General features: G+C 70.2%; 103 protein-coding genes, 1 pseudogene and 1 riboswitch (1 of these 105 only partly in view). Of the genes and pseudogenes, 45 read left to right on the top strand and 59 right to left on the bottom strand.

The genetic code is table 11. The features are described 5' to 3' along the window. Both ACLQ3B_RS11935 and manD read right to left on the bottom strand, forming a co-directional pair. Nucleotides 1-516, bottom strand: partial view of a sigma-70 family RNA polymerase sigma factor gene (locus tag ACLQ3B_RS11935; RefSeq protein ID WP_425780086.1) — the 5' portion only. 63 nt of this gene lie to the left of the window's left edge; the window shows 516 of its 579 coding nt (coding positions 1-516); it begins with the start codon at nucleotides 514-516; its stop codon lies beyond the left edge, outside the window. 222 nt (nucleotides 517-738) lie between these two features. Further along, a complete protein-coding gene (gene manD, locus ACLQ3B_RS11930) occupies nucleotides 739-1,968 on the bottom strand; it encodes a D-mannonate dehydratase ManD (RefSeq protein ID WP_425780084.1) in 1,230 nt (409 codons plus the stop codon). Between the two features lie 202 nt (nucleotides 1,969-2,170). Between manD and ACLQ3B_RS11925 the strand changes: the two genes are divergently transcribed. The 7 genes from ACLQ3B_RS11925 (at nucleotide 2,171) to ACLQ3B_RS11895 (ending at nucleotide 9,322) form a co-directional block, all read left to right on the top strand. Further along, nucleotides 2,171-2,959, top strand: coding sequence for a FadR/GntR family transcriptional regulator (locus tag ACLQ3B_RS11925; RefSeq protein WP_425780082.1), 789 nt, complete (start codon nucleotides 2,171-2,173; stop codon nucleotides 2,957-2,959). Nucleotides 2,960-3,024: 65 nt separating this feature from the next. Then, nucleotides 3,025-3,609 carry a hypothetical protein gene (locus ACLQ3B_RS11920; RefSeq protein WP_425780081.1) on the top strand — a complete coding sequence of 195 codons (585 nt, stop codon included), beginning with the start codon at nucleotides 3,025-3,027 and terminating at the stop codon, nucleotides 3,607-3,609. Between the two features lie 6 nt (nucleotides 3,610-3,615). Then, nucleotides 3,616-4,815: an efflux RND transporter periplasmic adaptor subunit gene (locus ACLQ3B_RS11915; RefSeq protein ID WP_425780079.1), complete on the top strand. Its 1,200-nt coding sequence runs from the start codon at nucleotides 3,616-3,618 to the stop codon at nucleotides 4,813-4,815. Further along, nucleotides 4,812-5,501, top strand: a complete 690-nt coding sequence (locus ACLQ3B_RS11910; RefSeq protein ID WP_425780077.1) for an ABC transporter ATP-binding protein — start codon at nucleotides 4,812-4,814, stop codon at nucleotides 5,499-5,501. Before ACLQ3B_RS11915 ends, ACLQ3B_RS11910 begins: the two co-directional genes overlap by 4 nt. Next, nucleotides 5,498-6,727 (top strand): ABC transporter permease, encoded by a 1,230-nt coding sequence (locus ACLQ3B_RS11905; protein ID WP_425780075.1) that lies wholly within the window; start codon nucleotides 5,498-5,500, stop codon nucleotides 6,725-6,727. The genes ACLQ3B_RS11910 and ACLQ3B_RS11905 overlap by 4 nt, the downstream gene beginning before the upstream one ends. Before the next feature lie 73 nt (nucleotides 6,728-6,800). Continuing rightward, a complete protein-coding gene (locus ACLQ3B_RS11900) occupies nucleotides 6,801-7,502 on the top strand; it encodes a response regulator (protein WP_425780073.1) in 702 nt (233 codons plus the stop codon). Further along, a complete protein-coding gene (locus ACLQ3B_RS11895; protein ID WP_425780072.1) occupies nucleotides 7,499-9,322 on the top strand; it encodes a HAMP domain-containing sensor histidine kinase in 1,824 nt (607 codons plus the stop codon). The genes ACLQ3B_RS11900 and ACLQ3B_RS11895 overlap by 4 nt, the downstream gene beginning before the upstream one ends. On the opposite strand, the gene ACLQ3B_RS11890 is transcribed toward ACLQ3B_RS11895, so the two are convergent. The 4 genes from ACLQ3B_RS11890 to ACLQ3B_RS11875 all read right to left on the bottom strand — a co-directional run bounded on the left by ACLQ3B_RS11890 (nucleotide 9,302) and on the right by ACLQ3B_RS11875 (nucleotide 12,369). Then, nucleotides 9,302-9,472, bottom strand: a complete 171-nt coding sequence (locus ACLQ3B_RS11890; RefSeq protein WP_425780070.1) for a hypothetical protein — start codon at nucleotides 9,470-9,472, stop codon at nucleotides 9,302-9,304. The genes ACLQ3B_RS11895 and ACLQ3B_RS11890 overlap by 21 nt on opposite strands. Before the next feature lie 348 nt (nucleotides 9,473-9,820). Further along, a complete protein-coding gene (locus tag ACLQ3B_RS11885) occupies nucleotides 9,821-10,729 on the bottom strand; it encodes a hypothetical protein (protein WP_425780068.1) in 909 nt (302 codons plus the stop codon). 12 nt (nucleotides 10,730-10,741) lie between these two features. Further along, entirely contained in the window at nucleotides 10,742-11,503 is a 762-nt protein-coding gene (locus ACLQ3B_RS11880) for an SDR family NAD(P)-dependent oxidoreductase (protein WP_425780066.1), read from the bottom strand. A gap of 26 nt (nucleotides 11,504-11,529) precedes the next feature. Next, the gene (locus ACLQ3B_RS11875) at nucleotides 11,530-12,369 is read right to left on the bottom strand and encodes a fumarylacetoacetate hydrolase family protein (RefSeq protein WP_425780064.1); all 840 of its coding nucleotides are present in this window, start codon (nucleotides 12,367-12,369) and stop codon (nucleotides 11,530-11,532) included. Between the two features lie 112 nt (nucleotides 12,370-12,481). Here ACLQ3B_RS11875 and ACLQ3B_RS11870 point away from each other — a divergent pair, with 112 nt between their 5' ends. From ACLQ3B_RS11870 to ACLQ3B_RS11855, 4 genes are read left to right on the top strand one after another with little or no spacing between them, the layout of a single operon-like run. Next, complete coding sequence (locus tag ACLQ3B_RS11870; protein WP_425780062.1) at nucleotides 12,482-13,201, top strand: GntR family transcriptional regulator; 720 nt, start codon at nucleotides 12,482-12,484, stop codon at nucleotides 13,199-13,201. A gap of 28 nt (nucleotides 13,202-13,229) precedes the next feature. Then, nucleotides 13,230-13,940 (top strand): (Fe-S)-binding protein, encoded by a 711-nt coding sequence (locus tag ACLQ3B_RS11865; RefSeq protein WP_425780060.1) that lies wholly within the window; start codon nucleotides 13,230-13,232, stop codon nucleotides 13,938-13,940. After that, nucleotides 13,937-15,382 carry a LutB/LldF family L-lactate oxidation iron-sulfur protein gene (locus tag ACLQ3B_RS11860; protein WP_425780058.1) on the top strand — a complete coding sequence of 482 codons (1,446 nt, stop codon included), beginning with the start codon at nucleotides 13,937-13,939 and terminating at the stop codon, nucleotides 15,380-15,382. Before ACLQ3B_RS11865 ends, ACLQ3B_RS11860 begins: the two co-directional genes overlap by 4 nt. Next, a complete protein-coding gene (locus ACLQ3B_RS11855) occupies nucleotides 15,379-15,993 on the top strand; it encodes a LutC/YkgG family protein (protein ID WP_425780056.1) in 615 nt (204 codons plus the stop codon). Before ACLQ3B_RS11860 ends, ACLQ3B_RS11855 begins: the two co-directional genes overlap by 4 nt. On the opposite strand, the gene ACLQ3B_RS11850 is transcribed toward ACLQ3B_RS11855, so the two are convergent. From ACLQ3B_RS11850 to ACLQ3B_RS11835, 4 genes are all read right to left on the bottom strand, one after another. Beyond that, nucleotides 15,982-16,497, bottom strand: a complete 516-nt coding sequence (locus ACLQ3B_RS11850; protein WP_425780054.1) for a signal peptidase II — start codon at nucleotides 16,495-16,497, stop codon at nucleotides 15,982-15,984. The genes ACLQ3B_RS11855 and ACLQ3B_RS11850 overlap by 12 nt on opposite strands. A gap of 140 nt (nucleotides 16,498-16,637) precedes the next feature. Continuing rightward, a complete protein-coding gene (locus tag ACLQ3B_RS11845) occupies nucleotides 16,638-17,537 on the bottom strand; it encodes an ABC transporter substrate-binding protein (RefSeq protein WP_425780052.1) in 900 nt (299 codons plus the stop codon). Nucleotides 17,538-17,629: 92 nt separating this feature from the next. After that, a complete protein-coding gene (locus ACLQ3B_RS11840; RefSeq protein WP_425780050.1) occupies nucleotides 17,630-18,589 on the bottom strand; it encodes a GNAT family N-acetyltransferase in 960 nt (319 codons plus the stop codon). Between the two features lie 296 nt (nucleotides 18,590-18,885). Further along, entirely contained in the window at nucleotides 18,886-19,065 is a 180-nt protein-coding gene (locus ACLQ3B_RS11835; protein WP_425780048.1) for a hypothetical protein, read from the bottom strand. Between the two features lie 528 nt (nucleotides 19,066-19,593). Here ACLQ3B_RS11835 and ACLQ3B_RS11830 point away from each other — a divergent pair. The 3 genes and pseudogenes from ACLQ3B_RS11830 to ACLQ3B_RS11820 all read left to right on the top strand — a co-directional run. Then, nucleotides 19,594-20,334: pseudogene (locus ACLQ3B_RS11830) on the top strand (transcriptional regulator); the annotation flags it as partial. After that, nucleotides 20,331-20,909, top strand: coding sequence for an HD domain-containing protein (locus ACLQ3B_RS11825; protein ID WP_425780046.1), 579 nt, complete (start codon nucleotides 20,331-20,333; stop codon nucleotides 20,907-20,909). The pseudogene ACLQ3B_RS11830 and the gene ACLQ3B_RS11825, both read left to right, overlap by 4 nt. Nucleotides 20,910-20,931: 22 nt before the next feature. Then, nucleotides 20,932-21,363: a pentapeptide repeat-containing protein gene (locus ACLQ3B_RS11820; protein WP_425780044.1), complete on the top strand. Its 432-nt coding sequence runs from the start codon at nucleotides 20,932-20,934 to the stop codon at nucleotides 21,361-21,363. 67 nt (nucleotides 21,364-21,430) lie between these two features. On the opposite strand, the gene ACLQ3B_RS11815 is transcribed toward ACLQ3B_RS11820, so the two are convergent. Next, nucleotides 21,431-22,417 (bottom strand): aldo/keto reductase, encoded by a 987-nt coding sequence (locus ACLQ3B_RS11815; RefSeq protein ID WP_425780042.1) that lies wholly within the window; start codon nucleotides 22,415-22,417, stop codon nucleotides 21,431-21,433. Between the two features lie 129 nt (nucleotides 22,418-22,546). Here ACLQ3B_RS11815 and ACLQ3B_RS11810 point away from each other — a divergent pair, with 129 nt between their 5' ends. Continuing rightward, nucleotides 22,547-23,395, top strand: coding sequence for a helix-turn-helix transcriptional regulator (locus ACLQ3B_RS11810; RefSeq protein ID WP_425780040.1), 849 nt, complete (start codon nucleotides 22,547-22,549; stop codon nucleotides 23,393-23,395). A gap of 400 nt (nucleotides 23,396-23,795) precedes the next feature. Here ACLQ3B_RS11810 and ACLQ3B_RS11805 read toward each other — a convergent pair whose 3' ends face one another. Continuing rightward, entirely contained in the window at nucleotides 23,796-24,710 is a 915-nt protein-coding gene (locus tag ACLQ3B_RS11805; RefSeq protein ID WP_425780038.1) for a helix-turn-helix transcriptional regulator, read from the bottom strand. A gap of 171 nt (nucleotides 24,711-24,881) precedes the next feature. On the opposite strand from ACLQ3B_RS11805, the gene ACLQ3B_RS11800 reads away from it, so the two are divergent. Then, on the top strand, nucleotides 24,882-25,742 hold the full coding sequence (locus ACLQ3B_RS11800) for an SDR family NAD(P)-dependent oxidoreductase (RefSeq protein WP_425780036.1): 861 nt from the start codon (nucleotides 24,882-24,884) through the stop codon (nucleotides 25,740-25,742). 912 nt (nucleotides 25,743-26,654) lie between these two features. Here ACLQ3B_RS11800 and ACLQ3B_RS11795 read toward each other — a convergent pair. From ACLQ3B_RS11795 to ACLQ3B_RS11775, 5 genes are all read right to left on the bottom strand, one after another. Beyond that, complete coding sequence (locus ACLQ3B_RS11795; protein ID WP_425780034.1) at nucleotides 26,655-28,781, bottom strand: B12-binding domain-containing radical SAM protein; 2,127 nt, start codon at nucleotides 28,779-28,781, stop codon at nucleotides 26,655-26,657. A gap of 10 nt (nucleotides 28,782-28,791) precedes the next feature. After that, nucleotides 28,792-30,186 (bottom strand): TfuA-like protein, encoded by a 1,395-nt coding sequence (locus ACLQ3B_RS11790; protein WP_425780032.1) that lies wholly within the window; start codon nucleotides 30,184-30,186, stop codon nucleotides 28,792-28,794. After that, complete coding sequence (locus ACLQ3B_RS11785) at nucleotides 30,179-31,345, bottom strand: YcaO-like family protein (protein ID WP_425780031.1); 1,167 nt, start codon at nucleotides 31,343-31,345, stop codon at nucleotides 30,179-30,181. Before ACLQ3B_RS11785 ends, ACLQ3B_RS11790 begins: the two co-directional genes overlap by 8 nt. A 27-nt stretch (nucleotides 31,346-31,372) precedes the next feature. Further along, complete coding sequence (locus ACLQ3B_RS11780; protein WP_425780029.1) at nucleotides 31,373-31,747, bottom strand: class IIb bacteriocin, lactobin A/cerein 7B family; 375 nt, start codon at nucleotides 31,745-31,747, stop codon at nucleotides 31,373-31,375. A gap of 148 nt (nucleotides 31,748-31,895) precedes the next feature. Next, entirely contained in the window at nucleotides 31,896-32,258 is a 363-nt protein-coding gene (locus ACLQ3B_RS11775) for a hypothetical protein (protein ID WP_425780028.1), read from the bottom strand. A 323-nt stretch (nucleotides 32,259-32,581) separates the two neighbouring features. Here ACLQ3B_RS11775 and ACLQ3B_RS11770 point away from each other — a divergent pair, with 323 nt between their 5' ends. Then, complete coding sequence (locus ACLQ3B_RS11770) at nucleotides 32,582-33,361, top strand: MerR family transcriptional regulator (protein ID WP_425780026.1); 780 nt, start codon at nucleotides 32,582-32,584, stop codon at nucleotides 33,359-33,361. Nucleotides 33,362-33,369: 8 nt separating this feature from the next. Here the strand turns inward: ACLQ3B_RS11770 and ACLQ3B_RS11765 are convergent, their stop codons facing one another. The 7 genes from ACLQ3B_RS11765 to ACLQ3B_RS11735 form a co-directional block, all read right to left on the bottom strand. Next, nucleotides 33,370-36,402, bottom strand: coding sequence for an ATP-binding cassette domain-containing protein (locus ACLQ3B_RS11765; protein WP_425780024.1), 3,033 nt, complete (start codon nucleotides 36,400-36,402; stop codon nucleotides 33,370-33,372). Between the two features lie 24 nt (nucleotides 36,403-36,426). Then, on the bottom strand, nucleotides 36,427-38,610 hold the full coding sequence (locus tag ACLQ3B_RS11760) for an NHLP family bacteriocin export ABC transporter peptidase/permease/ATPase subunit (protein WP_425780022.1): 2,184 nt from the start codon (nucleotides 38,608-38,610) through the stop codon (nucleotides 36,427-36,429). Then, on the bottom strand, nucleotides 38,607-39,416 hold the full coding sequence (locus ACLQ3B_RS11755; protein ID WP_425780020.1) for a hypothetical protein: 810 nt from the start codon (nucleotides 39,414-39,416) through the stop codon (nucleotides 38,607-38,609). The genes ACLQ3B_RS11760 and ACLQ3B_RS11755 overlap by 4 nt, the downstream gene beginning before the upstream one ends. Beyond that, nucleotides 39,413-40,876: a SagB/ThcOx family dehydrogenase gene (locus ACLQ3B_RS11750; RefSeq protein WP_425780018.1), complete on the bottom strand. Its 1,464-nt coding sequence runs from the start codon at nucleotides 40,874-40,876 to the stop codon at nucleotides 39,413-39,415. The genes ACLQ3B_RS11755 and ACLQ3B_RS11750 overlap by 4 nt, the downstream gene beginning before the upstream one ends. An 80-nt stretch (nucleotides 40,877-40,956) precedes the next feature. After that, entirely contained in the window at nucleotides 40,957-43,233 is a 2,277-nt protein-coding gene (locus tag ACLQ3B_RS11745) for a TOMM precursor leader peptide-binding protein (RefSeq protein ID WP_425780016.1), read from the bottom strand. 151 nt (nucleotides 43,234-43,384) lie between these two features. Beyond that, nucleotides 43,385-44,407 (bottom strand): hypothetical protein, encoded by a 1,023-nt coding sequence (locus ACLQ3B_RS11740; protein ID WP_425780014.1) that lies wholly within the window; start codon nucleotides 44,405-44,407, stop codon nucleotides 43,385-43,387. A gap of 151 nt (nucleotides 44,408-44,558) precedes the next feature. Continuing rightward, nucleotides 44,559-47,438 (bottom strand): AAA family ATPase, encoded by a 2,880-nt coding sequence (locus ACLQ3B_RS11735; protein ID WP_425780012.1) that lies wholly within the window; start codon nucleotides 47,436-47,438, stop codon nucleotides 44,559-44,561. 313 nt (nucleotides 47,439-47,751) lie between these two features. On the opposite strand from ACLQ3B_RS11735, the gene ACLQ3B_RS11730 reads away from it, so the two are divergent. Then, nucleotides 47,752-48,336, top strand: a complete 585-nt coding sequence (locus tag ACLQ3B_RS11730) for a HEAT repeat domain-containing protein (RefSeq protein ID WP_425780877.1) — start codon at nucleotides 47,752-47,754, stop codon at nucleotides 48,334-48,336. A gap of 346 nt (nucleotides 48,337-48,682) precedes the next feature. Next, entirely contained in the window at nucleotides 48,683-50,176 is a 1,494-nt protein-coding gene (zwf, locus tag ACLQ3B_RS11725; RefSeq protein WP_425780010.1) for a glucose-6-phosphate dehydrogenase, read from the top strand. An 88-nt stretch (nucleotides 50,177-50,264) separates the two neighbouring features. Here the strand turns inward: zwf and ACLQ3B_RS11720 are convergent, their stop codons facing one another. Beyond that, nucleotides 50,265-50,957, bottom strand: a complete 693-nt coding sequence (locus ACLQ3B_RS11720; protein ID WP_425780009.1) for a GNAT family N-acetyltransferase — start codon at nucleotides 50,955-50,957, stop codon at nucleotides 50,265-50,267. Between ACLQ3B_RS11720 and ACLQ3B_RS11715 the strand changes: the two genes are divergently transcribed. Continuing rightward, complete coding sequence (locus ACLQ3B_RS11715) at nucleotides 50,956-51,561, top strand: GNAT family N-acetyltransferase (RefSeq protein WP_425780007.1); 606 nt, start codon at nucleotides 50,956-50,958, stop codon at nucleotides 51,559-51,561. The two genes, ACLQ3B_RS11720 and ACLQ3B_RS11715, sit on opposite strands and share 2 nt — an antisense overlap. Here the strand turns inward: ACLQ3B_RS11715 and ACLQ3B_RS11710 are convergent. The 3 genes from ACLQ3B_RS11710 to ACLQ3B_RS11700 form a co-directional block, all read right to left on the bottom strand. Then, a complete protein-coding gene (locus ACLQ3B_RS11710; protein WP_425780005.1) occupies nucleotides 51,537-51,920 on the bottom strand; it encodes a hypothetical protein in 384 nt (127 codons plus the stop codon). The two genes, ACLQ3B_RS11715 and ACLQ3B_RS11710, sit on opposite strands and share 25 nt — an antisense overlap. Nucleotides 51,921-52,025: 105 nt before the next feature. Continuing rightward, entirely contained in the window at nucleotides 52,026-53,018 is a 993-nt protein-coding gene (locus ACLQ3B_RS11705; RefSeq protein WP_425780003.1) for a zinc-dependent alcohol dehydrogenase family protein, read from the bottom strand. Nucleotides 53,019-53,147: 129 nt separating this feature from the next. After that, complete coding sequence (locus ACLQ3B_RS11700) at nucleotides 53,148-53,594, bottom strand: acyl-CoA thioesterase (protein ID WP_238684380.1); 447 nt, start codon at nucleotides 53,592-53,594, stop codon at nucleotides 53,148-53,150. A gap of 196 nt (nucleotides 53,595-53,790) precedes the next feature. After that, nucleotides 53,791-54,004, bottom strand: a riboswitch (cobalamin riboswitch). 131 nt (nucleotides 54,005-54,135) lie between these two features. Between ACLQ3B_RS11700 and ACLQ3B_RS11695 the strand changes: the two genes are divergently transcribed. The 6 genes from ACLQ3B_RS11695 to ACLQ3B_RS11670 all read left to right on the top strand — a co-directional run bounded on the left by ACLQ3B_RS11695 (nucleotide 54,136) and on the right by ACLQ3B_RS11670 (nucleotide 62,538). Continuing rightward, nucleotides 54,136-56,232: a copper resistance CopC family protein gene (locus tag ACLQ3B_RS11695; protein WP_425780001.1), complete on the top strand. Its 2,097-nt coding sequence runs from the start codon at nucleotides 54,136-54,138 to the stop codon at nucleotides 56,230-56,232. 65 nt (nucleotides 56,233-56,297) lie between these two features. Continuing rightward, nucleotides 56,298-56,900 carry a copper chaperone PCu(A)C gene (locus tag ACLQ3B_RS11690; protein ID WP_425779999.1) on the top strand — a complete coding sequence of 201 codons (603 nt, stop codon included), beginning with the start codon at nucleotides 56,298-56,300 and terminating at the stop codon, nucleotides 56,898-56,900. A 23-nt stretch (nucleotides 56,901-56,923) separates the two neighbouring features. Then, nucleotides 56,924-58,138 carry a Dyp-type peroxidase gene (locus ACLQ3B_RS11685; protein WP_425780875.1) on the top strand — a complete coding sequence of 405 codons (1,215 nt, stop codon included), beginning with the start codon at nucleotides 56,924-56,926 and terminating at the stop codon, nucleotides 58,136-58,138. 22 nt (nucleotides 58,139-58,160) lie between these two features. Beyond that, a complete protein-coding gene (locus ACLQ3B_RS11680) occupies nucleotides 58,161-58,727 on the top strand; it encodes a copper resistance CopC family protein (protein ID WP_425779997.1) in 567 nt (188 codons plus the stop codon). 57 nt (nucleotides 58,728-58,784) lie between these two features. Then, nucleotides 58,785-60,923, top strand: a complete 2,139-nt coding sequence (locus ACLQ3B_RS11675) for a cytochrome c oxidase assembly protein (protein WP_425779995.1) — start codon at nucleotides 58,785-58,787, stop codon at nucleotides 60,921-60,923. Between the two features lie 139 nt (nucleotides 60,924-61,062). Beyond that, nucleotides 61,063-62,538 carry a PepSY-associated TM helix domain-containing protein gene (locus tag ACLQ3B_RS11670; protein ID WP_425779993.1) on the top strand — a complete coding sequence of 492 codons (1,476 nt, stop codon included), beginning with the start codon at nucleotides 61,063-61,065 and terminating at the stop codon, nucleotides 62,536-62,538. A gap of 48 nt (nucleotides 62,539-62,586) precedes the next feature. Here ACLQ3B_RS11670 and ACLQ3B_RS11665 read toward each other — a convergent pair whose 3' ends face one another. Together ACLQ3B_RS11665 and ACLQ3B_RS11660 are read right to left on the bottom strand one after the other, a co-directional pair. Further along, nucleotides 62,587-63,720 (bottom strand): cupin domain-containing protein, encoded by a 1,134-nt coding sequence (locus ACLQ3B_RS11665; RefSeq protein ID WP_196926071.1) that lies wholly within the window; start codon nucleotides 63,718-63,720, stop codon nucleotides 62,587-62,589. 13 nt (nucleotides 63,721-63,733) lie between these two features. Continuing rightward, a complete protein-coding gene (locus ACLQ3B_RS11660; RefSeq protein ID WP_425779991.1) occupies nucleotides 63,734-63,994 on the bottom strand; it encodes a hypothetical protein in 261 nt (86 codons plus the stop codon). Between the two features lie 197 nt (nucleotides 63,995-64,191). Here ACLQ3B_RS11660 and ACLQ3B_RS11655 point away from each other — a divergent pair, with 197 nt between their 5' ends. After that, entirely contained in the window at nucleotides 64,192-65,772 is a 1,581-nt protein-coding gene (locus tag ACLQ3B_RS11655) for a LuxR C-terminal-related transcriptional regulator (RefSeq protein ID WP_425779989.1), read from the top strand. A 7-nt stretch (nucleotides 65,773-65,779) separates the two neighbouring features. Further along, on the top strand, nucleotides 65,780-66,607 hold the full coding sequence (locus ACLQ3B_RS11650) for a GNAT family N-acetyltransferase (RefSeq protein ID WP_425779987.1): 828 nt from the start codon (nucleotides 65,780-65,782) through the stop codon (nucleotides 66,605-66,607). Between the two features lie 16 nt (nucleotides 66,608-66,623). On the opposite strand, the gene ACLQ3B_RS11645 is transcribed toward ACLQ3B_RS11650, so the two are convergent. After that, nucleotides 66,624-67,634: an aldo/keto reductase gene (locus ACLQ3B_RS11645; RefSeq protein WP_425779985.1), complete on the bottom strand. Its 1,011-nt coding sequence runs from the start codon at nucleotides 67,632-67,634 to the stop codon at nucleotides 66,624-66,626. A 116-nt stretch (nucleotides 67,635-67,750) separates the two neighbouring features. Between ACLQ3B_RS11645 and ACLQ3B_RS11640 the strand changes: the two genes are divergently transcribed. Further along, entirely contained in the window at nucleotides 67,751-68,359 is a 609-nt protein-coding gene (locus ACLQ3B_RS11640; RefSeq protein WP_425779983.1) for a TetR/AcrR family transcriptional regulator, read from the top strand. Between the two features lie 5 nt (nucleotides 68,360-68,364). On the opposite strand, the gene ACLQ3B_RS11635 is transcribed toward ACLQ3B_RS11640, so the two are convergent. The 3 genes from ACLQ3B_RS11635 to ACLQ3B_RS11625 all read right to left on the bottom strand — a co-directional run bounded on the left by ACLQ3B_RS11635 (nucleotide 68,365) and on the right by ACLQ3B_RS11625 (nucleotide 70,831). Further along, nucleotides 68,365-69,018, bottom strand: coding sequence for a VOC family protein (locus ACLQ3B_RS11635; protein WP_425779981.1), 654 nt, complete (start codon nucleotides 69,016-69,018; stop codon nucleotides 68,365-68,367). A gap of 43 nt (nucleotides 69,019-69,061) precedes the next feature. After that, entirely contained in the window at nucleotides 69,062-70,252 is a 1,191-nt protein-coding gene (locus ACLQ3B_RS11630) for an MFS transporter (protein ID WP_425779979.1), read from the bottom strand. A 99-nt stretch (nucleotides 70,253-70,351) separates the two neighbouring features. Beyond that, nucleotides 70,352-70,831: a MarR family winged helix-turn-helix transcriptional regulator gene (locus ACLQ3B_RS11625; protein ID WP_425779977.1), complete on the bottom strand. Its 480-nt coding sequence runs from the start codon at nucleotides 70,829-70,831 to the stop codon at nucleotides 70,352-70,354. Nucleotides 70,832-70,916: 85 nt separating this feature from the next. Here ACLQ3B_RS11625 and ACLQ3B_RS11620 point away from each other — a divergent pair, with 85 nt between their 5' ends. Continuing rightward, complete coding sequence (locus ACLQ3B_RS11620; RefSeq protein ID WP_425779975.1) at nucleotides 70,917-71,762, top strand: NAD(P)H-binding protein; 846 nt, start codon at nucleotides 70,917-70,919, stop codon at nucleotides 71,760-71,762. Nucleotides 71,763-71,825: 63 nt separating this feature from the next. Here the strand turns inward: ACLQ3B_RS11620 and ACLQ3B_RS11615 are convergent, their stop codons facing one another. The 3 genes from ACLQ3B_RS11615 to ACLQ3B_RS11605 form a co-directional block, all read right to left on the bottom strand. Then, the gene (locus ACLQ3B_RS11615; protein WP_425779973.1) at nucleotides 71,826-72,710 is read right to left on the bottom strand and encodes a pyridoxal-phosphate dependent enzyme; all 885 of its coding nucleotides are present in this window, start codon (nucleotides 72,708-72,710) and stop codon (nucleotides 71,826-71,828) included. A 75-nt stretch (nucleotides 72,711-72,785) separates the two neighbouring features. Further along, the gene (gene cutA / locus ACLQ3B_RS11610; protein ID WP_425779971.1) at nucleotides 72,786-73,109 is read right to left on the bottom strand and encodes a divalent-cation tolerance protein CutA; all 324 of its coding nucleotides are present in this window, start codon (nucleotides 73,107-73,109) and stop codon (nucleotides 72,786-72,788) included. Between the two features lie 123 nt (nucleotides 73,110-73,232). Further along, on the bottom strand, nucleotides 73,233-74,009 hold the full coding sequence (locus ACLQ3B_RS11605) for a GntR family transcriptional regulator (RefSeq protein WP_425779969.1): 777 nt from the start codon (nucleotides 74,007-74,009) through the stop codon (nucleotides 73,233-73,235). Nucleotides 74,010-74,337: 328 nt separating this feature from the next. Here ACLQ3B_RS11605 and ACLQ3B_RS11600 point away from each other — a divergent pair, with 328 nt between their 5' ends. Together ACLQ3B_RS11600 and ACLQ3B_RS11595 are read left to right on the top strand one after the other, a co-directional pair. After that, complete coding sequence (locus ACLQ3B_RS11600; protein ID WP_425780873.1) at nucleotides 74,338-74,577, top strand: hypothetical protein; 240 nt, start codon at nucleotides 74,338-74,340, stop codon at nucleotides 74,575-74,577. Nucleotides 74,578-74,588: 11 nt separating this feature from the next. Next, nucleotides 74,589-75,299, top strand: coding sequence for a DNA alkylation repair protein (locus tag ACLQ3B_RS11595; RefSeq protein WP_425779968.1), 711 nt, complete (start codon nucleotides 74,589-74,591; stop codon nucleotides 75,297-75,299). On the opposite strand, the gene ACLQ3B_RS11590 is transcribed toward ACLQ3B_RS11595, so the two are convergent. Then, nucleotides 75,296-77,575, bottom strand: a complete 2,280-nt coding sequence (locus ACLQ3B_RS11590) for an LLM class flavin-dependent oxidoreductase (RefSeq protein ID WP_425779967.1) — start codon at nucleotides 77,573-77,575, stop codon at nucleotides 75,296-75,298. The genes ACLQ3B_RS11595 and ACLQ3B_RS11590 overlap by 4 nt on opposite strands. Before the next feature lie 144 nt (nucleotides 77,576-77,719). Between ACLQ3B_RS11590 and ACLQ3B_RS11585 the strand changes: the two genes are divergently transcribed. Next, complete coding sequence (locus tag ACLQ3B_RS11585; protein WP_425779966.1) at nucleotides 77,720-78,235, top strand: MarR family winged helix-turn-helix transcriptional regulator; 516 nt, start codon at nucleotides 77,720-77,722, stop codon at nucleotides 78,233-78,235. Nucleotides 78,236-78,240: 5 nt separating this feature from the next. Here the strand turns inward: ACLQ3B_RS11585 and ACLQ3B_RS11580 are convergent, their stop codons facing one another. After that, nucleotides 78,241-79,059 carry an SAM-dependent methyltransferase gene (locus tag ACLQ3B_RS11580; protein WP_425780871.1) on the bottom strand — a complete coding sequence of 273 codons (819 nt, stop codon included), beginning with the start codon at nucleotides 79,057-79,059 and terminating at the stop codon, nucleotides 78,241-78,243. Between the two features lie 209 nt (nucleotides 79,060-79,268). Here ACLQ3B_RS11580 and ACLQ3B_RS11575 point away from each other — a divergent pair, with 209 nt between their 5' ends. The 3 genes from ACLQ3B_RS11575 (at nucleotide 79,269) to ACLQ3B_RS11565 (ending at nucleotide 82,582) form a co-directional block, all read left to right on the top strand. Then, entirely contained in the window at nucleotides 79,269-79,718 is a 450-nt protein-coding gene (locus ACLQ3B_RS11575; RefSeq protein ID WP_425779964.1) for a hypothetical protein, read from the top strand. A 52-nt stretch (nucleotides 79,719-79,770) separates the two neighbouring features. Beyond that, complete coding sequence (locus ACLQ3B_RS11570; protein WP_425779962.1) at nucleotides 79,771-80,706, top strand: hypothetical protein; 936 nt, start codon at nucleotides 79,771-79,773, stop codon at nucleotides 80,704-80,706. A gap of 178 nt (nucleotides 80,707-80,884) precedes the next feature. Continuing rightward, nucleotides 80,885-82,582, top strand: a complete 1,698-nt coding sequence (locus tag ACLQ3B_RS11565) for a cellulose binding domain-containing protein (protein WP_425779960.1) — start codon at nucleotides 80,885-80,887, stop codon at nucleotides 82,580-82,582. A gap of 100 nt (nucleotides 82,583-82,682) precedes the next feature. Here ACLQ3B_RS11565 and ACLQ3B_RS11560 read toward each other — a convergent pair whose 3' ends face one another. The 8 genes from ACLQ3B_RS11560 to ACLQ3B_RS11525 all read right to left on the bottom strand — a co-directional run bounded on the left by ACLQ3B_RS11560 (nucleotide 82,683) and on the right by ACLQ3B_RS11525 (nucleotide 94,855). Continuing rightward, nucleotides 82,683-83,675 carry a LacI family DNA-binding transcriptional regulator gene (locus tag ACLQ3B_RS11560; RefSeq protein ID WP_425779958.1) on the bottom strand — a complete coding sequence of 331 codons (993 nt, stop codon included), beginning with the start codon at nucleotides 83,673-83,675 and terminating at the stop codon, nucleotides 82,683-82,685. Between the two features lie 112 nt (nucleotides 83,676-83,787). Next, on the bottom strand, nucleotides 83,788-85,515 hold the full coding sequence (locus ACLQ3B_RS11555; RefSeq protein ID WP_425779956.1) for an IlvD/Edd family dehydratase: 1,728 nt from the start codon (nucleotides 85,513-85,515) through the stop codon (nucleotides 83,788-83,790). 88 nt (nucleotides 85,516-85,603) lie between these two features. After that, on the bottom strand, nucleotides 85,604-86,488 hold the full coding sequence (locus ACLQ3B_RS11550; protein WP_425779954.1) for a carbohydrate ABC transporter permease: 885 nt from the start codon (nucleotides 86,486-86,488) through the stop codon (nucleotides 85,604-85,606). Next, nucleotides 86,488-87,429, bottom strand: a complete 942-nt coding sequence (locus ACLQ3B_RS11545) for a carbohydrate ABC transporter permease (protein ID WP_425779952.1) — start codon at nucleotides 87,427-87,429, stop codon at nucleotides 86,488-86,490. The genes ACLQ3B_RS11550 and ACLQ3B_RS11545 overlap by 1 nt, the downstream gene beginning before the upstream one ends. 77 nt (nucleotides 87,430-87,506) lie before the next feature. Continuing rightward, the gene (locus ACLQ3B_RS11540; protein ID WP_425779951.1) at nucleotides 87,507-88,847 is read right to left on the bottom strand and encodes an ABC transporter substrate-binding protein; all 1,341 of its coding nucleotides are present in this window, start codon (nucleotides 88,845-88,847) and stop codon (nucleotides 87,507-87,509) included. A 103-nt stretch (nucleotides 88,848-88,950) separates the two neighbouring features. Beyond that, nucleotides 88,951-91,134 (bottom strand): alpha/beta hydrolase, encoded by a 2,184-nt coding sequence (locus ACLQ3B_RS11535; RefSeq protein ID WP_425779949.1) that lies wholly within the window; start codon nucleotides 91,132-91,134, stop codon nucleotides 88,951-88,953. Nucleotides 91,135-91,229: 95 nt separating this feature from the next. Continuing rightward, nucleotides 91,230-92,225 (bottom strand): LacI family DNA-binding transcriptional regulator, encoded by a 996-nt coding sequence (locus tag ACLQ3B_RS11530; protein ID WP_425780870.1) that lies wholly within the window; start codon nucleotides 92,223-92,225, stop codon nucleotides 91,230-91,232. Between the two features lie 257 nt (nucleotides 92,226-92,482). Continuing rightward, complete coding sequence (locus tag ACLQ3B_RS11525; RefSeq protein ID WP_425779948.1) at nucleotides 92,483-94,855, bottom strand: glycoside hydrolase family 3 N-terminal domain-containing protein; 2,373 nt, start codon at nucleotides 94,853-94,855, stop codon at nucleotides 92,483-92,485. Nucleotides 94,856-95,105: 250 nt separating this feature from the next. Between ACLQ3B_RS11525 and ACLQ3B_RS11520 the strand changes: the two genes are divergently transcribed. Beyond that, the gene (locus tag ACLQ3B_RS11520) at nucleotides 95,106-96,629 is read left to right on the top strand and encodes an alpha-N-arabinofuranosidase (protein WP_425779946.1); all 1,524 of its coding nucleotides are present in this window, start codon (nucleotides 95,106-95,108) and stop codon (nucleotides 96,627-96,629) included. A gap of 111 nt (nucleotides 96,630-96,740) precedes the next feature. Here the strand turns inward: ACLQ3B_RS11520 and ACLQ3B_RS11515 are convergent, their stop codons facing one another. The 9 genes from ACLQ3B_RS11515 to ACLQ3B_RS11475 all read right to left on the bottom strand — a co-directional run bounded on the left by ACLQ3B_RS11515 (nucleotide 96,741) and on the right by ACLQ3B_RS11475 (nucleotide 105,684). Continuing rightward, nucleotides 96,741-96,866, bottom strand: coding sequence for a hypothetical protein (locus ACLQ3B_RS11515; protein ID WP_425779944.1), 126 nt, complete (start codon nucleotides 96,864-96,866; stop codon nucleotides 96,741-96,743). A gap of 99 nt (nucleotides 96,867-96,965) precedes the next feature. Continuing rightward, nucleotides 96,966-98,168: an RNA-guided endonuclease InsQ/TnpB family protein gene (locus ACLQ3B_RS11510; protein WP_425779942.1), complete on the bottom strand. Its 1,203-nt coding sequence runs from the start codon at nucleotides 98,166-98,168 to the stop codon at nucleotides 96,966-96,968. Between the two features lie 20 nt (nucleotides 98,169-98,188). Further along, the gene (locus ACLQ3B_RS11505) at nucleotides 98,189-98,347 is read right to left on the bottom strand and encodes a hypothetical protein (protein ID WP_425779940.1); all 159 of its coding nucleotides are present in this window, start codon (nucleotides 98,345-98,347) and stop codon (nucleotides 98,189-98,191) included. 323 nt (nucleotides 98,348-98,670) lie between these two features. Beyond that, nucleotides 98,671-100,188 carry an aldehyde dehydrogenase family protein gene (locus ACLQ3B_RS11500; RefSeq protein ID WP_425779939.1) on the bottom strand — a complete coding sequence of 506 codons (1,518 nt, stop codon included), beginning with the start codon at nucleotides 100,186-100,188 and terminating at the stop codon, nucleotides 98,671-98,673. After that, on the bottom strand, nucleotides 100,185-101,393 hold the full coding sequence (locus ACLQ3B_RS11495; RefSeq protein WP_425779937.1) for a fumarylacetoacetate hydrolase family protein: 1,209 nt from the start codon (nucleotides 101,391-101,393) through the stop codon (nucleotides 100,185-100,187). Before ACLQ3B_RS11495 ends, ACLQ3B_RS11500 begins: the two co-directional genes overlap by 4 nt. Continuing rightward, nucleotides 101,390-102,571 carry a mandelate racemase/muconate lactonizing enzyme family protein gene (locus ACLQ3B_RS11490; protein WP_425779935.1) on the bottom strand — a complete coding sequence of 394 codons (1,182 nt, stop codon included), beginning with the start codon at nucleotides 102,569-102,571 and terminating at the stop codon, nucleotides 101,390-101,392. Before ACLQ3B_RS11490 ends, ACLQ3B_RS11495 begins: the two co-directional genes overlap by 4 nt. 8 nt (nucleotides 102,572-102,579) lie before the next feature. Then, nucleotides 102,580-103,410, bottom strand: a complete 831-nt coding sequence (locus ACLQ3B_RS11485; RefSeq protein WP_425779933.1) for a carbohydrate ABC transporter permease — start codon at nucleotides 103,408-103,410, stop codon at nucleotides 102,580-102,582. Then, nucleotides 103,407-104,360 (bottom strand): carbohydrate ABC transporter permease, encoded by a 954-nt coding sequence (locus tag ACLQ3B_RS11480; protein ID WP_425779931.1) that lies wholly within the window; start codon nucleotides 104,358-104,360, stop codon nucleotides 103,407-103,409. The genes ACLQ3B_RS11485 and ACLQ3B_RS11480 overlap by 4 nt, the downstream gene beginning before the upstream one ends. Nucleotides 104,361-104,436: 76 nt before the next feature. Continuing rightward, entirely contained in the window at nucleotides 104,437-105,684 is a 1,248-nt protein-coding gene (locus ACLQ3B_RS11475; RefSeq protein WP_425779929.1) for an ABC transporter substrate-binding protein, read from the bottom strand. Nucleotides 105,685-105,795: 111 nt separating this feature from the next. On the opposite strand from ACLQ3B_RS11475, the gene ACLQ3B_RS11470 reads away from it, so the two are divergent. From ACLQ3B_RS11470 to ACLQ3B_RS11445, 6 genes are all read left to right on the top strand, one after another. Further along, complete coding sequence (locus ACLQ3B_RS11470; protein ID WP_425779927.1) at nucleotides 105,796-106,608, top strand: IclR family transcriptional regulator; 813 nt, start codon at nucleotides 105,796-105,798, stop codon at nucleotides 106,606-106,608. A gap of 103 nt (nucleotides 106,609-106,711) precedes the next feature. Continuing rightward, nucleotides 106,712-106,891, top strand: a complete 180-nt coding sequence (locus ACLQ3B_RS11465; RefSeq protein WP_425779925.1) for a hypothetical protein — start codon at nucleotides 106,712-106,714, stop codon at nucleotides 106,889-106,891. Nucleotides 106,892-106,978: 87 nt separating this feature from the next. Beyond that, nucleotides 106,979-107,503 carry a TlpA family protein disulfide reductase gene (locus tag ACLQ3B_RS11460; protein WP_425779924.1) on the top strand — a complete coding sequence of 175 codons (525 nt, stop codon included), beginning with the start codon at nucleotides 106,979-106,981 and terminating at the stop codon, nucleotides 107,501-107,503. After that, nucleotides 107,500-109,338 (top strand): ABC transporter ATP-binding protein, encoded by a 1,839-nt coding sequence (locus ACLQ3B_RS11455; RefSeq protein ID WP_425779922.1) that lies wholly within the window; start codon nucleotides 107,500-107,502, stop codon nucleotides 109,336-109,338. The genes ACLQ3B_RS11460 and ACLQ3B_RS11455 overlap by 4 nt, the downstream gene beginning before the upstream one ends. Beyond that, nucleotides 109,335-109,790: a S26 family signal peptidase gene (locus tag ACLQ3B_RS11450; RefSeq protein ID WP_425779920.1), complete on the top strand. Its 456-nt coding sequence runs from the start codon at nucleotides 109,335-109,337 to the stop codon at nucleotides 109,788-109,790. The genes ACLQ3B_RS11455 and ACLQ3B_RS11450 overlap by 4 nt, the downstream gene beginning before the upstream one ends. Nucleotides 109,791-109,796: 6 nt before the next feature. Then, nucleotides 109,797-110,333, top strand: coding sequence for a MauE/DoxX family redox-associated membrane protein (locus ACLQ3B_RS11445; protein ID WP_425779918.1), 537 nt, complete (start codon nucleotides 109,797-109,799; stop codon nucleotides 110,331-110,333). A gap of 165 nt (nucleotides 110,334-110,498) precedes the next feature. Here ACLQ3B_RS11445 and ACLQ3B_RS11440 read toward each other — a convergent pair whose 3' ends face one another. The 3 genes from ACLQ3B_RS11440 to ACLQ3B_RS11430 form a co-directional block, all read right to left on the bottom strand. After that, on the bottom strand, nucleotides 110,499-110,951 hold the full coding sequence (locus ACLQ3B_RS11440) for a hypothetical protein (protein WP_425779916.1): 453 nt from the start codon (nucleotides 110,949-110,951) through the stop codon (nucleotides 110,499-110,501). A 160-nt stretch (nucleotides 110,952-111,111) separates the two neighbouring features. Then, nucleotides 111,112-111,408 (bottom strand): chorismate mutase, encoded by a 297-nt coding sequence (locus ACLQ3B_RS11435; protein WP_425779914.1) that lies wholly within the window; start codon nucleotides 111,406-111,408, stop codon nucleotides 111,112-111,114. Nucleotides 111,409-111,462: 54 nt separating this feature from the next. After that, entirely contained in the window at nucleotides 111,463-112,080 is a 618-nt protein-coding gene (locus tag ACLQ3B_RS11430; protein ID WP_425779912.1) for a TetR/AcrR family transcriptional regulator, read from the bottom strand. A gap of 79 nt (nucleotides 112,081-112,159) precedes the next feature. Here ACLQ3B_RS11430 and ACLQ3B_RS11425 point away from each other — a divergent pair, with 79 nt between their 5' ends. Beyond that, entirely contained in the window at nucleotides 112,160-112,588 is a 429-nt protein-coding gene (locus tag ACLQ3B_RS11425; RefSeq protein ID WP_425779911.1) for a hypothetical protein, read from the top strand. Next, nucleotides 112,585-113,010, top strand: coding sequence for a hypothetical protein (locus tag ACLQ3B_RS11420; RefSeq protein WP_425779909.1), 426 nt, complete (start codon nucleotides 112,585-112,587; stop codon nucleotides 113,008-113,010). Before ACLQ3B_RS11425 ends, ACLQ3B_RS11420 begins: the two co-directional genes overlap by 4 nt. Nucleotides 113,011-113,091 lie beyond the last annotated feature (81 nt).

Here is a 113,091-nt window from a genome sequence, read left to right as displayed (position 1 = left end):
GCGCGCGCGGGCGACCCGGGAACGGATCGTGCCGACGGGGCACTGGCAGACCTCCGCCGCCTCGGCGTAGGACAGGCCGAGCACCTGGGTGGCGACGAACGCCTCCCGGCGCTCCCGGGTCAGGCCGGCGATCAGCTGGTGCAGGGTCACACCCTCGTCGGTGCCGACCGTGATCGCACCGGCGGCCTCGGCCGCCGCCTGCCAGTCCGGCACCGACGCCATCCTCGGCCGGGCCACCGCCGTCCGGACATGATCAACGGCAACGCGCCTGGCGATCGTGAACACCCAGGTACGGGCCGACGAGCGGCCCGCGAAACCAGGCAGGTTGCGAAATGCCCGCAGGAACGTCTCCTGGGTCAGGTCGTCGGCCTCCCCCGGCCCGGCCAGGTGCGACAGGAACCGCCAGACCTGGTCCTGTAGTGCCCGGATGAACGCCGTGGCGGCCTGCCGGTCACCCTGGCCCGCCTCCCGCGCCCACCGGGTCACCTGATCGTCGTCAGCGACGCCGTTCCGCACCGACCACCGTCCTGTGTGCCACGGGCGCTCCCTCATGCCGAGATGCCGTCGTCGGAACGCCGCCGATCGGCCGCGCACTCTGGTGGTCGCCGGCCGGCCCGGAAAAGTTCCCGGGGTTCCCCCTTTCGACTGATCTCGCGGATGTCCGAGCTGCCGACAACCGCTGCCGGCACGGACCGGGCCGGCACCACGACGTGCCGGGTGGGCCGGGCGCCGCGCCGCTCACCAGTCGTGAACCGTGCCGTCCTTGAGCCGGTTGAAGGGCAGGTACGCCGGCTCGTACGGGAACCGGGCCGCCGCCTCCTCGTCCAGCTCCACCCCGATCCCCGGCTGGTCGCCCGGGTGCAGGTAACCGTCGGTGAAGGTGAACGACTGCCGGAACACCTCGTTGGCCAGCGGGGTGTGCTTCATGTACTCCTGGATCCCGAAGTTGTGGATGGCCAGGTCCAGGTGCAGCGCCGCGGCCATACCCACCGGGGAGATGTCGGTGGGGCCGTGGATACCGGACTTGATCTGGTACTGGGCGGCGAAGTCGAGCAGTTTGCGCATGGCGGTGATGCCGCCGGTGTGGGTGACCGCGGACCGGACGTAGTCGATCAACTGCTCCCGGATCAGGGTCTGGTAGTCCCAGACCGTGTTGAAGACCTCGCCGATGGCCAGCGGGGTGGTGGTGTGCTGGCGGACCAACCGCAGTGCCTCCTGGTTCTCGGCCGGGGTGCAGTCCTCCAGCCAGAACAGGTCGTACGGTTCGAGGGCCTTGCCGAGCTTGGCGGCCTGGATCGGGGTCATCCGGTGGTGACCGTCGTGCAGCAGCGGCAACTCCGGGCCGAACTCGCCGCGCACCGCCTCGAAGACCGACGGTAGGTGGCGCAGGTACGCGCGGGTGTCCCAGTCCTCCTCGACGGGCAGCGGGGTGCGCTGCGCGGGCTCGTAGTCGTAGCGCTGGCCGGTGGAGCTGGGCTGCGCGGCCACGCCGTACACCGCGGTGATCCCCGGCACCGAGGTCTGCACCCGGATCGACCGGAAGCCCTCGTCGAGGTGGCGGCGGATCGAGTCGAACAGCTCGGGGATGTCCCGTCCCGACGCGTGCCCGTACGCCATGATGCCGGTGCGGGACGCGCCGCCCAGCAGTTGGTACAGCGGCATGCCGGCGGCCTTGGCCAAGATGTCCCAGAGCGCCACGTCCACGGCGGCGATGGCGGCCATGGTGACCGGGCCACGCCGCCAGTACGCCGATCGGTACAGGAACTGCCAGGTGTCCTCGATCCGGTGCGGGTCCCGCCCCATCAGCAACGGGGCGACGTGGTCGCGCAGGTACGAGGCGACGGAGAGCTCACGGCCGTTGAGCGTGGCGTCGCCCAGACCGGTGATGCCCTCATCGGTGGTGATCTTGAGGGTGACGAAGTTCCGGTCGGGGCTGGACACGATGATGTCCGCGGCGATGATCTTCACGGGATGCCTTTCGTTCTTGCGGTCGGGGTCTCACCAGCCCGCGTAGGAGCCGTCGGGGGTGCCACCAGGTCGGGCTGCGCCAGGCCTGCCCGCGCTTGTCCGCAGTCCGCACCCCCGGTGTGTTACATCCGCTTAATGTCGGGATGCTAGGCCGAAAAAGCGGATTACATCAATAGGTAAATGCAAATGATAGGATCTTTGCGTGGAATCGTCCGCACCCGAGGTTGCACCCGCCCCGGACCCTCCCGCCGAGTCCGGGCTCCACGCCCGCGTCCTCGAACACCTCGGCACCGCCATCTGCGGCGGTGAGCTGGCACCCGGGTCGGTCCTCAACATCGACGAGCTGGTCGACAGGTACGCCGTGTCCCGCTCGGTCGTTCGCGAGGTGCTGAGGGTGCTGGCCTCGATCGGATTCATCGAGGCGCGCCGACGGGTGGGGGTGATGATCCGGCCGGCGAGCGCATGGGACGTCTTCGACCCGCAGGTGATCCGCTGGCGGCTCGCCTCGGCCGGCCGGATCGCCCAACTCCGCTCGATCACCGAGCTGCGCACCGCCGTCGAGCCGCACGCGGCCCTCCTGGCCGCCAACCGGATCGGTCGCGACGAGGCGAGCGACCTCGTCGGGCTGGCGGCGAGGATGTGGGCGGCCGGCGAGGCCGGCGACGAGGAGCACTTCCTGCACCTCGACATCGAGTTCCATCGGCGCGTCCTGCTCGCCTCCGGCAACGAGATGTTCGTCCGGCTTCAAGAGCTGGTCGCGGAGGTGCTCACCGGCCGGCACAAGCACCACCTCATGCCGCACCACCCACATGCACAGGCCCTCCAGATGCACGCCGACGTCGCCCAGGCGATCCAGCGGCGCGACGGTGAGCGCGCCCGGCAGGCCATGGTGCAGCTGATGGAGCACGCCTTCGACGAGATGAGGTCGCTGTGGGAGCAGACCGCCCTGCCCGACCGAAGCGCGGACGACGGTCCGCCGGCCACCCGATGACCGGAGCCCCAGAACTCTGCGCGTACCTAACGAATAGCTGACATCCGGCGACCAGGCTGGCCGGCATGCGAAAAGTACGTGTGCAGATGACGGGTCTGGCGGTCCTGCTGCTGTCGCTCGCGGCCTGCGGCGGCGACCCGGAGGCGTCGGGGCCGCAGGTGGCCGAGATCCCGGGCGCGACCACGTCGGCGAGTGCCGGCCCGGCCGGCTCGATCAGCGGCGCCGATCGTCAACTTCCCCTCGGTGCGACCAAGCAGGAGATCGACCGCCTCTACGACGCCTACTACGCCTGCTGGACGCAGCACGGTGTGCCGTCGGCGCCAGGGAAGGACGGAAACGGCGGCCCGCTGCTCAGTTACAAGATGGACCAGAAGAAATACCAACCCGCCGTGGACGCGTGCGCCGACAAGGAGCCGCTGGGCGCTCCGGAGCTCGACCCTCATCAGAACCCGACCTTCGCCGACGACCTCCGCGAGCAGTTGCAGTGCCTCCGGAACCAGGGCCTGTCGATGGAGATCCGGCAGGACGGCACCGACAGCGCCAGCATCTGGGTGGCGCCGGAGACCAAGGCCAACCTCGCAAAGGCGAACAGCGACGCGGGACTGGAGATCCAGCGTCAGTGCGAGATCTCGGCCTTCACGAAGAAGTAGCCGACCGTGCGGACGAGAACCCTCATCACCATCATCATCGGCGCGATCGCGCTGGGCGGCGTGGGCTTCGGCATCCACGTCTGGGCCGGCCAGGACCCCCCGGCCGGCCAGTCGGCCGCGTCCACGGTGGCCACGGCCGAAGTGGTCCGGACCGACCTCTCCGACTACTGGAGCGAGAGCGGCACGGTCGGCTACCGCAAGCAGCGCGCTCTGCGCGGCGTCGCGCCCGGGGTGCTCACCTGGCTGCCACAGCCGGGCAGCACCATTGCCCGGGGCGACGTTCTGTATCGGGCCGGCGACCGGCCGGTGACCCTCTTCTACGGGTCGTCGCCGATGTTCCGCGACATCGACACCGTCGGCATGGTCGGCCGCGACGTCCGAGTGCTGGCCGACAACCTCCGGGCGCTCGGTTACCGGATCGGGTCCCAACCCGCGCCGGGAACCCGGGTGACCGTCCAGGGCGGGCCGACACCGGCCGCGAACGACAAGGGTGCGAACGGGGAGGCAACCAAGCCGGACTCGACGCCGTCAGCCTCCGGCACGGGGGCGTACCAGACCACCGTGACCAGCAAGGACGCCGTCTTCACCCGGTCGCTCAAGGACGCCGTGCGACGCTGGCAGGCGGCCAGGGAGATACGTCCGGCGACCGGCACCGTGACACTCGGCGACATTCTGGTGCTGCCCGGTGCGGTGCGGGTGGGAGCGGCCTCGGCGCACCTCGGCGACGACGCCACCGGCAACCTGATGGCGATCAGCGATCAGACCAAGGCGGTGTCCGTCGAGATCGACGTGAGCCGGGCCGACGACATCCGTGCTGGGCAGAAGGTGCAGATCACTCTCCCGGACAGCTCGCACACCAGCGGCACCGTCAACTCGGTGAGCAGCAACATCCAGGCGGGCCCGTCGGACGACGGCGACCCGGGCGCGGAGGGCCCCAAGGTACAGGTCGTCATCGCGGTGGACAAGGCCTCGGCGATCCAGAACATCAGCTCGGCCACCGTCGAGGTCCGGTTCACCGGCACCACCGAGCACGACGTACTCGCCGTCCCGGTCGGCGCACTGCTCGCGCTCAGCGGCGGCGGCTACGGCGTACAGATCTCCGACGGCGCCCTGACCGCGGTGAAGGTGGGCATGTTCGCCGACGGCATGGTGCAGATCACCGGCGCCGGCATCACCGCCGGCACCAGGGTGGTGACGACGTCGTGACCACGGTGCTGGAGATCGGTAACGCCAGCCGGCGCTACGGCGAGGACGTGACGGCGCTGCGCGACGTCTCGTTACGGATCGACGCGGGCGAGTTCGTGGCCATCCTGGGGCCATCCGGGTCCGGAAAGTCCACCCTCCTCAACATCATGGGCACGCTGGACCGGCCTACCGAGGGCCGAGTGCTCATCGGCGGGCGTGACGTCACCACCATGTCCGACCGGCAACTGTCCAGCCTGCGCGGCCGCTGGCTGGGCTTCGTGTTCCAGCAGTTCCACCTCACCGATGGGCTGAGCGCGACCGAGAACGTGGCGACCGGCCTGCTCTACGCCGGTGTGCACCGCCGGCACCGCCGGGCGCTGGCCGTGGCGGCGCTGGACCGGGTCGGCCTGGCTCACCGCGCCGACCACCACCCGCAGGCGCTCTCGGGCGGCGAACGCCAACGGGTGGCGATCGCCCGGGCGCTTGTCAACCGGCCCGCGCTGGTGTTGGCCGACGAGCCGACCGGGGCGCTCGACGTGGCCACCGGCTCGGCCGTACTCGACCTGCTGACCGAACTGAACCGGGGCGGAACCACGATCGCGCTGATCACTCACGATCACGAGGTGGCCGCCCGGGTGCCCCGACAGATCCGCATCCTGGACGGCCGCCTGGTGTCCGACTCCACGTCGAGCGGAGCGCAGGCATGAGGCGTACCCGTCGAGCGGCGAGAGTGGACCGGGACGCCGCACCGGTCCGTCTGGCCCCGGCCGACCTGATCGGTCTGGGTCTGCTCGGCATCCGCACGCGCAAGGCGCGGGCCGCGCTGTCGGCCCTCGGCATCGCCATCGGCATCGCCACCCTGGTCCTGGTGACCGGGATTCCCGCGTCGAGCCAGCGGGCTCTGGAGGAGAAGCTGGCCGCCCTGGGCACCAACCGACTGCAGGTCACACCGGCGCCGAACCACGAGCCACCGGTCAAGCTGCCCGTCGAGTCGGTGGACATGGTGTCCCGGATCGCGCCGGTCACGGTGGCGAGCGCGACAGGTGACTTCGGACTGAACGTCGCCCGCTCCGACCGGACCGGCGCCGGCGACTACAACGCCATCGCGGTTGTCGCCACCAGGGCGAACCTGCTCGCGGCGATCGACGGCCGGGTGCGCTCCGGCCGTTTCCTGGACTCCGCGATGGAACGCCTGCCGACGGTGGTCCTCGGCTCGGTCGCCGCACAGCGGCTCGGCTTCACCGCCGTCGACCTCGCCCAGCCGGTCCAGGTCCACCTTGGCGGGAAGCGGTTCAGCGTGATCGGCATCCTCGACCCGGTGGCACTCGCGCCCGAGATCGACCGCTCGGCGATGATCGGCTGGGAGGCGGCCAACCGCTGGCTACGCTTCGACGGCCACCCGACCCGGATCTATGTGCAGACCACCGACGCCCAGGTGGTGGCGGTGCGCTCCGTGCTGGCCGCCACCGCCAACCCGGAGCATCCGAGCGACGTACTTGTCAGTCGCCCCTCGGACGGGCTAGCCGCCAAGCAGGCGGTGCGGCAGACCTACAGCTCACTGCTGCTCGGGCTGGCCGGGATCGCGTTGCTCGTCGGCGGCATCGGGGTGGCCAACACGATGTACATCTCGGTGCTGGAGCGGCGCCGCGAGATCGGCCTGCGCCGGGCCCTCGGCGCGAACCGGGGTCAGGTGCGCATCCAGTTCGTGACCGAGTCGATCGTGTTGTCGGCGCTCGGCGGAGCAGCCGGGGTCCTGACCGGCGCGGTGGCCGTCGCCGGCTATGCCGCCCTCCAGCACTGGCCGGTGACCATCCCACCGGCGGCAGCCGGCGCCGGGCTGGGAGGCGCGCTCGTCGTCGGGGTCTTGGCTGGGGTCTATCCAGCGATGCGGGCCGCCTCGCTCGATCCCACCGAGTCACTGTCGAGTGTGTGAGCGGTCGTTAGGAATCTGTCAGGTCGGGCCGGGAATCGGCTGCGTCCCGTACCGGCGACCTATCATCGCCGGCATGTGCGCGATGGTTCTGGTCGCTGACGACGATCTGCGGCATGCGGAGGGTATCCGCCGCTACCTCGTGGCCGCCGGCCACGAGACGATCGTGGTGCACGATGGGCGGGCGGCGCTGGACGCCGCCCGCCGGGACCGGCCGGACCTGCTGATCCTGGACGTGATGATGCCGGGACTGGACGGCCTCCAGGTCTGCCGAACGCTGCGGCAGGAGTCGGACGTGCTGGTGCTCATGCTCACCGCCCGCAGCACGGAGAGCGACCTGCTGCTCGGGCTGGAACTCGGCGCCGACGACTACCTGACCAAACCGTTCAGCCCGCGGGAACTGGTGGCCCGCACCCAGACCCTGCTACGCCGCGCGCCCCGGGGCGTGCCCGAGCCCACGGCCCGGAGCAGCCGGCAGATCGGTCGGATCAGCGTCGACCCGATCGGGCACCAGGTGACTGTCGACGGCGAGCGGATCGAGTGCACCCGCGGCGAGTTCGCCATCCTGGCGGCCATGTCCGAGCAACCGGGCCGGGTCTTCACCCGAGCGCAGCTGCTGCACCATACCCGTGGTCTCGACCGCAGCTCGACCGAGCGCACCATCGACGTGCACGTGATGAACCTACGTCGCAAGATCGAAGCCGACCCGCGGCGGCCCGAGCAGTTACTCACCGTGCATGGTGTGGGCTACAAGCTGACGCTGGGCCCGACACCGTGAGCAGGGACCAGGTGCCGCTGCGGCACAGCCTGGTGACCCGGCTGCTGGTCTCCTCCGTGGTGATCGCGCTGGCCGCGATCTCGGCCACCGCCTGGTTGGCGGCCACGACCACCACCCGGGCGATCAACTACGAGCAGGGCGGCGCGGTCGCCGACCAGAGGGCCGTCTACCAGGCGCTCGTCGGTTACGCGGCCACCCACCACGACTGGTCCGGGGCGGCCGCCCTGGTGCACTCGCGGGCCGCCGAGCTGGGCCGCCGCATCACGCTGACCACCGACGACCATCAGATCATCCTCGACTCGCAGGCCGGGCCGGCGCTGCGAAACACCCGTCCGTCGGCGGTGGTGGATCCGCTCAATGTCGACCTGGGACTGACCGGCGGCGCCGAGCACATCGACGACCGAGCCGTCGGGCCGTACGTCGTGCCGACCGAGGACCGGTACGTGCTGAACGAGGTGGCCAAGAACACCCTGACCTGTTACCACAAGATGGGCTACGACGGCGTCATCGAGACCGCGAAGACCGGTCGCCCGAGCGTCACCCTGACCGCGGTCCGCGCCGAGGCAGAACGGCCACTGACCCGGTCCCTGACCGAGAGCTGCGGGTTCGAACTCGACAGCCTGGTCAGTGCGGCCGAGAAGAAGGCACTCCAGACGCTTGCCACCTTGACCGCCCGCTGCCTCAGCCTGGGCGACCGCGGCGCCCAGCTGCGCATCACGCCGACCTTCGCGGCATATCTCGGCGAGTCGGCGGTCGTCCGGACCGCGCACGAGGAGATCAAGGTGGAGCCGCCGTCACTGCTCAAGCCGGCCGGACCGGTCGGTGTCGTGCAGGGCTGCATTGAATCAGGGCGCCGGACCCAACTCCGACCGTACGTGGCGCCCCGCGCGCTGCTGTTCGTCACCGCGCCCGGCACCGGCCGCACCACGCTGAGCCTGTCCGGCGGCAGCGTCGGACGGATCGTGGCGGTCACCGGCGCGGTCCTGCTCGCCACCGTCGCGGCGACCATGCTGGTCGGCCGCCGTCTGGTGCGGCCGCTGCGCAACCTCGCCGAGGCGGCCGAACTGCGCACGCCTGCCCCGGTGTCCACCCGCGACGAGATCGGCCGGTTGGCGCGCGCTCTGAACGACTCCGCGGAGCGCCGGGAACGGGCCGAGGCGCAACGCCGCACCATGGTCAACGACGTGGCGCACGAGCTGCGTACCCCGCTCAGCAACATTCGTATCTGGCTGGAGGCGGCGCAGGACAACCTGGCCCCGACCGACGCCCAACTGCTGGCACTGCTGCACGAGGAGGCGTTGCTGCTCCAGCACATCATCGACGACCTCGGCGACCTGGCGGCGGCCGACGCGGGCACACTGCGGATCGTCCTGCGGCCGACCGACCTGCGGGACGTGCTCGCGCAGGTGGTCGACAGCCACCGGGGCAGCGCGTTCGCGGCCGGGGTGCGCCTGGAACTCACAGTCGTGGGAGATCCGGTCGTGCGAGCCGATCAGGTGCGCCTGCGACAGGTGGTCGGCAATTTGATCTCGAACGCCATCCGGCACACCCCGTCCGGCGGCTCGGTCACTGTCGACGCGAATGGCCAGACCATCTCCGTACGGGACACCGGCAGCGGCATCGCCCCGGCCGACCTGCCGAAGATCTTCGACCGTTTCTGGCGGGCCGACGAGTCGCGCAGCCGGGTGACGGGCGGCAGCGGGCTCGGCCTGGCGATCGTGCGTCACCTGACCGAGGCACACGGCGGCACGGTCGAGGTGGAGAGTGAGCCGGGTCGGGGCACGGTCTTCACCATCCGACTACCGGGCCTCGACGGCTGAAGCGGCGCGTCGATCGGTCCGGGTACGGAGGCTCCGTGCCAGGACGGGGATCATCACCGCCGCGGCGACGAGATGCAGCCCGAGGAGGGCGGTGCTGGTGGCGACGCCCACGACCGAGAAGAAGCCGGTCACCACGGCGAACCCCGACAACGGATCGGGACTACTCCGTGCCGTCCGCCGGCAGGCGCTCCGGCAGTCATCCTTCCGCCTCGTCATGTCCTGTCGCAGGTATGACGGGCGCGGACGCGACGACTCATCACTCGGGTCGCTTCGACGACCTGGACCACGCCGAGGCCGATGAGGGAGACGGCGATTACGGGGCGTGATGCCGGTGGCAGCCGACATCGCAACAGCCGTTATGACTCGGAGGCATATTTATACCTGTGAGTCATCACGCTCACTGAGGCATCCGCCACCTGGGAGGCGACGGCTTCGCCGCCCCGGGGGGGGCGACCCGCCGGCTCCGAGCAGGCTCGCCAGGAGGCGACCACCGTCGCGCTACCGCGAGGTGCCGCCACCCGATCGGCCCGCATCGGCGGAGGGCCGGTGCGCGATGCGGGGCGCCCGCACGGCGGAGGCGTTGCCCGATCCCGGGCGGTAGTCCCGTGCCGCGCTGGCCACCATCTCGTCGGCGTCGCGGGCGAGCGCCTGGCGGATGTGCGGCGGAACGAACTCGGACGTCGCCATCGCCATTCGGACCTGCACCGCGCGGTCGTCGACCAGGCGCGTCAGATCCGCCTCGCTCAGCTCGACGGCCCGTACGAGCGCGGCGCGGACGTCGACCACCGGGTCCGCGGCGAGCGCGCTGCGCTGCTCGGCGGTGGTCCGCGGGTTGCGGGCAACGCCCTTGCGTACGCGTGCGGTGCGATCGGCCAGCAGGGCGGTGATCACGTCGGGGTCGTGGGTGTGGGTGGCGAGTCGTTCCCGCACCTCGGGTGAGACGTCGTCGATCAGCCTGGCTGCCAACTTCGGCTCCAGCTCCCGACTCTCCGCGAGGAGACCGCGAAGCTCCTTGTCCGAGGTCTCCGACATGACCTGGCGGATCGACTCGTCGCAGGCGGGGTTGCTGGCGACCGCCCAGCGGACCCACCGGTCGGCGTCCTTGACCAGGCGCATCAGGTTGGCGATCGAGGTGGCGGGGTTGCGCGCCACGGCCTCCCGGACCTGACGGTCATGGTCGCGGGTGAGCGGTCGCAGGGCCTGCGCTGGTGCGTCGGCCCGGGAGGCGACCGCCTTGCGGACCAGGACCGACGGGTCGGAAGCCAGGTCGATAAGGGTCATTTGGGGCGTTGTGGGGTCCTGGGCGAGGGCGAGCCGCGCGTCATCGCTGCCACCGATCGGACGGTGGGCGGTGGTGCCGGACCCGCTGTGACGGTCGGCCTCGCCGACGTCCTGCTGTTTCCCCATGGCGCAATCATGTCACGCGCCCGGTTCGGCGGGATCGGCCGCGGGCGGGACCCGGGCGGGTAGGCGCAGGCCGGACATGCCGCCGTCCACCGGCAGCGACGAACCGGTCACCGACCCGGTCGCGGGCGAGGCGAGGTAGACGACGGCGGCGGCCACCTCGTCGGCGGTCACCAGGCGGCCGGTCGGCTGCCTGGACGCCAGCTGCCGCTTCTCCGCCGTCGGGTCGGCCGCGCCGGCGAGCAGGCGGGCCACCCACGGCGTGTCGACGGTGCCGGGGGCGACACAGTTGACTCGGACACCCTCGGTCACCAGGTCGGCGGCCATGGCGAGGGTGAGGGCGTGTACGGCGCCCTTCGAGGCCGAGTACAGGGCACGTCGGGGCAGGCCGACGGTCGCCGCGATCGAGGAGATGTTGACGATCGCCGCGGACGACGACCGGCGCAGGTACGGCAGGGCGACGGCGCTGGCTCGGGCCACGCCGGAGACGTTGACGTCGAGCACCCTGCTCCACTGCTCGTCGTCGTCCTCCTCCACCGTGCCCACCGCCGAGATGCCGGCGTTGTTCACCAGGATGTCGAGGCCGCCGAACGCCTCGGCGACCGAGGCGACGGCCGTGCTGAGGGAGGACCGGTCGGCCACGTCGGCCCGGACGCCGAGTACGCCGGGATCCTCCGGCAGACCGGACGGGTCCAGGTCCAGGACACCCACCCGGGCGCCGGCGGCGGCGAACGCCCGCACGCAGGCGAGCCCGATCCCCGATCCACCTCCGGTCACCACCGCCACGAGACCGTCACACCGCATCAGGCGTCCCGGAGGGGGTTGCGCTGCCGGCCGAGGCCGTCGATCTCGACCTCCATCACGTCGCCGGTGGTCAGGTAGGGGAACCGGCCGGAGAGCGCCACTCCCTGCGGGGTGCCGGTGTTGATGACGTCGCCCGGCTCCAGGACGGTGAACTGGGACAGGTGCCAGACCAGGTACGCCACGTCGAAGATCATGTCTTTGGTGCTGGAGTCCTGGCGCGGCTCGCCGTTGACCCAGGAACGCAGCCGCAGCGCCTGCGGGTCGCCGATCTCGTCGACGGTGACCAGCCACGGGCCGAGCGGTTGGAACGTCTCGCAGGACTTGCCCTTCGACCACTGGCCCCCGGAGACGGCGAGTTGGAAGTCCCGCTCGGAGACGTCGTTGGAGAGCACGTACCCGGCGATGTGCCCGAGCGCGTCGGCCGGCGAGGCGAGGTAGCGGGCCGGTCGGCCGATCACCACCGCCAGCTCCACCTCCCAGTCGGTCTTCGTCGACCCGCGCGGGATCAGGACCTCGTCGTACGGGCCGACGACCGTGTTGGGCGCCTTGTAGAAGATGATCGGGTCGGTCGGTGGCGCGGCACCCGACTCGGCGGCGTGCGCGGCGTAGTTCTGCCCCACGCAGAGCACCACCCCGGGCCGGGCGATCGGCGCGCCGACCCGCTGGCCGGTGACGTCGATCTCGGGCAGATCGGTGGCCTCGCGGACCCGCCGGACGCCGTCGCCGGCGAGGAACTCGCCGTCGATGTCGGCGGTGAGCGACGAGAGGTCGAAGTGCCGACCGTCGACGTACAGCACGGGGCGTTCCCGCCCCACCGGCCCGACACGCATGAATCTCACGAACCCAACCTCCAGTGCATAGGCCGCAAAACCCCTATTTCCTATAGGATGTTGCCTTGCTAGTGTGTACTCGCTCACACCGGCGCAGTCAAGGGGTTGTTGAGGAGGCGAGATGGCCCAACAGGAACCTCACGAGGGTCGACTCCGTCCCGCCCGCCGACACACCCTCACCGAGGACGTCTACGAGTCGATAAAGACACTGGTCATGGACCACGTCCTTCCCCCCGGCGAGCGGGTCAACATCGACGCGCTGGCCCGGGATCTGGAGGTCTCCCCCACCCCGGTCCGCGAGGCCCTCGCTCGGCTGGAGGCCGACGGCCTGGTCCGTAAGCGCCCACTCTCCGGCTACACCACCACGCCGCTGCTGACCCGTGCCCAGTTCGACGACCTGTTCGACGTCCGCCAACTGTTGGAGGGCGCCACCGCCGGACGGGCCGCCACGCACGCCTCCGCCGAAGCGCGCCGACGGATCAGCGTCGAGGCGGCCGCGAGAATCGACGTGGAGGCCGGCGACGGATACCGCCGACACGCCGCCTTCACCGCGCTGGACGCGAAATTCCACGACCTGATCGCCGAGGTCTCCGGCAGCCCACTGCTGCGGGACACCATCACGCGGCTGCACGCACACCTGCACCTGCACCGGCTGTACTTCCCGGCCGCCGGCGCAGCGGACACCAACACCGAGCACCAGCGCATCGCCGCCGCCATCGTCGCCGGCGACGCGGCAGCCGCCACCGACGCGATGCGCGCCCACCTCAGCGCCGCCCGGGAGCGCCACCTGCCCGCCTTCGACCAGCCGCCCGCCCCCGGAACACCTCGCGACTCGGCGTGACCCACCCCCACACATCCGAGGAGTCGTCATGCGGATCGCCCTCTTCATCACCTGCGTCAACGACCTCGCGTTCCCGGCCACCGGCATCGCGGTCACCCGCATCCTGCGGCGACTCGGCCACACAGTCGACTTCCCCGCCGACCAGACCTGTTGCGGGCAGATGCACGCCAACACGGGTTACCGGGCCGAGGCCATGCCGATGGTGCGCAACTACGTCGACGTCTTCGACTCCTACGACGCCATCGTCGCGCCGTCCGGGTCGTGCACCGCGATGATCCGCGACCAGTACCCGCGCCTGCACCCGCCCGCCACCTCGGTGGCCGCCCGCACGTACGAGCTGTCCGAGTTGCTCGTCGACGTTCTCGGTGTCACCGACGTCGGCGCCGAGTTCCCGGAGACGGTCACCTACCACCCCACCTGCCACGGTCTGCGCGTGCTGCGCCTCGGCGACAGGCCACTGACCCTGCTGCGCCAGGTACGCGGGATCAAGCTGGTCGAGCTGGGCGACGCCGAGGAGTGCTGTGGTTTCGGCGGCACGTTCGCCCTGAAGAACCCGGACGTCTCCACCGCGATGCTCACCGACAAGTGCGCCCGGGTCCGCGACACCGGCGCACGGGTGCTCGCCGCAGCCGACAACTCCTGCCTGGCGCACATCGGCGGCGGCCTCGACCGCCACCGGTCGGGCGTACGGGCCGTGCACTACGCCGAGATCCTCGCCGAGACGGGAGCCGCCTCATGAGCCAACCGGTCGCACCCGCCACCGGGCAAGGGCGGATCCGCACGCCGCTGCCCTTCCCGACCGCCGCCAAGCCGGCCGTGGCCGACACGCAACTCCGGGCCAACCTGCACCGGGCCACCCGCACCATCCGTGCCAAGCGAGCCCGGGTCGTCGACGAGGTACCCGACTGGGAGGCCCTGCGGGACGCCGGCTCGGCGATCAAGGCGGACGTCCAACGTCGGTTGCCGGAGTTGCTGGAGCAGTTCGAGGCGTCCGCCACCGCTGCCGGCGCCACCGTGCACTGGGCCCGCGACGCGGCCGAGGCGTGCCGGATCGTTGTCGCGTTGACCCGGGCGGCCGGGGCCGACGAGGTCGTGAAGGTCAAGTCGATGGCGACCCAGGAGATCGAACTCAACGAGGCGCTGGAGGCCGCCGGAATCGCCGCGTACGAGACGGACCTCGCGGAGCTGATCGTGCAGCTCGGCGAGGACACCCCCTCGCACATCCTGGTGCCGGCGATCCACTACAACCGGGCCCAGATCCGGGAGATCTTCCAGCGTCGCATGCCCGACGCGCCGGCCGACCTGAGCGACGAACCGGCCGCGCTGGCCGAGGCCGCCCGCGTCCACCTGCGACGACGTTTCCTCTCCGCCCGGGTCGCCGTCTCCGGGGCCAACTTCGCCGTCGCCGACACCGGCACCCTCGTGGTGGTGGAGTCCGAGGGCAACGGGCGCATGTGCCTCACCCTCCCCGAGACGCTGATCAGCGTCGTCGGCGTCGAGAAGCTGCTACCGACCTTCACCGACCTGGAGGTCTTCCTGCAACTGCTGCCGCGATCCTCGACAGGCGAGCGGATGAACCCGTACACCTCGATGTGGACCGGCGTCACCCCCGGCGACGGCCCGCAGGACGTGCACGTCGTACTTGTCGACAATGGTCGGTCCGCGGTGCTCGCCGACCCGGTCGGGCGGCCCGCGCTGTCCTGCATCCGCTGCTCCGCGTGCCTCAACGTCTGCCCGGTGTACGAGCGGGCCGGCGGGCACGCGTACGGCTCGGTGTACCCGGGGCCGATCGGCGCGATCCTGTCGCCGCAGCTGACCGGCGTGGCCGACAACGCCTCGCTGCCGTACGCGTCGACCCTCTGCGGCGCCTGCTACGACGTGTGCCCCGTGAAGATCAACATTCCGGAGATCCTGGTCCACCTCCGCCAGCAGGCACCGCACCCGCCGGCCGAACGGGCCGCCATGCGCGTCCTGTCCTGGGTGATGCGCAGCCCTCGACGGTGGGCCGCCGCCCTGCGCCTGGCCCGGGCCGGCGCGGGGCCGCTCGGGGCGTACCGTGAGCGGCGCACGGGCGCCCGGACGCTGCGGCGACTGCCCTGGCCCGCGTCGGCGTGGACCCGGTCGCGAGACCTGCCGCTGCCCGCGCCGCAGACCTTCCGGGAATGGTGGGGAAAGCAGTGAGCGCACGTGACGAGATCCTGGCGCGGCTCCGGACGGCCCTGGCCGACAGCCCGCCGCCGGTGCAGGTGCCCCGCCGGTACCGCCGGGTCGACGACCGAGCCGACCTGATCGCAGCCCTCGTCGACCGCCTGGAGGACTACCGGGCGGTCGTCCACCACGGCATCGGAGCCCTACCCCGGCTGCTCGCCGAGGTCGATCGGCTCGCCGTCCCCACCGACGTCCCCGCCGACTGGCTGGCCGGCTACGCCGGGCAGCTGCACCGCGACGCTCCCCCGCTGTCACCGGCCGCGCTCGACGACCTGGACGCGGTCCTGACCGGCTGCGCCGTCGCGGTCGCCGACACGGGCACCATCATCCTCGCCGCCGGCCCGGCGCAGGGGCGGCGCGCGCTCACCCTGGTGCCCGACCGGCACATCTGTGTCGTCCGCACCGATCAGGTCGTCGGTCTGCTGCCGGAGGCGCTCACCCGACTGGACCCGCGCGCGCCGCTGACCTGGATCTCCGGCCCGTCCGCGACAAGCGACATCGAGCTCAACCGGGTCGAGGGAGTGCACGGCCCGCGCCGACTGGAGGTCGTCCTGATCAGCCCACCGGGCAGCTCAGGCGCCTGACGACGACACCTGCTCGCCACCGCGGCTCTCGCCCGGCCCGGCCGTCGCCCGCAGCGGCACGCCGCGCACGTTGAGCAGCATGACGATGGCCACGCCGACCACCAGCGCGATGTCGGCGACGTTGCCGACGAAGAATCCGGCGTAGTCGATGAAGTCCACCACGTGCCCGCGAGCGAACCCCGGCGCCCGGAAGAGGCGGTCCAGCAGGTGCGTCGCCGCGCCGCCGAGCACCAGGCCCAGCGCCACCGCCCAGGCGCGCGACGTGACCCGCCGCGCCACCACCGCCACCGCGACCACCGCCGCGGCCGCGAACACCGCGAAGATCCAGGTGTACGCGGAGCCGATCGAGAAGGCGGCACCCGGGTTGTACACGAGCCGCAGTTGCAGCAGGTCACCGAGGAGGGAGACGGTCTGCCCGCCGGAGAGCGTGGACTCGGCCCAGTACTTGGTGAGCTGGTCAGCGGCGAGCACCACCGCAGCGATCAACACGACGGCGCGGAACATCCCGGAACCCTAACCCGGTCAGCGGTGACCGTCACCACCGACGGTTGTTCTTGATCAGCCACATGATGCCTGCCCTTTGGCAATCGCCAAAGACCTGCGGTCGGCGTCAGCTGTCATCCCGACCGCTCAGGCGCGGCAGTTCAACCGACGTCGGCGGAAACCCGCCGAGCGCGCGGGTCCGGACGGCCAGCGAGGATGCCGGCGAGGATCTCCGCGCCGTCGACGACCCTCGGGCCGGGGCGGTTGAAGTAGGCGGGCCCGTCGACCACCCACACCTGCCCCTGACGAACTGCGGGCAGATCCGCCCAACCGGGTTGCGCGGTCGCCACGGACAACTCGTCGAAGGTCCGCTCGGGCGTGAACCCGCACGGCCCGAACACCACCACCTCGGGAGCCAGGTCCGCGACCACCGACCACCGGTGCGGGGTGCTGTGCGCACCCGGCCCGAGCAGCAGGGACCGCCCGCCCGCGTGGGCGATCTGCTCCGGCACCCAGTGTCCGCCAGGCATCAGCGGGTCGAGCCACTCGACGAACAGCACCGTCGGCGCGCCGGGCACCGACCCCGGCAACGCCGCCAGGCGACGCTCGGCGTCGGCGCGGATCTCCGCCGCCCTGCCTTCGGTGCCGGTCAGCGCGGCCACTGCATCCACCGTGTCCAGGATTCCGTCGATGGTCCTCGCCTCGAGGGACATCACCCTGGTGTCGAGATCGATCAGACCAACCGCGTCGTTGACCCGCTGGTAGGAGACCGCACACACGTCGCACAGATCCTGGGTCAGGATCAGATCCGGCTTCAACCCCTCCAGCATGGCGACGTCGAGCTGGTACAACGACGAGCCTCGGTGCGGGTCACCGGCGATCGCGGCCGAGATCTCCCGGCTCGTCAAGGTCTCCGGCAGGGACGTCGCGGTCACCGCCGGGATGTCGGCCAGGGCCCCCGGCGGCCAGTCACACTCGTGGGTACGACCAACCAGGTGCTCGGTCAGGCCAAGCATGGCCACGATGTCCGTGGCCGCCGGCAACAGGGAGATGATCCGCACAACCGCCTGCCTACCAGGCGCGACCGAGCCACGTCCACTTCCCGACAGCGAAGCCCACGGCGGCCAGCAGCGTGGTCAACGACCGCCTCAGCTCAGCACGCCTCGACTGGTTTGCGGTAGCGGGGTTGCCAAGCGGTCACCCGGTATCCCGCCTTCTCGTACAACCGAACGCTGTTGTTCGGATTTTCCGCGACCGTGCTGAGTCGGGCCGTCGAGACTCCGGCTTCCGCCAAGATACGGAGCGTGCGCCTCATCACCGCAAGACCGACGCCCCGCCGGCGCCACGCGGTGCCGACGGCAACCCACGGCGTCCGGGCGGTGCCGTCGGCCTGCAACTCGTTCACCACGACCGCCGCGATGTCGTCCCCCGCCCACACGACGCACCAGATGTCGACGTCCTGGACGTCGAGGAGGTACTCCTCGTAGGTCCTGGGCCGGTAGCCGTCGCGTGCTCCGGCGAAGCACTCCTCGATCACCCGGTGGATCTGCGGGTGGTGGGCAGCCTCGACCGGACGTTGGGTGAGACCTTCGGGCAGCCGAATGTCGCCGTCCGGTAGACCGTTCAGGTCGTGGGCCATGTCGACGGCCGTGAACGCGACCCGGTAGCCGTGAGCTGTCAGCAGTGCCAGATTGCCCGGTTGGTGCTCGGCCACGTTCGCGCCGAAGACGCTCCGGCCGCCGACCGGCCTGCTGCCGTCGAACTCGATGGCACGAGCCTCCTGCCACCGCAGCATGGCGCTCCCGATGCCCCGTCGGCGCCACGCCGGTTCCACACATCCGCTCAACAGGTAGACCCGGGTGTCGGCCGCTTCGGACCACCAGTCCATCCAGGTGAAGCCGACAGTTCGCCCCGAGTCGGCTTGGGCGATCAGGCAGAACGGGTGTACGCCGTCGGGGTCCTCGCCGGTGTCGGGACCGGGCAACCAGAAGTCGCCGTCCGCCCGGTGCACCTCGGCACGGACGGCCTGGACGCCGGCAATGTCACTGGCACCCCCATAGCGCCGCATCGTGACGCCGGCCTGCGCCAATGAACCGAACTGCTCAACCGCCACTGTCCCGCCCTCCCCCGTGCCACCTCCGCGGAGGACCGCACGCCCGGTCATCACGACGACCTTCGCACCCGGCCGACCGGCGGTATGGACATCGCCGTCCACCTGCCGCCGGCCGCTGCGTTCAGGTGATGGCCAGCAGACGGCGGCCAGGAAACAGATCGGCTGCCGGGCCGGGTCGCCGAGCCTCTGCTCTGCCCTGCGCCGTCCGGCCGGATCTGGCCGCCGCGAACGACGGCCAGATCACCTCACCAGGCGAGCTGATCCTCGGGCTGCCGGGTGCCGCGACCGTGGCTCCGTCAGTCGCCTCGTCTGCGTACAAGCAGTGCCAGGACGCCGAACGCCGCCGCCGTGATGGTGCCAACGGCGGCGATGCCCGACGTGGCGGTCGCGTCCGCCTCGCCCCAGACGGCGAGCACCGTCAGCAGCACCACGGTCACGAGTCCACTGCCGGCGGTGAGCCAGACCCAGCGCTCCATGGCGCCCTCCCGGCCGCCTTTTTCGCCCGTGTCGTTCGGGAGATTCATCGCAGTCCCCTTGTCCGCGTTTTCGCCAGTCGGTCGTGCCCGACCGGGCGTATGCCGCCACTCACCCTGCTAAGTAGACAGTCAGCGATGAGAATATGCGAATGGGAGGACGCCGATGAGATTCCCATGCCTATAGAGACATTACGGTCAGAGTGGCGCAGATCATGTCCGGTTTGCCATGTTCACCCAGGTCAGCCGCAGTAGCGGCGGAGGCTGTGGGCGAGGACGTTACCGGTTGCGACCGGCTCGTGCATCTGGGGCAGCCCGGCGAGCAGGCCAGGCCGGGTGGGAAGACGTTCTCACTTCCGGAGACGATCACGTCGCCGGCGGCTTCCGCCAACGCAACGACCGCCCCAAATCCCTCGACTCCCGCCTCGGTGCGGATAGCTACCGGCCGAGCGACGGTCTCGCCAGCCGACCCCGCCCCTGCTCACACACGCATGCATCAGACAAGGCGTTCGATGCGGACCCTCGGGCGCTCGTTCACCGACCTTCGCCAGAGGGCTACCCATCGCCCATCCCCGGCGGGGTCCAGTCGCGTCCGGGCCGACCCTGCCCGTCGACGAGCAACGTGCGTTCTTCGCTCACCTTCACGTGCTCGCCGATCGCGCCGCAGCCGGACGGCATCCGAACGTGTTGCTGCACCGGCAAGCCTGCTTCCTCGCCGGCATGGACCCCACCAAGGCAGCAGCAGGTTGGCTCACCCAGACCACCACCCGAGCACGCCGCACGACCACCTTCCGCACCTGGTCACCGCTGTGGCCCGACGCCCGCTCCGTCGTCACGTCCCTCGCCAACCAGGGCGACCCGGAACCATTGCGAGACTTCATCGCTCGCGCACACCCCGATGACGCCTGCGAGCGAGCGGCTCTCAACTACTCGGCCTACTGGGTAGGCGAGATCCCGTACCGTCACCACGACGACTCCTTCATGCCCGAAGCACTCGCCGACTGGCACGGCTCAATCCTTCTTCGACACCTGGTCCATCGCCTCGACCCAGGGCACCCCTTCGTCGACCTCAACATCCACAACGTCTGGGCTCTGCTGGCCGCACGACGCGGTCTCGCTCTCGACAACCCCGCCGCGACTCGTGCACTCCTCGAACGCAGTGTCCCGCTCCTGGACAGTGACCGGATCTCCGCGCAGTCGCGGCAGGAACTAACCTCTATCGTCTACAGCCTGCGGGCGGACGGACTCACCGGCACAGGGACGGGCAGATGACCGACGACCACGACGCCGCCGGAGCGATGAACTTCATCTTCGAAGCCGGCGTCCTCAAACGCGCCGCCCGCACCGGCTGGTGGTTCGCCGGCGTCACGCACCCCGAATCCATCGCCGAGCACTCCTTCCGAACGGCGCTCATCGGAATGATGCTCGCCGCCATGGAGGGCGCGGATCCGGCCCGGGTGTCGATGCTGTGCGTTCTACACGACACCCAGGAAACCCGGATCACCGATATCCCCCACATCGCCAAGCGCTACCTCACCGCCGTACCCAACGCCGCCGTCACCGCCGACCAGGTTGCGGCCTGCCCACCGGCCGTCGCAGACGTCATCACTGCTGCCGTCACTGAGTACGAAGCCGGCGAGACGTTGGAAGCCGTCGTCGCCCGTGACGCCGACAAGCTGGAATGCCTCGTCCAAGCCGTCGAGTACCGCCACCAGGGCATCGACAACGTGCAGCGCTGGATCGACAGCTCACGAGCCGCGCTCAAGACCGCCAGCGCCCACCGCCTCGCCGACGCCGCACTCACCGGACAACCACTCGCCTGGCTCACGCCCCCGCCGCAGGAGTAAGCGTTCAATACTCGACGTTGCCTTGATCGAGAGAGGGGACGCGGTCGATCAAACGAGGCGAGGGCAACGCCCACGCCGGCCGCGCTCTCACCGTCGAAGCCGACTACGGCACCTTCCGCATCCACGGACGAAGAAATCGTTCGCAGGTCGCGATCTTCGGCATCGCACACTTGATAGGCACTCATTCAAGTTGTGTGACTTCCGTAGCGCCGACCTCCGCGGCGCCTCCCTCCGCGGTGCCAGCTTCTCCGGCTGCGGTCTGCGGGATGTCGACCTGCGTGACACGGATCTGTCCTACGCGCGGTTCAGCTACGTCGTGACGCACGATCCGGAGTACGGACGAACGGACGTTACCGGGGCCCGATGGAACGGCGCCGACCTTCGAGGCGTCACCGCCGAGCGCGTCATTGGGTGGCCGCACGGCCTCTCAGACTCCGGGGTTACGTCCGATTGACGTGCCGGCCCCCGGTGCCACTCTGGCCCTCGTCGAAGACGCCAGCGCGGCCGCCCATGACGAGCCACTAGTTACCGACGCCGAGGCTCGCCATGAACGCCGCCGGGTAACGGTCACCGCGCGCGGCACCCTTCGGCACGGCCGCCTCGATCTCTTCGAGATCATCGGCCGACAGCTTCACGTCCAGCGCCGGCAACGCCTCGGCCAGCCGCTGCCGGGTGCGCGCACCGACCAGCGGAACGATGGACTGGTCCTGCGCCGCGACCCACGCGATCGCCAACTGCGCGACCGTGCACCCCTTCGCGTTGGCGACCCGACGCAACGCCTCCACCAGGGCAAGGTTGTGCGACGCGTTCTCGGCGGAGAAGCGGGGACTGTGGTTACGCGCATCGTCGGCCCGCCCCGGCACCCAGTTTCCCGAGAGCAGGCCACGGCTCAGCACCCCGTACGCGGTCAGCCCGATGCCCAGCTCCCGCAGCGTGGGCAGCACGTCGGCCTCGACCGCCCGTGACAGCAGCGAATATTCAATCTGAAGATCAGCAACCGGGTGTACGGCGTGCGCCCGCCGGACGGTCTCCGCGTCAACCTCGGAAAGCCCCACATACCGCACGTAACCGGCGTCGATCATCTCCTTGATCGCGCCGATCGTGTCCTCGATCGGCACCGACGGGTCGAGCCGGGCCGGCCGGTAGATGTCCACGTGGTCGACGCCGAGTCGGGTCAACGAGTAATTCAGGAAGTTCCGCACCGAAGCCGGGCGGGAGTCCTGACCGGCGAACCGCATGCCCGGCCCCACCTGCTGCCCGAACTTCACACTCAGCAGATAGCTGTCCCGGTCGCGTCCCCGCAACGCCTCCGACAGCAGCAGCTCGTTGTGCCCCATGCCATAGAAGTCACCGGTGTCGACCAGCGTGACCCCCGCGTCCAGCGCGGCCCGTACGGTGGCGATGCTCTCCTCGCGATCGGCCGGGCCGTACGCGCCCGACATGCTCATCGCCCCCAGCCCCACCGCGGAAACCGTGGGACCCGTGTTGCCCAGAGTGCGTGTCTGCATCGAAACTCTCCCTCATCGGTCGATGTCGGCTCCACCCTGCGCCGCTTTCCGGCCCGCCGGCAGCGGAGCGCTTATCGTGGGAGCGCCGATCCCTGGCTCGATGCCCAGTCCCCGGGGCAGCATGGAGGCATGCAGCGTGAGCAGCTCGCCGACTTCCTGCGGCGCCGGCGCGAGACCATCCGCCCCGCCGAGGTTGGCATCGCCGGCGGCCCCCGCCGCCGCACCGCCGGCCTGCGCCGCGAGGAGGTCGCCATGCTCGCCGGCATGTCCGTCGACTACGTCGTCCGCCTTGAGCAGGGCCGCAGCAGCCAGCCGTCGACCCAGTTGCTCGGTGCCCTGGCCCGGGCCCTGCGCCTGACCGACGACGAGCGAAGCCACCTGTTCCACCTGGCCGGCCACCAGCCGCCGCCCGCCGACGGCATCGCCCACCTGGCCCGGGCCGGCCTGGTCCGCCTGCTCGACCTGGTGGGCGACACCCCCGCCATGGTCCTGTCCGACCTCGGCGAGGTCTTGGCGCAGAACCGCATGTCGATCCTGCTCACCGGCGACCACACCGGGCTGACCGGCGACCGCCGCTACGTCGCCTACCGCTACTTCACCGACCCGGTCATCCGCGACCTCCACGGCCCCGAGGAATGGCAGCGGCACGCCCGCCAGCAGGTCGCCGACCTGCGCGCGGTGGCCGGCCGGCGGGCCGGCGACCGGGCCGTGACCGGCCTGATCGAACGGTTGCGGGCCGCAAGCGAGGACTTCCGGCGGCTGTGGGCCGAGCACGAGGTGGCGGTACGCCGGGCCGACCGCAAGACGTTCATGCACCCGCGCGTGGGCCGCATCACGATGGACTGCGAAACCCTGGTCACCCCCGACCTCGGCCAGCAGCTGCTGGTGCTGACCCCGGCCGACGCCGAGGCCCGGGAGAAGCTTGAGCTGCTGCGCGTGCTGGGGGTCGAGGAGTTCCCGGCCGACGCGCCTCATTGACAGTGCCGCGGTTCCCCACGCCCTTGGGAGCTCTGAGCGGCCCCGACGACGACCGGATCACCGCTCCCGCTGGCCACGCCCGCAGCGCCAGCACGAACAAGCCGTCTGCGGGCGGCGCAGAACTCCATGGACGAAACCACTGGGGGGTAAACGGGAGACCCATAACCCGCAAGGTCGGACCGCCCCTCCGCACCTGCCACAATCGTGATCGAAATGCACGAGAAGGCCGGTCGCACTCGCACCGGCGGTACGCGCCACGGTGGTCGCGGCATGACCTCGCTCGCGCAGCACGTCCACGACATGGGCACCGATCAGACCACTGCCACCACGAGAAATCGCACGCTGAATCGGCCATGGCAGAGACCCCGGGTTGTCAAGGGGCGATCGACGGCCGTCGCATTCAGGCTGAGCCCGGAGACCTGGTTGGGCTGTCCTCGAGCTGGGCGGGAGCGGCCTTGGATGCGCCGGTCGTTGGGGCGTACCGCTGCTGCGTCGCCCAGAGCGCGAGCAGGCGCAGGTTGTCGTGTGAGCTGCTGCCGGGATCCGTGGTGTAGATGAAGAGCGTCTGATCGTCGTCGCCGGGTAGTGCCAGCGCCTCGTATCGGATGGTCATCGGTCCCACGGCAGGGTGGGCCATGTGCTTGGTGCCGTGGGTCCGCTCGTGCACCCGGTGGTTGTGCCACCACGTACGGAACTGCGGGCTCTTGATGGTCAGCTCGCCGACGAGTTCGTTGAGCTGCGGGTCGTCGGGGTTCCGCCCGGCGTAGAGGCGCAGCGTGCCCACGACGTCAGCCGCCACGGTGGCCCATTCGGGATAGACCTCGCGGGCGCCGGGGTCGAGGAGGACCCAGCGCGTGTAGTTGCGCTCGCGGGGTGGCAGTTGGGTCCAGTCGGTGAGGAGGGCGCGGGCCAGCAGGTTCGACGCGAGGATGTCGGTACGGCGCCCGACGATGAAGGCCGGGTGGTCGACCATCGAGGCGATCATCTGGTGCATCGCCGGCCGGACCCGCTGGCCCGGCACCTGCCCGGTGCGGTGCCGGGCCGGCCGGGCCAGGTCGACAAGGTGAGCCCGGGCTGCCGCGTCGAGGTGGAAGACACGGCCCAAGGCGTCGATGACGGCCTCCGACGGGCTGCTGTGGCGGCCCTGTTCGAGTCGGGTGTAGTAGTCGACGCTCACCCCGGCGAGCTGAGCCACCTCCTCCCGGCGCAGGCCGTGGACGCGTCGCCCCGACAGCGGGAGGATTCCCGCTGCCTCCGGCGTCGTGTCAGCTCGGCATTTCCGCAGAAAGCCGGCCAGTTCCGTGCGTCGCACCATGTCGCCAATCATGCCGCGTGTGGCGGACCGCGCCCAGGGGCTGGGTGGGCATGTCGTTCCCAGGTACGGCTGGGCCTGGCCAGAGGTGTTCGGCTCGCCCGCCCGGCAGCAGCATGAGATGCGTTTCCGGCAGGGCACAGCGCTGCCACTCCAATCACAAGGAGAACACCGATGTCGTACCCCACCACCCGACCCGCCACCTGGTTCGTCACGGGCACCTCCCGGGGCCTCGGCCTGGAGTTGGTCAAGCAGCTCCTCGATCGCGGTGACAACGTCGCGGCGACGACCAGGTCGGCTGAGCGTCTCGACGCGGCCCTGGGATCCGTGGACCGGGCCCGGCTGCTGCCACTTGAGCTGAACCTCGCGGACGAGCCGGCGGTCGCGGCGGCGATCCGCTCCACCACCGACCGCTTCGGCGCGATCGACGTGGTCGTGAACAACGCCGGCTATGGCTTCCTCGCCGCCATCGAGGAGGTCACCGACGCCGACGTCCGGCAGATGTTCGACGTACAGATCTTTGGGCTCTGGAACGTTCTTCGTGCGGTGCTGCCGTCCCTGCGCGCCCAGCGCAGCGGCCACATCATCAACATCTCCTCGATCCTCGGTCTGACCTCCTTCCCGGGCTGGGGTCTCTACTGCGCCGGCAAGTACGCCCTGGAAGGGCTGACCGAGTCACTGGCGGCGGAAGTCGGCGATTTCGGCGTGCAGGTCAACCTCGTGGAGCCCGGTTACATGCAGACCGATTTTCTGCGTACGCACTCCCTCGGCCTGCCGCCGACCACCGTGTCCGGTTACGAGTCGATCCGGGAGATGACCGAGGCGCACCTGGCGATGCCGGGCACCCAGCTCGGTGACCCCGTCCGAGCCGCAAGCGCCATCATCGAGGTGGCTGTCTCGGGTAAGGCACCTCTGCACCAACTGCTCGGCTCGGACTCCTACTCGCTGGTCAAGGCCCGGATCGATGCGCTGACCTCGGACGTGGAGGCGGGCCGCGAGCTGGCGTACACGACGGACATCCCGCAGCACAGCTGATGGATCTCCGTTGCCTCCTGGCGTTGCCCGGCCTGGTCTCACTGCCCAGGCCGGGCCCGCCGCTGTTCAGCCGATGACGAAGTCGAACTTCTCCCACGCCGCCGTGTCTGACCAGCCACTGCGTCATCTCCGGCCGGCCCGCCGGCAGCACCGGCGCGAGGAGCTCGAAGAGGCGGTTCGCCTGCTCCGGGCCGTACTCGTCCCAGGTTTCCGTCGCCAGCAGCCACCAACCGCTGAGCGCCACCTCCAGCGGCGTGTCCGTCAGCGAACCCTGCACCGCGACGGCAACCGACACCGGGGCGGCCAGGTCCGCCACCTCGCGGACAGTCGCCAGAAGCGCACGCTCCCCGCCGGGATCACCGGCCACCGCGTCGTCGATGGTGCTGACGAGATCGACGTAGCCCTTGCCGCTGACCGAACTCACGAGGAAACTCGGCCGGTTCAACCGTCCCTGCTCGTCCCAAGTCCGCGCCTCGAACGAGGCCACGTCCGGAAGATCGCCAAGGCGACGCAGCAGTTCGTCCCACGACCCCGGCGAGTAGACCTGCGTCCACTCGCTGGGCTCCGGTGAAAGTCATCGAACAGGGCGGTGCCTACCGAGGCGTACACCGCACCGGGTGGCGACTCGGGCAGATCAAGGTCACCCGGCGGCATCGCCCGCACGGCGGCGCCGAACGCGCCGTGCAGTCGTTGCGGGCACAGCTCGAACCAACGCCGGGCCGCCCGGACCACACGCTCGCGGTCCGGGCCCACCGGCACGGTCACCATCACCGTGCAACGCTCCCGTCGGGACCCTTCACGCCGTACCCGATGCGCCTTCACCATCGGCGGATCTTGCCACACTGGGCCGACATCTCGATCAGCGAAGCGTGCTGTGGTCAGCTGCGATGCAGTCGCGAGCCGGCTCGCTGGTCACCGCGCCGGATCGGCCGGGAGTCGATGCCGGCGGATCAGCCGCTGCCCGATGAAGGTTCGCCAGACCCGGTCCGCGACAGTCGGTTCGACGATCCAGAGCCGGCGCTGCGCCTCGGCGAGGGTGAGCGGCGCGCTGAAGAGATCCAGGAACAGCCGGCTGCTGCGGTTGAGTGCGAACACCTGGCCGTCGACCCGGCGGAACAGGTGCCGGTCCGCCGGCAGGTCGCCGGGAACGCCTTCCTGCTCGTCGGAGCGGATCCGCCGGTACGCGTCCCAGACCTGCTCGTCGTCGCGATCCACGAAGGCGCCGTTGGCGAGGAACTCGGTCTGGTCGTCGGTGTCGTGGCGTACCCGGTCGTGGGCGAGGACGCCGCGTACCGCGGTGCCGTACCGGTCGTGGTAGAAGAACGTGTGCGGGGTGTCGGTGGCGCCCAGCCACGGGCGGTGGTAATGCCCGGGGTTCAGGCCGGCCTTGGCCTGGGCAACGTCGGCCTGCGCGGCCTCGGTGACCGGCTCGTCGTACTTGAGCATCCGGACAATGTCCGATCCCTCCACCGGCCGCACGTTGGTGATGCCGAACCGGTCCGGCTCCTTGGCGACGATGGCGCCAGGCGTCAGCATGAAGTCGCCGAGCCCGCCGAGGGTCCACAGGTCCGGGTTGTCACGCAGGAAATTGACGCTGTCCAGGGCCTCTTCGCGGGTCTCGGTGGGGAAACCGGTGAAGCCCATCATCTGCACACCAATGTTCGCCTTGGTCATCGCCATCATGGTGCGTCGTGCCTGCTCCGGCTTCGTGCCCTTGTCGATCAGATCGAGGACGCGCTGGTTACCGGACTCGAAGCCGACCGAGATGGCCACGCAGCCGCTGCGCCTCAGTAGGTCGCAGCGCTCGTCCGACCAGTACTTCTCCAGCCGGATCTCGGCACCCCAGCGGAAGTCCAGCCCTCGCTCGACGACCTGCTCGGCGAAGCGCAGGATGGTCGCGGGAGCGAGCACATCGACCGAGAAGTAGATGAACTTGGCGAACTTCGACAGTTCGGTGACGTCCGCGATCATGGTGCTCACCGTGTCCTGCCGCCATGGGCTGGTGGGACCGTCGGTGTTCAGTCCGTAGTCGCAGAACGTGCACTTGTTCCAGTAGCAGCCTCGGGTCGGCGAATAGTAGACGAACCGCTCCGGGCTGAGGTAGAGGTCCCAGGGCAGGCCGGAGAAGTCCGGGACGGGTACCTGCGCCAGGCGTTCATAGCGCAGGGGCAGTTGACGCTGGCGGCCGTACTTGGGGTGCAGCCGGACGTTGGGGTGCCCGGCCGGCAGGGTGCCGGTCTGCACCGCGTCCAGGATCTCCGTGTACGCGCTCTCCCCCTCGCCGACCACGATCGCGTCGAAGTCGGCCAGCACCTGAAAGACGTACTCGGGTTTGCTGGCGCACTTCCAGACGTCGGAGATCTCCGTGCCACCCGCGATGAGGAAGACGTCCGGGCAGGCCTGCCGGACGAGTCGGGCGATCCAGAGCGCGAACGGCAGCTGCCACTGGTAGGTGGCGCTGATGCCGATCACCTGGTGCCCGCCAGCGGCCAGCCGCGGGATCAGCACGTCCTCGTAGTACGGCAGGAAGGGCCGGTTGAGCCGAGCGAGCAGCGCCTCGTCCGTCAGCGCGGCCACCGAGCCGATCGATATCATCGGCGGTGGTTGGAGCCGGAAGCCGGCGTGGAACTGCCCGGGAAACCCGACCGCGCCGAGGGCGTCCATCCAGGAGATCACGCCCTCGACGGCGTCCTGGTAGTGCCGGTAGTCGTAGAACAGGGTCGGATCCTGCAGCACCCCGATCGACCGGCGCAGCCGCTCCGGATCGGGGTCGGGCAGGCCGAGCTGGTTGGCCCGGGCCATCAGCGCGTCCGGGCCGCTGAGGTCGTCGATCGAGAGCCGGGACAGCTCCCGCCGAAGCCAGTCGTACGCCGACGGGGTGTACGAGTGGTGGAACGCCTCGATGTTGGCGTCGATGATCTCCGCCGGCTGGTGCCCCTGTGCCCGGGCGTACGAATCGAGGTAGTTCAGGGAGTGGTATCCCGAGGTGGGATCGGTCAGCGGGGGGTAGATCAGTGCTGCCTTCACCGTGCCGCTCATCGACTCCTCCTCAGCCGACCCGGGCCGCGGAACCGGCCAGGGTGTCCTGCGTGCGCATGCCCACCGCGGGCAGTCGCGGGGCACCGAACGCCTTGACGTACGCGACAAACGGTTCGGCGGCGTACCGGAACGCCGCAAGGTCGACGAAGCCCCGGTCCCACGCCGCCGCTTCCAGCCCGTCGACGGCACAGCCCCACAGCCTCGCGAAGCACGCGTCGACGATCTCGGTGCGGAAGTGCAGCCGAGCACCCGGGCGTCGACGCCCCGTCGTACGCGGGACGAGCGTCTCGTTCAGCGACGCCGCGGTCGCCGCGACCTGCCGTGCCGCGGTGAGTAACACGGGGGTACGCAGCGGCGCCGCGACCATCCACAGAGCCAAGCTGCGGTACGGCGTGGTGCCGAACGCCCGCACCAACACCCGCAGCACCGCCTCGCGGTCGTCGAGACCCCGTTCCCGGTCGGTCAGCCAGTCCCACCCGCTCGGCGGCGGACCGGTCAGCCCTCGCCGGCGGGCCACCTCGCTGGCGTGCTCCTCGACCATCGGGTCGTCGATGTCCACCTCGGCCAGCCCGGCCAGCACTCCCCGCCGGTGCCAGGCCGCCGACTCGGGATGCAGCAGCATCAGCACCGCGGCGGCCTCCCGGTCGCTGGCCCAGTGCCCGCCGACCGACTCTCCGGCGAACCGCGAGCGCCAGCTGTCGAGAAAGCGGGTGTGCAGGTTGTCGAGCGGCTGGTCGCCAGTGTGCGCCGGGCACAACTCGGGCGCGTTGTCCGCAGCCATTGACAGCAGCATCCGCGCGTCGGCGCCCTTGGCGTCGCAGGGGTCTTGCCGGTGCCACGTCAGGAACCGGCTCACCACGGCCGCCGCCTCGGGTGGCGCGCTGCGTTCCAACGCCCGGTACGACCGCCGCCGGAAGGGCAGGTCCCGGCCGATGTCCAGCAGCAGCACGGCCTCGGCGTCGCTGAGCACGCCGGCCGCGACGGCGCGGCCCAGCGCGACCCGGATGTTCACCAGCGGGACGCTCAAGGCCCGGTGGCCTTCCTCGGCTGGCCCGTGCACGACGGCCACCTCGTCGTCGCCCGTGACGACCCCGTCGCGGTAGAGCTGGAACACCTCGCCCACGCCACGCATTCCGAACGGCCACAGCTCGGCGGCGCGCAACGCGCCCATGCTGGCGGCGCCGGCCACTGTCACGCCACGGTCGAGCAGGTCGAGGATCTCCCGGTGGCGGACCGGCGGGTGTTGCAGGAAGAACCCGTCGATGACGAGGACCCGGTCGCCGGGGGCAACGTCCAGGCGGAGCAGGTCGCCGTGCGCGACGGGCGGCAGCACCACCGCGTCGGGCAGCAGCCGACCGACCTCGTCGGGCGGCAGGCTCGGACCTATGAAGACGACGTCAGTCACGGGGCACCCCCGGTCGGGTACTCAGGGCCCGCTCGTCGAACATCCGCAGGCCGGGGGCGAACACCTTGCTCACCGCAATGCCGATGTCGTCGTGTGTCAGGTCGACGCTGAACGGCTCGACGCCGGTGACCCGCTGCACCCGCGACGCCAGCTCGCGCAGCACCTGGGTCACGTCCCCCACGGGTGGTGCATCCCGGCGGACCGGCCGGACGGGCCGGTCGACGGTGGGAGGCGGCACCGGCGGTGCGCCGACGTCGTGGTAGGCGGTGGCGTCGATGTCATCACGGGCTCCGGAGACCATGACCAGCCGTGATTGCGCTGCCTCCGCCATGGCCCGACCGACGGCGATCTCCGGGTCGACGTGGCAGCCGAAGCCGCCGAAGGTGACCGGCAGGTCCTCCGACCAGATCGAGGCGGCGTAGCAGGGTACGTCGACAGCGTTGGTGATGTCGCAGACCTCGACCCAGCAACCGGCTCGCACCAACGCCTCGTGCACCGTGCGGGTCATCACGTTGGTGGCGGTGCCCGGGTCGGCGTAGGTGCGCTCGGCCAACGGTGAGGTGCAGTACGGGGCGATGCAGTCGCGTTCGACGACCTCCAACAGCGCGTGCAGGCTGGCCTCGGCGAAAGTGTTCCCGGTGGCCAGCCCGTTGCTGCTGGGTGTGAACAGGGCACGGTCCCAGCCACGCCGGACGGTGAAGTCGAGTTCGATGGTGGCGCGGGGCACCAGGCAGTCGGCACCGGTCACCAACCCACGGCCAGCCACCCAGTCGAGCTCGACGGCAGGGGTCAGGGGTGACCGTTCCGCCAGGTGCAGCCACCGGACGTCGTACGGCAGGTCGAGCGCCTCCGCCGGGGACCGGACGACGGTCCCCGGCCGGAGGTTCTCCGCATGCCAGGACTCGATGCTCTCCATGACCGCGCTGACCCGGGCCTGCGTCGTCGTGGCGCCGGTGCCGACGCTCACCGCCATGGTGGCGCCGACCGGCCGGTAGGCGACGTGCACCGGTAGGCCGATCTCGTCGAGCCGGGTGATGTCGGCGACCCGGGTGATCCGGAACCGGTCGAGCAGGCCCCCGATCCGTTCCCAGGTCTGCTCCACGGTGGCCGTCCGGTAGGTGCCGGATCGGAACGCGATGGTCTCGGTCGTGTCAGTCATCGAGGCTCCCGGCGAGGGGTGGGGAACTCAGAGGATGAGGACGGCGATGATGTTGACGTTGTTGTCGGCGATCGGGGCCACGCCGCCGGCGACCGTCTCCAACTCGGCCTCGGTCAGCTCGTTGAGGTCGACCAGCGGCACCTCGGGCACGTGCAGCACGTGCAGGCCGGGCGTGCCGGCCCAGTCGGCGACGATCTGGTCCTTGGTGTAGAGCGTGGCGGGCTGGGCGCGGTCGACCTCGACCCGGGAGCCGGCGGCGACCGGCAGGCCGGACGCCGTCGCGTAGCCGGTCGGGTCGGCGAGCAGGCGCTGCAGCTCTTCGTCACTGCGCCATACGGCGGTGACCAGTTCCGAGTACTTGGTCACGAACCTCGCGCCATATTCCTGTTCGTCGTTGCTCATCGTTCGGTCCTTTCCTCGGGATCGCTGCGGGACGGGCGGTTGATCGGTGTGGTGAGAACGCTACGAAGATCGAGCTTCGACAATCAACGATTCCGTGTGACTGCCATCAGAATCTGCCGCGCGAGCTAATGTGCGGCTGACTTCGGTGTCAGGTGCAGCAGCACGGGCAGCAGCAGGCACAGCTGGGGTCCAGGCCGGCGACGACGCTGTCCAGTTCGTCCTCGGCCAGTTCCGCCTGAGCCACCGGCAGCAGCGACGGCACGAAGAGCACGAAAGTGCCGCTGGTGCCCGCCTGCTGCCAGGACTCGACCTGCACATCTAGATCCGGGTCGGCGTCGGCGACGTCCCGGACCACCCGGACCTGCACATCCTCGGACAGTTGGAGCCCGTAGCCGGAGAGGAACTCCCGCGGGTCCCGGTCGAGCGCCTGCTCCTTGACCGGGTCGGCCCAGACGTCGGCGACCAGCCGGCTGTACGCGGCCACGAAGACCGCTCGATCGACAGGTGTCACACCCTGCTCCCTTCGATGGTCGGCCGCCGGTGGCGGCGACAGGCAGCGCGGGAGGTTCCGGGCCGCCGGTTTCGCTTCATCGTGGGTCACCGATGGATCCGATCCGCCCGGAGAGCGGGAATTTCATCGAATGTGGCCGCGAAAAGGTCACGCTGCGGCGAAAGCCGGGTAATTGGGGATCAGCGACCTGCGGCGGATGGCGATTTTAATCAATGTCGCCACTGTGGACAAGTAGTAATTCCTCGCCTTTTACCCGCCCGGTGCCCACACCTACGCTGCGATCGGCGGACCGCACAGCGTGACAGCGGTTCGACGGGGTTGCCGTGTTCCGTCACCGAGTGCTGCCGGAGGCCACCGTGACCATCGACGAGGTGACGACGACGCCAAGCGGTCCGGTCGGGTACAGCGTGGACGAGCTTGCCCGCAAGGTGGGGATGTCGCCACGCAACATCCGAGCGCACCAGGCCCGACGGCTGCTACCCCCGCCGGTGCGGCGCGGTCGGGCAGCGCTCTACGACGACTCCCACGTCCGCCGACTGGACGCGATCCTCGCCCTGCAACGTCAGGGCTTCAACCTGGTGTCCATCGAGGCGATGCTCGGGGTCCGGGCCAGTGACGAGGCGCCCGACGGGCTCACCGCGATGCTGCAACGCCTGACCGCCGATCGTCCCGCGCTGGCCCACGCGCTGACCCGGCACGGCGTGATCGGCCGGACCACCGACGGCACCGTCCGCACCGTCCGGCCACGCCCGCTGCGCGCCGCCCTGGACCTGCATCGGGTACGAGTGGGCACGGTGCCGGCACTGCAGACCCTCAGCGAGGTGCTGGACAGCCTCCGGCCGGTGGCTGACGAGCTGGTCGCCGCCGTCGCCGCCCGACTGCTGACGCTCGCTCCGGAACTCGTCCGCGGCGGCGACCGGTCGTCCTGGGCCGATCTCGACAGGGAAACCCTGTTACTGACCCAGGGCGTGGTCAACGTGCTCACCGAGGCGTTCCGGCTCGCCGTGGAGAACCAGTCGGAGGCGCACATCGCCGAGCTGCTGGAGAACCACCTCGACGCGGACGTGTGCCTGGAGGACAGCACGGTCATCGACAACGGCTGACCGGGTCGTCAGCTTGTCGCGGGCTGCCCGTCCGCCTGTCGGCTCTCCGGCACGGTGTCAGACCGTTCCGGTTCAGTGAGCAGTTGCCGCCGCGCCAACCTGTGGAACAGCCCTTCAGGGTGGTCCATCAACTCGTCGAAACTGCCCCGCTGCACGATCCGCCCGGCTTCGAGGACCACGATGGTGTCCGCCGCACGGACCGTGGACAGCCGGTGGGCGATGACCACCCGGGTCGCGGCCAGGGCCGCGGTGCTCCGGCTGACCACTTCCTGGGTCCGGTTGTCCAGGGCGCTGGTCGCCTCGTCGAGGAAGATGATCCGGGGTAGCGGGGCCAGCGCGCGGGCGATCAGGACCCTCTGACGCTGCCCGACGGAGAGCGTCCCGCCGCCGAACGGCACCATCGTGCTCATCCCCATCGGCAGTGCCTCCAGGTCATCGGCGAGGCCGGCCATCCGCGCCGCCTCCCAGACCTGGTCGAGTGGGAAGCTGCCGGCGCCGCAGATGTTGTCGCGTACCGAGCCGGCGAAGAGCTGACCATCCTGCAGGACCACTCCGCACTGCCTGCGGACCGCGTGGACGTCGAGTTCGGAGAGGTCCTGGCCGTCGTAGAGCACTGCACCCTGCTGCTGGCGTTCAAAACCGAGCAGCAACCGGAGCAGTGTGGATTTTCCGCAGCCACTCGGTCCGACGATGGCGACGAACTCACCCGGGCGGACGTGCAGGTCGATGTCGATGAGCACCGGTGGCTCGTCCGGCTGGTAGGCGAAAGTGAGCCGGTGCAGCGCGATCTCGCCGCGCAACTCGCCCGGGTCCACCCGGTCCGGCCGCGCCTCGGGGTCGGCGCACAGGATCTCCCGCAGGCTGCCCAGCCGGGGCACTGCCGCGATCACTTCGACCCCGGCCGACACCAGCACCAGCAGCGCGCCGAGCAGCATCGCGAAACCGACGTTGAGGATGAAGAAGTCGGCCGGCGCGACCCGGCCGGCCAGCGGCCCCATCAGCACGGCGAACAGGACCAGTTGGCCGGCGACCGGCAGCACGGTGCCGAAGGCGACCAGGCCCGCCTGACTCTGCCGGACCCGTTGCAGCGCCGCTCGGGCCGTCGCGGCGACCTCCGACCAGCGTGCGTGGGCACGGGTTTCGGCGGCCGCCAATTTGATCTTGACGATGCCGCCGAGCAGTTGGTTGGTCATCGCTGCCGCCCGGTGCTCGGCCGGCAGCGCGGCCCGTTGCTGACGGACGATCAGCACGGCGAACGCGCCGAAGGTCAGCATGGTGACGGCGACGATCCCCGCTCCCCACAGCCCGAGCACGGGCTCGACCACCAGGAGCATGCCGAGGGTCACCGCGACGGTCGCGGCCGCCGAGACGAGCTGCGGCAGCAGCGCGCTCAGCGCCTCGCCGACGAACGAGATCCCCAACATCGAGTTGGCGATCTCACCGCTGCTGCGACCGGCGAAGAACCGGGCCGGTAGCCGCATCAGCCGGTCCCAGATCGCCAGCTGCGCGCCGGACTGCAGCCGGCCGTCCAACCGCAGCAGACGCAGGTTCTGCACCACACCCACCAGCCCCGCGACCACCGCGGCGCTGAGCATCAGCGCGAGGAAGCCGCCAAGGCCGTTCACCTCGCCCTGCCGGGCCAACTGGCCGAGCACCTCTCCGGTGGCCAGCGGCACGCCCAGGCCCAGCAGTGCCACGCAGCTGGCGGCGAACAGCAGACCCCGCACGTCGCGGGACGCACCGACCAGCCCGGCCCGCAGCAGGTGGCGCATCCGAGCGGTCGGCGGCAGCGGCGCCTGCACCTCGGTCGCCTCGGCGGCGAACGTAGCGGCCACGGCCGCGTCGATCGGTCCGAACGCCCGGGTGTCCGGGTCGACGTGGTGGTAGCGGCCCCGACGGAACACCAGCGGCACCGCGACGACGCGCTCCGGGTCATCGCCGGCCCGCCACCCCACAAGTGGCCCCAGGTCCCGCCGCCACCACCGGTCCGGCAGCCGCACCTCACGCAGGAACAGGCTGGACGCGCGGGTCACCGCGTGCACCGCCGCCCGGTCGTCCAGTGGTGCGCGGCTGCGGTCGGCCGGCTCGTTGATCGGGCTGCCCATCCCCTCGGTGACCACCCGGACCACCGAGGCCGCCCGTCCGTACCTGTCGAAGCCGGCCTCGCCGTCGGGAACCGGAACCGCACCGCCTGCGCCGATCACCCCGATCGACCTGCGGGCCGCCGCGGCGAGCACCGCCGCGTCGGTCTCCCGGCGCCGCTGCACGGCGCTCAGCAACGCCGCGTCGGCCTCCTCGATCCGGGTCTCCACCATCCGCAGCAGCCGGGCCACGTGCTGGTCCACGGCCGATCGCAGCTGACCGTTGACCAGCAGGTCCCAGCTGCCGTGGCTCTCCACCGCGCACGGCGACTCGGCCACCACCCAGTCCCGCTCGGCGACCAGCAGCAGCTCCCGCTCCCCGGACATCTCCGCGGGGCCACCGCCGTTGCGTCGCAGTTGTCCACCGGCGCTGCGCAGCCACCACGCGCCGCTGGTGGAGGTGAGGGCGCTCCCCTGCGCCAGCGAGATGATCTCGCGCCCACAGAGGGTGGACGCCTCCCGGGGGGCCTGGCCGCGGCGCAGCGCGTCGGCGATGGTGACCAGCACCAGGTCCACCGCCGCGACCAACTCCGTCGCGGCGGTCCGCGCGCGCAGCGACGCCCCGTCGTCCGCCACGCGGCCGAGCCGGACGTGTCGCTCCAGCAGGGACAGGTGACGCCGGGACAGCCCGCGCAGCTCCGTGCCGGGCAGCGGCACCAGGATCAACCGCCACGCGCCGATCGCGGTGGACGTCGGCACCAGGCCACCCGCAGGCAGCCGGGCCACATGGTGACGACGCGAGGGGCTCATCCCGGCCCGGCGCACCGCGAACAGGTCGGCCTCACCTCCGGTCACCAGCCAGCCTGCCGCCGGGCCGTCCAGGCGGCAAACTTGGCGTACGCCGTCCGAGCAGAAGCCGATCAGGCCGCCGGCCGGGGGATCCTCCACCGCGCCACTCATCAGCGTCTCCTCGGATCGTCGTGGTCAGTGGTCCCGGACCAGGCGCGCGTACGCCCCGTCCTGGGCGACGAGCTGCTCGTGGGTGCCGCGCTCCACCTCCCGACCGCCGTCCAGCACGACGATCAGGTCGCAGTCGCGGACCGTGGACAGGCGGTGGGCCACGATCAGGCAGGTCGCCCCCCGCCGGCGCAGGTGCATGTCGATCCGGCGCTCGGTCTCGGCGTCCAGCGCGCTGGTGGCCTCGTCCAGCACGAGCACCCGGGGATTGCGCACGAGCGCTCTTGCGATCTCCAGCCGCTGCCGCTGCCCACCGGAGAAGTTGCGGGCGTTCTCCCGCACCGGACTGCCGAGGCCACCCGGACGGGCCGCGACCTCGTCGTAGAGGCACGCGTCGGTCAGCGCGCTGACGACGTCCTCATCAGCGACCGTGAGGTCCCACATGGTGACGTTGTCCCGGACCGTCCCCTCGAACAGCCGTTGGTCCTGGTCCACCATGGCGACCGTCGCCGCCCAGAGCCCGTCGTCGGCTGCGGCCCGCTCAAATCCGTCCACGGTGACCTGTCCGGTCCAGGGACGGTAGAGCCCGGCGACCAGCCGGCCGACAGTCGACTTGCCACTGCCCGAGCGCCCGACGAGCGCCACCCGGGCACCCGGCGGCAGGTCAAGGCTGAAGTTCTCCAGCAGCGGGCGACCCAACGGGTTGTAGCCGAAGGTGATCTCCTCAATGCGCAGGTGCCCCTCCATCGGCGTCATCGGTCGGGCGGATCGGTCCCGGGCCGACGGCAGTGGGTACCGCTCCACGTCACGCAGCCGGTTGAGGTCGGCGCTCATGTCCTGCAACCGCGAGCCCAGCGCGGTCAGGTTGCCCAGCGGGCGGTTCATCGCGGCGGCCAGGCTCTGCATGCCGACAAGCACACCGACGCTCATCGCCTCCGCCACGACCTGCCGGCTGCCCAACCCCAGCAGCACCGCTGTGGTCCCCGAGGCGAGCAGCGCCGGCAGGACGGAGAGCACGGCGGTGGGCACGCCCAGCCGTTGCTGACGGGTGGCGACGGTGGCATGGCGCGCCGCGAACCGGGCCACCGCGCGTTCCTCCTCGCCGCCGGCCTTCACCGTCTCAATCATCTGGACGGTGGTGTACACGGTTGTCACCAGCTTGCTGCGGTCCGCCTGAAGACCGGCGACAGCTGTGGACCGGGTCGAGGCGACATAGCGGAGCACGCTGACGTTCAGCCCGGCGAGGACCACCGCACACAGTCCGAGCAGCAGGTCGTAATGGCAGAGCAGAGCCCCGTACGCCAGCACCAGGCCGGTGTCCACCACAGTGGTGGCAGTCCGGCGGGTGAGCACCTCGGCGACCACCTCGTTGCCGCGGACCCGCTGGCTGAGGTCGGCGGCCTGCCGCTGGTCGAAGAAGGCCGGCGGCAGCCGCAGCAGATGTCGGAAGAACCGGGCGGCGCTGGCGAGGGCGAGCGCCGTCTCCGCGCGTACGGTCAGGCGTTGCTGAAGCAGGCTGGCCAGGAAGGTCAGCACGGTGGCCACCGCCACCGCCGCCACCAGGCCGGCGAACGTCGCCCGATCCTCCTGCAACAGCACCCGGTCGACGAAGACCTTGGCCATCACCGGAATGGTCAGACCGACCACGGCGATCAGCAGGCCGAGCAGCAGCATCTGCGCTATCGCCGAGCCCGGGCCGCGCCACCGCTCGGCCAGCGCCCGCACCAGCCGGTAGCGGGTGCCGCCCGGCCGGAACTGCGGGCCGGGCTCCATGGTGAGCACGATGCCGGTGAAGGCACCGTCGAACTCCTCCCAGCTCACCGCACGGGGACCGGTGGCCGGATCGTTGATGAAGACCTTGCGGCCGAGCCCTTCCAGCACCACGAAGTGCTCGAACCGCCAGAACAGCACCGCCGGCAACGCCACGGTGGCCAGGCCGGCCAGGTCCATCTGGAAACCCTTCGCCACCATGCCGTAGCGGCGGGCGCCCTTGAGCACGGTGGCCGCGGTGGAGCCGTCCCGGCTCACTCCGCACACCCGGCGCAACTCCTCCAGGGGCACGTGCCGACCGTGGTGCGCGAGCAGGATCCCCAGCGCGGCGGCACCGCACTCCACCGCCTCCATCTGGATCAGGGTGGGCGTACGGACCCGTCGGCGCCGGATCCTGGGCGGCTTCGGCGTGCCGCTGACGGCGGTCGTCGGCGCGCTCATCGCCGCAGCAACCAGTCGATCGGGTGTTCCCGGTCCACAGTGAACCAGGCGGTGACCTCGCTCGCCGAGTTGAGCTGGAACGGCGGCGGAGACTTGGTCCAGCGCAGGCCGCCCGGGGCGGCCGGGTCGGGCTCCAGGGCGACAGTCACCCGCACCACGCTGCCGCGGGCGAGCAGCCGCCGGACGTCCGGCCCGGTGCCCAGGAAGGCGCGCAGCGATGCCTCGGTCTCCGGAAAGGCGCCGACAGTGGTCACCTGGCCGGCCAGGGTGCCGAACACGTTGCGCGGCGCGGCCGCGGCGGCCACCTCGACTGTCACACCGGGTTGCAGCAGCGGGGCGGCGACGGCGGGGGCGTAGACGACTGCCTGCAACGCGTCCCCGGCGGTGTCGAGCCGTTCCAGGTCGGCCAGGTGCGTGCCCGGGGTGACGATCTCGCCTTCCGAGACCAGCCAGGCGACGACGTACGCGTCACCCGGCGCGGTCTCCACCCGCACCTTGCCGTCCGCCGTGCGCAGGCTGTAGAGGGGCGTGCCCTTCGGCACCCGCTGGTGCGGCGCCGCCCACACCTTGGTGACCTGGCCGCTGTCGAGCGCGTCGAGGGCCGAGATCCCGTTCGAGTGGATCAGCACCCCGGCCGCCTCGACGGTCCGGGACACCACCGTGCGCACCGACCACACACCTGCGGCGACGACGACGATGATCAGCGCGGTGGTTGCCAGCCAATTCGGCACCGTGGTCAGCCGGACCGCCCGGTCCAGTTGCTCGGGCGCCTCCAACTGGCGCAGAGCCTGCCGCCGGAACTTCATGGCCGACTCTCCGCCGCGGCCGGGCCGGTGGTGCGGTGTGAGCCGAGCAGGAAGTCGGCCACGCTCGGCTCGACCAGCGGGTCCAGCCCGGACAACTCGGCGAAGGCCTGGGAGTCCCCGGCGCCGAGGGCGCAGGGCGCCAGCCCCATGGCGGTGGCGACGAGATACATCTGCTGGGTCAGCACACCCGCGTCCTTGAGAATCATGGCGTAGCTCATCCCTTCGTACTTCCACATGAGCCGCTGGACCCGGGCGGTGACCACCAGGACCGTCTGCGGCGGCCGAGGCAGGGCGCCGGATGCTCGCGCGTACGCCAGCAGCCGGTCGGCGGCCGGTCCCCAGCCGGCGACCGGCTCCAGCCGGTGCCCGACGGCGTCGTAGTGGTAGAGCCCGGGGTCGAGCCCTGCGCAGCGCGCGACCAGTGGGTAGATCTCCAGCTCGTAGACGCCGCCGCCACCCGGGTAGGGCCGGTGGCCGATCTCCTGCCCGCCGGCCTCGCCGACGGCGCTGGTGTGCTGCGACCGGTGCAGGAACTCCGCCAGTCGCTCCAGCGGCAGCGGCGCCGCGTCGTCGTGTTCGCGCACGCTGCGCCGGTCAGTGACGACCTGACTGAACGCGGGATCCGCCTTGGCGATCGTCGCCAGGTCCGGCAGTGGCAGGTCCACCGCCCGGCCCCCGTCGTACGGGCGGCGCAGCGGAAGCGGTGCGAAGCTCCCCCTCATCCGGTAGGTTCCGCCCACCGGCAGCGCGTGTCGACCGGCCCGGGATCGGTGGTGCAGCCGCAGCTCCTCCGGCGACCAGTAGGCCAGCGGCGCGTCGTCGCACTCCGCCTCGAACTCGGCGTCGGTGACCAGGATCCGGGCGGTGGCCAGCTCGTCGAGCACCCGTCCGGCGACTTCCGGCGGAACGCCCAGCGTGCGGGCCACCAGCTCGGGTCCGACGCCCGGCGCGGCGGCGGCCAGCACCGCGCCGAGGGCGGCGTCGGCGCAGCCGACGGCGAGGGTGCTCAGCGGTGACGCGGCCACCAGCATGCCCCGTTCGTGCTGAAGGGCGGCGAAGCGGGAGAGCCGGTAGCGGACCCCGGGCGTGTGTGGCCGACTCTCCGGCAAACTGCCTCGGCCCAGGCCGGTCGGCACCAGGTCGAGCAGCGGCCGATCGTCGACCTGTACGCGGCGCTCCAGCCAGGAGTGGGCGAGCAGCCGGCGCAGCAGCAACTGCGCGGGCAACACCCGGTTCTCCCCCTCCAGGCCGCTGATCAGCCGGCCGACCTCGACGTCGTTGACCCAGCCGGCGGCAAGCCGCAGCAGCAGCGCCCGCCGGCCCATGCCCGGTTGCTCCAGGGTGACCTGGAAGCGGGTCTGCCGCAGCGTCAGCGAGCCGTCCTCGCCGAGCCGCAACTCCGCGTCACGGCGCAGCCGGTACGACTCCTGAATCGGCGGACCGCCGACGGAGCCGCTCACGACGACCGCCGACCGACCAGGTCCACCACGGTGGTCATCCCCACATCCTTCCCACGGTCCCGGTCACCCGGGAGCGCCGGCTAGAAGAAGACGTTCAGCGGATTGGCCGATGTCTCGTCGACGGCCAGTGGGCCCCGACCGAGGCGGGCCGGCACGTCCCACAGTCGGCCGGGACCGAGCCGGCGCCAGAAGTGCCGCAGGCCCGGCACGACGACTTTCACCACCGCCAGGTCGACATCCGGACGAGACTGATCGACGACGATCACCTCCAGGCCGGCCCGTTCCGCCCGGCGTACGCAACGACGCACGTCATCCCCGAGGTCCCCGGTGGTCAGCGTCGGGTGGTCGGCCGCGGTGCGCGACGGCCGGGTGGGATCCGGGGTCAGCCAGGGCTGGTCGGCCACCCGCACGGTGCCGAACCAACGCGCGGTGTCCGGGTCGTCGACGCCGTACCGGTTGCGGGTGGAGGTGGGACCGGCGACGGCGGGCAGGAACTGGTTCACCTCGGTGAGCGCCCGGGTCAGCGCGACCCGCGCGTCCAGGTGCGCGCCGAAGCCGACCAGGACGTCCTCCGGCCCTCGGTCGACCCGCCGGGACACCGCGGCGAACGTGGGTACGCCGAGGTCGGCGGTCAGGTCGAGGGCCCACAGTTCGCGGCCCAGCGCGGTGCGGTGATGGTCGACGCAGGCGGCTGCCCACGGGTCGCCGAACGAGGCGAGGTCCACCCCGGGCATCCGGGATCGGTGGTACCACCACAGGGCCACGCTGTCCCGCTCCACGAGTTCGCAGAAGCCCTGCAGGATCGCCTCGGACAGGTTGCCGCCGGCCGCGCAGCCGTTCGAGTCGGCCGAGCACACCCCCAGCCCGGTCAGCTCCGGGTGCCCGTACCAGCAGTACGCGGCGGGCAGCTCGCGCGGTGTCTGCCGGGTCAGCGACCAACCCGTGGTCCAGTCCAGTTCCGCCTCGTCGGGCAGCGGGCGGGGAATGCGGTGCAGGTGGCCCAGGTCGTGGTTGAGCCGGTGCCGGTCGGCGTACTGGCGTTCCGAGAAGAGCAGCAGCTCCCGCAGGTGTACCGCGCGGTCCGGACCGAGCTGCCGGTAGGTCGCGCGGTGCACCGGGCGGTCGCCGCGCCACACCCCGCAGTAGCGTTCCACCGCCTCCCCGACCGCGCTCATCCGGGCCAGCAGGTCGGTCCGGCCCTTGCCGCCGCTCTGCCCGCGCAGATTGCGGCGCAGCGCGGCGAGCTGGCGGGGCTGGGCGAAGTTGTGCCCGGCCGAGTAGGTGTGGGTGACGCCGTTGTCGGTCGTCTCCAGCGGGGTCAGCCGGCTCACCACGCCCAGGTACCGGCTGACGTGGTGGACGAGCGCGGCGTACGCCTCGGCGGGTTCCCGGACACGGCAGTCCCCGGCCCGACTGGCCTGTGCGCCACTCGGTGGCAGGTCGATCCGTGGCTCGGCCTTGCGGACGAGGTCCGGGTCACCGCAGGCGGGGCACTGCGGCTGGCGCACCAGTTGGTGGCTCTCCGTGCTCAGGTCCCGGGTGTCCAGGGCGACCATTCGGCCGGTGAGACGGGGCGACGTGCCCCGGACAGCGAGCACGGCGAGCTCTGCGGCGAGCAGCCCGGCCGCCATGGTGGCCAGTCCGGGCAGGACCGCGCGGCCGGGCTGCGGCAGCGGGCCGGCCAGGTCCTGCCCGTCGAGGAAGGCGTTCACCTGTTCGTTCTCCTGCCAGCGTTGGCGCAGGCAGGCCCAGCAGCCGGTACGGCCCGGCACGAGGTGCGGGCCGAGGAAGACGACGTTGCCGTGTGGCCGGGCCAACGTCCACGCGCGACCGGCGGCCAGGTGGCGGTCGTTGATCAGCGCCAGCCGGGAGTCGAGCATCGACGACGGCAGCACCAGCACCTGGGCGGTGTCGGGGCCGGTGCCCGGATCGTCCGGCCCGACCACCGTCACAGTGAGCCCGAGGGCGCGCAGCGCGTCGGCGGTCTCGGCCACCCGGGGCGCCCCGAGGTCCACGATGGTGACCGTTCCCCCGGCCATCCACCGCCGCCCGACGTCGGGCGGCACACCCCGGGCGTCCCAGCCGGCCGCCTCGGCTGCCGAGGTGTGCGCCGGACCGGACACCAGCAGGCCGTGGTCGCGCAGCCGGGCGAGGGCTGCGGCGACGGCGGCGACCGGGTGCCGGGTGGCCAGTCGGGCCACCACGTCGGCCAACGGGGCGGCACCGTCGAGCTGGTCGGCCAGGTCCGCGGCGACCGGGTCGTCGATGAGCAGGCTGCGGGTCTCCCCCAGCACCACGAGCGGACCGTCGGGCAGTCGCACCGGCACGTAGTCCGATCGGAAGCGCGGACGCCACATGGGTTCCTCCCGAGCTTCGTGGCCGGACCGCGGCACCGCCGGCCCCGCCGGCGATCACGGCTGCTGTCATCGTCGCGGTCCGGTGGCGTCCAATCCGAGTGATGCCACCGGTTTCTGCCGTCGCCGACGCCGTGGACGCTCGGCGGCAGGGTCAGTCGGCGGTGACGGTCAGCGCGGTGTCGTTGAGCCCCAGCACTGATGTGCCGACGGTCTGTGCCGGCACGAGCAGCACGAAGGTCTCCACCCGGGTGACCCGGATCGACTTTCCGCTGATCGCCTTGAGGTGACCGGTGGCGATCAGGTCCGGGCTCTGCGGTTCCAATCGGACGGTGGCCGGACCGCCGGGCGCCGGGCGCAGCGTGTCGGTGGCGTGGATCGTCAAGAAGGTGAGCGTGCCGGTCGGCACCGCGACCGCGCAGTCGGACCACTCGGCCCGGTCCATCGTCCGCTGCACCGCCCCGCCGACACCGGCGAGCTGCTGCCCGTAGACCTCCCAACCGCCGGCGAACTGGCCGTCGAGCAGCGGGCTCGACACGATGAGGGACCGGTTGCCCGTCGTGGACCCGATGCTGCGGGCGAACACCTCGGCGGCGAGGGCCCGCTGGCTGGTCCCGTCCAGGGCGGCGCCGCCCGCGGTGGCCGGCCGGCCGTCGATGCTCCGGGCGACCACGAGCGAGGGTTGGGTGACCTGAACGTTGTGGCTGAGCTTCCACTGGCCGTCAGCACCGAGCGCGAACTGGCTGACGTCCGTGGGCGCCAGCTCCGAGCCGGTCAGCCGGAGAGTCGCCGTGGCGAGGAAGCAGGCCGGGGCGGCGGGTGGTACCGCGAAGACCGGGTTTATGTGCTGGAAGGACGGTTGCGGACGCTGGTTGTACGCGGCCCGACGTACTGCGGCGATGCTGAGGTCCAGCGAGGGCGAAACCTCCTGCGCCCGCAGCGCCTCGACGTCACCGGCCACCGAGGCGGCCGAATCGGCCTGGTCGAAGGCGGTGAGCACGAGCGCGGCCCGGTCCCGACCGAAAGTGGCCGAACCGTGGGGCGCCGGGGTGGCCGCGTCCACCGGCTCACCACCACAGCCGGTCAGCACGAGCAGCACCACCGTGGCGGCGAACGGCATCGCCGGCACCGGCGCGGCGAGGGTACGCGGGCTCCTGACGGATCTTCTGCCCAGCATCTCGTCCTCCATCCACCACCGGTCCACGGGAATCGCGCCCGACGCAGTCGAGTATGTGAGCGGCTGTCCGGCTACGACGGTGGCGGCGCGGCCTCGTGCTGAACGGCCTGTCGACGTTGCACCGAACGACGTCATCCGGCCTGGATCGCAGTCATCGATCGGTGTCATCGAGACGAGCGACCCAGGCGGCCAGGCCCGACCGGGAAGCAACGCCCGTCTTGCGGTAGAGGCGGGTCAGGTGCGCCTCAACCGTGCGGGGGCTGATGTTCAGCTGCCGCCCGATCAGTCGGCTGGTGGCCCCGGTCGCCGCCAGCCGCGCGATGTGCCACTCCCGGTCGGTCAGGGCGGCGACCTCGCGCGGGCCGACCGGACGGGCCAGTCGCAGGCCGACCCGTTCCGTTCCGCACCACCCGGCCAGTTCCAGCGCCCGGCGGCGGGCCCGCGCCGCCAGGCCGGACTGGTCAGCGGCTTCGGCTGCCCGGGCCAGGGAGGCCAGGGCAAGGCTGCGCCGTAGCACCATCTCGCCGGCGCGGAACAGGTCGGATGCGGTCTCCAGGTGCAGCAGCGCCGCCCGGACCTCGCCCCGGGCGAGCAGCACCTCGCCGTACGCCGACTCGGCGAAGCCCCGCTGCCCGGGCAGACCGACCTGATCCGCCTCGGCCAATGCCAGCCGCGCCTGCCGCTCGGCGTCGGCCACGTCGCCCGCGGCGAGCGCGGCGGCGCAGAGCAGCTCGTACCACCTGGGCCGGAGGGACGTCTGGAGACGGCTCAGCTGGCTGTCGCCGCCGGCTGAGCGCACCAGTTCGGCACAGGTCGCCGGATCACCCGACAGCAGCGCCGCGGTCGCCAGCGCCGTCGCGGCGGTACGACCGCACCAGGTGGCGAGGTCGGTGGCGATTCCGGCGGCGCTGCGGGCCAGCGCCACCGCCCGGTCGTCGTCCCGAAGGCCACCACGCCAGGCCGTCGCCTCGGCCTCGAACGCCAGGGCGAAGCTCAGCAGGTCGCGACTGCCGATACGCCGGGCAACGATGCCCGCCTCGGTAGCCAATTCGATGGCGGCGTTCAGCTGCCCGCCGTGGTAGGCCACTTGACTACGACCGAGCAGCAGCTGGCACAGTCCGTCGTCGCGGTGTGAGGCGCGGACGAGCGTCAGCCCTCGGTCGAGGTGCCGCACAGCGTCGGCCTGCCGTTCGAGGTACAACTCGCTCAGGCCGAGTGCGGTGAAGCAGTCGGGGTGGTCCCGCACGTCCCGGTCCGGCAGCGAGTCGACGATCCGGGCGCCGGCATCGAGCAGGCCCTGGGCGTCGTCGAGGGCGCCGTCGAGGGCGGCGGCCAGACTACGCACCGCCAGCAGGCTGGCCCGGTCCGCGCCGGAGCCGCCGAGATCTCCGCTGAGCACGTCGGGCAACCCGGTCACGGCACGGCCGGCCAGGATGCCGGCGACGCCGATCTCGGTGGCGAGGCGGTAGCCGTCGCCAGGTCCGGCATCGGCTGGCAGGGCGGACAACTCCCGCCGGCTGATGGCCACCGCCTCCGCGTAGTTGCCGAGCAGACGTTCCACGCGCGCCCAGAGAGCTACCGCCTGCGCCCGCCGTCCCTCCGGGTCGGCGGGGAACAGCGGCACGATCTCCTGGAGCAGGGCCCTGCTCTCGGCCAGATTCCCCGCCTCCCCGGTGATCTCGGCCAGCGCGAGCGACACGTCCTGGCGACGTTGCGTCAGACCGGCCGCCGGCCGCAGCGCACGCAGCGCCAGCCGTAGCCAGCGGATGGCCAGGTCCGGCGTCTCGCGCCGGACCTCCTGCGCGGCCCGGCAGAGCACGTTGACGCAGCGGTCGGCCCAGCCGCCGTTTGGCAGGGCGAGCAGGCGCTCCGCGTAGCGGGCCCGGTCCGCGGGTGGCGCGCCCAGATCGACAAGCGCGGTGAGCGCCCGCGCACACGCCTCCACCTGCCACTGCGTGTCGGTGTCCTGGGCGACAGCCATCCGCAGCACCGGGTGCCGGGAGGCGAACCGTCCAGTGCCGGGGACGCGGCGGATCAGGTCAAGCCGGGCCAGCCGCCAGCAGGCCTCGACCGCCAGTGACGTCGGGACCTGAGCAACCTCGGCGAGCAGGTCCGCGGTGAAGGGCGCATCGACGATCGCGCCGGCCCGCAGACAGGCCAGCTCGACGGGGGGTAGGTCCGTCCACTCGCGGCGCAGCACGGCCACCGCCGCGTCGGACAGCCGGCCACCCTGTGCTTCACGGATCGGGTCTGCGCTGTTCGAGGTGGGGTCGCTCGGCAGCACCGCCAGGTAACCGGGGTTGCCGCCGGTCAGGTCGTACCGGGCGCGCAGCTCCACTTGGTCGATGTGGGGGTGCAGGAGCGCGACCTCGGCGAGGCTGAGAGGGCGAAGTTCGATCCGGTCGTGTGACGTCGGTTCCGCATCGGCGTGCTTGTCGAGATCCGGTAGCCCGAACGGCATCGGGGTCGCCATCTGCCGCGGGCGGTAGACGAGCACGAGCAGCAGCGGGGCGGGCACCGGATACCGCAGTAGGTGGGCGATCAGACCGGTGGAGGAGGCATCCGCCCAGTGCAGGTCGTCGAGGACCAGCACCAGACCGTCCCGTGCCGCCAGGCCGATCAGCCGGCGGGCCAGCTGGTAGGTCCGGAACCGGCGGGCGTCCGACGCCCGCGCCGGGGCTGCTGGCACCGCGGCGACGGACTCCGCCCAACTCTCCCCGGTGGCCCGTCCGGCACGCACCCCGCGTCGGAGTGACTGCCCCTCCGTGAAGGCATGGCGAAACACATGGAAGGGGACTCCCCGCTCATCCGGCGAACAGGTCCCGACGGCCCAGGGGACGGTGGAGTCGCACCGCTCCAGGGCCTCACGGACGAACCTGGACTTGCCGATGCCCGGCTCGCCGACCACCTCGCAAACCATTTGCCAGCCACGGCTCAGCACGGTGGCCTGGGCTCTCCCGATACGTGCCAACTGTGGTCGTCGCCCGACGAAGCGCGGGCTCGATGATGCGCTTTCCAGCCCAGGTGTCATCACGCAGACCAGACGCCTTCCGGCACACTCAATGGGAATTGGTCGCACTATACCGGAGCACCGCCAAATGTCGAAACAAATCACTGCGGCCAACGCCCTATTTGGCAGGCGCCGTCGAGATGCAGTTCTTTCCGACATCGCACCACAAGCCGCAGAAAAGGATCGGTAGCCAGAAGCGCGCCTAATCTGATATCGCCACGATCATGGCCGTCCATATTGAATCGCCCGAAGCGGTCATACTCCTACCTTGGGCCCTCAACCGTGGCGCTCATCCCACACGGTGAGCCGACGGCAAAGGATTCCCACAGCGCAAATGACTGGAATCCCACCGCCAGAACTGGCCACTTACCGTCAATTTTCAACATGCGAACAGCAACATGCAGACGCGGTAGCCCGCGATCACCAGCTCCGTCCACTGACCCTTGCGGCCGACCATCGGGGCGCCTTCCTCGGTCGTCGGCCGGGACCACCCGTTGCCCGGCCGGCAACTACTGGCGTCACCCTGGTCGCCGGCCTGGCCGAGGCAGCTGGCCAACTGGACACCACGAGCCCCGGCCGCCGGTACTGCCGGGACCAACTGCTCGTCCAGGCACGGGCAGAGGCCTCCACGGCGGTACGGCAGGCCGCAGTACGGGCATTGGTCGCCCACTTCAGCGCCGACCCCGACCTCATCGACATGCTCAGCGACCTCGCCGATTCACCCGACCCAGCGGTACGCGCGATCGCCGTCCACGCCCTCGGCGGCCGGGTCGAATCGTCCGAGGACATCCGCCAGTTGCTACTGGCGCGGGCCACCGAGGACCCGCCGGATTGCACTGCTCGCGATGGCGCGCCACAACGGTGCGGACCCCCGGACCCGCACCGTGCTCATCCGCCTCGCTCATCAGGAAGACGATGACACCGTACGTTGGTTGGCCGGGCAACTGCTGGCCACGCTGCCCGGTACCAGCCCCGACGATTTCCCGTGACCGGCGCCGGTCGCACTGCAGGCGAGGGCGCTGCCGGTGGCACCCGGCCTTCAGCGTCACCTCGGGCTGACAGCGGACGCGGTGACGAGGTGGACCCCGGCATAGTGTTGATCCGACACGTGGGCGCGGGCCGCCGCGACGCCTCCGCTTCCGGGTTGCCCAGTAGCTCGTAGGCTTTGGGCCACGCGCGCGACCCGGTGAGGTGCCCAGGATCCCGACCCCCTGTTCACCCTCCTGCCCAACCCCACACCCCTTGTGCCCGGAGGAACGCAGACCATGGACCACGCGTCTCAGCTCATCCAGGAGCGAAGTGCCCCGCCCGCCACGCTGGTGATCTTCGGTGCCTCCGGTGACCTGACCCGGCGTAAGCTGCTGCCCGCCATCGAGAGCCTGGCTCGGCACGAGCGACTGCCGGACCAGTTCGCGCTGGTCGGCGTCGCGCGAACGTCGATGACCGACGAGCAGTTCGCCGAGAGCGCCCTCGGCGAACGCACCCTCGCCAGCAAGCGCCAACTTCTGGGCGGCGTGCGATACGTCGCCGGCGGCTACGACGACCCGGAGACCTACAAGCGGCTGGTGGAGACCCTCGACGAACTGGACGCCCAGCGGGGCACGTCCGGGAACCGGCTCTTCTATCTGTCCACTCCCGCCGGGGCCTTCGAGCCGGTGATCAACGGACTGGCCGGTGTCGGGCTCAACCAACCACGCGAAGGCTCCTTCGCCCGCCTGGTCATCGAGAAGCCGTACGGGCGCGACCTGGTCACGGCTCGCGAGCTCGACGGCGTCGTGCACAGCGCGTTCGACGAGCACCAGGTCTTTCGTATCGATCACTACCTGGGCAAGGACACCGTCCAGAACGTGCTGGCGCTACGTTTCGCGAACTCGATCTTCCAGCCCATCTGGGATCGCTCCTGGGTCGACCACGTGCAGATCACCGTCGCCGAGACCCTCGGCGTCGGCAGCCGCGGCGGCTTCTACGAGGACGCCGGCGCGATGCGGGACATCGTGCAGAACCACGTGCTCCAGGTCCTCGCGCTGGCACTGATGGAGCCACCGGCCTCATTCGAGGCTGAGGGCCTGCGCAACGAGAAGGTGAAACTGCTGCAGGCAATCCGGCTCCCCACCGACCGGGACATCGCCGAGGCCGCGGTCCGGGGACAGTACACCAGGGGCGGCACCCGCGAGGAACTGATGGCCGGCTACCGCGAGGAGGCCGGCGTCGACCCCCTGTCGCGGACCGAGACCTACGCCGCTATGCGGCTCAACGTGGACAACTGGCGCTGGGCCGGGGTGCCGTTCTACGTACGCACCGGCAAGCGCCTGCCGGCCCGGCTCACCGAAGTGGCACTGCAGTTCCAGCGGCCGCCGCACCTGCCGATCCCGACCGACCAGCTCACCGGCCTCGATGCCGACGCGCTGATTCTGCGGATCCAGCCGAACGAGGGCATCTCGCTGCGCTTCGGTGCCAAAGTGCCGGGTCACTCCTTCCGGGTCCGCACCGCCACAATGGAGTTCTCCTACGACCAGACGTTCGCGGAGGAGTCCCCGGAGGCATACGAGCGCCTGCTCCTGGACGCGCTGATCGGTGACGCGTCGTTGTTCATCCGCAGCGACGAGGTGCAGCAATGCTGGCGGATCGTCGACCCGATCATCGACCACTGGAAGAAGGACAACTCGCCGATCCCCACCTACGAGGCCGCCTCCTGGGGCCCGACCGACGCCGACCGCCTCATCGGCCGGCACGGCCGCAAATGGCGCAACTCCGCATGACCCCGCCACAATGAGTGGGACCGCGCTGCTGAACCCGATCGCTTGATCTCAGCATCGGCGGGCACCGCGGTCCCCTCAGTGGGGCGGGTCAGGGCAGATTGCGGCGCAGGATGTAGTTGAAGCCGAACTCTGTATCCGTGGAGCGGACGTCGACGTAGCCGAGCCGATGGTAGAAGCCATGCCCTGTGATGCTCGCTCCGGTTTCCATGTGGTCGTAGCCCTCGATCACCGCAAGCGCCTCGATGTGACGCATGAGGAGCCGTCCTATGCCGCGACCGGCGGCCCGTGGGTGCACGAACATGGTGTAGACCTTGTTGCCGTCGCGGGAGACCGTGCCGACGACCCCGTTTGCCTCTGCGACGAACATCTGTCGTTGGGTGGCGAGTTCCTTGATGCGTTGCTCGGTGAAGTGGTCGCACATCCGCTCGATGACCTCGCTCGGATAGTCACGACTGTTGACCTCGCGCAGGCAGCGTTCGATGAGGCCCGCCACGGCGGGGGCATCGGCGATGTCGAACCGTCTTATCTTCGCCATCGCTTTATCTTGCCTGACCGCGGTTGCGCTGACCCACCCGCACGTCACTACGCGCGTGGGCGGGCCCGCCGACGATTCGTCGATTCCTGCGGTGGGACCAAATATGACGCAAGTCATACAATCGCCGCGCATGGGGCTTACCGAGTTCCTGCCGTCCCTCGTCTGGGTTGCGTCTTTGACGGGGCTGACATTGCCAAGTAGGCCGCACAGCGCCTCTCGGTAACTGTCGAAGCGCGTGGACTTCATGGAGCTGCACCGGCCTCTGGGGACGATCGATGCTGGTAAGAAGCGGCTCGTTCAGCTGTCCGGCTTTCAATACCGTGACCGCATGCCCGAGTTGATTCTGCCGACTGTCCGCCTGCACGCCGCGTTCTTGGAATGTCGCCACGACTGGGGCCCTGGCCTCCACGAGGACGGCTTCGGCCTGGGGGCCAACGACGACGTGGACTCGCCCGAAGGCTTCGCCGCTTGGGTGCACAAGCGGGTCCGACTGGCCCATCCGGTCGGCGACCCGTGCCCGGACGAGCAGCACGGCTCACCCCGGTGGATCGTCGAGAACGGCCACGTACTCGGGGGAATCATCCTTCGGCACAAGCTCGACGACGAGATCGGCCAGATCGGCTACGGCGTCCGGCCGTCCGCGCGCCGCCGAGGCCTGGCGAGTTGGGCACTCGGCGAGATGCTCACGGAGGCTCGCGTCGTCCTGGGCCTGGATCGCGTCCTCATCCCTTGCCGGGCCGACAACATCGCGTCGGCCCGGACGATCGAACGCAACGGCGGCGTCCTCGAGGGCATCCGCGACACCGAGCACGGTCCAGTGCGGCGCTACTGGATCGCCTTGGAGCGGTGATAGGTCCCGGTTCGGCTTGCCTCCAAGACCTCGGCGCGGCGGGTGAGGTCGGCCGCGATGTCATCCCAATCGGGCCCGTGCAGCCAGAGGTTCTGCGCAGCTTCTCTCAACAGCGCCGGCTCATCGGGACACTGCAGAAGGACCAGACGATAGGCCAGGTTCCGCACCCAGACCGGCAAGAGGCCGTCAACCACGTGTGGGCACAACTCGCGCAGCATGGCGAGAATCGACTCGGCATCAGCGAAGGTGAGTTCCTCAATGAAATGACGCTCGTCGTGATCAGCGCTGCATCGTGGCGGAGTGGGCCGATACTCGTCGCCGTAGAGGCACCGAGCGCGCTCCGTCAAGGTGCTGTGCATGCCACAAACCCTACGACGCCATCATTTCTGACGCTGAGCTGATTGAGGACGCAATGCATCGGTGCCGGCATCTTCGGAGCCCGCCTTGACCTGCGCAACTGCGGCTCAACCTGAGATGTCCACGACGACCTTGCCATCGGCGGTGCCGTCGACGACCAGCCGGTGGGCGTCCATGACCGTGTCGAGCGTGAACGCGCGCGGATCCAGTCGCGGGCGCAACGCACCGGCATCGGCCAGCGTCGCGATCTCGCGCAGGATGTCGCCATGGTGTTCGCGGCCCCGTCCGGTGAGCATCGGCAGCAGAGTGAACACGCCGGAGTAGGTCGCGCCACGGAACGACAGCGGGGCGAGCGAGTGTGAGCCCCAGCCCAGCGCGCTCACGACGTGCCCGTGATAGGTGCGTACCGCTGCGAACGACGCGTCGAGTGTCGCGCCACCGACGTTGTCGACGACGATGTCGAACCCCTCGCCGCCGGTGTGCCTCTCGACGTACTCCTCGACCTTGCTCACGGTGTAGTCGATCGGCACGGCGCCCAGGCTCTCGATCACCCGCATGCTCGCCGGCCTGCCCGTGGCGTACGCCTCGGCGCCGCGCGCCTGGGCGAGTTGCACGCCCACGTACCCGACACCTCCGGCGCCGCCGTGCACCAGCACCTTCTGCCCGGCGCGGACTCCGGCCCGGTCGACCAGCCCCTCCCAGGAGGTGATCGCCGCCAGCGGCAGGGCGGCGGCCTCCCGCATCGAGAGGCTCGTCGGCTTGCGGGCCAGCAGTCGGGCGTCCACCGCGGCGTACTCGGCCAGCGAGCCCTGCAGGTCGCCGACGCCCCCGCACAGCCCGTACACCTCGTCTCCCGGGTCGAACCCGGTCACCTCCGTGCCGATCGCCGCGACGACGCCGGCAAGGTCCAGGCCGAGCACCGCAGGCAGCTCGACACGCGCGTGCGCGGCCTTTCCAGCCTGGATCTTCGTGTCGAGCGGGTTGACCCCGCTGGCGACGATCCGCACCAACACCTGGCCGGGCCCGGGGGTGGGTTGATCGATCTCCTCGACCGTCAGCGGAACGTCGAACGCCCGCAGCACCGCAGCGCGCATAACCATCCACACTCTCCGTGATCGAGGCTTCACCTGGACGCTATCCGACCAGATCGACGGCGGGGCGGGTTCCTCGACGGTGGGGCATCCAGCTCGCCGCCCCACCGGCCAGCGCCGCGCCGGACGGACCACGGGTCAGTCGTCTTCGGCACCGTCGAGCAGCGCGCGCCGCAACGCCAGCCGGTGCTTCCGGCGGATCTCCGCCTCCCGGTACCGTCGCCGGTCCCCGTCGGTCTCCGGTAGCAGCGGCGGCACCGTGCGAGGCTGGCCGTCGTCGTCGATGGCGACCATGACCAGGTGGGCGGTTGCCACGTCGGTGGGCGGGACCGCCCGGTCCCACCGGTCGGCGGTCACCTTGACCGCCACCTCCATCGAGCTGCGGCCGGCCCAGGTGATCCGGGCGTCGACGTGCACGACGTCACCGACCCGCACCGCGCGGAGAAACGCCGTCTCGTCGATGGCGGCGGTCACCGCCGGCCCGTCGGAGTGCCGGGCGGCGACCACACCGGCGACGGAGTCGATGAGGTTGAGGATCCGGCCGCCGTGCACCGTACCCATCAGGTTGGTGTGGTGCTGGTCCATGATCTGCGAAAGGGTCAGGTGCGACGCCGACGGCGCTCGGCCGGCGATCGTGGTGGTGTCGTGCACAGCGGTAGTCCGTCCCTCGGAACCCACACCGCCGGGTCGCGGACACACGCTGACGAGGACCTGGCCGCGCACCACACGCACGGCCCGTCGCCCGCCCAGCCCACCCGCGAGGCCGACGGCAGCGCACACGGTTGTGTACGCGGCGCAGGCAGGTCTTCGGACTCGCGGGCCTGACCGGTCGTGCCGGTCCCCTACTGGCCGTCGCTTCCCGGGCCGCTGGCCCAGTGCTGATGACGGCGGTCGTTCCCACTCACCGCTGCGGGGCAGCCCCGGATTTCCACCGGGTTCCCTCTTGCGACGCCCAGCCGGTCACGACGGGGCGAACCAGCGCCGCCGGCGAGCATAGCTGGCCAGGGAATCTGTCCACCCGGGGCGTCCGGCCGCGGCGGCGGATGACCTCATCGTCAACTTTTGCCATCTGAGGAAGAAGATCGCCGCCTCTTGAAAAAAGTCTCGCGAGGGTGAGGATATCCAGATGCGTCGTCTCCCCCAGACTTGCGGGCGGGTGGTCTCGGGCCTCCTCGCGTTCCTCCTCGCCTCGGCGATCGCCCTCCTCGCGTCCGCCCAACCCGCCGCAGCGCACGGGACCCTCGCCACGTCCACACCGGCGAGCGGCGCCACCGTGCGCGAACCGTTGACGTCGGTGCGGCTCCTCTTCACCGAGAAGGCCGCCGCCAACGCGTTCTTCACGATCACCGCCCCGGGCGGCACCCGTGTCGACAACGGCTGGTCGCAGGGGGAGCCGACGCCACTGGAGAAGCCGGTACGGGAGTACTTCCTGGTCAACGGGAAGTTCGAGCCACGGGAGTACACGACGGGATTCCCCGCGGTGGTGTCCGTCGCCCACCTGCCTGCCAAGGGCCAGTACTCGGTGAGCTACCTGTCGGTCGCCTCGGACGGCGACACCGTGCGGGGCACCCTGACCTTCCGTTACGACGGGCGGGTGACGACGGCGCCGAAGGGGTGGAGCCCGCCGTCGACCCAACCGGACCCGGCGCTGGTGGCCGCCACCGAGCAGCACAACACGTCCGGGCAGGCCTCGGCGGTGCCGACCACCGCGGAGGATCCGACGACCCCGCCGGCTGCGGCTGCCCCGTCGACCGGGTCGACCGAGGAGAGCGGTCCCGGGGCGCTGGCCTGGGCCGGCTGGGCGGCGGCTGTCGCGGCGGTCGGGGCGGTGGCCGGGTTCGTCGTCTGGCGTCGCCGATCCGCCGGCACACCCACCGGCCGGGGCCGTGCCTCGGCGGCGACCACCGGTCGCCGGGGCGGTGGCGCCCGTGCCACGAACAGGGCCGGCACCGGCAAGACCGGCGGCGGCAAGACCGTCGGGGACAAGACCGTCGGGGGCAAGACCGTCGGGGGCAAGACCGTCGGGGACAAGGCTGCCGCTGGCAAGGTCGGCGGAGGCAAGGTCGGCGTCGTTGCGCGTACCGCGAGCGACAAGCGGGGGTCCGCCACCGTGCCGGCGGCGCGCAAGGGCAACACGGTCGTCACGGCCCGCACGGACGTTGCTGTCGATCCGACGCCGACCGACCAGGCGACCAAGGCCCTCGCCAGCACGGACGGCGAGCCGACTGTCGACCCCGGACCACGGCCCGACACGGACCTCGCCGCCGCGACGCCTGGGTCCCGGTTGAACAACACCCACCTGGCGCTGTTCGTCGGTGGTCTGGTGGTGGCCCTGCTGGCCGGATTCGGGTTGGCCCGTATCGGCACGGCAGAAGAGAGTCCGGCGACCGGCAACGCACGACCGGCAGCCGGTGGACCGCCCGCCTCGGGGCAGGTGGGCTCGGCGACCGACGGGCACCAACACCCGGCCGGCACGGGGCCGCACACGCATCGGGGTGACGACGCGACGGGCGCGACGCTGGCGACCGGGACGACGGTCAGCGCCGGTGGGTACACCCTGCAACCGCTGGAGCGGTCCCAACCCTCCGGTGTACGCGCCGACTACCGGTTCCGGATCGTCGGGACCGACCGGCAGCCGGCAACGACCTTCGCGGTCGTCCACGACAAGCCGTTGCACATGATCGTGGTCGGCCGCGACCTGTCCGGCTACCAGCACTTGCACCCGACGATGGCGCCCGACGGCACCTGGAGCGTCCCCCTGACGCTGGCCCGGCCCGGCGGCTACCGCGTCTACGCCGACTTCTCCGTCACCGCGACCAACGGCACGCAGATCCCTCTCGTGCTGGGCGTCGACCACACCGTGCCCGGCGCGCACAACCCGACCGCGCTGCCGCCAGCGGCGGCACAGGCGACGGCTGGTCCGTACGCGGTGTCGATGACCGGCACCCCGACGGTGGGGGTGACGGCGCCGATGCACTTCCAGGTCAGCGCCGACCCGACCGTACCGGCGCAGTTGGAGCGGTACCTGGGCGCGTACGGGCACCTGGTCGTCGTCCGTGAGGGCGACCTCGGCTACGTGCACGTCCACCCCGAGCAGGAGCTGGTCGACGGGACTGTCAAGTTCTGGCTGACCGCCCCGAGCTCGGGCCGGTACCGGGCGTTCTTCGACTTCCAGATCGCCGGCAAGGTGCACACCGCCGAGTTCACGATCAACGTTCCCTGAGCCTGGAACTTTCTCCGTGCTGCGACCGACCAACCTCCCAGCAGCAAACATCGGAGGAAGAACACATGCGCACCACCAGCCCGTTCGCTCCCGGCCGCCGTTCGGCCGCCGTCCTCGCAGCCGCGATCCTGACGGTGGGCGCCGCCGGTTGCGGCTCGTCCGACTCTCCGTCGAAGGCGCAGGCGGGCCCGTCCGCGTCGACCTCGGCCAACCCGGACGCTGGTGTGCTCGGCATTCGTGACCCGTGGGTGAAGGCGGCCGACAAGGGCATGACGGCTGCCTTCGGGACCCTGGTCAACGACGGCGACGCCGATGTCACGGTGACGAGCGCCACGACCTCCCTGTCGCCGATGGAACTGCACGAGATGGCCATGAAGGACGGCAAGATGGTCATGCGGCCGAAGCAGGGCGGCATCGTGATCAAGGCCAAGAGCTCGCACGCGTTGGAGCCCGGCGGCGACCACCTCATGCTGATGAACCTCACCAAGCCCGTTCAGGCCGGCGACGAGTTGACCTTCACCCTGACCTTCGTCGACGGCAAGACCCAGCAGTTCCGCGCCGTGGCCAAGCCGTTCACCGGCGCGCAGGAGAGCTACGCCCCCGGGCACGGCGAGCCGATGACAGGCATGAGCGCCACGCCGGAGATGAGCATGAGCCCGGCGTCGTGACCGACACGCCAACCGCCCGGCCGGTGAGCAGGCGAGGTCTGCTCACCGGCGGGGCTCTCGCCGTCGGCGGTGCCGTGGCCGGCGGCGCCGCGATCGCCACCACGCGTGCCGACGGCTCCGGGCGACCCGACGCGGTCGGCGTCGACGCGACGCCGGTGGCGACCGTCGGCGGCCTGGTCGAGCCGTTCCACGGCGCCCGGCAGGCCGGGGTGGCCACCGAACCGCAGGCGCACGCGTCGTTCGTGGCGCTCACCCTGCGGGCCGGCACCGACCGGGCCGCGCTGGGTCGGATGTTGCGGTTGCTCACCGATGACGCCTCCCGGCTCACTCAGGGCCGACCTGCTCTGGCCGACACCGAGGCCGAACTCGGGCTGCTGCCGGCACGGTTGACAGTCACCTTCGGCTTCGGGCCCGGCCTGTACCTGGCGGCCGGCCTCGACGACCGCCGGCCGGCGTCGGTCACCAACCTGCCCGCGTTCCGCATCGACCGGCTCCAGCCGGCCTGGTCCGGTGGTGACCTGTTGCTTCAGATCTGCGCGGACGACGCGATCACCGTCGCCCACGCCCAACGAGTCCTGGTCAAGGACAGCCGACCGTTCGCCACCGTGCGGTGGGTCCAGCAGGGCTTCCGGCGCAGCCCCGGCGTCGAACCGGGCGGCCACACCCAACGCAACCTGTTCGGTCAGCTCGACGGCACCGCCAACCCTCGACCGGGCACGCCCATGGACAGCGCCCTCTGGGTGCCGGACGGCCCGGCGTGGCTGCGTGACAGCACCACACTGGTCCTTCGGCGGATCAGCATGAACATGGAAACCTGGGATCTGCTCGGCCGAACCGACCGCGAACTCGCCGTCGGCCGACGCCTCGACACGGGCGCCCCGCTCACCGGCAGCGCCGAACACGACGAACCCGACTTCGCCGCCACCGGCCCGGACGGCCTCACCGTCATCCCCGACTTCTCACACATGACCCGCGCCCACGTCACCGACGACCGGTTGAAGATCCTGCGCCGGCCCTACAACTACGACGGTGTGCCGACGGCCGAGGGTCACGCCGACAGCGGTCTGATCTTCACCTCGTACCAGGCCGACATCGCCCGGCAGTACCTGCCCATCCAACGCCGGCTGGCCGACCGGGACCTGCTCAACGAATGGACCACCCCGATCGGGTCCGCTGTCTTCGCCATTCCGCCCGGTTGCCAACCGGGAGGATGGGTCGGCGAGCAGGTGCTCGGATGACCACGCCAACCGGAGTTTCGTGATGACCGTTCCGCCGTCCCGCCCCACCGCCGTCCGCCTCGGCGCGGCGGCGCTCGCCGTCCTCGTGGCGGTGCTCATCCCGGCCGGTCCGGCCTGGGCGCACAACTCGCTCAAGTCGGCCACGCCCGCTCGGGACGCGACAGTGCCGAGCGCACCGACCGAGGTCACGCTCGAATTCATGCAGCGGCTCGACCCCACGTTCACCACGATCGTGCTCAGCGACGCCGCCAAACGGAAGCTTCCCACCGGCGAACCGGTGGTCACCGGAGCGAAGAGCACGGTCCAGGTGACCGACACACTGCCCAACGGGACATACACGGTCGCCTACCGGGTCGTCTCCGCCGACGGGCACCCGGTGCAGGGGTCGTACCCGTTCACGGTGGCCGATCCCACGTCCAGCGCCGCGCCGGTTGCCGACGTCAGCGCGTCAGCGTCCACCCCGTCCGCCGCCGCCGCTGTGCAGCCCGACGGCGGTCCGAACGCCGGTGTGCTCGTCGCGGGTGCCGCGCTGGCCCTCCTCGTCCTGGCCACGGCTGGGCTGCTGTGGCGACGGGCGACGCGGCGCTGATCCGACCCGTCCCGTGCGGTCGGGTCGCACCATCACCTCACCAGTCAAGGTCAACACGTGTCCGACACAGAACCACGGCAGTTCGCCAGCGACGATCCGAGCGCTGCCCGCACCGTCGCCACCGCGTCGGAAACCCCGACCGGTCCAGCCCTGACCGGTCCGGACCCTTCCGCCGTCCGGCCGAAGCGTCCTGACGGATCCGGCCGGGTGCTCACGGTCGCCGCCGTCACGGCGGGGGTCACCCTGCTGGTGCTCGGCCTCCGGGTCGGGGGTGCGCTCACGGCCGCGATTCCGGGCCTTCCCGACGCGGGAGCGAGCACGGCCTGGGCACTACCCGTGTTCCGGCTGCTGTCCGACGGTCTCGCCACCGTCACCGTCGGCATGCTGGTGACCGCCGCCTTCCTGCTGCCCGGCGACGGACGCAGCGTCTCGCCGCACGGCTACCTGCTCCTGCGGCGGGCGAGCCGCACGGCGCTGGCGTGGGCGGTCACCGCACTGTCGCTGATGGTGTTGACGGTCTCGGACCTGCTCGGCCAACCGCTGGAGACGCTCGAACCCGCGACGGTGCTCAGTTTCGCCACCACGATCTCGCAGGGTCAGTCGCTCACGCTGCAGGCCGGCCTGGCCCTGGCCGTGGCACTGCTGGCCCGCACCGGAGTGTCCCGCGGGCTCGCCGCGACTGTCACGGTCCTGGCCCCGGTTGCGGTGCTGCCTCCGGCCTTCACCGGGCACTCCGCCGGTGCCGGTAACCACCAGATCGCCGTCACCAGCCTGGCCCTGCACATCCTCGCCGCAGCGGTGTGGGTCGGTGCCCTCGTCGCGCTGCTGGTGGTACGGCGCAGTCGGCTGCTACCCGACGCCGCCGCTCGCTACAGTCGCCTCGCCCTGGGCTGCTTCGTCGCCGTGGCGGTCAGCGGGCTGGCCAACGCCGCCGTCCGCCTCGGTGCTGTCGACCAACTCTGGCAGTCCCGCTACGGCTGGTTGGTCCTCGGCAAGCTCGCCGCCCTGCTGATCCTCGGCGTGCTCGGCGCGGCACACCGCTCCCGCACCCTGCCGGCGATGCGCGCCGGAAGGCGGTGGGCGTTCGGCCGACTGGCGGCCGGTGAACTGATCGTCTTCGCGGCCACCGTGGGGCTCGCGGTGGCGCTCTCGCGCAGCCCCACCCCCGTCGCCGAATCCGGCGTCGACGCCGACCCGATCACCGAGTTGCTCGGCTTCCCGATGCCCACCGCACCCACTGCGGGCAATCTGCTCGGCCAGCCGCTGCCGGACATGTTCTTCCTGACCCTCTGCGCTCTCGGTATCGGCGGGTACCTGGCCGGGGTGCGCCGGATGCACGCGCGAGGGCACCGCTGGCCGGTCGCCCGGACGGCGAGTTGGCTGGGCGGGATGCTGCTGCTCGCCGCGACCACAGACCTCGGCGTGGCGCGCTACGCGTACGTGCTGTTCAGCGCGCACATGGCCCAGCACATGGTGTTGTCGATGCTGGTGCCGATCCTGCTGGTCGGCGGCGCGCCGGTCACCCTCGCCCTCCGCGCCCTGCGTCGACCGGCGGACCCGCGGGTACGCGGTGCCCGGGAGTGGCTGTTGATCGCGGTGCACAGCCGCGCCACCAGGGTGCTCACGCACCCGCTCGTCGCGCTGGGCATCTACACCGCCAGCCTGTTCGGCCTGTACTTCAGCGACCTGCTCGGCGTGCTGATGCGCTCCCACCTCGGTCACCTGGCGATGCTCACCCACTTCGTGGTCGCGGGCTATCTGCTGTTCTGGGTGCTCATCGGAGTCGACCCGGGCCGCCGACGCCTTCCCCACCCCCTGCTGGTGATCATCCACTTGGCGTCGATGATGGCGCACGGTTTCTTCGGCCTGGTCCTCATGCAGACCACCACCGTCATCGCCCCGGACTGGTACATCGCTGTGCACCCGACCTGGGCGTCGTCGCTGCTGGCCGATCAGCAGCTCGGCGCCGGCATCGCCTGGGCGTTCGGAGAGCTGCCCGCCGTCGTCGTCATGATCGTCCTGATTCGCCAGTGGATTCGTGCCGACCAACGGGAACAGGGCCGCCTCGACCGGGCCGCCGACCGAGCCGACGCCACCGGCGCCGAGGACGACCTGGCCCGCTACAACGCGTTCCTCGCCGCGGCCGGACGGACCGACGGCGACCCGAACCTCGCGGCCCGGCCGGAGCAGCCCTGACCTCGGGAACTCGATCTTCGGGAACCACAGGCGTCTCTCCCCCGACTACCAGTCAGAGCCGACGCGGCACATAACCGGGCGACCAGACCAGTACGGGAAACGCCTTCGGGTGCTTCCCGACTCTTCCGATCGGATCACCATGTCTCTTACCGAGTTGTCCGGCACGCCGACGCCGGAACCCACCACGACGGTCAATAGACCGGCCCTGCCGGCCCGGCGCACGTCACCGTTCGGCGCGCTGCTGCTGAGGCTGCACTTCTACGCCGGCATCCTCGTCGCCCCGTTCCTGGTGGTCGCCGCACTGACCGGCCTGGCCTTCACCACCACCCCGCAGCTCGACACGATTCTCTACGGCGACCAGTTGACCGTCGCCCAGGCGGGTGACCGTCAGCTGCCGCTGGCCGAGCAGATCGGGGCCGCACGCAACGCGCACCCGGACGGCAGCATCACCACAGTGCAACCCGGCGACGGCGACCGGACCACCAAGGTGGTCTTCTCCCTTCCCGAGCTCGGCGAGAACCAGCACACCGTCTACATCAACCCGTACACCGCCGAGTCGCAGGGGCAGCTCACCACCTGGTTCGGGTCCACGCCGGCCACCACCTGGTTGGACGACCTGCACCGCCACCTGCACCTGGGCGCGGTGGGCGAAAACTACTCCGAGCTGGCCGCGAGCTGGCTGTGGGTGATGGCGCTCGGCGGAGTCATCCTCTGGTGGCGTCGGCGCGGCGCCGCCCGAGCGGCCGCCCGGCATCTGCTCGTGCCGGACCTGTCCAGCGCCAAGGGTGTCCGCCGTACCCGAGGGTGGCACGCCACCACCGGCATCTGGCTCACCGTCGGGCTCCTGTTCCTCTCGGTCACCGGGTTGACCTGGTCCCGCTACGCCGGTGCGAACTTCGCCGCCGGTCTCGACGCGCTGAGCGCCCGCACTCCGGAGATCTCCACAAGCCTCACCGTCGGCCCCACCGCTCCTGCCGAGACCGGCGGGGGCCACGAGCACGGAGCCGCCGGAGCGGGCGGGGTGGTCGAGTCGGCGGCCTTCGACCGGGTCCTGGCGGTCGCTCGCGACGCGGGCCTCGCCGGTCCGGTCGAGATCGCTCCCGCGCCGGAGCCCGGCTCGGCCTGGACCGTCACGCAGGTCGACAACACCTGGCCGGTCGCCAAGGACCGCATCGCCGTCGACCCGTCCTCCGACACGGTCACCGCCCGCAGCGACTTCGCCGACTGGCCTCTGCCGGCGCAACTGAGCGGCCTCGGCATCCAGGCCCACATGGGGATCCTGTTCGGCCTGGTCAACCAGATCCTGCTCGCCGCGCTCGCCCTCGGGCTGCTCTGCGTCATTTTCTGGGGCTACCGGATGTGGTGGCAGCGCCGACCCACCCGCGTCGACCGTCGCGCCCTCGCCGGGACCCCGCCGGCCCGCGGCGGCGTACGCGGCCTGCCGCTCTGGGCGCTGCTGATCGGCGTACCGGTGACCGTGGCGATCGGCTGGGCGCTGCCCCTGTTCGGGCTCACAGTGCTCGCCTTCCTCGTCGTCGACGTCGTGGTGGGGGCGGTGTCTCGACGCCGACGACCTGCCGCGGCTCCCACCTCCCCGGCACCGGCGGGAAGCTGATCCACAGGTCCGGCCGTTCGTCTGCTGACGGACGGCCGGACGACTCGCTCAGATCACTACCTGTTTGGTGTTCGGCAGGCTGTCGACGATCGACTTCTGCACGTTGATCGTGTCGGCGATGATCTCGTGGGGCGTGTTCGCCATCCACTGCATGACCGAGATGTCCTCGAACCGGGGATGGCGGAACATCTCCAGGAACACCAGCGGCTCGTCGCCGGTGTTCTCGATGTAGTGGCCGTACGCGAAGGGCACGTAGCCCACGTCACCGGCCTGGAAGTCGAACGTCCGGGCGGCGGCCTGCGACGCGAAGACCCCCATCCGCCCGGTGCCGGAGATGTAGTACTGCCACTCGTCGGTGGTGGGATGCCAGTGCAACTCGCGCATTCCTCCCGGCTCGACCTCGACCAGGGCCGCGGCGGTGGTCACGGAGGCGGCGAAGTTGGTCGAGTCGGTGATCCGGACCGTTCCGCCGCGGAAGCGCTGCGGGGTCTGCGCGAGCATCCGGTGCTTGAAGCTTCGTGGGATGTCACCGGTCGGGCTGACCACCCGGTCCTGTTGTAGGGGCGGTGGGACGTCGCCCTGGAAGATGTACTTCTCCCGCTCCGGCAGGTTCTCCATCTGGTCGAGCGTCCAGCCGAAGTTCTTGGCCAGGACGTGCCGTGGCGTGTGTGCGAAGAAGTCGCTGAGCAGGAACGTGTTGTTCTCCGAGAACGCGCCGTCGTCGAAGACCAGCAGGAACTGCGCGCCGTTCTCCAACGCCTGGATGTTGTGCGGCACGCCCTGCGGAAAGAACCAGAGGTCGCCTGCCTTCACGTCCTCGATGAAGTTGCGTCCTTCGTGGTCGACGGCACTGATCCGGCAACTGCCGCTGAGCATGTACGCCCACTCCGACTGCTGGTGCCAGTGGATCTCCCGGTACGCGCCCGGCTCGAGACCGAACTGGACGCCGGACAACTGACTGGCGATCGGAAGGTCGCGGTTGGTGACCTCCCGGGTCCAGCCGCCCTTCTCCACCCGGGTGTGCGCCTGCGAGAACGAGAACTTGAGGTTGGGCACCAGGCGGCTGTCGGTCGTCGGCGGCACCAGGAGGTCCGGGTTCTGCCGCTCAAGCTCGACGTTACGGCCCGCGAAGGGCGCGGCGCCCTGGTCGCCGCGTCGCGGTTCGGGATCGCTGTTCGCCATGATCGCTGTCTCCTCACTCGGGTTGGATCGGATGGGGCGCGGGAACGGTTCCGCCCCGCAGCCGTAGCCGGGACGAGGTCCCCAGCAGGGCTCGCACTCCGGGCCAGCCGTACTGGACCGCGATCGCGACCGGAATCGCCGCCGCGGTCGCCATCAGCACCAGGCGGGTCCACGCCGGAGCGTGACCACCCGCCCCGGTGCCGGCATAGAGGACGAACATCAGCAGTACGACCCGGAGCCGATGCAGACCGGGAGGTTCGGTGAGCTGGGCCATGGTTCGATGATCGGCGCCGCACACCGACCGTCGCATCACGCGATCGCGCCATTACCGCACGTCAAATCCCGGACGGCGGGGCCATTCGGCGCAATCCCGTCGGTTCGTCGATCTGGTCGCCGGCACCTGCCGCCGTGGCTAGGCTCGGTCATAGGACGGCATTTCGACGCGCCTGGTAACAACCGGGGAGAACGCCATTGTCCGAATCATCCTTCACCTCAGGAACGCTTCCGGCCGACGACATCGCCGCCGACGCCGAGCAACGACGGCACCGGCTGTTCGCCACGGCGGATCAGCTCCGGCTCGCCGGGCGCGGTATGGAGGCTCTCCACGTCCTGGCGGCGGAGATCGCGACGAGTCGCAGCGGGGAGCGCCACCGGGCTCACCTGCTCGGTCGCCTGGCGCAGACCGTGGCACTGGAGCAGCCGACCGTCGCTCTGGCCGGTCTGCGGGAGGCGCTGAACCTTCGACTGGACGCCCGCAGCCGCAGCACCCTGCTCGCCCTGATCGCCACGATCGCGGCCCGTACCGGACATCCGGACACCGATGCCCTGCTCCGCGACGCGGGCACCGCGCACGCCGCGTCGGGTGACCAGTCGTCCGCTCGCCACCTCGCCCTCGGCCGGGCCGCCCGCTCGCTCGCGTACGGCGACCTGCCGGGCGCCCAGGCTGTGCTGGCGGCCCTGGACCCGGCCTCCTGGGTGGCACGAGCCGACGCCCCGTCCATCCGGGCCGAACGGATCCTCGTGCAGCTCGGCCTGGGCCGGCATCAGGACGCACGGACCGCGACCCGCCGGGCGCCCGACGAGGCCGACGTCTCGGGCTCCGGGCTGACCGCGCTGGACTGCCTGCGCATGGTGGCCGTGGGAGAGCTGCCCGAGGCGGCCGCACTGGCCGTGACGACGCTCAGCTCCGGCTCGGCGGACCTCACCAGGGAGGTGCGTGCCCTGTTGGTCGCGGTGATCGGCGAGGTCCGCTACCGCCGTGGCGAACACGACGACGCACGCGCCATCCTGCGCGCCTGCCTCGCCGAGGAACGATGGCCCGACCGGACGATGTGGAGCCTCGCGTTCTGTGTGGCGGTTCGCGACCCCGCCCTCAGCGCGCCCGCTGGCCTCCTCACCAGGATCGTCGCCGACCTGCATCGGTCGGTCCGGCCGCTCCTGCCGGTGCCGCACGTCGGCCCCCGACTGGTGCGCGCGGCGGTGGCCGCCGGCGACACCCAGGCCGCCCGCCGGGTCACCGAGCTGGTCGAGCAGGTGTCCACCCGTACGCCGGTGCCGCTGTGGCACGCGCTGGCCGACCAGAGCCGAGGGTTGCGCGACGGCGACCCGGACGCGCTGCGGTCGGCTGTCGACCGGCTGCGCACCACCGCGGCTCGGCCGGCGTTGGCGGACGCGTTGCTCGACCTCGCGAACAACCCTCGGGCGCGACCCGGGGAGGCGCGCGATGCCGCGTACGAGGCGGCTGCCCTCTATGCCCGGATCGGCGCCCCTGGCGACCAGGCGATTGCCGACCGGCGCAGCGCCGACCTCGCCGCCACCGGGCGCCACCGGCAGTCGATCGACGGGCTGCCAGGCGGGGGCGTCGGGGCGCTCACCCCCGCGGAGGAGCGGGTGGCCGAGATGCTCGCCGCCGGCGCGACGAAGAAGGAGGCGGCGAGGAGCCTCTTCGTCTCCTTCCACACCGTGGACACCCAACTCCGCGCTATATATCACAAGCTGGGCATAAACAACCGGATGCAGTTGGCGCGGGCCTGGGAACGGACCAGACGATAATCAACAGATGACCGCGCCAGCCGACCTGACCCCGCTCGCCGAAGCCGTGGAGTGCGAGTTCATGCACTCCTACGAGTCGCAGGCGCCCGGGCCCACGTACACCGATCTCGGGATCGCGACCACCCGCATCGGCGGCGGTGTCGCCCTCGCCATGCGCAACGACCCCTCCGGCGGGTACTGGAGCAAGGCCCTCGGTTTCGGCACCACCGAGCCGTTCACGGTGCAGACCCTGGATCGCGTCCTCGACTTCTACCGGGAGCAGGGCGTCGACCAGGCCGTCCTCCAGCTCGTTCCGTCGGTGCTGCCCGCGGGCTTCGACGAGGTCGCCGCCGCGCGCGGGCTTGAGCCGGGGAGCACCTGGGTCAAGCTCGCCGCCCGCCCCGGCGACGTCGCCGGGGCGCAGACCCGCCTGCGCGTCGGCCCGGTGCCGGCCGACGAGGCGCAGCGCTGGGCCGACGTGCTGCTCGCCGGGTTCGGCATGCCGAGCGGTGGGCTCACCGAGATGCTGGCCGCGACGGTCGGCCAGCCGGCGTGGCGACCGTACGCGGCCTGGAACGACGGCGAGTTGGTGGCGGGCGGCAACCTGTTCCTGCACGGCGAGGCGGCGTCGCTCAACGCCGCCGCCACGGCCTCCGGTCACCGCGGTCTCGGGGCGCAGTCGGCGCTGATCGCCGCTCGTGCCCGAGCCGCCGCCGAGGCGGGCTGCCGGTGGCTGTTCGCCGAGACCGGCAAGCCGGCGCCCGGCCAGCAGAACCCGTCGCTGAACAACCTGCGCCGTGCCGGGCTGGTGCCGCTCTACGAACGCCGCAACTGGGTCTGGCGAGCAGCTTCCTGAACCCGCCCCGTCGCTGTCACTTCTCGCTGTCGAGGAGGGCCATCATCGCGCTCGCGTACCGCTGCCCGGAGGCGGCGCCGGCCGGCACGGCACGCTCGATCTCGTCCAACGCGTCCTGGTCGAGCACCAGGTCGACAGCGGCCAGCGACTCGGTCAGCCGGTCCCGCCGCCGCGCCCCGACCAACGGCACGATCTGTTCGCCCTGCGCCGCCACCCAGGCGATCGCCACCTGGCTGGTGGTCGCCCCCAGCCGCTGCGCGACCCGGCCGAGCGCGTCCACGAGGCGCAGGTTGGCGGCCAGGTGCTCGCCCTGGAACCGTGGGCTGTTCGCTCGGAAGTCCGTGCCGGTCAGCTCACGGTCCGCCGACCAGTGCCCGCTCAGCAGACCTCGGGACAGCACCCCGTAGGCGGTCAGCCCGATGCCCAGCTCCCGCAGCGTCGGCAGGATGGTGGACTCGGGGCCACGGGAGAGCAGCGAGTACTCGATCTGGACGTCGCTGATCGGCGCCACCGCGGCGGCCCTGCGAATGCTGTCCGCGCCCACCTCGGAGAGCCCGATGTGCCGGATGCAGCCGGCCTGCTGCATGTCGAGCAGCGCGCCCACGGTCTCCTCGATCGGCACCTGCGGGTTGAGCCGTGACGGCCGGTAGATGTCGATGTGGTCGGTGCCCAACCGGCGCAGCGAGTACGCCAGCCGGTCCTTCACCGCCGCCGCCGACACGTCGTACGGTGCGGCCTGGAAACCGCCGTCAGGTGTCCGGCGTGCGCCGAACTTCACGCTGAGCACCACCTCGTCGCGGCGACGCTCCCGCAGCGCCCGGCCGATCAGCAGCTCGTTGTGGCCCGACCCGTAGAAGTCCGCGGTGTCGATCAGGTTCACACCCGCGTCGATCGCCGCGTGCAGCGTCGCGATGCTCTCCGCCTCGTCGGCCGGCCCGTACAGGTCGGACATGCCCATCGCACCGAGCCCGATGATCGACACCTCCGGCCCGGAGGTACCCAACCGTCGCCGTCGTAGACCCGTCATGTCGCTCGTCTCCTTCGGTCGTCGTCGCGGTGCGTCGCGATCCGGCGGCACCGTTGTGTACGCTGTGTCCATATAACCAGCAAGTAGACACCGTGTCCATATAACCGGGAGGACCAGTGGCCGAGCTCACGTCGGATGCCCACACGCCGCCACGGCGCGGTCGCGGCCGTCGCCCCGCCGACCAGGTACGCGCCGAGATCCTCACGGCCGCCGGTGAACTCCTGCTGGCCGAGGGCATGGCCGGCTTCACCATCGAGAAGGTCGCGGCCCACGCCGGGGCCAGCCGGATGACCATCTACAAATGGTGGCCCTCCAAGGGGGCGCTCGCCCTGGACGGCTACTTCACAGTCGTCGCGCCCACCCTGGCTTTCCCCGACACCGCCGACATCGTCGCCGACCTGACCAACCAGCTCGTCGCCTTCGTCCACCTGGTGCGGGACACCACCGCCGGGCGGGTCATCAGCCAACTCATCGGGCAGGCGCAGACCGATCCGGAACTCGCCGCCGCCTACCGCGAGCGCTACTCCGGCCCCCGTCGGGCCCTCGCCGTCGACACCCTCACCCGGGCCATGGCCCGGGGGCAGTTACGCGCCGACATCGACCCCGAATCCGTCGTCGACCAACTCTGGGGCGCCTGCTACCACCGGCTCCTCATCGCCGACCTGCCGCTCACCGAGGACTTCGCCCGCGCCCTTGTCGACAACCTCATCCGCGGGCTGCGCTGACCAGCTCACTCGGGCGGCTTGGCCCCCGACTGCTCGCTGACCATGTACGCCGCGTACCAGTCGGGCCAGTTGTCGTCCCGCTCCCCCGTACGTTTCTCGTGCTCACCGTGTGCCGCGGCCGCGCGCCGTAGCGCGCTCGCCAGGTCGCTCACGGAACCGAACGATGTCAGACCACCCTCGATGCGGCCGGGAAGCCTGCTCGTGATCTCCTGCATCAGCCAGGTGTTGCCGTCCGGGTCGCGAAGCGTGGCGCGCGAGAAGTAGCTGCGCCGCTCCGGGTCCGGCCCGTCGACCGGGCCGTCCGGGCTGACATGAAAGACGTCGCCGACCTCGACACCGGCGGCGACGAGGGCGTCGCGGGCCGCCTCGATGTCGGCGACGATCAGGTACGCCATGGCCGAGCCGGGAGCCGCCGGCGTGAGCCCGGGGCCGAACTGTACGGAGCAGGCGGAGCCGTGCGGCGTCAGCTGGACGATGCCGGGCGGGGTCTGGTCGAGCCGCCACCCGAGCCGTTGGTAGAACGTCTTCGCCCGGTCGACATCCGAGACCGGGATGACGACCACCTCAAGCTTGACGTCGAGGCTCTCGATGCGTGACGTCGCACTCGCGTCACCCTGGGCCGCCTTCGGGCTCATCGCCGCCCCCCCCTTCCTGATCATCACGCTACTGCCTGCGTTCCCGCTCGGCGCCGGCTTTCCGGCATCAGCCCGGCGCCATCCTGGTGGCCCGGCGCACCCCCAGCAGGGCGACCAGGGCGAGGAGGATGACGGCGACGGAGTACTCGTCGGCGGTCCGCGGCAGGCCGCCTGCGTAGACCACGAGGAAGCCGGCGATCACCGTGGGGAGACCGAAGCCGACGTAGCAGACGACGTAGAGCACGGACAGCACGCTGGCGCGTTGGTGCGCCTCGACCAGCGGCATGACCGTCTTGAGACTGCCCTGGAAGCCGCTGCCGAAGCCGACGCCCCCGAGCGCGAGGCCGACGAAGAAGCCCGGGATGGACTGCGCCATGACCGCCACCAACGTGACGATCATGCCGAGGATGAGCGCGACGATGCCGGTCAGGATCACGGTCCGCGCGGCGGTGTTGCGCTGCACCAGGACGGCGATCGACCCGAAGACGGCGAAGACGAAGAGGACCAGGCCGCCGACCACGATCGACGTGTTCATGAGACTGCGGACGAGCGCCGGGCCGAGCGCGCCGAAGAACCCGGCCAACGCCCAGACCGCGAAGAGCACCGGTACGACGACCAGGACCGGCTGACGCACCGAGCGGGGCAGCGTGACGTCCGGCCACAGGCTGCGGCGGGCCCCGGCCATCGGTGTGACCGTCTCCGGCATCAGCGCGACCCCGACGGCCTGGATCAGCAGGATCACGAGCAGCACCACGTACACCAGTCGGGTCGGCGCGGGCAGGAACTGGATGAGCAGCGCCGAGAGCAGGGCGCCGCTTCCGGTGCCGATACCGGGAGCGATCGAGTTCGCGAGCGTGCCCCGGCCACGGTCGATGTCGAGCATGGCGGCGCCCACGGCGCCGGTGGCGGCGCCGGCGGCCAGCCCCTGCACGAGACGGGCGACCAGCAGGGCCGCAACGCCGTTGGCGAAGATGAAGACGACAAGCGCGAGCATCTGCACCGCGATCGCGACGGCCAGCACCGGCCGCCGACCGACGTGGTCGGACAACTTGCCGAACGTGAGCAGCGACGCCAGCACCGCGAGCGCGTAGACGGCGAACACCACAGTGGTCGTGACCGGCGAGAAGTGCCAGCGTTCCTGGTACACCCCGTAGAGCGGGGTCGGGGCCGCCGACGCGGCCAGGAACGACACGAGGATCGACGCCAGCAGCACCAGGGAGACCGTCGGTGAGAGTCGGGCCCGCCCAGCGATAGGCATGTCGGTGCTCCTCGGCTGCGTGAAAAGCGGTCAGCCTGGGCGTTCCGCCGACCCCCGGGGCCACGGCGGCGTACCCGGTTGGCGCCGGCACATGCCAGCTCAGCCCTCGGCGTCCTGGCCGGTCGCCGGCAGGCTCGCCACGCCACGGACCAGCGCGTCCCTGAAGTCGCGGTACCGGTCGGGGCCGAGCGTGTCGGCGAGTTTCTGCTCGATCTGGCGCACGAAGCCGTCGGAGGCCGCCATCAAGCTGAGGCCCCGCTCCGTCGGCACGATCAACTTTGCCCGGCGGTCGGCCGGGTCGGGCGCGCGCCGGACGTATCCCAGTCGCTCCAACTCGTCGAGGATCGCGCCCATCGTCTGCTTGTTGCGGCCGGCCAGCCGGGCCAGTTCGCCGGGGCGGGTGCCCTCGGCGTCGAGGTACGCGAGGACCGCGCCGTGACGGGGCCGGACGTCGTCGAAACCCTGCTCCGCCGAGCGTCGGAAGATCTCCCGCTGCACGCGCCCGGCGAGTTGCACGGCCAGGATCCCGAGGTCGGGGTCCTGCTCCTTCAGTGTGCTGCGCTTCATACTTTGGTCCAATCATTGGACGGTACAACTTATGGACTATATCGTCGGTGCCGGCGACCGGTGGTTCAAATCGGTCCGCCTGACCGAGAGGATGACCATGACCATTCTGATTACCGGGGCAAATGGCACCGTGTCGCGGGAAGTGCTGCGGGAGTTGGCCGGCAAGCAGCCGCTCCGCGCCCTCGTGCGGGACGCGTCGCGCACGCCGGGGCTCGACGGGGTCGAGTACGTCGTCGGCGACCTGGACCGCCCCCGCACGCTGACCCCGGCGTTCGAGGGCGTGACGACGCTGTGGCTGCTGATGCCGATGGGCCCGCTGGCACCGAGCCAGAGCATGAACGCGGTGTGGGCGGCCCGGCAGGCCGGGGTGCGGCACATCGTCCGGCTCTCCGCGATCGGGGCCGCGCACGACGCGCCCACCCGCAACGGCCGACTGCACGCCCTCTCCGACGCGGAGCTACAGGCGTCGGGCATCCCCTGGACGATCCTGCGACCGAGTTACTTCATGCAGAACCTGCTCGGCGCCAAGGCCGGTGAACACCTCTACGGCCTCTTCGGTGACTCTCGGGTCGGCCTGATCGACGCCCGGGACATCGCCGCCGCAGGGGCGGCGATCCTCGCCGCGCCTCAGCAGCACGAGGGCATGATCTACACGCCCACCGGCCCGGAGAGCATCGCGCTGGACCAGGCCGCCGACGAGATCGCCCGTACGCTCGACCAGCCGGTGCGCTACGTGCCGCAGAGCGCGGAACAGGCACGACACGGCCTGATCCAGGCCGGCCTCGACCAGTGGTCGGCGGAGGTCCTCGCCGAGTACCGGGTCGCCTACGGCTCCGGGTGGGGCGACTTCACAAACGACCATGTCGAGCGAATCGTCGGCCGTCAGCCGCGGACCTTCGCCGAGTTCGTCCGCGATCACCGTGAGCACTTCGCCAGCGTCTGATCCGTCGACAGCTCCGGCGGTGCCCTCCAGCGATCCCGCCGGAGGGCACCGCCGTGCCTGCCCCTACAGCTCGGGGTGGCCGAAGAGTCCCGGCAGTCCGCCGCTGTGCAGGAAGACGATCCGCTCGCCGCGCGGGAAGCTGCCGGCCAACAGCGCCGCCATCGCCCGACCGGTGTACGTCGGGTCCAGGAAGACACCCTCCGTGCGGGCGGTCACCTCCAGCGCCGCCCGTACGGCGTCGGTAAGCGTGCGGTACCCGGCACCCACCTGGCTACCGTCGATCCGCAGCGCGTCCGGCTCGACCTCGCCGACGAGCAGACCGGCGACGGCCGCCCGAGGGTCCGGCAGGGCGCCGACATCCACACCGATCACCCGCTGCGCGCCCAACTCCCGCACAAGGCCGGCCATCGTCCCGCCGGAGCCGAGCGCTGCCACGACCTCGACCCCGTCGACGGTCGGCAGTTGGGCCCGCAGCTCCCGACCACAGTCCACGTAACCCTGGATCGACTCGGGTGAGGTGCCGCCGAACGGGATGACGTACGCCGACCGTCGCTCCGCCTCGACCGCCACCACCTCGGCGAGCTGACGGTCACCGCTCCAGACGATCTCCGCTCCGGCGAGCCCGTCGAGCAGCAGGTTGCCTCGCCGGCTCTTCGGGGGCGGGCCGGCGAGCACCAACACGCAGGAGAGGCCGAGCCGCGCGGCAGCGGCAGCGGTGAGCCGGGCGTGGTTGCTCTGCGGCGCCCCCGAGGTGATAAGCGTGGTGGCGCCGTCGGCGATCGCCTGCGCGCAGGTGTACCCGAGCTTGCGGATCTTGTTGCCGCCTCCCCCGAGGCCGTTGAGGTCGTCGCGCTTGAACCAGAGCTCGGCCAGCCCCAGCCGGGCGGCGAGCCGGGGCGCGGCCTCCAACGGCGTCGGCCACGTACCGAGGGGAACGGGTGTGATCATCCGTGCAGCTAAGCACTCCGCGGCCCCGTACGCAGCCGGTCAGTGCCGAGCTTCGGTCCTTGGCCGCCGAGATGTCTACTCGCCCTCGACTGTTCGTCTGATCCACGCCAGGAAGGCGGTCGAGCCGTGAACGATCGGCACGGCGGTGACCTGCGGTTTGTCCCACGGGTGGGCGTCGATCAGGTACTCCTCTAGCTGCGGGTACCGCTCGGTCGTGGTGTACAGCAGCACCTGCCACTCTTCGCTTGTGCCCTGCTCACCGAGGTGCCAGAACACGGACGCCACCGGCCCGGTCACCTGCGCGCCCGCCGCCAGGCGTGCCGCTGTTGCCCCTCCGGCTAGCGTCATCGCCGCTTCGTGGGTCGGCGTGGCTGTTGACACCTGCACGTAGTCGCTCACCGGCACAGGCTAACGAGGCGGGTGTCCACGGACAGGTACGGACAGCTCGACGCTTCCTCACGTTCAGACAGAACGATCGTCGCGTCCCGAGGGCACGCCCCCAACATCATTTCGCTCGCAGCTTTAAGTCAGGTCGATCCAATAGTCCAGGTCCACGAAATCGGCACGCATCACAATCTCTGCCACCTCGACCACCCGATCGAGGACGTACGTCTGCCGAGTGATCACCGCTACGTGAACACCGCCAGGGATGCGCAGAGCGTCGACCTCGTTAGGAGTAGGCAACCGCCACCGTGGTCGTTCCCGGATTCCGGTGATCGTGTGCCCGAGGCTGTGCAGCTGCGATGTGTTACCGCCTGGCCAGGGCTCGTTCTCGGGGTCGGCTACCGGAGTGCCAGCGACCATGTCGAGCAGCAGGCATGAGACAGACATCTGCTGCGGTACACCATGCGTACGGAACAGGAAGTGACGCTCCAGGAGCCTCGTTTCCGGCTCCACTCCGAACAGTTCGGCCTGCACTTTCGTGGCCGGCACTTCTCGGAAGTCCTTGTCCAGGGTGTACGCGGACCAGTCGACCTTCTGATCTGCCGTGAAGGAGGTGCCCAGCTCACCGCTACGAACCTGCTCCAACTCTTCGCGGTAACGCTCGGAGGCCAAGCGACGGACCGGCACGATCGGACGCGCGTAGGTGCCCCGCCCAACCTCCGTCAGTGCCAAGCCCTCAGCCCGCAGCAGCGCCAGCGCTTCACGAACGGTCCCCCGCGCGACCGAGAACTCAGCCATCAAGGTCGACTCGCTGGGCAGCAGAGAACCAGCCGGGATGACACCAGCCTCGATCCGGCGGCGCAGCTCATCAGCGACCAGCCGGTAGCGGCGCGGCTGTGGGTGCGGGGTAGGCACGCCCGTCACCGTACTCCCGATCTACCCAACCGCTCGATCACCACGACACGAACCCTACCTGTCTAGACAGGCTGACTAGACGGGCCTACGGTTGCGGTGTGGCCGGCACACAGAGCGATCTAGGGGTAGGCATTCGGTGTCGGCCACCTCGTACTCTCGGGAGGCTGAGCGTGTGTCGGTGGAAGTGGTACCCGCGTCCAGACGAGCCGGTTGATGTTGTCGACCTCCACAACCGCTCCAAGTGTCCTCAATGTCGCCCCGGTGGCTCCGGCTCGAAATTGAACGGCGCGAGCCTGGCCCTGAAGGCGTGGCGAGCGAGGAAGCCGGCATGAAGGCCGGCGACCTCCTACGGATCGACCGAGCGGCAAGCATTCAGTTCAGGACCCCCATCACCGTGCGTCTGATCAGAGTTCTCGATTGGATCACCTACGACGGCTGGGCCTGGATCGACTGTTATCAGCTCAACAGCAGAGGTGACGCCATCGCACGACGCGAGCTGTACCTGATGCCCGAGCGGGTGCAGGTGCTGTCACCTCCATCACCCAGGCCCGCTGCCGCCAGCCGGTAGCGTGGACCATCATGGCCACCAGCGTCGACGTGCGTCGGGACCTCGCCAGCCTCGCCGATCCACGTCGAGCCGAGGCGTCGAGCCGGTTCCTGCAGATGGTCCCCGGCGGGTACGGCGAGGGCGACCGGGCTCTCGGTGTCTCCGTGCCGGACCAGCGCAGGGTGGCCGCCCGGTACTGGCGCGACCTCCCGCTTTCCGAGACGACGAGGCTGCTCAGCGACGGCGCGCACGAGGAGCGGCTGACCTCGCTGCTCATCCTGGTACGGAAGTTCACCAAGGGCGACGAGCGGGAACGGGGGCAGATCTTCGACACCGTCCTGACCAACACCTGTCGCATCAACAACTGGGACCTGGTGGACTCGTCCGCGCCGTACATCGTCGGCCCCTGGCTGATCGACAGGGACCGGAGTGTCCTGGATCGGTTGGCCGCGTCGAGCCTCGTGTGGGACCGGCGGATCGCCGTCATGGCGACCTTCGCCTTCATCAAGGCTGCTGACTTCGAGTGGACCTTCCGACTCGGCGACCGGCTGCTGCACGACCCGCACGACCTCGTCCGCAAGGCGGTGGGCTGGATGCTGCGCGAGGTGGGGAACCGGGACAGAGCGGCGGAGGAGGAGTTCCTCGCCCGCCGCTACCGGGTCATGCCACGCGTCATGCTGCGGTACGCGATCGAGAAGTTCGAACCGCAGCGTCGCCGCGAGTACCTGTCCGGTGCCCTCTAAAGGACCGGCTCTGCGGGTGGGATCGGGAAGTTTCGGTTGAAGACGTTGTCCGGGTCGTAGGTGGCCTTGATGGCGCGCAGCCGGCCGAGGGTGGGCTCGGGCCAGGCATCCAGCAGTCGAGCCGGATCGGTGTCGCTCTCGAAGCTGAGATACAGGCCGTCGAGGTGCGCGTACAGCTCGGCCCAGAGCTTGTCCAGCTGGGGCCTGCGGTCCGGGACCGTGGCGGCGAGCACCGAGAAGTTCTGCTCCCGGTGCGGGTACGCGGTCGCGTCGCGGGCGACGTCGTTGACCGCCCCGCCGACGGACCGGAGCTGCATGATCATCACGTCGCCGGAATGGATCATGTTCTCCATGAGGTCGGCGGCCTGCGGCGTGACGTGGTGCAGCAGACCGCTGCGGGTGTCGCGCAGCCCCTGGCCACGGTGCTGGTTGCCGGGCGGCACGACGATCGCCGGGTACGGCACGAGCTGCGCCTGCTGATCGAGGATCGGCCCGATCTCCAGGAACGGGCTCAGGGCGGACTGCGCCGCCTCGACGTCGTCACCGGCGTAGACGAGCGTGACCTGGGCGGCCGGTGGGTCGCCGCGGCGAGCGGGAAAGAGGGAGAGGAAGCTGGTCAGCTCCCGTGGCGCGTCCTCGACGAGCTGGCCCCACCGGCGCAGCAGTTGGGCGGTGTCGGTCGCGTCGGCGACGAGCTGGGCGTAGACGACGTTGTCCACCTCGTACGCCTCCAGCTCGAGCGCGGTGACCACACCGAAGTTCCCACCGGCGCCCCGGACGGCCCAGAACAGGTCGGGGTGGTGCTCGTCGTCGACCCGGAGCAGGCGGCCATCCGCGGTGACGATCTCGGCGGCGACGACGTGGTCGATGGTCAGGCCGTGCTTGCGCGCCAGGTATCCGACGCCGGCGGTGGTGGCGAGACCACCGACGCCCACGTCCCCGTAGTCGCCCGAACTCATGGCCAGGCCGTACGGGGCGAGCGTCTGGGCCACGTCACCCCACCGGGCGCCCGGCTCCAGCCGCACCCGACGGGTCGTCCGGTCGAGCACCTCGACCTTGTTCATCCTCGACATGTCGATGACGACTCCCCCGTCGTTTGTCGACCGGCCGCTGATGCCGTGCCCGCCGCTGCGCACCGACAGCGGGACGTTCTGCGTCCGGGCGTACGACACGGCGTCGATCACCTCGGCGGCGTTCTGCGGACGGATCACCAGGGCAGGGGATCCGTGCCAGCTGTAGGTGTGGCGCACGCGCTCGTACTCCGGATCACCGGGCTCGACGGACCTGGTGGCCAGCGACGTGGGCAGCGCGTCGTAGTCGAGGCCCGGGTGCCGCTCGGCCAACACGACGGTCGTGCGGGCCGGCGCGGTGCCGACCGCACCCCCGGTGCGCTCCTTGGCGACCGCCTCCCGCAGCGCGGGGGCGATCTCCTGCCCGAGGGTCTGGATGAGGCGTGGGTCGTCGCGGCCGATCAGGAAGGTGCTGAACCCCTCCCCGAGGACCAGCGGAAGGAGCTGGTCGACCCACTGCTCGACAGGCCCCTGGAGGAAGCCGCGGCTGCGCGCCGAGACGTCGACAGTGAACAGGTTGAGCAGCCGTCGGATCTCCCGAGGCTCGCGGCCCGCCGCGCTGGCCGCCTCGTCGATGAGCCGGTTGGCGGTCACCCGGTCCGGGGAGCGCAGGTATTCCAGCGTCGGGAGCCAACCGTTGGCCTTCTGGCCGGTCAGGGCCAGCATCTTCGGCTGGTACGCGCCGAGCCAGATGTCGATGTCGTGTGCCGGCTTCGGGCCACGCCGCATGCCCGGTACGGGGTAGTACTCCCCGTCCCGCCGCAGCGGCCCGTCGGCGGTGTCGTCCCAGACGCCGCGCAGGACGTCGATCGCCTCCCGCAGGGCCGCGACCCCCTGACCCGCGGTCAGCCGACGGGCCCCCATGCCCTCGATCCCGTCCCAGAACGCGCCGGCGCCGAGACCCATCTCGAACCGGCCGTGCGACAACCGATCCAGGCTCGCGGCGGCCCGGGCCAGCACGGCCGGCGGACGCAGCGGCAGGCTGAGGACGTTTCCCGAGATCCGGAGCCGTTGCGTGCGGGCGGCCACCCAGCTGAGCAGGGTCCAGGTGTCGAGGAACTCCGCGTTGTAGGGGTGGTCCTGGAAGGTGACCAGGTCCAGCCCCGCCGCCTCGGTCAACTCGGCCAGGGCCACCACCTGGTCCGGGTCGTGCACACTCGGCGTCAGGAACGTCCCAAACCGGATTTCGTGCCCGTAGTCCGACATCGCTTCACCATCCACGCGATCGTTTGATCAACCTATCATGTAACCAGCCTATCGTTTGTGAAACAACACATCTTCCCCGACGATCATTCCTGGACTGCCGCGATGCTGGAGGTTGACCAACCTGCCGACCACTAGCATCGGGACATGTCCGTGACCGATCCCTGCGAGCTGCCGGCCGACCGCAAGCGCGGCTCGAACTTCGGCTGGTCTCTGGGCATGGTGCTGCGCCGCTGGCACGAGCGCGTCGAGGAACTACTGCGGGACCTGCCACACGGCAGTCGGGGCTACCACATCCTGGCCGTCGTCGTACACGAGGAGGTGCCCACGCAGGGTGCCCTGGCCGCCCGCCTGGCCATCGACCGCAGCGTCCTGACGTACGTCATCGACGACCTGGAAAACGCCGGCCTCATCGAGCGTCAGCGTGATCCCCAGGACCGGCGCGCCCGACGGATCGTGGCCACCGAACGCGGCCGTCAGACGCTCGCCGAGGCCGAGCGCCGGGTCGCCCACGCCGAGGACCACGTGCTGGGCGGGCTGCCCGAGGAGCAGCGCGACGTCTTCCGTGACCTCGCCGACCGCGCCGCCCAGGCGATCCACGCCGCCGCCCCCGCCACCGACCCCTGCGTGGCGGTGCGGAGCGTCCTACCTCCGTCCGACTGACAGCGTCAGCGCTTGCGGCCCACCCCGCCGAAGGCGTCGACGTCGGCAGGTGTGTCGACCGCGTCGTCGGGTCGCCACTGCGGGCACGGCACGACCCCGGGCCCGACCAGCTCCAGGCCGTCGAAGAAGCCGGCGATCTCGTCAGGCGAGCGCAGGGTGTACGGAGTCGCCCCGCTGTCGTTGTAGTCGTCCTGAGCCTGCTGAATCTCGGCGCTGATCAGGCTCGTGCCGTCGTTCAGTGAGAGGTAACTGCCGTTCGGCAGCGCCGCCAACAGTTGCCGCGTGATCGAACGGGCCGTCTCGTAGTCGGGCACGTGGCCCATGACGCCACTGAGGATGAGACCGATCGGCTGCGCGAGGTCGAGCGTCCTGCCGGCCTCGGCGATCACCGCGGCCGGGTCGTGCAGGTCGCCGTCGATGTAGGCGGTCCTGCCCTCGGCCGTGCCGACCAGCAACGCCCGAGCGTGCACCAGCACCAACGGGTCGCTGTCGACGTACACGATCCGCGCGTCCGGCGCGATCCGTTGCGCCACCTCGTGGGTGTTGTCAGCGGTCGGCAGCCCGGTGCCGACGTCGAGGAACTGGCGGATGCCCGCCTCGGCGGCGAGAAACCCGATCGAGCGGACCAGGAACTGCCGAGAGGCGCGGGCCACGTCGACGACGCCGGGGAAGACCTGCCGGTACTGGTCCCCGGCCGCACGGTCGACCGCGAAGTTGTCCTTGCCACCGAGCCAGTAGTTCCAGATCCGTGCCGAATGCGGCACCGACGTGTCGATCTTCTGCTGCGCGCCAGCCTCGGCTTGGCCGGTCGTCGGCGATTCCATGGTCACGACGAACCTCCCAAGTCGAACGCGTACACGACGTCGTCGCGGGACAGCCCGGTCGAGGAAGTGACCACCCGTGACCGTGCCACGGTATAGAAGACCGAGGATCCACACAAAACCCGGCCACTCCACAAAAGACAGAGGCCGGTTGACTCGTTCGCCATGCTGGAACGGAGGCCCCTGATTCCGTACCAGCTGAGGAGGACCACATGCGCAAGCCGGTCAAGACCGCGGCAGTCCTCTTCGGGCTGGGCGTCGGCGTCGCGGTCGGCCCATCCCTCGGAGCGGATGTGGTCTGGCCCGGAGTCGCGGTCGCGGCGCTCGGCATCGGGCTCTCCCTGATCGGTACCACAGAGTCCGACCTGGTGGGAGACGGCCTGGCCGACCGCGACGAACCCGCCGGGGCGGCCGGCGACCGAACGGCTACGGGTACGGCGGGCGTCGCGAAACGACAGCGGTCCAGCCCGGACAGGCCGACACTCAGCGGCCTGGGCACCCGGGTGGAACAGATCCTCAAACTCGCCGAGACGCAGGCCGACGACCACCTCAACGCCGCGAAGCTCGACGCCGAGAAGATGGTGGGCGCTGCCCGCCGGGAGGCGGAGGCGATCGTGAACCGGGCGCACGAACAGGCGGCCGTCCCTCCCGCGAGGGAGTGACGTCCCCTGTCGGCGGGGTCCGCCCACTGCCTGGCGCCGACAGGATCGGTGCATGACGACATCGACACCGATCGTCGGTCGGACCGTCCACGGCCTGACGTACGCAGTGCTCGGCTGGGCCGTGGCATACGGGGGCGTGCGTCTGGCATGGACGGTCGGCGAGGCTCCACGGTTCGGGCGGCTCGGGCTGGACCTGGTCGGCTTCACCGGCTGGTGGTCGGTGGCGTTGTGCGCGGCCGCGGGCGGGCTGGCGGTCATCCTGGATCGGTTGGCGACCTGGCGGCCGGTTCTCGCGGGGCTCGCCTGGACGGTTGCCGGCGCGCTCGTCGCGGCGGCTGCGATCCTCCTGCCGGAGCTTGTGGGTTTCCTGCTGCTCACCGTCGGCCCGTTCTTCGACCCGACGGCGTTCGCGAGTCGGCTCGTGTGCGTCAGCGGAGCGGTCCTGCTCGGTCTGGCCACCGCCCGCTACCAGCGGCGCACCCGCGGCGACTGCCCGGACTGCTGCCGGACGGTCCGGCCGGGTGCGCGACGCCCGTCGGCCGCGCGGTGGGCGCGCTGGGCCGCGTGGGCCGCGGTGGGCGGTCTCGTGACCCGCTTCGCGGCACAGTTCGTGGTGGGGTTCGACCGCGTCGACCAGAGCGCCTCAATGCTCGGGTTGGAGGTCGGCCTGGTGCTGGCCGGAGTGCTGTTGCCGCTGGCGCTGGTGCACCACTGGGGTGAGGTCTGGCCGGGGTGGGTGCCGCTGCTCGCCGGCCGCACGATTCCTCGCCCGCTGCTGCTGGTGCCCGGATTCGGGCTCGGCGCGGGCATCGTGGCCTACTTCGGCATGGGGATGGTGCAGGTGGCGTCGGGCTCGCACAGCGAATTCTCCGACCCGTTCCTGTGGGTGGCGATCTCGGCGTACCTCGTCATGGGGTTGGGTCTGCTGGTCGCGTCCACCGACTACCACCTGCGCACTCGCCGACAGTGCGGCACCTGCGGCCGGTGACGGCAGCACTGGCTACCGACCGAACGCATTGACAGGAATCGTTGGACGAATTAGCTTTCTGGAACCGGGCACTTGGGAGCGCTCCCAATTCTTTCACCTCCCCACCACCACTGAACCTCGCCGCAGACGAGCCCTCCCGAGGCGTGGACACCACCACCACCAGTTCAGGAGGAGTTTCGTGAGACGAAGAAGAGGGACAAACACCGCCCTGGTGTCGGTCGGCGCCGTCCTGCTGGCATCGGCGGCGGTCGCCGTGGCGATGCCGGCGGGGGCCGCAGCCGCCGGCTGCAGGGTGGACTACAGCGTGTCGTCACAGTGGCAGGGCGGCTTCGGCGCCAGCGTCACCATCACCAATCTTGGTGACGCGGTGACGGGTTGGACGCTGGCCTGGAACTACAGCGCCGGACAGACCGTCACGCAGGCCTGGAACACCACGCTGACCCAGAGCGGCACCGCCGTCACCGCCAGGAACGTCAGCTACAACGGGGCCATCCCGACCAACGGCACTGTGTCGTTCGGTTTCAACGGCTCATGGACCGGCAGCAATCCCGCTCCGACCACCTTCACTCTGAACGGGGTGGTCTGCACCGGTGGCACCGAGCCGACCACGCCGCCGACGGACCCGCCAACGGACCCGCCACCGACCGGGCCGGCGGACATCACGGTGAACAGCGCGACCAAGTACCAGACCGTCGACGGGTTCGGGGCCGCGCAGTCCATCTGGGGCAGCGCCTGGTCGACGACGGACACGCAGACGCTCGTCGGGATGGGCGCCAACCAGTTGGGGCTGTCCATCGTGCGGACCGGCCTGTCACCGGAATCCAGCGAGTGGGCGACACACGTCAACTCGCTGAAGACGGCGAAGTCGTACGGGTCCAACGTGAAGATCCTCGCCTCACCGTGGACCGCGCCGGCGGCGTGGAAGACAAACAACAGCCGGGTCAACGGCGGCAAGCTGAAGACCGACTACTACGACGACTACGCCAACCACCTGAACAGCTACGTGCAGTACATGCGTGGGCAGGGCGTACCCATCGACGTCACCTCGGTGCAGAACGAGCCCGACTGGCACCCGGACTACGACTCGATGGACTGGAGCGGCACCGAGCTACGCACCTTCGTCCGGGACCAGGGCACCAAGGTGCAGAACACCAAGCTGATGGTCGCCGAGGCGGTGAACCTCAACTACAACTTCACCGATCCGACCCTCAACGACTCGACCGCCCGCAACAACATCGGCTACATCGGCGGGCACCTGTACGGCACCGAGGAGTCGGGCCGGCTGCGCCCGTACTCCCTGGCCCAGCAGTACAACAAGCCGGTGTGGATGACCGAGTGGAACCTGCACGCCGCCGACGGTGGCGGCTCCAACATCTGGGGCAACCCCGCCAACGCGGCGGTCTGGAACGAGACCCTGGACGACATCATGCGCACCGTGCACAAGTCGATGGAGGCCAACTGGAACGCCTACATCTGGTGGTACGGCAAGCGCTACTACTCCTTCATCGGTGACGGCGAGTCGGCGTTCGGCACCGTCGCGGGCGCTCCGCTCAAGCGCGGGTACGCCTTCTCGCAGTACGCGAAGTACGTCCGCCCCGGCTATCAGCGGGTCGCCCTGACGAAGAGCTCCAAGGCCTCGCCGTTGGAGGTGACGGCCTACCAGGGCGACGGGAAGATCACCCTGGTGATCCTCAATCGCTCGAACAGCGCGGTCAACAACGCCGTGATCCAGGCCCCGCAGAACGTCAGCCGGGCCGAGCACTACCTCACCTCGCAGAACGCCAACGCGGCCAGCCAGCCGACAAGCGTGAACGGCGGTCAGGCCACCATCAACGTCGGCGCCCGCAGCATCTCCACACTCGTCTTCACCCTCTGAAACACCTCGTTCGACCCGAGCAGGATCGACGTCACGGGGGCCCCGGCCACACGCCGGGGCTCCCGCCCGTCGGCGGCCATCCGGTGGCGGCCCTGGCCGCTCAGGTGCCGGTCCGGGTCGGCGGCGCCGTGCTCTGCCGCACCACGAGCTTGGGGATGACAAGCGGCAGGCGCTGCGGCACCGTGTCGTCGATGGCCTGGGTGACGGCCGTGATGGCCCGTCGACCGACCGCGTCGAAATCCTGCTGGATCGTCGTCAACGGCGGGATGAGGTAGGGCGCCTCCGGAACGTCGTCGAATCCGACGACGGAGACGTCCTGTGGCACCCGCCGCCCGCGTTCGTGCAGCGCGCGCAGCACGCCGATGGCCATCTGGTCGTTGGCGGCGAACACCGCGGTGGCCCTGCGCATCGCACCGATGCGCAACCCGGCGACGTAGCCGCTGTGCGCCCTCCAGTCGCCCTCGACCGGCTCCGGCGGGCGTAGGCCCGCCGCACTCGTCGCCTGACGCCACCCTTCGAGGCGGGCACGAGCCTCCGCCCAGTTGAGCGGGCCGCTCACGTGCACGATCTCCCGATGTCCGAGGTCGAGGAGGTGCTCGGTGGCCATCCGGGCACCGAGCACCTGGTCGACGCCCACGGTCACGCTGGCCCTGGACAGGTCGCCCTCCACGACGACGAAGGGGACACCCGAGCGCGTCATCCGCACCACCTCGAGAGCCTCGTCGTTGCCGGCGATCATCACCACGCCCTCCACGCCGACGCGCATGAGGTGTTCGGTGGCGTCGCTGAGCGCCCGTACCGTCACCTCGGAGAGGCTCACCGACGTGGCGAAGTAGCCGGCCGCGCGGGCGGCGTCCTCGACGCTGCGATGGATGCTCGTCGGACCGAACAGCGTCCTGGCCGTGCCGATGATGCCGATCATCCCGGACCGTCCGCGGACCAGCGCGCGGGCGGCCGTGTTGGGGCGGTAGTCGAGCCGTCGGATGGCCTCGAGGACCCGCTCCCGCGTCTCGCGCCTGATGCTGGGCGCCCCGTTGATGACCCGGGACACCGTCTGGTGTGACACGCCCGCCAGGCGAGCGACGTCGGCCATGACCGGTGGCCGGTCGGCCGCTGTCACAGCGGCCTTTGCGTGAACTCGCACTGGCGGGCCGTCCGTTCTTCCATGGGATCAGTTCCTCGTGGGCCTCGTCCGAACGTGACCGTCAGTGTGAGTGACGGGGCACCGCACTGCCGCTGCCACCGACGAGAAAGTCGAGGTCCGCGCCGCTGTCGGCCTGCAGGACGTGCTCGCTGTACAGCCGTACCCAACCACGGTCGGCCACCGGCTTCGGAGGCCGCCACGCGGTGCGGCGTTTGGTGAGTTCCGCGTCGTCGACCAGCAGGTCGAGACGGCGCGTCGAGACATCGACGGAGACCAGGTCACCGGTACGGACCAGCGCGAGAGGGCCGCCCACGGACGCCTCCGGCGCCACGTGCAGGATGCAGGTGCCGTAGCCGGTGCCGCTCATCCGAGCGTCGGAGATCCGCACCATGTCCGTGATGCCGTCGGCGAGCAGCCGTCGTGGCATGGGCACGTTGCCCACCTCCGGGAAGCCGGGGTAGCCCCGTGGTCCGGCGTTGCGGACGACGATCACCGTGTCGGGGGTGACGTCGAGGTCCGGGTCGTCGGCGGCGACGACGTAGTCCTCGATCCGGTCGAAGACCAGCGCCGGGCCGGTGTGCGTGAGGAGGTGGGCGGAGGCGGCGGAGACCTTCAACACCGCCCCGGACGGCGCGAGCGAGCCGCGCAGCACGACGGTGCCCGAGCCGGCGGGCTGGAACGGCTCCTCCAGGGTGCCGATGACGTCCCGGTTCCAGCACTGGGCGCCGTCGACGTTGTCCGCCACGGTGCTGCCGCTGACCGTGACGTGGTCCATGTGCAGCAGCGGGGCGAGTTCCTTCATCACCACCGGAAGGCCGCCCGCGTAGGCGAAGTCCTCCATCAGGTACTTTCCGGACGGCATCAGGTTGACGAGCATGGGCACGTCGGCGGTGAGGATGTCGAAGTCCTCCAGCGACAGGGGGACGCCGAGGCGTCCGGCGATCGCGAGCAGGTGGACGACCGCGTTTGTGGAACCGCCGATCGCGGCGTTGACCCGGACGGCGTTCTCGAACGCCTGCCTGGTGAGCACCGACGACAATCGTTGGTCCTGTTCGACCATGGCGACGATCCGGCGTCCGGCGGCGTGCGCGAGCGCGTACCGCCGGGAGTCGACCGCCGGCACGGCGGCCGCCCCCGGCAGCTGCACGCCCAGGGCCTCGGTCACGCAGGCCATCGTGGAGGCCGTCCCCATGGTCATGCAGTGGCCCCGGCTACGGGACATGCCGACCTCCGCCTCGGAGCAGTCGGCCGCGGTCATCCGGCCGGCCCGCATCTCCTCGGTGAACCGCCAGACGACAGTGCCCGAGCCGATGTCCTGGCCGCGGAACTTGCCGTTGAGCATCGGACCGCCGGTCATCATCAGGGTCGGCAGGTCGACGCTCGCCGCTCCCATCAGCAGGCCGGGAGTGGTCTTGTCACAGCCGGAGAGCAGGACCACCCCGTCGAGCGGGTTGGCGCGGACGGACTCCTCCAGCTCCATCGCCAGCAGGTTGCGGTAGAGCATGGTCGTGGGTCGCATCAGCGGCTCGCCCAGGCTCATCGCCGGGAACTCCAGCGGCAGGCCCCCGCTCTCCCACACGCCCCGCTTCACCGATTCGGCAAGGTCGCGCAGGTGGGCGTTGCAGGGTGTCAGCTCCGACCAGGTGGTGGCGATGCCGATCACCGGGCGACCGTCGAAGACGTCGTCCGCGAACCCCTGGTTGCGCATCCAGGAGCGATGGATGAATCCGTTGCGGCCTTCCGCGCCGAACCACTGCGCGCTGCGCAGCGGTCGATTCGTCGTCGACATCAGCACACCTCTCTGTCATCCGTCCGGCCGCATCCTCTGCGGCGGCGATCAATGCCCGTGGTGGATCGGCTGGTGACGCCGGCGCGGCCTACCGGAGACCGCCGACGGACAGGCCGCCGCGCCAGTGTCGTTGGAGGCTGAAGAACGCGATGATCAGTGGGATCACGGACACCAGAGAACCCAGGATGATGAGGCTCCACAGCGAGGTGCCTCCCGAGTTGTTCGCGGACGCGATTCCCTGCCAGAGGCCGAGGCCGACGGTGACGGGGAAGAGCCGGTTGTCGGAGAGCATGGCCAGGGGCAGGAAGTAGTTGTTCCAGGACGCCACGGCCGACAGGAGCAGCACCGTGACCACCGCGGGACGCATCAGCGGAAGGGCGATCTGAAAGAACGTCCGCAGCTCCCCCGCGCCGTCGACCCGCGCCGCGTCCAGGAGTTCGTCGGGCACCGCGTCGCGCGCGTACACGTGCATCAGGTAGACGCCGAACGGGTTGAGCAGCGACGGGAGGATCACCGCCCAGACCGTGTTCGTCAGGCCGAGCCGGGAGAACATGATGAAGGTCGGGATGACCAGGGCGGTGGCGGGCACCATCAGCGCGCCGAGCACGACGGCGAAGCTGAAGCGTCGGGCGGCGAACCGGTACTTGGCGAACCCGTAGCCGGCCATGACCGCCAGGATCGTGGCGCCGACTCCGCCGGCGATGGCGTACAGCGTGGAGTTGAGGATCCACCGGAGGTAGATGCCACCGTCGTAGGTGAAGAGCTGCCGGAGGTTACCGAGGTAGTCGATCTGGTCGGTGAACCAGAGGGTGTTGCCGCCGCCGAACAGGCCCGGCGCGTCCTTGGAGCTGTTGACGATGACCCACCAGAACGGTACGAGGAAGTAGATCACCAGGAAGCCGAGGAGGATCTGCAGAGGGAGATAGCGCTGCGGTCGGCGGGCGCCTGCGCGGACGCTTGTGTGGTCGGTCATCAGAGGAAGCTCCTCCGCTTGCGGGTGAAGAACAGGAAGGCGTACACGCAGATGAACACGATCCCGCCGAGGGCGAAGGAGATCGCGGACCCGTAGTTGAAGTTGGCGAGCGAGAACGCCTGTTGGTACGCGTACATGTTCGGGGTGAAGTCCGAGCCGATGGCGCCCGCGGCGAGGTATCGCAGGATCTGCGGTTCGTTGAAGAACTGCAGGGTGCCGATGAGCGAGAAGACCAGGATCAGGATCAGGGCGGGCGCGATCAGCGGGATCTTGATCCGCGTCGCGATCTGCCACCGCCCGGCGCCGTCCATCCGGGCCGCCTCGTAGAGCGTCGGGTCGACGCCCTGCAACGCCGCGTACAGGATGATCATGTAATAGCCGGCCCACTGCCAGGTGACGACGTTGAGCAGCCCGTAGAAGATCAGGTCGCTGCTCAGGAAGTCGGGTGCGGTGGCGCCGAACAGCCCGAAGATGTCGGTCAGCGGGCCGAAGCCCTTGCTGTAGAGGAACCCCCACATCACGGCCCCGATCACCGTGGGGATCGCGTACGGAAGAAAGATCATGAGGCGGGAGAAGCGGGCGAACAGGGTGGTGACCGCGTCCAGAATGAGGGCCAACGCGAGCGCCAGGACGATCTGCAGCGGGATCGAGACGAGCGAGAAGCGGATGACGAACCACGCCCCGGACAGGAAGCTCGGGTCGCTGAACGCCTTCACGTAGTTGTCGAAGAGAACGAAGCTGGTGCCGCCGATCAGCTTCTTCTGAAAGAGACTGAGGTACAACGCGTACGTCAGCGGCGCGATGAGGAACGCCAGGAACACGACCCCGAATGGCCCGACGAAGAGCCACCCCATCAGGTGTTCGCGGAGGTGCACCTTGCCACGGATCTTGCGCGTCTCATTCTGAGTACGCGGTGCGCGCTTCTCGGTCAGGGATGTCATCTTGGTCTCCGGGACGTGGACGCTGAGGGGTGGAGGGTGGGCCGGCCGACCAGTGCCGGCGCGGCCCACCCATCCGGTCACTGAACTGTGAAACCTTGTTCCTTGGCGTACTTCGCCACGTCCTCCTGGAGCCGGTCGGCAGCCTGCGAACCGGTGACGGAGCCCTTGATGATCTCGCTGGCCTGTTTCTCCATGGCGTCGAGGTAGTACTGACCGAACGGGGCGTACGCCATGCCCTTGTAGGCGTCGGCGGCGGGAAGGTAGACCTCCTTGTTCGCCTGCTGGCCGTTGAAGAACGCCACCTTCAGGTCGGCGAACGCCGGGTCCTTGAGCGCCGTGAGGTTCAGCGGGAAGATGATCTGGTTGGTCCAGCCGTCGGTGAGCGACTCCTTGTCGGCGTAGAGCCCGTAGGCGACCTTCGCGGCCAGCTCCGGCTTCTTCGCCTGCTTGGTCACCGAGAAGGCCGACCCACCCCAGTTCACCTGCACCGGCTTGGCCGGATCCCACTGCGGCAGCGGCGCGACCGCGAACTTGCCGGTGTCCTGCCCCTTACCGACGCCCGCGCCGGTGAGGTAGCCGGGCGCCCACGCCGCCGAGATGTACGTCGCGTAGTTGCCGTTGATCACGCCGGAGATGTACTCCGGGGTGAACTGGTTCTGCGTACCGACCAGGCCCTTCTTGGCGAGGCCGCCCCAGTAGTCCAGGACGTCCTTGGACGCCTGGTCGTTGAGCTTCACGCCGATCGCCTTCGGCTGCGCCGGGTCGTAGGTGAAGGGCGTGGCGCCCTTCTGGATCTGCAGCGCCATGGTGAGCGCCGGGACGTTCGCGCCGAGGTCTCCGAACAGTGGGCCGCCGGCGTCCTTCACCTTCTGCGCGGCCTGCTCGTACTCGGCCCAGGTCTTCGGCGGCGTGACCTTGTACTTGTCGAAGATGTCCTTCCGGTAGATCATCGCCACCGGGCCACCGTCGACCGGTACGCCGTAGACCTGGTCGCCGACCGACACGTCCTTCCAGGCGCCCTCGCTGTAGTTGGCCTTGACCGCGCCGAAGCCGTACTGCTTGATGTCGACAAGCGCGCCCTGGATCTGGAAGGTCGGGATCCGGTCCGCCTCGACCATGATGACGTCAGGCGCGCCGGTGCCCGCCGAGATGGCGGTCTGGAACTTGTCGTACTCGTCGCCGCCCTGGCCGACGTTGGTCCAGCAGACCTGCACATCGTCGTGCTGCTTGTTGAAGTTGTCCACGACGAGCTGGGTGTTGGGGTACCAGCCCCACATCGTCACGACCGGCACGTTCTGCTTGGTGATGGTGTTCGTGCAATTGCTCGCGTCGCTGCCGCCGTCGTCTGAGGAGCAGGCGACGAGGCCGCTCCCCGCCGCGAGCATGGCTACCGTGGCGAGTATTCGTCTTCTCTTCATTGAGATGGTTCCCTTCGGCGATGGCGGTGCACAGCATCCAGACGCTGGCGGGCGCCACCGGGGCAGGAAGCCCTGCTCCCGGTGGCGTCGCCGGCGACGGCTCCTAGCGTTTGAACAGACGCGGCGCCAGGTCGATGAGGTTCTTCTGCCACACGTCCCAGCCGTGCGGCCCGGGGGTGACCCCGTCGAACTCGTAGCGGATACCGAGGTTGTCCAACGTGGTCAGCGACGACATGAAGCTCGGGTACACGAAGTCGGTCTGGTCACCGACGTACAGGCGCAGCATCTTGGTGCCGTTGTTGATCGCCTCCACGTCGACACCGGTGCCGCTGCCGAACCCGGCCGACAGGGCCGCGACGTAGGCGAACTCGCCCGGGTAGGCCCGCAGCACGCCCAACGCCTGCCCGCCGCCCATCGACAGGCCGGCGAGGGCCTGCTGCGACGGATCGCTGGAGATGTGGTAGCGGGCACGGGCCGTCGGAACGATGTTCTCCCGCAACTCCCGGTTGAAGTTCGACGAGTTGCCGTTGCCCATCACGACGACCATCGGCGTGAGGTCGCCGTCGAGGAACTGGTGGTCGAGGATCTGCTTGGCGCGGCCCATCTCGACCCAGTCCGTGTAGCTCTGGCCGCTGCCGTGCTGGAGATAGAGGACGGGGTACGGCTGCGCCCGGCCCGGGTCGTACCCCGGTGGGGTCCACACCAACGCGGTGCGGTCCTGGCCGGCCACCGTGCTGGTGTAGGTCATGCTCTCGACCTTCCCGCCGCGACCGGCGGGTACGTCCGACAGCAGTCGGGCACCCGGCCCCGGGACGAGGAAGGTGCTCCACATCGGTTCGGAGGTGACAGTCGCCGGGTTCGAGGTGTCCTTGAACGCGACCCGGTCCACGATCAGCCGGTAGTAGTAGAACCAGGGCTTCAGCGGGCCCACGGTCGCCCGCCACCGGTCGCCGTCGCGGGTCAGGGGCACGCGCAACCAGCTACCGCCCGGCGCCCAGTTCGCCCATACCGTGACGTGCTGAGCGTCCTTGAAGTCGGTGGTCGTCTCGAAGGTGACGAACCCGTCCTCGTTGACGAACGGCGTCGGGGTGGTGCCGGCCGGCGGCGGGGTGAACTCCCGCTTCAGCGGCTGGTGACCGGGGCTCGGCCCGTGGTCCGACACGTGCCGGAACACCCGCGGCACGAAGTCGACGAGGTTCTCCTGCCAGGTGCGCCAGGTCGCGCCGCCGTCCGGGTTGACCCCGTCGAACTCGAACCGGACGTCGGCTCGGTCCAACGCCTTCGTCAGCCGGTAGGTGGTGTTGTGCGCGGGATCGGTGACGTTGCCCGTGTACAGGCGCAGCAGCTTGACGCCGCGGTTGATCGCCTTGGCGTCCTTGCGGTCGATCGCCGGAGCCGACGTGCCCGAGAACGAGCCGACGTAACCGAACTGGCCCGGCTTGGTGAGCGCGGCCCGCAGTGCCTGCGTGCCACCGTCGGACACGCCAGCGATCGCCTGGTGCTCCGGATCGCGAAGGACCCGGTACCTGTCGGCGACCGCCCTGCGGAGGTCCTTCAACTCCTTGTCGTTCGAGGCGTTGGCGTCGTTGATCACCACCACCATCGGGCTCATGGCGCGCGCGGCCGACAGGTTGTCGAGGATCTGCTTGGATCGACCGAGGTCGAGCCAGTCGGTGGCGGCCACACCGTCACCCGACTGCAGGAAGAGCGTCGGGTAACCCTTCGGGCCCTTGGCCGCGTAACCCGGTGGCGTCCAGACCAGGGCCGAGCGCTGCGCGTTCCTGGTCCGATAGGTAAGCGTCTCGATGTTCCCGCCGGTGCCCGACGGCGCGTCGACCAGCCACCGCGCCGAGTCCCCCGGGACGAGGAAGGTGCTCAGGAGCGGGTTGGACGCGACACTCGTGCCGTTCGTCGGGTCCTTGACGGTCAAGGTGTCGTCGGCGGTGACCTGGTAGTTGTACAGCCCGGGCTCCAGCGCGCCGAGAACACCCGACCAGGCGTCACCTCGGCGGGTCAGCCCGAATTCCGCCCAGGTGGCGGACGGGCCGAAGTTTCCCTCGACGACGACCTGCGAGACGGTGCCCAGCTTCTCCTGGACGTACGCGGCCGGGACGGTGAACGTGGCGTAGCGGTCTGCCGAGACGTCCAGCCACGGCGTGTCCGCCGCCGCCGGTTGCGGCGCGAGGAGCACCGCCGCGGTGGCGATGACCCCGGCGGTGAACGCCGCCGAGAGCCGCCGGCGTACGCCCAGACGGCGTGGGCGCCCGTGATATCGTTCGGTAGTCACACTCCACTCCTTTCAATGTGCCGGCAGCGGATGCGACCCGACTGACCGGCTCAGTTCAACTGTGGATCTGGCCGTGTGTGCTGCGTGCACCTCCTTCAGGTTGCTGCCGCGCTCTTCGGCGGTGCGGTCGAGCTGCGCACGACGAGGCTGGTCGGAAGCACGATCTGGCTCGGCTCGTCCCACTCGCCGGTCACCAGTGACTTCAGCATCCGCGCGGCTTCGTACCCGAGCTGATACATCGACTGGTCCACTGTGGTCAGGCCCGGCTGGGTCAGCGCCGACTCGGGGATGTTGTCGAACCCGACGACGGACAGGTCCCCCGGCACCGAGAGCCCCAACTCCATGGCGACCTCCAGAACCTTGAGGGCCATCCCGTCGCTCGCCGCGAAGATCGCCGACGGCGGGTCCGGTCGTTGCAGCAGGGCGCGCGCCAGCGGGGTTGCCGACTCGGGGTTGAAATCCCCTCGGCCGATCAGCGTCGGGTCGACCGGGACGCCTGCGGTGGTCAGCGCGGCGCGGTAGCCCTCCTCCCGGGACCAGGCCGAGGCCAGGCTGTCGCGGCCGGCGATGAACCCGATGCGTCGATGACCCAGGCCGAGCAGGTGCTCGACCGCGGTGGTGGCGCCCGCGAGGTTGTCGGAGATCACCGAGGGTGCCGTCGAGCCGCGCACCGGGTCGATGGCCACGACCGGCGTCCGGGTCCGGAAATCACCCCAGGGCGTGACGACGATGCACCCGTCGGTGAGGGTGCCCGACAGTCGGGTCAGGTGCCGCTGTTCCCAGCCCTCCGAATAGGAGCCGTAGAGGTCGCTGTTGGCGTAGATGATCAGATCGAAGCCCGAGCGGCTCAGCGCCTTCATCACGCCCTTGAGCACCTCCGCCGTGTACGACTGGAAGCTGTGCGCCACGAGGCCCAGAACGTTCGTGCGACTGCGCCGCAGGCTGGTGGCCACCAGGCTCGACTCGTAGCCGAGCTGCTCGATGGCGGAGCGCACCTGAGCGACCGTGCGAGCGCTGACGCCGTAATGCCCGTTGACGACGCGCGAGACGGTGGCTGTGGAAACGCCGGCAGCTCGGGCGACATCACTCATTGTTACCGGCGCATTGACTTCAATCATGCGGCTCTCTCTGGACTGCAATCGTTATCGGTTACGTTTCCAGGATGTTGCCAACGTAACCGAGAACGATTACGAACACAAGACCTCCGCATCTTTAGTCAACTGCCGGGAAGAGGTCCTAAGCGGATGCTGGCAAGGGCGCGGTGAAGCCCGTTTTCCACGCCGGTTCTACCCGTTGACAACAGGACGGCACACTCCGTCAAGAACCATTCCGCGACCCGGGTGAACGATCACAGCTGCCGAACTTCGGCGGTCCCGGAAAAGACCTTCGGCGTCGGCCGTTCCGGGTCCGCGCCGACGACAAAGGTGCCGGCGTGGGTGTGGTCGGCAGCCGAGAAGCCGACGTACACCTCGATCTGCCCGGCCTCCACCGCGTAGGCCATGCTCCGGTCGTAGAAACCGAGCTGGCCGGTGGGTAGCGCGAACCGCACCGTCACCCGCTGACCGGCGGCCGCCGCGACGCGGGCGAAGGCCTTCAACTCCAGCACCGGCCGGGTGATCGTGGCCTGCGGGTCGCGGACGTAGAGCTGCACGACCTGCTCCCCCGCCCGGTCTCCGGTGTTGGTGACCGTGACCTCGACACCGACGCTGTCCCCGGCGCGGACCTCGGCGTTCTCCACCACGGCGTCGTCGATGGCGAAGGAGGTGTAGCCGAGGCCGTGACCGAAGACGTATCGCGGGGCGACAGGCGAATCCACGTAGTCGCCGTGCCAGTGGGACCGTCCGCCGGACACCTTGTGGCCGTAGAAGACGGGGATCTGCCCCACACCACGGGGGTACGAGATCGGCAGCCGGCCGCTCGGGTTCACCTCACCGAGGAGCACCTCGGCGATCGCCTGCCCACCGGTCTCCCCCGGCAACCACGCCATCAGCACCGCGGCGCACTCCTCGTGCAGGAAGTCGCTGCCCACCGGCCGGCCGGCGACGAGCACCGCCACGACAGGCGTGCCGGTGGCGACGACGGCACGGACCAACTCTTCCTGCACGCCCGGCAGGTCCAGGCTGGACCGGTCGCGCGACTCGCCCGTGGTGGCCCCGGGCGTCAGCCCCGAGCGATCCCCCAGGACCAGCACCGCGACGTCGGCCGCCGCCGCGGCCGCGACCGCCTCGGCGAACCCGTCCGTCGACGGATCGCGCACATCGCAGCCCCGCGCGAAGCGCAGCCGGTCACCCAGCCGCGCCGCCAGTTCGTCACGCACCGTGGGCACACCGTCGGTGCTCTCGTCGATCTCCAGATCGTCCGGGATCGTCATCATCTCGCCGAGCAGGCCACGCCGCTTACGCGCCTCGACCAACGCCTCGATGTGGGCCGCGAACGAGTAGTCGCCGAGCAGGTGTCGGGCGTCGTCGGCGTTCGGGCCGATGAGAGCGACAGTTCCGGCTTCCCCGAGCAGCGGCAGGACGCCGTCGTTCTTGAGCAGGACGAGGCTGCGACGGGCGATCTCCAGCGCCACGTCCCGGTGCCGCTCGGCGTTCGCCGTCGTCGCGGCAACGTCCTCGTCGACGTACGGGTCCTCGAAGAGCCCGAGTTCGACCTTGTGCCGAAGGACCCGCGAGACCGCCTCGTCGAGCCGGGCCGCACTGACCTCGCCGGCGTCCAGGGCGCGGCCGAGGGCGTCCGCGTACGCGTCCGTCGCCGGAAGCTCGACGTCCACGCCCGCGCCGAGGCCCACCGTCGCGGCCTGCTGCTTGTCCTGTGCGAAGTGGTGGTACGAGTGGAGGTCGTTGACGGCGAAGTAGTCCGACACCACGCTGCCGGTGAAGCCCCACTGGCCACGGAGGACGTCGGCGAGGAGTTCCTGGTTGGCGTGACACGGGACGCCGTCGAGCTCGTGGTAGCCGGCCATCACCGACTGGAGCCCGCCCTCGCGGACCGCCGCCTCGAACGGGTACAGGTACACCTCGCGCAGCAGACGCGGCGGCAGATTGGCCGGCGCCCAGTTCAGCCCACCCTCGGACGCCCCGTAGCCGACGAAGTGCTTGGCGGTGGCGAGGACGCCGTCGGTCAGGTCGACGCCCTGCAGGCCCCGGACGAACGCCACCCCCATCCGGGACACCAGGTACGGATCCTCGCCGTAGGTCTCCTCCGTGCGGCCCCACCGTGGGTCACGCACCACGTCGAGCACCGGCGAGAGCCCCTGGTGGCTTCCCATGGCGCGCATCTGGGCGCGAACGGCGTCGGCCAGCTGGCGGTTGAGTTCCGGGTCCCAGGTGCTCGCGACGCCGATCGCCTGCGGGAAGATGGTCGCCTCACGGGCCATCACCCCCGAGCAGACCTCCTCGTGCACGATGGCCGGGATCCCCAGCCGGGTCTCGGTGACCAGGAAGCGCTGGATGGCGTTCGCGGCCCGTGCCACCTGCGCCGCCTTCAGGCTGGTCGCGCCGGCGACGCGGGTCACGTGCCCCAGGCCGTGTCGAAGGATCGGCCGGGCCCGCTCGACCGCGAACCGTCCGCCCTCCAGCAGGGTGAACGCCCAGGTGCTGCCCAGTTGCGCGAGTTTCTCCTCGCGGGTCATCCGGGCCAGCAGATCCGACACCCGTTCGTCGACGGGCGCGGTCGCGTCGGCGTAGGTCGCCTCGATCTCCGGCTCGACAGTGGTCACCCGGTCACCCCAATCACCGCGACACGCTGGCCGGCCCAGAACATCGATCCAGGTGCCGTGTTCCCTTACGTAAACGTAATCGGTAACGTTTACATAGATCGAGAACGTAATCGAAGACGATCACCTTGTCCAGAGCTCACACTGCCTCCACCACCCCTCGGTCCAGGCGCTCGGGCAGAGATCCCGCGTCGGACCTCGCACGAAGGAGCCAGCCCTGAACACCGACCTCGACAGCGCGCCGGACAACGTCGTGAACACGGCCCGCCTGACCCTGGACCCCCGCCGACGCGTCGCACCGGTGCCGCGCCGGCTCTTCGGCTCGTTCGTCGAACACCTGGGCCGCTGCGTCTACACCGGAATCTACGAGCCGGGGCACCCGACGGCCGACGCCGACGGATTCCGGGGCGACGTCCTCGCCCTGGTCCGCGAGTTGGGCGTCACCACGGTGCGCTATCCGGGCGGCAACTTCGTCTCCTCCTACCGCTGGGAGGACGGCGTCGGCCCGGTCGACAAACGGCCGGCGAGGCTCGACCTCGCCTGGCACAGCCTGGAGACCAACGCGTTCGGGCTCGACGAGTTCATGCGCTGGGTCGGCAAGGCCGGCGTGGATCCGATCATGGCCGTCAACCTCGGCACCCGTGGCGCCGCCGAGGCCGTCGACCTGCTCGAGTACGCCAACCACCGCGGCGGGAGTCACCTCGCCGACCAGCGCCGCGACAACGGCGCGGCTGACCCGTACGGGATCAAGCTGTGGTGCCTGGGCAACGAGATGGACGGCCCGTGGCAGGTGGGCCAGCGCAGCGCGACCGAGTACGGTCGTCTCGCGGCACAGACCGCGAAGGCCATGCGCCGCTTCGATCCCGACCTCGAACTCGTCGCCTGCGGCTCCTCACACCTGGGTATGCCGACCTTCGGCAGCTGGGAACGCGACGTGCTGACCGAGGCGTACGACGACGTCGACCTGATCTCGCTGCACGCCTACTACCAGCCGGCCGACGACGACCTGGCCAGCTTCCTCGCCTCGGCCGAGGACATGGACAGGTACATCGACGCCGTCACCGCCATCGCCGACTCGGTCGGGGCGATCCGTCGGTCGACCAAGAAGATCATGATCGCGTTCGACGAGTGGAACGTCTGGTACCAGTCCGCCGCACCGTCCACGCCCCCGAGCGGCGAGGACTGGCCGGTCGCGCCGGTACTGCTGGAGGACCACTACAGCGTGGCCGACGCGGTGGTGGTCGGCGGCCTGCTCATCAGCCTGCTGCGGCACAGCGACCGGGTGAGCGCGGCCTGCCAGGCCCAACTGGTAAACGTCATCGCACCGATCATGACCGAGCCGGGCGGCTCGGCCTGGCGCCAGACCATCTTCCACCCCTTCGCCCGCACCGCACGGCACGCCCAGGGCGCCGTGCTGGACGTGCTGCGCGAAGGCAGCACGACGACCACCGACCGCTACGGTGAGATCGACGCGGTGGACGCGGTCTCCACCTGGGACGACACCACCGGGGAGATGACCGTCTTCCTCGTCAACCGCGTCCTCGACACCCCGGCCGAGGTGACCATCGACGTCGCCGGCGCCCAGGTGAGCGACATCGTCGAGTGCGTCACCGTCGGCGGCACCGACCTGCACGCCAAGAACACGGCCGATGGCCCGGACCACGCCGCGCCGCGCCCCAACGGCACGGCACGCGGCGCCGACGCCAGCGTCCAGCTGACTCTTCCGCCCGCGTCCTGGACCATGCTGCGACTGCACGCCACCGACACGACCCGGTGATCGGCTGACGAACGGTCCCGGACGTGCCCCGGCCGCGCACACCCTGGCAATCACCAGGGGTGCGCGGCCGAGGGCTTCCCCACCACAGGGAGTACGGGGTCCAGCCTGGGACTACCGGGCCTCGACCGGGGAGCTGTGGGAGTCGTTGAAGAGCGTGTCGCCCTGGTAGCGGGCGACCACCGGCGCGTTCAGCTCACCATGGAGTGTCTTCTTCAGCCGGGCGACGCCGTGCTGCACCCGGGCCGACCCGAGGTGCGTGTCACCGGCGTAGAAGTCGACAGTCGTGGGTGAACGCTTGACGTCCTCTCTGCCCTGGAGGGCGGAGATTCCGGTCTGCTACGCCCCCGAAGGGGCAAGCTCCCGGCGGGTTACCGCTTCCCTGCGCGGTGCCGGCACGGGTGCCGGTCTTGCCTGCGCTCCACGGTCGTTGAGGTCCGCCCGTCCGGCGGCCCTGATGTTCTTGGCGGCGTTCACGTCTCGGTCGTGCAGGCTGCCGCATGGGCAGCCCCACGTCCGGACGTTGAGCGCCATCTTGTCGTTGATCCGGCCGCAGGCCGAGCACATGCGGGTCGACGGGAAGAACCGATCTACCCGGGCGAAGGTGCGCCCGCGCCGGGCGGCCTTGTACTCCAACATGGCCACGAACTGCGACCACCCAACGTCGTGCACCGACTTCGCCAACCGTGTCCGGGCCAGACCGGTCACGCACAGGTCCTCGACGAACACCGCTTGGTTATCGCGGATGATCTGCGTCGAAAGCTTGTGCTGCCAGTCCCGCCGGGTGTCGGCCACCTTCGCGTGCGCGCGGGCGACCTTCCGGACAGCCTTCTTGCGGTTGTTGCTGCCCCGCTGCTTGCGGGACACGCCCTGCTGCAACCGGCGCAACTTGCGGGCCGCACGACGCAGGAACTTCGGCGCGCTCACCTTCGCCCCGTCGGACATCACCGCGAAGTGCGTCAACCCCAGATCGATGCCGACCTCCGAGTCCAGCTCGGGCAACGACTGGTCGGCGGTCTGCACCACGAACGAGGCGAAGTGCCGACCGGCGGCGTCTCGGACCACCGTCACCGACGTCGGCGCAGCCGGCAGCTCCCGCGACCAACGAACTTCCAGATCGCCGATCTTCGGCAGCCGCAGTCGACCGTTGCCGAGGACCTTGAACCGGGCGTTGGCGGTGAACCGGACGGCCTGCCGGCTGTCCTTACGGGACCGGAACCGGGGAGCGGCGACCTTGCGACCCTTGCGCTTGCCCAGCACCGAGGCGAAAAAGGTGCGGTACGCGCTGTTCAGGTCCGCCAGGGCCTGCTGCAACACCACCGACGACACCTCGCCCAGCCACGCCCGCTCCGGAGTCAACTTCGCCACGGTAACCCGCTTGGACAACTCGGCGTCCGTCGGATACGGCAGGCCAGCCTCGTGTGCTTCCTGTCGCACGCGCAGCCCATCGTTGAACACCACCCGCGCGCACCCGAACGCCTTCGCCAGCGCCTCACGCTGGGCGCCATCCGGGTAGAGCCGGTAGTTGTACCGAAGCTGCACGCGTCGATTCTAGCGTTGGTCTATGGCTGATCTCGGAGACGTCCACACTGGTAGACGGTCGGGCGCAGGAGCGCGGGGGGTGCGGCCGAGGCGGGCGGGGCGGTGACGGCGGCGAGCAGCGCGAGCAGCAGCCGGCGTGTCGGTGCCGGCGTCCGGGGACGGGGAGGTGCGACGGGCATGTTCCTGCTCCCTCTTCGGCGTGTGGTCAGACCGCACCGAGCGGCCGACCGACCATTCGATGGTGAGGTGAAGGGATACCAGTAACGAGCGATGCAGCTATGCGAGCGCTAACATCGTTCCCTGTCGAAAACACAACCATGAATTGCATTGACGGTCAAGACGGAAATCGGAACGGATAATCGCGTCCAAACAATTCGGGCGCGCTTCAGCGGCACCTTGACAACTGGCGCGCGAATTCTCTGTCGGGTCAATCTCGTCAAGGAATTCGCGCGCCAGTCACCGGCGGCCCGGAAACGCACCCGGGAGAGACCGACCGACGCGCTTATTCGCCAGCCGGCCGCAACCTCCCGTCGACTCGCCGGGAAATGGCGGTGTACTCGTCACGCAACTCCTCGGGCAGGACCCAGGCCGGGGCGTCCTGCCACGCCAGCGGGCGGAGGAAACGACGGATCGACGTGGCGCCCACCGACGTGTGCACGGCGTTTGTCGACGGCCACGGTCCACCGTGGTGCTGGGCCCACGACACCCGGACACCTGTGGGATAGCCGTCGAAGACGATGCGACCCGCGCGGGCGGCGAGCACGTCGACCAGCCGGCGTACGACGTCAGCGTCATCGCCCGGCCCGCGGTGCAGCGACCCGGTCAGCGACGGCGGGACGGTGGCCAGCGCGGCGTCGAGGTCGGCGGCGGCGTCGTAGCGAACCACGATCAGCAACGGGCCGAAGCACTCGTCGGCGATCTCGGCGGTCAGGCCGGCGAGGCCGACCTCCAGGAGGGTCGGGGCCACGGTGAAGCCCGCACCCGGATCGACAGTGGGTCGCGCCGAGACCCGAGCGCCGGCCCGCTCGAACTCCGTGGCCCGGTTCTCGTACGCGTCCCGGATGCGCTCGTTGAGCAGGACCGTGCCACCCGACGCGTCGACTCTCGTCCGCAGCGCGTCGACCAGACGGTCACCACCCGCATCCGCCGGAACGAACGCCAGACCGGGCTTGGTGCACAGCTGGCCGCCCGAGTTCGTGAAGGAGCCGAACAGCCCCTCGGCGATCTGGTCTGCCCGGGCGGCAGCCGCGTCGGGCAGGACGACTATCGGGTTCACGCTGCTCAGTTCGGCGTACAGGGGAATGGGGTCGGGCCGTTCGTCGATGGCCGCCTGGATGGCGCGGGCAGCGTTGACCGAGCCGGTCAGGGCCGCCGCGCGGATCACCGGGTGACGCACCAGCGAGCGCCCGGCCTGCTCCCCGTACACGGTCGCGACGACACCCTCGGGCCCGCCGAGGTCGCGGACGGCCGACTCGATCGCGGCGGCGGAGGCGTGCGAGGTCAACGGGTGGGACGGGTGGGCCTTCAGGATCGTCGGACACCCGGCGGCGAGCGCCGCGGCCGTGTCACCACCGGCGACCGAGAAGGCGAACGGGAAGTTGCTGGCCCCGAAGACGGCGACCGGCCCGAGGGGTACCAGCATCCGCCGCAGGTCCGGGCCACGGCCGAGCGGTGTGTCGGCGGCGTGGTCGATGGTCGCCTCGACGTACGCTCCGTCGCGCAGCACCTCGCCGAACATCCGGAACTGGAGCGCCGCCCGGGTGAGTTCCCCGTCGAGTCGCGCGTGGCCCAGCCCGGTCTCCGCCTCGGCGGCGGCGACCAGGTCCACCCGACGGGACTCCAGCGACGCCGCGATCGCGTCCAGCAACTCCGCGCGGCCGAGCCTCCCGCGGGCGGCCAGCCACTGCGCCGCCGGGGCCGTCTGGCCGGCGATCACCTCCAGCCGAGACTCGTCGGTCTCGGTGAGATCCGTCGCGCGACTCTGACCGTCGCGCGGATCGACCGTGATGACCACGTTCACAGCAGTCCTCTCCTCACCAGATTGCCCATGAGATCGCGGACGCCGAAGTGCCAGGGCTCGCACTCCTCCGCGTGCCGCACCCGGTTGGCCAGGGTGCCAAGTGCCGGGCAGCTGATCCGTACCACGTCGTCGATCTTGTGGGTGAAACCCTCACCGGGGCGGTCCCGGTCCTGGATGGGCGCGAACATCGTGCCGAGCATCAGGGCGGCGCCGTCGGGATAGTGGTGGTGCGGCCCGATCAGCTGCCGGACCAGCTCCTCCGGATCACGCGACATCTGGGTCATCTCCGAGACCGCCTCCAGGTGGAAACCGTCCACGCCGCGAACCTCCAGGCGCACCTCGAGTTCGCGTACCCGATCCATGCCGAACCGGTCGTCGAAGAGCCGGATCAGGGGGCCGAGGGCGCAGGAGGCGTTGTTGTCCTTCGCCAGGGGAAGCAGGAGCGCCGAGCGCCCCTCGATGTCGCGCAGGTTGACGTCGTTGCCGAGGGTGGCGCCGACGATCCGGCCGCTGGACTGGACGATGAGCGTGACCTCGGGTTCCGGGTTGTTCCAGGTCGACGCGGCGAGCACGCCGACCGGAACGGCGGTGCCGACCGCGGAGAGGATCTGACCCTTGGTGAAGATCTCGGCGTCCGGGCCGATCCCCACTTCCAGGTACTGACTCCACATGCCCTCGGCGACCAGCAGACTCTTGAGCCGATCCGCCTCGGGCGAGCCCGCCTCCAGGCTGTGCAGGTCGACACCGATGTCGGCGAGCATGCGCTGCCTGATGTCCGCCGCCAGCGCCTGGTCTCCCCGCGCCCGTTCCTCGATCACCCGTTCGATCATGGAGATCGGGAAGGTCACGCCGGCGGCCTTGAGCGCCTGGAGGTCGACCGGGGCGAGCAGCCAGGGGCGGCCACGATCGCGGGTCGCGGCCCCCGTGTTGGCCAGGATCTCGCCGAAGTCGCCCACCCTCGGCCCGTCGAGGCCGGCCACCGTCGCGGCGGGATCGGGCAGCTCGCAGATGTCGCGGACGGTCGGGAACCGGTGGCTGAGGTCGATGACCACACCGTCGCGCACGGTCACCGGCGAGGGACCGTCGCCGGACGGGTCCCAGATCCGGCCGATGAGGACGCTGTCGGGATCGTCCGGCAACGCCTCGACGGCGGTACCGGCCCAGTCCGCACCCGCGACCAGCCCTCGGGGCCGTGGCACCGTCATGAGTCGCTCTCCAGGTTGAAGAAGGACCGCTCGTCGCGGGGACGGATGTCGTACACGGCGTCCTGGAACATCCGCAGCGGGTGCGGTGTGAACGGGTGCTGCTCGATGGCGGTGAGGTCGACCTCGATACCCAGGCCGATCCCGGTCGGGATGAGGATGTCACCGTCGTCGGTCAGCACCAGCCGCTCGTTGGTGATCTCGGGACGCCAGGGCACGTCCGTCGCCATGATCTCCAGGTACCGGAAATTGGGCAGCGTCGCCCCGAGTTGCAGCGTCGCTGCCGTACTGAGTGGACCGCTCGGGTTGTGCGGCGCGAAGCCCACGTAGCTGGTCGCGGCGAGCGTGGAGATGAAGGCCAGCTCGGCGATCCCGCCGGCGTGCGTCACGTCGGGCTGGACGAAGTCGACGGCCTGGCGGGCCAGTGCCGGCGCGAAGCCCTGCCGGCCGTACCACCGCTCCCCCGCGGCGATCGGCACCGGCGACGCGCGACGGATGTCGACGAGCGCGTCGAGGTTGTCCGGTGGGCAGGGCTCCTCGAACCACACCGGGTCGAACTGGGCGATCTCGTTGGCGACCTTGATGGCGTGGCGGACGTCGAAGCGGCCGTGCCCCTCGACGAACAACTCGACATCGCGGCCCACCGCCTGACGGACGGCGTCGATCTGGGCGAGCACCCGGTCCAGCTGTGCGGTGGTGATGGTGAGGTCGTAGTTCTCGAACGGATCCCACTTGAGGCCCCGGAAGCCGGACTCGACCGTCCGGCGCGCGGCGGCCGCGTAGTCCTCCGGCGTGACGGCGCCGGAGAACCAACCATTCGCGTACGCGCGGACCCGGTCGCGGGTCGCGCCGCCGAGCAGCCGGGAGACCGGTACGCCGAGCTCACGCGCCGAGATGTCCCACAGGGCCATCTCCAGTGAGCTCAGCGCGGTCATGACGACCGGCCCGCCGCGCCAGTACCAGTCCCGCGCGGTCTCGTAGAGGATCTTCGAGATGCCTGTGGGATCCAGCCCCACCACCGCCTCGGCCAGCTCGGCGATGGCGCCCTGGACGGCGCGTTCCTTGCCCTCCAGGGTGGCCTCACCGAGCCCGATGATGCCCTCGTCGGTGTGCACGCGCACGATGACGAGGTTCGTGCGGTAGAAGTCGACGACAAGTGTGTCGACAGAGACGATCTTCATCTTTCGGCTCAACCCTTCACCGCACCGGCGGTCATGCCGGACACCACGTACTTCTGGACCAACAGGTAGAAGGCGACGGCAGGCAGCGTGAACAGGAAGGCGACAGCCATCACCGTCTGGATCGGCGTACCCAGTTCGCCGATGAAGTTCGCGATGCCGACGGAGGCGGGTTGCAGATCGGGGTTGAAGATGAACGTCACCGCGAACACGTACTCGTTCCAGGCGTGGAAGAAGGCGATGACCGCGGTGGCCGCGATCGACGGCGCGATGAGCGGCACGTTGATGCGGGTCAGGGTGGTGAAGGGCCGGGCGCCGTCGGCTCGCGCGGCCTCCTCCAACTCCTTCGGGATGCCGTCGATGGCGCCCTTGAGGATCAGCGCGACGATCGGCAGGACGAACGCGGAGTTCACCAGGACGAGGCCGGTCAGCGAGTCGAGCAGTTCGAAACGGCGGAACAGCGCGAACAGCGGGACGACCATGAGCGCCTCGGGAAGCATCTGCGTGAACAGCAGCACGACGGTCAGCACGGCCTTGCCCCAGAACGAGAACCGGGACAGCGCGTAGCCGAGCGGGATGCCCAGGCCGACGGAGAGGACCATCGTGCCGACGGCGATGATCAGGCTGTTGAGCAGCCACCCGGCGGCCTTGCCCTCGGCCAGCGCATCCACGAAGACCCCGAACTGGCCGAGGTCCGGGGTGAGCCGAGGCCGATCGGCGAAGAGGTCACTGTTGCTGGACAGCGCCGTGACGAACATCCAGTACAGCGGGAACACCGCGACACCCAGCACGACGAGCACGGCGACGATCCGTGCGGTGACACCGAAACGGAAGCGCCTCATCGGACGTCCCCCTTCTCCACGGCACGGGCGACCAGGCGGCTGCCGATGATGACGATGAGTGAGATGACGACACCGACCATTCCGATGGCCGCCGCCGATCCGAGTTCCTTCGAGTCGAACGCCTGCGAGTAGAGGTCGATGACGAGCGTCTCGGTGGCGCCGACCGGCCCGCCTTTGGTCATCAGCCAGATCAGCTCGAACCGCCGCAGCGACCAGATCGTCATCAGCAGCGCCAGCAGGCCCACGGTCGGCTTGATGACCTGCCAGGTGACGGCCCGGAAGGTGGCCCATCGTCCCGCGCCGTCCACGGTCGCGGCCTCGTTGAGGTCCTGCGGAACGGACTGCAGCGCGGAGAGCAGCACCACTGAGGTGAACGGGAACAGCTGCCAGATGGTCGTCGCGAGCACCGCCGGAAGGGCGTAGCGCGAGCTGTCCAGGATGGCGCCGCCGGGCACACCGAGTCCGACGGCGTCGAGGAAGCGGTTCACGATGCCGTACTGCGCGTTGAGCATCCAGGTGGCGATGAGCGCGACCGCGATGCCCGGAGCGGCCCAGGGGACGGTCACCAGCGCCCGAGCCACGCCACGACCCCGGAACTTCCCGTTGAGTAGGAGCGCGACGACAAGCCCGGCGCCGATCGCGACGACGACGCAGGTGATCACGTAGACGACGGTGATCAGCAGGGTGCGGTGGAATTCCGAGTCGCCGAAGATCCGGTTGAAGTTGTCGAGCCCGACCCACTCGCTGCGGGTGGGGTTGAGCAGCCTCGTCCTGGTGAAGCTGAGGTACACCTCCTGAACGAGGGGTACCGCCTGGAAGACGAGGATGAACAGGGCTGCGGGTGCCAGGAACAGATACGGCGTCCACTTGCTGCCCAGCGGGCTGGACCGACGCCGGGGCCGGCCTGGGGTTGTTGTCTTCGGTGCTCCGGTCTGCTCGACCACAGTCATCGGGTTTGATCCTTCGGGGGGAAGGACGCTGCCGGCGCACGAACCGTCGCGCCGGCAGCGTCGCCGTGTCGAGCTGTCAGCGGACCAGTTCGGTCGCCTGCTGCTGGGCACGATCCAGCGCCGAATTGAGGTCGGCCTTGCCCTGCAGCGCCGCGACCACGTTCTGCACGACAACCTTGCGGATGTCCGGCGTCTTGGCCTCGAACCCCAGCACGATCTGCGGCAGGCTGGTCTCGGTGAGTCCGTCGAAGACGGGGAGGAACGGGGTCGCCTTGAGTGACTCCGCGCTGCGCTGCGTGGTGGTGGCGACGCTGCTCGCGCCAAGGATCTCCTGCAGCTTGACCTGGTTCTGCGGCTCCAGCGCCCACTTGATGAAGGTGCCGGCCTCGTCCTTGCCCTCGCTCGCCTCGTTGATCACGATCGGTGCGAGGATCGCGCCCTGCTTGCGGACCGGGAACGGGATGGGCGCGACGGTGAAGTTCAGCTTCGCGTTCTGGCCGCGTGTGGCGGTCACGTAGCCGCCGTTGTTGAGCTCCATCCCGACCTTGCCCTCGGCGAACATCCGCCGGAACGTCGCCGCGTCCGCGCCGCGCGGGATCACGTTCGCGTCGTACAGGTCCTTGAACGCCTGCAGGCCCTTGAGGTTCTCCGGCGAGTTGATCGTCAGGTTCTTACCGTCGGACCACGCGCCGCCGAAGCCGTAGACGTAGTTGAAGATGTCCTGCCAGACGCCGGCCTCCTCGGCCTCCGTCTGGCGGAACGCCAGGCCGAAGACGTCGCCCTTGGTCAGCGACTTCGCGGTGGAGGTGAACTGCTCGTAGGTCGTCGGCGGCGTCGGGATCAGGTCCGCGTTGTAGAACATCGCGTAGTTCGACGCCTCGAAGATGACGCCGTGCCGGACGCCGTCGTGGAGCATGAACTGGTCCGGCTGCTTGAGCAGGTCGTACTTGCCGGCGTCGATCACCTTGTCCAGCGGCGCGACGAGGCCGGCGTCCGAGGCCGCCTCGAACTCGGGCATGTCGAAGCGGACGAGGTCGGGGCCCTTGCCGCTGCCCATCTGCGTGAGCACGGTCTGGCCGAAGGTCGGGTACGGCACCGCGGCGGCGGACACCTGGACCTTGGTCTGGCTCTGGTTGAACTCGTCGAGCCACTTCGTCAACAGGGGCCCGCGGCCCGGGTCGCCGAAGGTCGAGGCGGCGAAGGTCAGTTTGGTGACGCCGTCGCCGGAGTCGCCGTCGGAGCCGCAACCGGTCAAGAGAGTGGCGACCAAACCGAGGGCACATGTCGCCCTGGCGATGCCGAAACGAGCGCGCTGATTACCCATCGTTACTCCACTGTTACAAGTTGGCGTCGAGCGGATGAAATTGCAACGATCGTAGCGCCATGTGCAACGGTGTCAAGAGGTGATTGCGCATTGCGTCATCCACATTGCATAATGTGCAATGAAAGCGACGGCGCTGCCCGTCGCGCGAGGGGAGACACAGCCTTGGCGCAATCGATTCGCCGCGCGATCGACCTCATCCGTCGATCCGCGGAGCACCCGCTGTCCCTTACGGAGGCTGCGGACGTGCTCGGCGTCCACAAGTCCACAGCCCTGCGCATCCTGCAGACACTGGAGTCCGCGCGCTTCGTCCGCCGGACCGGCGCGGGCACCTACGTGCTCGGCAGCGGCCTGATCGAGCTGTCCGAGCTAGCGCTCGGCTCGATGGACCTCCGCCAGCCCGCCGCCGCACACCTGCGCGCGCTGCAACGCGAGACCGGCCACACCGTACACCTCGCGCAACTGACCGGTGACGAGATCATCTATATCGACAAGGTGGACAGCCCGGCATTCGACGCCGTCAAACTGCCTTCGCGGGTGGGACGCGCGGTGTCGATCTACGCGAGCGCCGTGGGCAAGACGATCCTGGCGTACCTTCCCCGCCCGGAGCGCGACCGCCTGCTCTCCCACGTCGTCTTCGAGAGATTCACCAACACCACGTTCACCGACCACGACGCCCTGGAAGCCGAACTCGCCCGCATCCACGAGTGCGGCTGGGCCATGGACAACGGCGAGCACGACGCCTACGTGATGTGCGTGGCCGCGCCGATCAGGGATTCGCGGGGGCAGGTCATCGCCGCAGCCTCGATCACGGCGATCGAGGTCATCGCAAACCTCGACCAGCTGAAGAGCAACCTTCCGCTGCTCCTGAACACCGCCAACAAGATCTCGTACGAACTCGGCTACGTGCCGCCGTCCTCCGAGTAGCCGCGGCCGCCCCAAGCTTTCTCCAAGGTTCGTTCAAAGCGCGACGGCGACGGTTGGGTCTCCACCTCCGGTTCCATCGGGACCGCCGGATACGAGGAGAACCATGAAGACCATCACCCGAATCGGCGACGCGCTCCTGAACCGCCTCGCTCCGCGGCTGCAGGCCGAAGCCGGCTGCATCTTCGCCGGCTGGGCGGGGCCCTGCCGCATCAGCAAGTCCGGCTGCACGGTCCAGTGCCTGGCGAACTACGACAACTGCCCGAACAGGTGGGTCTGCGCCTGAGTCACATCGTCCGGGTGGCCCGGTCCGTCGAGCGAGCCACCCGGACGCTCTTTGCGTGCTCGTAACGCCGACCAAACTGGAGTAGCAATGTCCGTCACCGCTGCCGCCGTGCTCGTCACGACCATCATCGGTCTGGCCAACCTGGTCCTCGCCCTCGGCATCGTCCGACGCCTGCGAGACCACGAGGAGAGACTGGCCGGCCTCGAACCCGGATCTTCGGTCCTGTTGGGGGGTCGGATCGGACAGTTCACGGTCACGTCCACCCGCGGGGTCACGCTCAGCGCGGGTTCACTGCCCGCCCAGGCCACAATCGGCATCTTCGCACCGGGATGCCAGCCCTGCCACCGGCAACTGCCGGACTTCCTGGACTACGCACGGCAGGTGCGCGATCCGGTGGCGGTGGTGCTGGCGGACGGTGGGGACCACGCCGAGCTCGTGGCACGGTTGGAGGCGACCTGCCACGTCGTCCTCGAGCCGCTCGGCGGACCGGTCAGCACCGCGCTTCAGGTGCAGGCCACGCCGACCCTCCTCCGCATCGAGGAGGGCGTGGTGACCGCCGTCGAGACGATCGTCAGCAAGCTGCCCGCGGCCGGGGTGGTGGCACCGGCATGACCAACGGGCCCTCGACGCGTCGCCGGCAGAGCCTTGGCGGGGTCCGGGCAGCCCTCGCGATGGCGTGGCGGGCCGCGCCGGGACCGTTGATCCTGCTGGGCCTGGTTACGCTCGTCGCGTCCGTCATTCCCGTCGGCTCGGCCTGGCTGCTGAAGACGCTGCTCGACCGGATCGTCGGCGGAGCCCCGGGACTGACCGCGCTCGGTGTGGGCCTCTGCCTGCTCGGCCTCGCCCTGGGAGTGCTACCGGAGACCAACAACTACCTGCGGGCCGAGTTGGGCCGGGCAACCGGTCTGGCCGCCAGCGACCGACTGTATTCGGCGCTCAACCGGCTGCCGGGACTCGCCCGGTTCGAGGACCCCACTTTCCGCGACCGGCTACGCCTTGCCAGTCAATCCAGCGCAAGCACCCCGCCAGCCGTGGCCCACGGGGCGGTGGCACTTGTCGGGGACGTGGTGACGATCGGCGGTTTCCTCGGCACGTTGGTCGCCATCAGCCCGTGGATGGCTCTGGTCGTCCTGGCCGGCGCGATCCCGGCTCTCCTCGCCGAACTCGCGCTGGCTCGGCGGATGGCCCTCATGCTCTGGCGGGTTGGGCCGACCGAACGACGTGAGTTCTTCTACGCCGAGCTCATGGCCAACCTCGACGCCGCCAAGGAACTGCGCCTGTTCGGCATCGGCAGCTTCCTGCGGGGCCGGATGTTGACCGAGCGCCGGCAGGCCGACGACGAACGTCGTCGGCTCGACAGGCGTGGAGTTCTGGTCCAGACGGCCCTGGGCCTGCTGTACGCCCTCATCAACGGTGCCGGGATCCTCTGGGCGGTCGCCAACGTGCGCGGCGGTGCCATCGGGGTGGGCGACATCGCAATCTTCATCGCGGCGGTCGCGGGCGTGCAAGCCGGCACGACCTCGCTGGTCAACCAGGTCGCATCGACTCACCAGCACCTGCTGTTGTTCCGGCACTTCCAGGAGGTCGAAAGCACGCCACCTGACCTCGTCGTCCGGTCCCGCCCCACCCGCGTACCGCCGTTACACGCGGGTATCGAGCTGCGGGACGTGTGGTTCCGGTACGGCACCGACTCGCCCTGGGTCCTTCGCGGGGTCAACCTGTCCGTGCCGCACGGACACTCGCTCGGCCTCGTGGGCCGCAACGGCTCGGGAAAGAGCACGTTGGTGAAGCTGCTGTGCCGCTTCTACGACCCGCAGCGCGGCAGCATCTGTTGGGACGGCGTGGATCTGCGGGCGATGGATCCGGCGCAGCTGCGGGAGCGAATCAGCGCGTTGTTTCAGGACTACATGGCCTACGACCTGTCCGCCGCGGAGAATATCGGGCTCGGCGATCCGGCCCGGCTGGCGGACCGACAGGCGGTACGGCGGGCCGCCCAGGGGGCCGGTGTCGAAGCGACGCTGGATGCGCTGCCCCGGGGCTTCGACACTCTGCTGAGCCGTAGCTTCTTCGACACGGAAGCGGACGACCCGACCGAGGGCGTACCGCTGTCCGGTGGTCAATGGCAGCGGGTGGCGCTGGCGCGCGCGGTGCTGCGTGGCGATCGGGACCTGCTCATCTTGGACGAGCCCAGCGCCAGCCTGGATCCCGAGGCCGAGTACGACATCCGCCATCGGCTGCGGCACCAACGCGGTCACCGGACGAGCGTGCTCATCTCGCACCGGCTCGGCACGCTTCGCGACGCTGATGTGCTTGCCGTTCTCGACCAGGGGCGGATCGTCGAGTTGGGCAACCACGACCAACTGATCAACCAGGGCGGCCACTACTCGCGTCTGTTCGGCATGCAGTCGGCGGGCTACGGGCCGGGACGGATCGAGGTGCCCACGTGATCCCGTACTTTCTCGCGGCGACCCCGCTGGCGCTGATGCTCGCCGTGGCCGCGTGGATTCGTCGTCAGCTGCTCGTCGTCGACGTGCACGGGCCGAGCATGCTCCCCACGTACCGTGATGGCGACCAACTGCTCACCCGGCGTCGTACCGCCGAGGGTTCGCTGTCGACCGGGCAGGTCGTGGTACTGCGTAATCCGCGCCCGGTGGGCCGGCCCGGATCGTCGACTGATCGATGGCTCGTCAAACGCATCGCTGCGGTAGCCGGAGACCGGCTGCTTCCTGGAATGCCGTCCGGTCACGTCCCGGACGGGTACGTGCTGGTGCTCGGCGACAACGTCGCGCAGAGCATGGACTCACGACACCTCGGGATGATCCCGTCCGACAGCATCCTGGGCACCGTCGTTCGACGTATGGGCACGAGGCCCCCGGCAGCCCGTTCGGAAGAGGGGTAGACGTCGGTGGACCACCTTGTCGATTTCGGGCGGACCTTCCTGGGCCTCGCGTTCATCTTCTCGGTGGTGGAAAAGGTGCGCGGCCCCACAGCATTCCGTGCGTTCCGCGACGCGGTGGTGTCGCTGGCGCCGCCGTTGCGCGGCGTGGCGACGCCTACCGCAGTGCTGATCGTCGTGGCGGAGACAACGTCGGTGCTCACCTTGGCGCTTCCCGCGACCGCCCCTGTGGGTTTCACGTTGTCCATCGCGCTGATGGTGGCGTTCACCATTGCCCTGATCTTGGCGCTGCGGAGAAGGGCAGCGGTCTCCTGTGGCTGCTTCGGCGATAGCGGCAGTGCGATCGCACCTCGGCACGTCGGCCGTAACGCGGTGCTGCTCCTTGCTGCGGTTGCCGGACTGTTCCGCTGGGCCGCCGGTGACACGGCTGGTGTGGGCCGGCCCTCCGCCGGTCTGGTTCTCGCCGCCGGGCTGGCCGCCATTCTCGCCCTGGCGACAGCCACTCTCGACGACATCGCAGCGTTGTTCGCGAACGGACGGAGCTGAATCTGCCGGGGCACCCGGGAGCAGGTCTCGATGAAACCACGCCGCCTCGCTTCGCCAGATCTGCACGACAGCAGGGAAGTGCTGGCTCACGGTGCCGGAGCCAGCACTTCCCTGCTGGTAGGGGTCTGGGCGGTCCCGGACCCCTACCAGACGACCGGGCGATCGTCAGCCGTCCACGCTCTTCACGGTGATCGATTTGCAGCTGTCAACGATCCGGTTGTTCTTCCCATTGACCAGGCAGATCTCGAGCCCGATGTTCTCGCCCGCCGCGACGTTGTTCGGGAAGATCGAGTACGGATCGAAGTAGACCATGGTGTACGCGCCGCCGCCGTGGTACTTCGTGTCGAGGTACTTCCCGTTCAGCCAGGCCCAGACCTGAACGCCACGGCCGTCGGGGACATCGTCGTAGATCTCCAGGTAGTCGTCGTTGTCGCCGCCCCCGGGCGCCCCGGGTCCATAGTCCACGAACCTCGCGCTGCCCCCGAATTGCCCGCGGTAGTACTCGGTGGACATGGGGAAGCTGTCGTCTCTCGCTGCGGCTGGGTTGGCCTGAACCAGGACGACGGTCATCGCCGCTGCCACCGGCAACAGCACGCGCCTCGTGAGCCCTCTCTTCATGCGGCCGCTCTCCTCTGCCTCGTCCCACGGTGTTCGCCGGCTCGCTGCCGACGTCCTCCACGATGGGGACGCGACCTGGTCGAAACCTGGAACAAACCTTGCGGCCAGCCGGCAACGCGGGTCAGCCCTCAGGCCACCCGCCCGGGCCATACCGCCGTGCTCAGGCGCCGGTGAGCCGGTGGTGCTCGTCGACTTCCATGTCGATGAAGGCCTGGATCATGCCCCGGTAGATCCGTTCGATCAGATCCGGATCGGCACCGGCCTCGCCAGCCAGCGTGCGGACCCGGGCCACCACCTGCGCCACCCGATCGGGCGCACGGACCGCCTGGCCGTCGCTCTTGAGCGGAGCCGCCTGCCGGACCAACTCCTCCCGCCGGGCGAGCAGCCCGACCAGTTCCCGGTCCAGCTCGTCGATCCGAGCACGGATCTCGGCCAGCGTCACCGCAGTCTCTTCCACGCCGGAAATCGTCGCACGAAGACGGCACGATCAGGCGAACCCGTTCCCGCACGCTCAGCGCAGCAGCGCCATCCGGTCGATGATGGACTCGCGCAGCCCCGCTGGCCACGGGAACAACGGCGTGGCCACCTGGAGCTGGGCGAACCCGTGCAGCCCGACCCAGAGCGCCGTCGCGTCGCCGAAGAGGTCCGTGCTGGCCGACCGTCCCGCCGCAACGCAGTCGGCGAGCGTACGCCGGAAGATCTCGAAGGCCCCCATCCCGAGCACGGCGAGTTCGTCCGACATGGCCGGCGCCCGCTCAAGGGCCTGCCCGGCGTCCCAGACGGCGCCGAACATCACCCGGTACTGATGGGGACGGCGTTCGGCGAAGCTCAGGTAGGCCGCGCAGATCGCGCGCAGGCGCTCGACCGGCTCCGCGTGATCCGGTGCGCTCAGCTCCTGCTCCAGGATGCCGAACGCGCGTTGCGCGACCGCGAGCAGGATCGAGTCCAGGTCTGGAAAGTGCGGATAGATCGACGGCGCGGAGATGCCCGCCTGTCGAGCGATCCCCCGCAGGGTCACGTTCTGCGGCGTGCCGTCCTCCAGCAACGTCATCGCGGCGTCGACGATCTCGTCGCGCAGCTGAGCACCCTCGCCGCGCTTGTTGCGGGCCCGCGTTCTCGGTGTGGTCACCCCTTGACTTTACAGACGTTAGGCGAGAGCGTAAGTTAACGAGTGTAAGTTCACCACCGTTTCTACAGATGGAGCCCCCATGACCGCCTTGACCGCTCCCCGAATCGACATCGCCGCTCCCGCCCACCGCGCCGACCTCGTCGGCCGCGGGCTGGCGGCCCTCGCCTCCCTCGCCACCGGCGTCGCGTTCGTCAACGGCGTGCTGCTCACGATCAACGCCAGCGACGATCGCCTGTTCGTCGAAGGCTGGCGAGTCTCCAGCTTCGGCATCTTCGCCGCACTCTTCGCCCTGCTCGCGGTCAGGCCGCGTCAAGCCGCCGGCGTCTGGGAGATCGTGCTCGTCGGCAAGGCCGCCCTCGTCGTGTTCGGCGCGCTGATCGGAGACGTTCCCGAGGCACGACTGTCGGCGATCATCGACTTCGGGCTCGTCGCCGTCGTCGCGTCGGCCTACGTGCTGTGCCGCGGCTGGTTGGCGTGGCGTCCCGCGACCACCAACCCGACCCGATGACGGGGACGACGATGCCCTCCACCACGCTTCCCCGTACCCAGGAAGACCGCGCCGCCCGGCGCGCGGACCGGACCGCCATCATCTCGCTCTGGTCGGTCCCGGTCCTGGTCATCGGCCAGTTCGCCATGCTGGCCATCGTCCCGGTCACCCTTACGCTGATCGTCAGCCTGCGACACGGCCACCTCCGCGGACTACGCCGCTGGACGGTCGCTCTCGCCACCGCCTACGCCACACCACTGATCCTCTGGGCCATCGGGCCCGAACGCGCCCCGAGCCTGTCCAAGGACATGCATCCGGTCTTCGCCGCACTGGTCGTCGTGGCCGCGCTGGCTGCGGCCACGGCCTTCCACCTCGGCCGCCGACGCCCGAGCACGCCCGACGGGTCGTCGAGCGAGCGGTCGGACTTCCGGGCCGAGCAGTGACCGAGCCGCTCCTCCCCCGCGTGAGCGGGAGCGCGGGGGGGGGGGGGGGGGGGCGGGCGGCGGGCGGGGGGGCGCCGCGCG

Source organism: Micromonospora sp. DT53, from assembly GCF_049841535.1.
Lineage (GTDB): Bacteria > Actinomycetota > Actinomycetes > Mycobacteriales > Micromonosporaceae > Micromonospora.
Note: the sequence above shows the minus strand (reverse complement) of the source record. Positions and strands in the feature narration are given on the sequence as shown.

Excerpts from the sequence above, each read along its gene's own strand:
- ACLQ3B_RS11920 (WP_425780081.1), top strand. The coding sequence starts at position 3,025 with ATGCGAAAAGTACGTGTGCAGATGACGGGTCTGGCGGTCCTGCTGCTG.
- ACLQ3B_RS11905 (WP_425780075.1), top strand. The coding sequence starts at position 5,498 with ATGAGGCGTACCCGTCGAGCGGCGAGAGTGGACCGGGACGCCGCACCG.
- ACLQ3B_RS11900 (WP_425780073.1), top strand. The coding sequence starts at position 6,801 with ATGTGCGCGATGGTTCTGGTCGCTGACGACGATCTGCGGCATGCGGAG.
- ACLQ3B_RS11885 (WP_425780068.1), bottom strand. The coding sequence starts at position 10,729 with ATGGGGAAACAGCAGGACGTCGGCGAGGCCGACCGTCACAGCGGGTCC.
- ACLQ3B_RS11870 (WP_425780062.1), top strand. The coding sequence starts at position 12,482 with ATGGCCCAACAGGAACCTCACGAGGGTCGACTCCGTCCCGCCCGCCGA.
- ACLQ3B_RS11865 (WP_425780060.1), top strand. The coding sequence starts at position 13,230 with ATGCGGATCGCCCTCTTCATCACCTGCGTCAACGACCTCGCGTTCCCG.
- ACLQ3B_RS11860 (WP_425780058.1), top strand. The coding sequence starts at position 13,937 with ATGAGCCAACCGGTCGCACCCGCCACCGGGCAAGGGCGGATCCGCACG.
- ACLQ3B_RS11850 (WP_425780054.1), bottom strand. The coding sequence starts at position 16,497 with ATGTTCCGCGCCGTCGTGTTGATCGCTGCGGTGGTGCTCGCCGCTGAC.
- ACLQ3B_RS11835 (WP_425780048.1), bottom strand. The coding sequence starts at position 19,065 with ATGGAGCGCTGGGTCTGGCTCACCGCCGGCAGTGGACTCGTGACCGTG.
- ACLQ3B_RS11825 (WP_425780046.1), top strand. The coding sequence starts at position 20,331 with ATGACCGACGACCACGACGCCGCCGGAGCGATGAACTTCATCTTCGAA.
- ACLQ3B_RS11815 (WP_425780042.1), bottom strand. The coding sequence starts at position 22,417 with ATGCAGACACGCACTCTGGGCAACACGGGTCCCACGGTTTCCGCGGTG.
- ACLQ3B_RS11810 (WP_425780040.1), top strand. The coding sequence starts at position 22,547 with ATGCAGCGTGAGCAGCTCGCCGACTTCCTGCGGCGCCGGCGCGAGACC.
- ACLQ3B_RS11805 (WP_425780038.1), bottom strand. The coding sequence starts at position 24,710 with ATGGTGCGACGCACGGAACTGGCCGGCTTTCTGCGGAAATGCCGAGCT.
- ACLQ3B_RS11800 (WP_425780036.1), top strand. The coding sequence starts at position 24,882 with ATGTCGTACCCCACCACCCGACCCGCCACCTGGTTCGTCACGGGCACC.
- ACLQ3B_RS11795 (WP_425780034.1), bottom strand. The coding sequence starts at position 28,781 with ATGAGCGGCACGGTGAAGGCAGCACTGATCTACCCCCCGCTGACCGAT.
- ACLQ3B_RS11785 (WP_425780031.1), bottom strand. The coding sequence starts at position 31,345 with ATGACTGACACGACCGAGACCATCGCGTTCCGATCCGGCACCTACCGG.
- ACLQ3B_RS11780 (WP_425780029.1), bottom strand. The coding sequence starts at position 31,747 with ATGAGCAACGACGAACAGGAATATGGCGCGAGGTTCGTGACCAAGTAC.
- ACLQ3B_RS11765 (WP_425780024.1), bottom strand. The coding sequence starts at position 36,402 with ATGAGTGGCGCGGTGGAGGATCCCCCGGCCGGCGGCCTGATCGGCTTC.
- ACLQ3B_RS11760 (WP_425780022.1), bottom strand. The coding sequence starts at position 38,610 with ATGAGCGCGCCGACGACCGCCGTCAGCGGCACGCCGAAGCCGCCCAGG.
- ACLQ3B_RS11755 (WP_425780020.1), bottom strand. The coding sequence starts at position 39,416 with ATGAAGTTCCGGCGGCAGGCTCTGCGCCAGTTGGAGGCGCCCGAGCAA.
- ACLQ3B_RS11745 (WP_425780016.1), bottom strand. The coding sequence starts at position 43,233 with ATGTGGCGTCCGCGCTTCCGATCGGACTACGTGCCGGTGCGACTGCCC.
- ACLQ3B_RS11740 (WP_425780014.1), bottom strand. The coding sequence starts at position 44,407 with ATGCTGGGCAGAAGATCCGTCAGGAGCCCGCGTACCCTCGCCGCGCCG.
- ACLQ3B_RS11735 (WP_425780012.1), bottom strand. The coding sequence starts at position 47,438 with ATGACACCTGGGCTGGAAAGCGCATCATCGAGCCCGCGCTTCGTCGGG.
- ACLQ3B_RS11730 (WP_425780877.1), top strand. The coding sequence starts at position 47,752 with ATGACTGGAATCCCACCGCCAGAACTGGCCACTTACCGTCAATTTTCA.
- zwf (WP_425780010.1), top strand. The coding sequence starts at position 48,683 with ATGGACCACGCGTCTCAGCTCATCCAGGAGCGAAGTGCCCCGCCCGCC.
- ACLQ3B_RS11715 (WP_425780007.1), top strand. The coding sequence starts at position 50,956 with ATGGAGCTGCACCGGCCTCTGGGGACGATCGATGCTGGTAAGAAGCGG.
- ACLQ3B_RS11720 (WP_425780009.1), bottom strand. The coding sequence starts at position 50,957 with ATGAAGTCCACGCGCTTCGACAGTTACCGAGAGGCGCTGTGCGGCCTA.
- ACLQ3B_RS11710 (WP_425780005.1), bottom strand. The coding sequence starts at position 51,920 with ATGCACAGCACCTTGACGGAGCGCGCTCGGTGCCTCTACGGCGACGAG.
- ACLQ3B_RS11705 (WP_425780003.1), bottom strand. The coding sequence starts at position 53,018 with ATGGTTATGCGCGCTGCGGTGCTGCGGGCGTTCGACGTTCCGCTGACG.
- ACLQ3B_RS11700 (WP_238684380.1), bottom strand. The coding sequence starts at position 53,594 with ATGGACCAGCACCACACCAACCTGATGGGTACGGTGCACGGCGGCCGG.
- ACLQ3B_RS11695 (WP_425780001.1), top strand. The coding sequence starts at position 54,136 with ATGCGTCGTCTCCCCCAGACTTGCGGGCGGGTGGTCTCGGGCCTCCTC.
- ACLQ3B_RS11690 (WP_425779999.1), top strand. The coding sequence starts at position 56,298 with ATGCGCACCACCAGCCCGTTCGCTCCCGGCCGCCGTTCGGCCGCCGTC.
- ACLQ3B_RS11680 (WP_425779997.1), top strand. The coding sequence starts at position 58,161 with ATGACCGTTCCGCCGTCCCGCCCCACCGCCGTCCGCCTCGGCGCGGCG.
- ACLQ3B_RS11670 (WP_425779993.1), top strand. The coding sequence starts at position 61,063 with ATGTCTCTTACCGAGTTGTCCGGCACGCCGACGCCGGAACCCACCACG.
- ACLQ3B_RS11665 (WP_196926071.1), bottom strand. The coding sequence starts at position 63,720 with ATGGCGAACAGCGATCCCGAACCGCGACGCGGCGACCAGGGCGCCGCG.
- ACLQ3B_RS11660 (WP_425779991.1), bottom strand. The coding sequence starts at position 63,994 with ATGGCCCAGCTCACCGAACCTCCCGGTCTGCATCGGCTCCGGGTCGTA.
- ACLQ3B_RS11650 (WP_425779987.1), top strand. The coding sequence starts at position 65,780 with ATGACCGCGCCAGCCGACCTGACCCCGCTCGCCGAAGCCGTGGAGTGC.
- ACLQ3B_RS11645 (WP_425779985.1), bottom strand. The coding sequence starts at position 67,634 with ATGACGGGTCTACGACGGCGACGGTTGGGTACCTCCGGGCCGGAGGTG.
- ACLQ3B_RS11635 (WP_425779981.1), bottom strand. The coding sequence starts at position 69,018 with ATGATCAGGAAGGGGGGGGCGGCGATGAGCCCGAAGGCGGCCCAGGGT.
- ACLQ3B_RS11630 (WP_425779979.1), bottom strand. The coding sequence starts at position 70,252 with ATGCCTATCGCTGGGCGGGCCCGACTCTCACCGACGGTCTCCCTGGTG.
- ACLQ3B_RS11620 (WP_425779975.1), top strand. The coding sequence starts at position 70,917 with ATGACCATTCTGATTACCGGGGCAAATGGCACCGTGTCGCGGGAAGTG.
- ACLQ3B_RS11615 (WP_425779973.1), bottom strand. The coding sequence starts at position 72,710 with ATGATCACACCCGTTCCCCTCGGTACGTGGCCGACGCCGTTGGAGGCC.
- ACLQ3B_RS11600 (WP_425780873.1), top strand. The coding sequence starts at position 74,338 with ATGAAGGCCGGCGACCTCCTACGGATCGACCGAGCGGCAAGCATTCAG.
- ACLQ3B_RS11595 (WP_425779968.1), top strand. The coding sequence starts at position 74,589 with ATGGCCACCAGCGTCGACGTGCGTCGGGACCTCGCCAGCCTCGCCGAT.
- ACLQ3B_RS11590 (WP_425779967.1), bottom strand. The coding sequence starts at position 77,575 with ATGTCGGACTACGGGCACGAAATCCGGTTTGGGACGTTCCTGACGCCG.
- ACLQ3B_RS11585 (WP_425779966.1), top strand. The coding sequence starts at position 77,720 with ATGTCCGTGACCGATCCCTGCGAGCTGCCGGCCGACCGCAAGCGCGGC.
- ACLQ3B_RS11580 (WP_425780871.1), bottom strand. The coding sequence starts at position 79,059 with ATGGAATCGCCGACGACCGGCCAAGCCGAGGCTGGCGCGCAGCAGAAG.
- ACLQ3B_RS11575 (WP_425779964.1), top strand. The coding sequence starts at position 79,269 with ATGCGCAAGCCGGTCAAGACCGCGGCAGTCCTCTTCGGGCTGGGCGTC.
- ACLQ3B_RS11570 (WP_425779962.1), top strand. The coding sequence starts at position 79,771 with ATGACGACATCGACACCGATCGTCGGTCGGACCGTCCACGGCCTGACG.
- ACLQ3B_RS11560 (WP_425779958.1), bottom strand. The coding sequence starts at position 83,675 with ATGGCCGACGTCGCTCGCCTGGCGGGCGTGTCACACCAGACGGTGTCC.
- ACLQ3B_RS11555 (WP_425779956.1), bottom strand. The coding sequence starts at position 85,515 with ATGTCGACGACGAATCGACCGCTGCGCAGCGCGCAGTGGTTCGGCGCG.
- ACLQ3B_RS11550 (WP_425779954.1), bottom strand. The coding sequence starts at position 86,488 with ATGACCGACCACACAAGCGTCCGCGCAGGCGCCCGCCGACCGCAGCGC.
- ACLQ3B_RS11545 (WP_425779952.1), bottom strand. The coding sequence starts at position 87,429 with ATGACATCCCTGACCGAGAAGCGCGCACCGCGTACTCAGAATGAGACG.
- ACLQ3B_RS11540 (WP_425779951.1), bottom strand. The coding sequence starts at position 88,847 with ATGAAGAGAAGACGAATACTCGCCACGGTAGCCATGCTCGCGGCGGGG.
- ACLQ3B_RS11530 (WP_425780870.1), bottom strand. The coding sequence starts at position 92,225 with ATGAGTGATGTCGCCCGAGCTGCCGGCGTTTCCACAGCCACCGTCTCG.
- ACLQ3B_RS11505 (WP_425779940.1), bottom strand. The coding sequence starts at position 98,347 with ATGCCCGTCGCACCTCCCCGTCCCCGGACGCCGGCACCGACACGCCGG.
- ACLQ3B_RS11495 (WP_425779937.1), bottom strand. The coding sequence starts at position 101,393 with ATGACGGTGCCACGGCCCCGAGGGCTGGTCGCGGGTGCGGACTGGGCC.
- ACLQ3B_RS11490 (WP_425779935.1), bottom strand. The coding sequence starts at position 102,571 with ATGAAGATCGTCTCTGTCGACACACTTGTCGTCGACTTCTACCGCACG.
- ACLQ3B_RS11485 (WP_425779933.1), bottom strand. The coding sequence starts at position 103,410 with ATGAGGCGCTTCCGTTTCGGTGTCACCGCACGGATCGTCGCCGTGCTC.
- ACLQ3B_RS11480 (WP_425779931.1), bottom strand. The coding sequence starts at position 104,360 with ATGACTGTGGTCGAGCAGACCGGAGCACCGAAGACAACAACCCCAGGC.
- ACLQ3B_RS11475 (WP_425779929.1), bottom strand. The coding sequence starts at position 105,684 with ATGGGTAATCAGCGCGCTCGTTTCGGCATCGCCAGGGCGACATGTGCC.
- ACLQ3B_RS11470 (WP_425779927.1), top strand. The coding sequence starts at position 105,796 with ATGTGCAATGAAAGCGACGGCGCTGCCCGTCGCGCGAGGGGAGACACA.
- ACLQ3B_RS11465 (WP_425779925.1), top strand. The coding sequence starts at position 106,712 with ATGAAGACCATCACCCGAATCGGCGACGCGCTCCTGAACCGCCTCGCT.
- ACLQ3B_RS11460 (WP_425779924.1), top strand. The coding sequence starts at position 106,979 with ATGTCCGTCACCGCTGCCGCCGTGCTCGTCACGACCATCATCGGTCTG.
- ACLQ3B_RS11455 (WP_425779922.1), top strand. The coding sequence starts at position 107,500 with ATGACCAACGGGCCCTCGACGCGTCGCCGGCAGAGCCTTGGCGGGGTC.
- ACLQ3B_RS11440 (WP_425779916.1), bottom strand. The coding sequence starts at position 110,951 with ATGAAGAGAGGGCTCACGAGGCGCGTGCTGTTGCCGGTGGCAGCGGCG.
- ACLQ3B_RS11425 (WP_425779911.1), top strand. The coding sequence starts at position 112,160 with ATGACCGCCTTGACCGCTCCCCGAATCGACATCGCCGCTCCCGCCCAC.
- ACLQ3B_RS11420 (WP_425779909.1), top strand. The coding sequence starts at position 112,585 with ATGACGGGGACGACGATGCCCTCCACCACGCTTCCCCGTACCCAGGAA.